This window comes from Streptomyces sp. NPDC001848, assembly GCF_042891915.1.
GTDB lineage: Bacteria > Actinomycetota > Actinomycetes > Streptomycetales > Streptomycetaceae > Streptomyces.
This window is the reverse complement of record NZ_JBIATP010000001.1, coordinates 452,580-564,631: the sequence shown is the minus strand read 5'-3', so window position 1 is coordinate 564,631 and position 112,052 is coordinate 452,580. Positions and strand designations below refer to the sequence as shown.

The 112,052-nt window shown below is 71.4% G+C and carries 100 protein-coding genes, 6 pseudogenes and 2 riboswitches (2 of these 108 cut by a window edge); of the genes and pseudogenes, 58 read left to right on the top strand and 48 right to left on the bottom strand.

Features of this window, described 5'->3' with window-relative positions:
- On the top strand, nt 1–134 hold the final stretch of the coding sequence (locus ACFYZJ_RS02595) for a S1 family serine peptidase (RefSeq protein ID WP_388562007.1). 685 nt of this gene lie to the left of the window's left edge; 134 of the gene's 819 nt are visible here — the last part of the coding sequence; its start codon lies off the left edge, out of view; its stop codon occupies nt 132–134.
- Between the two features lie 201 nt (nt 135–335).
- On the opposite strand, the gene ACFYZJ_RS02590 is transcribed toward ACFYZJ_RS02595, so the two are convergent.
- On the bottom strand, nt 336–566 hold the full coding sequence (locus ACFYZJ_RS02590) for a hypothetical protein (RefSeq protein ID WP_388562005.1): 231 nt from the start codon (nt 564–566) through the stop codon (nt 336–338).
- A 439-nt stretch (nt 567–1,005) separates the two neighbouring features.
- Here ACFYZJ_RS02590 and ACFYZJ_RS02585 point away from each other — a divergent pair, with 439 nt between their 5' ends.
- The 6 genes from ACFYZJ_RS02585 (at nt 1,006) to ACFYZJ_RS02560 (ending at nt 7,950) form a co-directional block, all read left to right on the top strand.
- Nucleotides 1,006–3,129 (top strand): type IIA DNA topoisomerase subunit B, encoded by a 2,124-nt coding sequence (locus ACFYZJ_RS02585; RefSeq protein WP_388562003.1) that lies wholly within the window; start codon nt 1,006–1,008, stop codon nt 3,127–3,129.
- A 247-nt stretch (nt 3,130–3,376) separates the two neighbouring features.
- Nucleotides 3,377–3,901: a DUF1453 domain-containing protein gene (locus ACFYZJ_RS02580; RefSeq protein ID WP_388562001.1), complete on the top strand. Its 525-nt coding sequence runs from the start codon at nt 3,377–3,379 to the stop codon at nt 3,899–3,901.
- Complete coding sequence (locus ACFYZJ_RS02575; protein WP_388561999.1) at nt 3,898–5,049, top strand: sensor histidine kinase; 1,152 nt, start codon at nt 3,898–3,900, stop codon at nt 5,047–5,049. Before ACFYZJ_RS02580 ends, ACFYZJ_RS02575 begins: the two co-directional genes overlap by 4 nt.
- Nucleotides 5,046–5,729 carry a response regulator gene (locus ACFYZJ_RS02570; protein WP_388561997.1) on the top strand — a complete coding sequence of 228 codons (684 nt, stop codon included), beginning with the start codon at nt 5,046–5,048 and terminating at the stop codon, nt 5,727–5,729. The genes ACFYZJ_RS02575 and ACFYZJ_RS02570 overlap by 4 nt, the downstream gene beginning before the upstream one ends.
- A 68-nt stretch (nt 5,730–5,797) precedes the next feature.
- Nucleotides 5,798–6,361, top strand: a complete 564-nt coding sequence (locus ACFYZJ_RS02565; protein WP_388561995.1) for a DUF485 domain-containing protein — start codon at nt 5,798–5,800, stop codon at nt 6,359–6,361.
- Nucleotides 6,358–7,950 (top strand): cation acetate symporter, encoded by a 1,593-nt coding sequence (locus ACFYZJ_RS02560; protein ID WP_388561993.1) that lies wholly within the window; start codon nt 6,358–6,360, stop codon nt 7,948–7,950. The genes ACFYZJ_RS02565 and ACFYZJ_RS02560 overlap by 4 nt, the downstream gene beginning before the upstream one ends.
- Nucleotides 7,951–7,999: 49 nt before the next feature.
- Here the strand turns inward: ACFYZJ_RS02560 and ACFYZJ_RS02555 are convergent, their stop codons facing one another.
- Nucleotides 8,000–8,692: a response regulator gene (locus ACFYZJ_RS02555; RefSeq protein ID WP_388561991.1), complete on the bottom strand. Its 693-nt coding sequence runs from the start codon at nt 8,690–8,692 to the stop codon at nt 8,000–8,002.
- Nucleotides 8,693–8,853: 161 nt separating this feature from the next.
- On the opposite strand from ACFYZJ_RS02555, the gene ACFYZJ_RS02550 reads away from it, so the two are divergent.
- The 3 genes from ACFYZJ_RS02550 to ACFYZJ_RS02540 all read left to right on the top strand — a co-directional run bounded on the left by ACFYZJ_RS02550 (nt 8,854) and on the right by ACFYZJ_RS02540 (nt 11,674).
- Nucleotides 8,854–9,669, top strand: a complete 816-nt coding sequence (locus tag ACFYZJ_RS02550; protein ID WP_388561989.1) for an ABC transporter ATP-binding protein — start codon at nt 8,854–8,856, stop codon at nt 9,667–9,669.
- The gene (locus ACFYZJ_RS02545) at nt 9,659–10,522 is read left to right on the top strand and encodes an ABC transporter permease (protein WP_388561988.1); all 864 of its coding nucleotides are present in this window, start codon (nt 9,659–9,661) and stop codon (nt 10,520–10,522) included. Before ACFYZJ_RS02550 ends, ACFYZJ_RS02545 begins: the two co-directional genes overlap by 11 nt.
- A 90-nt stretch (nt 10,523–10,612) precedes the next feature.
- The gene (locus ACFYZJ_RS02540; RefSeq protein WP_388561987.1) at nt 10,613–11,674 is read left to right on the top strand and encodes an ABC transporter substrate-binding protein; all 1,062 of its coding nucleotides are present in this window, start codon (nt 10,613–10,615) and stop codon (nt 11,672–11,674) included.
- Between the two features lie 16 nt (nt 11,675–11,690).
- On the opposite strand, the gene ACFYZJ_RS02535 is transcribed toward ACFYZJ_RS02540, so the two are convergent.
- The 4 genes from ACFYZJ_RS02535 to ACFYZJ_RS02520 form a co-directional block, all read right to left on the bottom strand.
- Nucleotides 11,691–12,380, bottom strand: coding sequence for a response regulator (locus ACFYZJ_RS02535; RefSeq protein WP_388561985.1), 690 nt, complete (start codon nt 12,378–12,380; stop codon nt 11,691–11,693).
- The gene (locus ACFYZJ_RS02530; RefSeq protein ID WP_388561983.1) at nt 12,377–14,098 is read right to left on the bottom strand and encodes an ATP-binding protein; all 1,722 of its coding nucleotides are present in this window, start codon (nt 14,096–14,098) and stop codon (nt 12,377–12,379) included. The genes ACFYZJ_RS02535 and ACFYZJ_RS02530 overlap by 4 nt, the downstream gene beginning before the upstream one ends.
- A gap of 136 nt (nt 14,099–14,234) precedes the next feature.
- Nucleotides 14,235–15,185, bottom strand: coding sequence for a sucrase ferredoxin (locus ACFYZJ_RS02525; protein WP_388561981.1), 951 nt, complete (start codon nt 15,183–15,185; stop codon nt 14,235–14,237).
- A gap of 43 nt (nt 15,186–15,228) precedes the next feature.
- Nucleotides 15,229–16,485 carry a citrate synthase gene (locus ACFYZJ_RS02520; protein ID WP_388561979.1) on the bottom strand — a complete coding sequence of 419 codons (1,257 nt, stop codon included), beginning with the start codon at nt 16,483–16,485 and terminating at the stop codon, nt 15,229–15,231.
- A gap of 96 nt (nt 16,486–16,581) precedes the next feature.
- Here ACFYZJ_RS02520 and ACFYZJ_RS02515 point away from each other — a divergent pair, with 96 nt between their 5' ends.
- Complete coding sequence (locus ACFYZJ_RS02515) at nt 16,582–17,745, top strand: citrate synthase (RefSeq protein ID WP_388561977.1); 1,164 nt, start codon at nt 16,582–16,584, stop codon at nt 17,743–17,745.
- Nucleotides 17,746–17,815: 70 nt separating this feature from the next.
- Here ACFYZJ_RS02515 and ACFYZJ_RS02510 read toward each other — a convergent pair whose 3' ends face one another.
- The 4 genes and pseudogenes from ACFYZJ_RS02510 to ACFYZJ_RS02495 form a co-directional block, all read right to left on the bottom strand.
- Entirely contained in the window at nt 17,816–18,139 is a 324-nt protein-coding gene (locus ACFYZJ_RS02510; RefSeq protein WP_388561975.1) for a hypothetical protein, read from the bottom strand.
- Nucleotides 18,140–18,315: 176 nt separating this feature from the next.
- Nucleotides 18,316–18,558 (bottom strand): annotated as a pseudogene (locus ACFYZJ_RS02505) (hypothetical protein).
- A 191-nt stretch (nt 18,559–18,749) separates the two neighbouring features.
- A complete protein-coding gene (locus ACFYZJ_RS02500) occupies nt 18,750–18,986 on the bottom strand; it encodes a hypothetical protein (RefSeq protein WP_388561973.1) in 237 nt (78 codons plus the stop codon).
- Nucleotides 18,987–19,100: 114 nt separating this feature from the next.
- Nucleotides 19,101–19,625, bottom strand: a complete 525-nt coding sequence (locus ACFYZJ_RS02495) for a DUF6082 family protein (RefSeq protein WP_388561971.1) — start codon at nt 19,623–19,625, stop codon at nt 19,101–19,103.
- Between the two features lie 371 nt (nt 19,626–19,996).
- Between ACFYZJ_RS02495 and ACFYZJ_RS02490 the strand changes: the two genes are divergently transcribed.
- Nucleotides 19,997–21,079, top strand: a complete 1,083-nt coding sequence (locus ACFYZJ_RS02490; protein ID WP_388561969.1) for a CobW family GTP-binding protein — start codon at nt 19,997–19,999, stop codon at nt 21,077–21,079.
- Nucleotide 21,080: 1 nt separating this feature from the next.
- Here ACFYZJ_RS02490 and ACFYZJ_RS02485 read toward each other — a convergent pair whose 3' ends face one another.
- On the bottom strand, nt 21,081–23,537 hold the full coding sequence (locus tag ACFYZJ_RS02485; RefSeq protein ID WP_388561967.1) for a DNA topoisomerase (ATP-hydrolyzing) subunit A: 2,457 nt from the start codon (nt 23,535–23,537) through the stop codon (nt 21,081–21,083).
- A 309-nt stretch (nt 23,538–23,846) separates the two neighbouring features.
- Here ACFYZJ_RS02485 and ACFYZJ_RS02480 point away from each other — a divergent pair, with 309 nt between their 5' ends.
- From ACFYZJ_RS02480 to ACFYZJ_RS02465, 4 genes are all read left to right on the top strand, one after another.
- Entirely contained in the window at nt 23,847–25,211 is a 1,365-nt protein-coding gene (locus ACFYZJ_RS02480) for a M16 family metallopeptidase (RefSeq protein ID WP_388561965.1), read from the top strand.
- Complete coding sequence (locus ACFYZJ_RS02475) at nt 25,208–26,596, top strand: M16 family metallopeptidase (RefSeq protein ID WP_388561963.1); 1,389 nt, start codon at nt 25,208–25,210, stop codon at nt 26,594–26,596. Before ACFYZJ_RS02480 ends, ACFYZJ_RS02475 begins: the two co-directional genes overlap by 4 nt.
- Nucleotides 26,597–26,818: 222 nt before the next feature.
- A riboswitch (cyclic di-AMP (ydaO/yuaA leader) is annotated at nt 26,819–26,969 on the top strand.
- A 12-nt stretch (nt 26,970–26,981) separates the two neighbouring features.
- Nucleotides 26,982–27,734 carry a M23 family metallopeptidase gene (locus tag ACFYZJ_RS02470; protein ID WP_388561961.1) on the top strand — a complete coding sequence of 251 codons (753 nt, stop codon included), beginning with the start codon at nt 26,982–26,984 and terminating at the stop codon, nt 27,732–27,734.
- A gap of 250 nt (nt 27,735–27,984) precedes the next feature.
- The gene (locus tag ACFYZJ_RS02465) at nt 27,985–28,680 is read left to right on the top strand and encodes a GntR family transcriptional regulator (protein ID WP_388561959.1); all 696 of its coding nucleotides are present in this window, start codon (nt 27,985–27,987) and stop codon (nt 28,678–28,680) included.
- Nucleotides 28,681–29,027: 347 nt separating this feature from the next.
- Here the strand turns inward: ACFYZJ_RS02465 and ACFYZJ_RS02460 are convergent, their stop codons facing one another.
- The gene (locus ACFYZJ_RS02460; protein WP_103844608.1) at nt 29,028–29,309 is read right to left on the bottom strand and encodes an HPr family phosphocarrier protein; all 282 of its coding nucleotides are present in this window, start codon (nt 29,307–29,309) and stop codon (nt 29,028–29,030) included.
- Nucleotides 29,310–29,466: 157 nt separating this feature from the next.
- On the opposite strand from ACFYZJ_RS02460, the gene ACFYZJ_RS02455 reads away from it, so the two are divergent.
- From ACFYZJ_RS02455 to ACFYZJ_RS02440, 4 genes are all read left to right on the top strand, one after another.
- Complete coding sequence (locus ACFYZJ_RS02455) at nt 29,467–32,280, top strand: GNAT family N-acetyltransferase (RefSeq protein ID WP_388561957.1); 2,814 nt, start codon at nt 29,467–29,469, stop codon at nt 32,278–32,280.
- A gap of 51 nt (nt 32,281–32,331) precedes the next feature.
- Complete coding sequence (locus ACFYZJ_RS02450; protein ID WP_388561955.1) at nt 32,332–32,919, top strand: DUF5998 family protein; 588 nt, start codon at nt 32,332–32,334, stop codon at nt 32,917–32,919.
- Nucleotides 32,919–34,109 (top strand): alkaline phosphatase family protein, encoded by a 1,191-nt coding sequence (locus tag ACFYZJ_RS02445; RefSeq protein WP_388561953.1) that lies wholly within the window; start codon nt 32,919–32,921, stop codon nt 34,107–34,109. Before ACFYZJ_RS02450 ends, ACFYZJ_RS02445 begins: the two co-directional genes overlap by 1 nt.
- Before the next feature lie 103 nt (nt 34,110–34,212).
- The gene (locus tag ACFYZJ_RS02440; protein ID WP_388561951.1) at nt 34,213–34,863 is read left to right on the top strand and encodes a thymidine kinase; all 651 of its coding nucleotides are present in this window, start codon (nt 34,213–34,215) and stop codon (nt 34,861–34,863) included.
- Nucleotides 34,864–34,894: 31 nt separating this feature from the next.
- Here ACFYZJ_RS02440 and ACFYZJ_RS02435 read toward each other — a convergent pair whose 3' ends face one another.
- Nucleotides 34,895–35,791 (bottom strand): VOC family protein, encoded by an 897-nt coding sequence (locus tag ACFYZJ_RS02435; RefSeq protein WP_388561949.1) that lies wholly within the window; start codon nt 35,789–35,791, stop codon nt 34,895–34,897.
- A gap of 318 nt (nt 35,792–36,109) precedes the next feature.
- Between ACFYZJ_RS02435 and ACFYZJ_RS02430 the strand changes: the two genes are divergently transcribed.
- Entirely contained in the window at nt 36,110–36,964 is an 855-nt protein-coding gene (locus ACFYZJ_RS02430; protein WP_388561947.1) for a sulfurtransferase, read from the top strand.
- An 88-nt stretch (nt 36,965–37,052) separates the two neighbouring features.
- Here ACFYZJ_RS02430 and sepH read toward each other — a convergent pair whose 3' ends face one another.
- From sepH to ACFYZJ_RS02415, 3 genes and pseudogenes are all read right to left on the bottom strand, one after another.
- Complete coding sequence (sepH, locus tag ACFYZJ_RS02425; protein WP_388561945.1) at nt 37,053–38,090, bottom strand: septation protein SepH; 1,038 nt, start codon at nt 38,088–38,090, stop codon at nt 37,053–37,055.
- Nucleotides 38,091–38,583: 493 nt separating this feature from the next.
- The gene (locus ACFYZJ_RS02420; RefSeq protein ID WP_388561943.1) at nt 38,584–39,903 is read right to left on the bottom strand and encodes a D-arabinono-1,4-lactone oxidase; all 1,320 of its coding nucleotides are present in this window, start codon (nt 39,901–39,903) and stop codon (nt 38,584–38,586) included.
- Nucleotides 39,863–40,113: pseudogene (locus tag ACFYZJ_RS02415) on the bottom strand (hypothetical protein); the annotation flags it as partial. The pseudogene ACFYZJ_RS02415 and the gene ACFYZJ_RS02420, both read right to left, overlap by 41 nt.
- A 38-nt stretch (nt 40,114–40,151) precedes the next feature.
- Here ACFYZJ_RS02415 and ACFYZJ_RS02410 point away from each other — a divergent pair.
- Complete coding sequence (locus ACFYZJ_RS02410; protein ID WP_388561941.1) at nt 40,152–41,279, top strand: ferrochelatase; 1,128 nt, start codon at nt 40,152–40,154, stop codon at nt 41,277–41,279.
- Nucleotides 41,276–42,106, top strand: coding sequence for an inositol monophosphatase family protein (locus tag ACFYZJ_RS02405; RefSeq protein ID WP_388561939.1), 831 nt, complete (start codon nt 41,276–41,278; stop codon nt 42,104–42,106). Before ACFYZJ_RS02410 ends, ACFYZJ_RS02405 begins: the two co-directional genes overlap by 4 nt.
- A 216-nt stretch (nt 42,107–42,322) precedes the next feature.
- Here ACFYZJ_RS02405 and ACFYZJ_RS02400 read toward each other — a convergent pair whose 3' ends face one another.
- Nucleotides 42,323–42,496 carry a hypothetical protein gene (locus ACFYZJ_RS02400; RefSeq protein ID WP_388561937.1) on the bottom strand — a complete coding sequence of 58 codons (174 nt, stop codon included), beginning with the start codon at nt 42,494–42,496 and terminating at the stop codon, nt 42,323–42,325.
- A 420-nt stretch (nt 42,497–42,916) separates the two neighbouring features.
- On the opposite strand from ACFYZJ_RS02400, the gene ACFYZJ_RS02395 reads away from it, so the two are divergent.
- The 4 genes from ACFYZJ_RS02395 (at nt 42,917) to ACFYZJ_RS02380 (ending at nt 46,422) form a co-directional block, all read left to right on the top strand.
- On the top strand, nt 42,917–43,570 hold the full coding sequence (locus ACFYZJ_RS02395) for a response regulator transcription factor (protein ID WP_010353034.1): 654 nt from the start codon (nt 42,917–42,919) through the stop codon (nt 43,568–43,570).
- A 5-nt stretch (nt 43,571–43,575) separates the two neighbouring features.
- Nucleotides 43,576–44,811 carry a sensor histidine kinase gene (locus tag ACFYZJ_RS02390; protein WP_388562214.1) on the top strand — a complete coding sequence of 412 codons (1,236 nt, stop codon included), beginning with the start codon at nt 43,576–43,578 and terminating at the stop codon, nt 44,809–44,811.
- Between the two features lie 392 nt (nt 44,812–45,203).
- Entirely contained in the window at nt 45,204–45,500 is a 297-nt protein-coding gene (locus tag ACFYZJ_RS02385; RefSeq protein WP_003993510.1) for a DUF4193 domain-containing protein, read from the top strand.
- 13 nt (nt 45,501–45,513) lie between these two features.
- Complete coding sequence (locus ACFYZJ_RS02380) at nt 45,514–46,422, top strand: hypothetical protein (RefSeq protein WP_388561935.1); 909 nt, start codon at nt 45,514–45,516, stop codon at nt 46,420–46,422.
- Nucleotides 46,423–46,487: 65 nt separating this feature from the next.
- Here the strand turns inward: ACFYZJ_RS02380 and ACFYZJ_RS02375 are convergent, their stop codons facing one another.
- Nucleotides 46,488–46,961 carry a DUF3093 domain-containing protein gene (locus tag ACFYZJ_RS02375; RefSeq protein WP_388561933.1) on the bottom strand — a complete coding sequence of 158 codons (474 nt, stop codon included), beginning with the start codon at nt 46,959–46,961 and terminating at the stop codon, nt 46,488–46,490.
- A gap of 58 nt (nt 46,962–47,019) precedes the next feature.
- On the opposite strand from ACFYZJ_RS02375, the gene ACFYZJ_RS02370 reads away from it, so the two are divergent.
- From ACFYZJ_RS02370 to ACFYZJ_RS02340, 7 genes are all read left to right on the top strand, one after another.
- A complete protein-coding gene (locus tag ACFYZJ_RS02370; protein ID WP_388561931.1) occupies nt 47,020–47,604 on the top strand; it encodes a PaaI family thioesterase in 585 nt (194 codons plus the stop codon).
- Nucleotides 47,601–48,113, top strand: coding sequence for a dUTP diphosphatase (gene dut, locus ACFYZJ_RS02365; protein WP_388561929.1), 513 nt, complete (start codon nt 47,601–47,603; stop codon nt 48,111–48,113). Before ACFYZJ_RS02370 ends, dut begins: the two co-directional genes overlap by 4 nt.
- 1 nt (nt 48,114) lies before the next feature.
- Nucleotides 48,115–48,876: a DUF3710 domain-containing protein gene (locus ACFYZJ_RS02360; protein ID WP_388561927.1), complete on the top strand. Its 762-nt coding sequence runs from the start codon at nt 48,115–48,117 to the stop codon at nt 48,874–48,876.
- Nucleotides 48,877–49,103: 227 nt separating this feature from the next.
- Nucleotides 49,104–51,647: an ATP-binding protein gene (locus tag ACFYZJ_RS02355; protein WP_388561925.1), complete on the top strand. Its 2,544-nt coding sequence runs from the start codon at nt 49,104–49,106 to the stop codon at nt 51,645–51,647.
- Nucleotides 51,644–52,327 (top strand): response regulator, encoded by a 684-nt coding sequence (locus ACFYZJ_RS02350; RefSeq protein WP_388561923.1) that lies wholly within the window; start codon nt 51,644–51,646, stop codon nt 52,325–52,327. Before ACFYZJ_RS02355 ends, ACFYZJ_RS02350 begins: the two co-directional genes overlap by 4 nt.
- A gap of 90 nt (nt 52,328–52,417) precedes the next feature.
- On the top strand, nt 52,418–52,816 hold the full coding sequence (locus ACFYZJ_RS02345) for an OB-fold nucleic acid binding domain-containing protein (RefSeq protein ID WP_200418474.1): 399 nt from the start codon (nt 52,418–52,420) through the stop codon (nt 52,814–52,816).
- Between the two features lie 3 nt (nt 52,817–52,819).
- A complete protein-coding gene (locus ACFYZJ_RS02340; protein WP_388561920.1) occupies nt 52,820–53,554 on the top strand; it encodes a DUF3159 domain-containing protein in 735 nt (244 codons plus the stop codon).
- Between the two features lie 104 nt (nt 53,555–53,658).
- Here the strand turns inward: ACFYZJ_RS02340 and ACFYZJ_RS02335 are convergent, their stop codons facing one another.
- Nucleotides 53,659–54,336, bottom strand: coding sequence for a TrkA family potassium uptake protein (locus ACFYZJ_RS02335; RefSeq protein ID WP_200418472.1), 678 nt, complete (start codon nt 54,334–54,336; stop codon nt 53,659–53,661).
- The gene (locus tag ACFYZJ_RS02330) at nt 54,336–55,007 is read right to left on the bottom strand and encodes a potassium channel family protein (protein WP_388561918.1); all 672 of its coding nucleotides are present in this window, start codon (nt 55,005–55,007) and stop codon (nt 54,336–54,338) included. Before ACFYZJ_RS02330 ends, ACFYZJ_RS02335 begins: the two co-directional genes overlap by 1 nt.
- Nucleotides 55,008–55,290: 283 nt before the next feature.
- Here ACFYZJ_RS02330 and ACFYZJ_RS02325 point away from each other — a divergent pair, with 283 nt between their 5' ends.
- Nucleotides 55,291–57,351: an APC family permease gene (locus tag ACFYZJ_RS02325; RefSeq protein ID WP_388561916.1), complete on the top strand. Its 2,061-nt coding sequence runs from the start codon at nt 55,291–55,293 to the stop codon at nt 57,349–57,351.
- A gap of 122 nt (nt 57,352–57,473) precedes the next feature.
- On the top strand, nt 57,474–58,802 hold the full coding sequence (locus tag ACFYZJ_RS02320) for a class I SAM-dependent RNA methyltransferase (protein WP_388561914.1): 1,329 nt from the start codon (nt 57,474–57,476) through the stop codon (nt 58,800–58,802).
- Between the two features lie 354 nt (nt 58,803–59,156).
- On the opposite strand, the pseudogene ACFYZJ_RS02315 reads toward ACFYZJ_RS02320, so the two are convergent.
- The 9 genes and pseudogenes from ACFYZJ_RS02315 to ACFYZJ_RS02275 form a co-directional block, all read right to left on the bottom strand.
- A pseudogene (locus tag ACFYZJ_RS02315) lies at nt 59,157–59,418 on the bottom strand (NAD-dependent formate dehydrogenase); the annotation flags it as partial.
- 147 nt (nt 59,419–59,565) lie between these two features.
- Entirely contained in the window at nt 59,566–59,871 is a 306-nt protein-coding gene (locus ACFYZJ_RS02310) for a YciI family protein (RefSeq protein WP_066951871.1), read from the bottom strand.
- 20 nt (nt 59,872–59,891) lie between these two features.
- Nucleotides 59,892–61,271: a UDP-glucose dehydrogenase family protein gene (locus ACFYZJ_RS02305; RefSeq protein ID WP_388561912.1), complete on the bottom strand. Its 1,380-nt coding sequence runs from the start codon at nt 61,269–61,271 to the stop codon at nt 59,892–59,894.
- 49 nt (nt 61,272–61,320) lie between these two features.
- Entirely contained in the window at nt 61,321–62,253 is a 933-nt protein-coding gene (rarD, locus tag ACFYZJ_RS02300; protein ID WP_388561910.1) for an EamA family transporter RarD, read from the bottom strand.
- Nucleotides 62,250–63,479, bottom strand: a complete 1,230-nt coding sequence (locus ACFYZJ_RS02295; RefSeq protein ID WP_388561908.1) for a pyridoxal phosphate-dependent aminotransferase — start codon at nt 63,477–63,479, stop codon at nt 62,250–62,252. Before ACFYZJ_RS02295 ends, rarD begins: the two co-directional genes overlap by 4 nt.
- Complete coding sequence (locus ACFYZJ_RS02290; RefSeq protein WP_388561906.1) at nt 63,479–64,447, bottom strand: UDP-glucuronic acid decarboxylase family protein; 969 nt, start codon at nt 64,445–64,447, stop codon at nt 63,479–63,481. Before ACFYZJ_RS02290 ends, ACFYZJ_RS02295 begins: the two co-directional genes overlap by 1 nt.
- Before the next feature lie 73 nt (nt 64,448–64,520).
- Complete coding sequence (locus ACFYZJ_RS02285) at nt 64,521–65,255, bottom strand: SDR family NAD(P)-dependent oxidoreductase (protein WP_388561904.1); 735 nt, start codon at nt 65,253–65,255, stop codon at nt 64,521–64,523.
- A 64-nt stretch (nt 65,256–65,319) separates the two neighbouring features.
- The gene (locus ACFYZJ_RS02280) at nt 65,320–66,759 is read right to left on the bottom strand and encodes an FAD-dependent oxidoreductase (RefSeq protein WP_388561902.1); all 1,440 of its coding nucleotides are present in this window, start codon (nt 66,757–66,759) and stop codon (nt 65,320–65,322) included.
- Complete coding sequence (locus ACFYZJ_RS02275; RefSeq protein ID WP_388561900.1) at nt 66,759–68,015, bottom strand: aminotransferase class I/II-fold pyridoxal phosphate-dependent enzyme; 1,257 nt, start codon at nt 68,013–68,015, stop codon at nt 66,759–66,761. Before ACFYZJ_RS02275 ends, ACFYZJ_RS02280 begins: the two co-directional genes overlap by 1 nt.
- A gap of 915 nt (nt 68,016–68,930) precedes the next feature.
- On the opposite strand from ACFYZJ_RS02275, the pseudogene ACFYZJ_RS02270 reads away from it, so the two are divergent.
- Nucleotides 68,931–69,788: pseudogene (locus ACFYZJ_RS02270) on the top strand (transposase); the annotation flags it as partial.
- A gap of 18 nt (nt 69,789–69,806) precedes the next feature.
- Here ACFYZJ_RS02270 and ACFYZJ_RS02265 read toward each other — a convergent pair.
- Nucleotides 69,807–70,239 (bottom strand): annotated as a pseudogene (locus ACFYZJ_RS02265) (LuxR C-terminal-related transcriptional regulator); the annotation flags it as partial.
- A gap of 40 nt (nt 70,240–70,279) precedes the next feature.
- On the opposite strand from ACFYZJ_RS02265, the gene ACFYZJ_RS02260 reads away from it, so the two are divergent.
- Complete coding sequence (locus ACFYZJ_RS02260; protein WP_388561898.1) at nt 70,280–70,819, top strand: zinc-binding dehydrogenase; 540 nt, start codon at nt 70,280–70,282, stop codon at nt 70,817–70,819.
- 377 nt (nt 70,820–71,196) lie between these two features.
- Here the strand turns inward: ACFYZJ_RS02260 and ACFYZJ_RS02255 are convergent, their stop codons facing one another.
- Entirely contained in the window at nt 71,197–71,955 is a 759-nt protein-coding gene (locus ACFYZJ_RS02255) for a class F sortase (RefSeq protein WP_388561896.1), read from the bottom strand.
- Between the two features lie 146 nt (nt 71,956–72,101).
- Entirely contained in the window at nt 72,102–72,950 is an 849-nt protein-coding gene (locus tag ACFYZJ_RS02250; protein ID WP_388561894.1) for a hypothetical protein, read from the bottom strand.
- 772 nt (nt 72,951–73,722) lie between these two features.
- On the opposite strand from ACFYZJ_RS02250, the gene ACFYZJ_RS02245 reads away from it, so the two are divergent.
- Nucleotides 73,723–74,841, top strand: coding sequence for a TerD family protein (locus ACFYZJ_RS02245; RefSeq protein WP_388561892.1), 1,119 nt, complete (start codon nt 73,723–73,725; stop codon nt 74,839–74,841).
- 42 nt (nt 74,842–74,883) lie between these two features.
- On the top strand, nt 74,884–75,561 hold the full coding sequence (locus tag ACFYZJ_RS02240) for a lytic transglycosylase domain-containing protein (protein WP_388561890.1): 678 nt from the start codon (nt 74,884–74,886) through the stop codon (nt 75,559–75,561).
- 7 nt (nt 75,562–75,568) lie between these two features.
- Here ACFYZJ_RS02240 and ACFYZJ_RS02235 read toward each other — a convergent pair whose 3' ends face one another.
- Nucleotides 75,569–77,095, bottom strand: coding sequence for an LCP family protein (locus ACFYZJ_RS02235; protein ID WP_388561888.1), 1,527 nt, complete (start codon nt 77,093–77,095; stop codon nt 75,569–75,571).
- Nucleotides 77,096–77,241: 146 nt separating this feature from the next.
- Here ACFYZJ_RS02235 and tatA point away from each other — a divergent pair, with 146 nt between their 5' ends.
- A complete protein-coding gene (gene tatA / locus ACFYZJ_RS02230) occupies nt 77,242–77,508 on the top strand; it encodes a Sec-independent protein translocase subunit TatA (protein ID WP_388561886.1) in 267 nt (88 codons plus the stop codon).
- 72 nt (nt 77,509–77,580) lie between these two features.
- Here the strand turns inward: tatA and ACFYZJ_RS02225 are convergent, their stop codons facing one another.
- Both ACFYZJ_RS02225 and ACFYZJ_RS02220 read right to left on the bottom strand, forming a co-directional pair.
- Nucleotides 77,581–78,483 (bottom strand): M48 family metalloprotease, encoded by a 903-nt coding sequence (locus ACFYZJ_RS02225; protein ID WP_388561884.1) that lies wholly within the window; start codon nt 78,481–78,483, stop codon nt 77,581–77,583.
- Nucleotides 78,480–78,881, bottom strand: coding sequence for a BlaI/MecI/CopY family transcriptional regulator (locus ACFYZJ_RS02220; protein ID WP_388561882.1), 402 nt, complete (start codon nt 78,879–78,881; stop codon nt 78,480–78,482). Before ACFYZJ_RS02220 ends, ACFYZJ_RS02225 begins: the two co-directional genes overlap by 4 nt.
- A gap of 250 nt (nt 78,882–79,131) precedes the next feature.
- Here ACFYZJ_RS02220 and ACFYZJ_RS02215 point away from each other — a divergent pair, with 250 nt between their 5' ends.
- Nucleotides 79,132–80,643, top strand: a complete 1,512-nt coding sequence (locus ACFYZJ_RS02215) for a hypothetical protein (protein WP_388561880.1) — start codon at nt 79,132–79,134, stop codon at nt 80,641–80,643.
- Nucleotides 80,640–81,611, top strand: a complete 972-nt coding sequence (locus tag ACFYZJ_RS02210; RefSeq protein WP_388561878.1) for a lysylphosphatidylglycerol synthase domain-containing protein — start codon at nt 80,640–80,642, stop codon at nt 81,609–81,611. The genes ACFYZJ_RS02215 and ACFYZJ_RS02210 overlap by 4 nt, the downstream gene beginning before the upstream one ends.
- A 12-nt stretch (nt 81,612–81,623) precedes the next feature.
- Here the strand turns inward: ACFYZJ_RS02210 and ACFYZJ_RS02205 are convergent.
- The 8 genes and pseudogenes from ACFYZJ_RS02205 to ACFYZJ_RS02170 all read right to left on the bottom strand — a co-directional run.
- Nucleotides 81,624–82,206 (bottom strand): annotated as a pseudogene (locus ACFYZJ_RS02205) (response regulator transcription factor); the annotation flags it as partial.
- A 9-nt stretch (nt 82,207–82,215) separates the two neighbouring features.
- On the bottom strand, nt 82,216–82,869 hold the full coding sequence (locus ACFYZJ_RS02200) for a phosphatase PAP2 family protein (protein WP_388561876.1): 654 nt from the start codon (nt 82,867–82,869) through the stop codon (nt 82,216–82,218).
- Nucleotides 82,866–83,531, bottom strand: coding sequence for a DedA family protein (locus ACFYZJ_RS02195; RefSeq protein WP_388561874.1), 666 nt, complete (start codon nt 83,529–83,531; stop codon nt 82,866–82,868). The genes ACFYZJ_RS02200 and ACFYZJ_RS02195 overlap by 4 nt, the downstream gene beginning before the upstream one ends.
- Before the next feature lie 119 nt (nt 83,532–83,650).
- Complete coding sequence (locus ACFYZJ_RS02190; RefSeq protein WP_388561872.1) at nt 83,651–84,070, bottom strand: molybdopterin-binding protein; 420 nt, start codon at nt 84,068–84,070, stop codon at nt 83,651–83,653.
- Nucleotides 84,071–84,217: 147 nt separating this feature from the next.
- On the bottom strand, nt 84,218–85,309 hold the full coding sequence (locus tag ACFYZJ_RS02185; protein WP_388561870.1) for an ABC transporter ATP-binding protein: 1,092 nt from the start codon (nt 85,307–85,309) through the stop codon (nt 84,218–84,220).
- Entirely contained in the window at nt 85,306–86,157 is an 852-nt protein-coding gene (modB, locus tag ACFYZJ_RS02180) for a molybdate ABC transporter permease subunit (RefSeq protein ID WP_388561868.1), read from the bottom strand. The genes ACFYZJ_RS02185 and modB overlap by 4 nt, the downstream gene beginning before the upstream one ends.
- Nucleotides 86,154–86,972: a molybdate ABC transporter substrate-binding protein gene (gene modA / locus ACFYZJ_RS02175; protein WP_388562212.1), complete on the bottom strand. Its 819-nt coding sequence runs from the start codon at nt 86,970–86,972 to the stop codon at nt 86,154–86,156. The genes modB and modA overlap by 4 nt, the downstream gene beginning before the upstream one ends.
- A 174-nt stretch (nt 86,973–87,146) precedes the next feature.
- Nucleotides 87,147–87,545: a molybdopterin-binding protein gene (locus ACFYZJ_RS02170; protein WP_388561866.1), complete on the bottom strand. Its 399-nt coding sequence runs from the start codon at nt 87,543–87,545 to the stop codon at nt 87,147–87,149.
- Here ACFYZJ_RS02170 and ACFYZJ_RS02165 point away from each other — a divergent pair.
- Both ACFYZJ_RS02165 and ACFYZJ_RS02160 read left to right on the top strand, forming a co-directional pair.
- On the top strand, nt 87,544–88,260 hold the full coding sequence (locus ACFYZJ_RS02165; RefSeq protein ID WP_388561864.1) for a hypothetical protein: 717 nt from the start codon (nt 87,544–87,546) through the stop codon (nt 88,258–88,260). The two genes, ACFYZJ_RS02170 and ACFYZJ_RS02165, sit on opposite strands and share 2 nt — an antisense overlap.
- Nucleotides 88,261–88,301: 41 nt before the next feature.
- A complete protein-coding gene (locus ACFYZJ_RS02160; RefSeq protein ID WP_388561862.1) occupies nt 88,302–89,060 on the top strand; it encodes a YcnI family protein in 759 nt (252 codons plus the stop codon).
- A gap of 22 nt (nt 89,061–89,082) precedes the next feature.
- Here ACFYZJ_RS02160 and ACFYZJ_RS02155 read toward each other — a convergent pair whose 3' ends face one another.
- On the bottom strand, nt 89,083–90,186 hold the full coding sequence (locus tag ACFYZJ_RS02155; protein ID WP_388561860.1) for a HoxN/HupN/NixA family nickel/cobalt transporter: 1,104 nt from the start codon (nt 90,184–90,186) through the stop codon (nt 89,083–89,085).
- A gap of 27 nt (nt 90,187–90,213) precedes the next feature.
- Nucleotides 90,214–90,421, bottom strand: a riboswitch (cobalamin riboswitch).
- 90 nt (nt 90,422–90,511) lie between these two features.
- On the opposite strand from ACFYZJ_RS02155, the gene ACFYZJ_RS02150 reads away from it, so the two are divergent.
- The gene (locus ACFYZJ_RS02150; protein WP_388561858.1) at nt 90,512–90,859 is read left to right on the top strand and encodes an ArsR/SmtB family transcription factor; all 348 of its coding nucleotides are present in this window, start codon (nt 90,512–90,514) and stop codon (nt 90,857–90,859) included.
- A 57-nt stretch (nt 90,860–90,916) separates the two neighbouring features.
- Here ACFYZJ_RS02150 and ACFYZJ_RS02145 read toward each other — a convergent pair whose 3' ends face one another.
- Complete coding sequence (locus ACFYZJ_RS02145) at nt 90,917–92,662, bottom strand: hypothetical protein (RefSeq protein ID WP_388561856.1); 1,746 nt, start codon at nt 92,660–92,662, stop codon at nt 90,917–90,919.
- A 146-nt stretch (nt 92,663–92,808) separates the two neighbouring features.
- A complete protein-coding gene (locus ACFYZJ_RS02140; RefSeq protein WP_388561854.1) occupies nt 92,809–96,831 on the bottom strand; it encodes a molybdopterin-dependent oxidoreductase in 4,023 nt (1,340 codons plus the stop codon).
- A gap of 267 nt (nt 96,832–97,098) precedes the next feature.
- On the opposite strand from ACFYZJ_RS02140, the gene ACFYZJ_RS02135 reads away from it, so the two are divergent.
- The 4 genes from ACFYZJ_RS02135 (at nt 97,099) to ACFYZJ_RS02120 (ending at nt 99,795) form a co-directional block, all read left to right on the top strand.
- Complete coding sequence (locus ACFYZJ_RS02135) at nt 97,099–97,488, top strand: cell division protein SepF (protein ID WP_388561852.1); 390 nt, start codon at nt 97,099–97,101, stop codon at nt 97,486–97,488.
- A gap of 101 nt (nt 97,489–97,589) precedes the next feature.
- A complete protein-coding gene (locus ACFYZJ_RS02130) occupies nt 97,590–98,792 on the top strand; it encodes an AAA family ATPase (protein WP_388561850.1) in 1,203 nt (400 codons plus the stop codon).
- On the top strand, nt 98,789–99,142 hold the full coding sequence (locus ACFYZJ_RS02125; RefSeq protein ID WP_388561848.1) for a nucleotide pyrophosphohydrolase: 354 nt from the start codon (nt 98,789–98,791) through the stop codon (nt 99,140–99,142). The genes ACFYZJ_RS02130 and ACFYZJ_RS02125 overlap by 4 nt, the downstream gene beginning before the upstream one ends.
- Nucleotides 99,143–99,318: 176 nt before the next feature.
- Complete coding sequence (locus ACFYZJ_RS02120; protein ID WP_388561846.1) at nt 99,319–99,795, top strand: DUF6099 family protein; 477 nt, start codon at nt 99,319–99,321, stop codon at nt 99,793–99,795.
- 115 nt (nt 99,796–99,910) lie between these two features.
- On the opposite strand, the gene ACFYZJ_RS02115 is transcribed toward ACFYZJ_RS02120, so the two are convergent.
- Entirely contained in the window at nt 99,911–100,093 is a 183-nt protein-coding gene (locus ACFYZJ_RS02115; protein ID WP_388561844.1) for a hypothetical protein, read from the bottom strand.
- A 211-nt stretch (nt 100,094–100,304) separates the two neighbouring features.
- Here ACFYZJ_RS02115 and ACFYZJ_RS02110 point away from each other — a divergent pair, with 211 nt between their 5' ends.
- The 6 genes from ACFYZJ_RS02110 to ACFYZJ_RS02085 all read left to right on the top strand — a co-directional run bounded on the left by ACFYZJ_RS02110 (nt 100,305) and on the right by ACFYZJ_RS02085 (nt 110,029).
- Nucleotides 100,305–101,228, top strand: a complete 924-nt coding sequence (locus tag ACFYZJ_RS02110) for an LLM class F420-dependent oxidoreductase (RefSeq protein ID WP_388561842.1) — start codon at nt 100,305–100,307, stop codon at nt 101,226–101,228.
- 101 nt (nt 101,229–101,329) lie between these two features.
- Nucleotides 101,330–102,907: a 3' terminal RNA ribose 2'-O-methyltransferase Hen1 gene (locus ACFYZJ_RS02105; protein WP_388561840.1), complete on the top strand. Its 1,578-nt coding sequence runs from the start codon at nt 101,330–101,332 to the stop codon at nt 102,905–102,907.
- Nucleotides 102,904–105,447, top strand: a complete 2,544-nt coding sequence (locus tag ACFYZJ_RS02100; protein ID WP_388561838.1) for a polynucleotide kinase-phosphatase — start codon at nt 102,904–102,906, stop codon at nt 105,445–105,447. The genes ACFYZJ_RS02105 and ACFYZJ_RS02100 overlap by 4 nt, the downstream gene beginning before the upstream one ends.
- A gap of 590 nt (nt 105,448–106,037) precedes the next feature.
- Nucleotides 106,038–107,267, top strand: a complete 1,230-nt coding sequence (locus tag ACFYZJ_RS02095) for an arginine deiminase (protein WP_388561836.1) — start codon at nt 106,038–106,040, stop codon at nt 107,265–107,267.
- A gap of 109 nt (nt 107,268–107,376) precedes the next feature.
- Nucleotides 107,377–108,384 (top strand): ornithine carbamoyltransferase, encoded by a 1,008-nt coding sequence (argF, locus tag ACFYZJ_RS02090; protein WP_388561834.1) that lies wholly within the window; start codon nt 107,377–107,379, stop codon nt 108,382–108,384.
- A 190-nt stretch (nt 108,385–108,574) separates the two neighbouring features.
- Nucleotides 108,575–110,029: an amino acid permease gene (locus ACFYZJ_RS02085; protein ID WP_388561832.1), complete on the top strand. Its 1,455-nt coding sequence runs from the start codon at nt 108,575–108,577 to the stop codon at nt 110,027–110,029.
- On the opposite strand, the gene ACFYZJ_RS02080 is transcribed toward ACFYZJ_RS02085, so the two are convergent.
- On the bottom strand, nt 109,989–110,438 hold the full coding sequence (locus tag ACFYZJ_RS02080; protein WP_388561830.1) for an ATP-binding protein: 450 nt from the start codon (nt 110,436–110,438) through the stop codon (nt 109,989–109,991). The genes ACFYZJ_RS02085 and ACFYZJ_RS02080 overlap by 41 nt on opposite strands.
- Before the next feature lie 329 nt (nt 110,439–110,767).
- On the opposite strand from ACFYZJ_RS02080, the gene ACFYZJ_RS02075 reads away from it, so the two are divergent.
- Together ACFYZJ_RS02075 and ACFYZJ_RS02070 are read left to right on the top strand one after the other, a co-directional pair.
- On the top strand, nt 110,768–111,595 hold the full coding sequence (locus ACFYZJ_RS02075; protein ID WP_388561828.1) for an enoyl-CoA hydratase family protein: 828 nt from the start codon (nt 110,768–110,770) through the stop codon (nt 111,593–111,595).
- A 2-nt stretch (nt 111,596–111,597) separates the two neighbouring features.
- Nucleotides 111,598–112,052 carry the 5' portion of a bifunctional salicylyl-CoA 5-hydroxylase/oxidoreductase gene (locus ACFYZJ_RS02070; RefSeq protein WP_388561826.1) on the top strand. It continues 1,837 nt past the right edge of the window, so only the first 455 of its 2,292 coding nucleotides appear in the window; the start codon lies at nt 111,598–111,600; the stop codon falls past the right edge of the window.

Below are 112,052 nucleotides of genomic sequence, written 5' to 3'. Positions count from 1 at the left end.
GCGGTGGGCCGCTGGTCGCCAATGGGCGCCTGATCGGCGTGGTGTCCTGGGGAAGCGGCTGCGGGCAGCCGGGGCGCCCCGGCGTCTACACGCGGGTCTCGGAGGCCGTCAAGGCGTTGGGGGGCGGCCACTGAGGGCGGCGCTTCCGGCGCCGCCTCGGGCCGCGTGCAGGCCAGACCCGCGCGGGCTGTCGCCGGCAGCGAGTGTGCGGTCGGTGTGCGCCAAGAGGAGGCCGGCCCTACGCGTCGTACGAGTACGGGCGGCCACTCCCCGATGGGGTGGCCGCCCGCTCACCGGCGTCGGTGCCGGTGCCGGCTCGTCGTGGACGCGAAGGGTCAGCGTTCCTCGTCGGACGCGCGCGCCGGAACGGAGGTGAGCCGTTCCGTCTCGTCCTGTATCTCAGCGGCGATCTTCTTGAGTTCCGGCTCGAACTTGCGGCCGTGGTGGGCGCAGAAGAGCAGTTCTCCGCCGCTCAGGAGGACGACGCGCAGGTACGCCTGGGCGCCGCAGCGGTCGCAGCGGTCAGCGGCCGTCAGCGGGCTCGCGTGGGTCAGAACAGTAGTCACGTCGCCTCTTCTCTAGCTCGACGAGCTGTCGTACCAGGGTCAACATCCAACCAGGCCGAAAACGTTCCCGCTCGCGGCTTCTCCTCGAAAAAATCTTTCCGAGCCGGCTGTCTGCTGCCGGTTGGCGGCGAATGTGCCGTATTACGTCTCTTGTGTCGTACGGGTTCGCGCTGTCTGTCGGTTGTCCGTCCTCCCGGCGGGTTGCCGGTTGTGGATGAGGACGTGCCCCGAGGCTAAATGGTTCATGCCTCGAAGGGAACGTGATATGTACTTCACCCCCACGAGGGATCGAACGTCCGTACGACTCTGGATTAGGCTGAGGTACCGACGAGGGTTGCGTTACAACGGCTCTACCAGGCCTCTGTACCCTCGGACCGGCGACCGTAGCCGGCCCCTGGCCCCAGGGGTCCCATCTGAAATTCAGCGAGGAGCGAACCGCGTGACCGCCGAGACGTCCGTGCCGTCCACAGCGCTGCTGACCGGAGCAGACCGGGACGGTTCCAACTACACCGCGCGGCACCTGCTCGTCCTCGAAGGCCTCGAGGCCGTACGCAAGCGCCCCGGCATGTACATCGGCTCCACCGACAGCCGGGGTCTGATGCACTGCCTCTGGGAGATCATCGACAACTCCGTCGACGAGGCCCTGGGCGGCTACTGCGACCACATCGAGGTGATCCTGCACGACGACGCCTCGGTGGAGGTGCGGGACAACGGCCGGGGCATCCCGGTCGACGTCGAGCCCAAGACCCGCCTGTCCGGCGTCGAGGTCGTGATGACCAAGCTGCACGCGGGCGGCAAGTTCGGCGGCGGCTCCTACGCGGCCTCCGGCGGTCTGCACGGCGTCGGCGCGTCCGTGGTGAACGCCCTCTCCGCGCGCCTGGACGTCGAGGTCGACCGCGCCGGCCACACGCACGCCATCAGCTTCCGGCGTGGCGTGCCCGGAGTCTTCGCGGGTGACGGCCCGGACGCGAAGTTCGAGGCCAAGGGCGGCCTGCACAAGACCAAGAAGATCCCCAAGACCCGCACCGGCACGCGCGTGCGCTACTGGGCCGACCGCCAGATCTTCCTCAAGGACGCCAAGCTCTCCCTGGAGACGCTGCACCAGCGCGCCCGCCAGACCGCGTTCCTGGTGCCCGGCCTCACCATCGTCGTCCGCGACGAGTACGGGCTCGGCGAGGGCGGCAGCAAGGGGGAGGAGTCCTTCCGCTTCGACGGCGGTATCAGCGAGTTCTGCGAGTACCTGGCGAACGACAAGCCGGTGTGCGACATCCTCCGCTTCTCCGGCCAGGGCACCTTCAAGGAGACGGTCCCCGTCCTGGACGACCACGGCCAGATGGCGCCCACCGAGGTCACCCGCGAGCTGGGTGTCGATGTCGCGCTGCGCTGGGGCACCGGTTACGACACGACGCTCAGGTCGTTCGTGAACATCATCGCCACCCCCAAGGGCGGCACCCACGTCGCAGGTTTCGAGCAGGCCGTCACCAGGACGCTGAACGAGGTCCTGCGCGCAAAGAAGCTGCTGCGCGTCGCCGAGGACGACATCGTCAAGGACGACGCCCTGGAGGGGCTCACCGCGGTCGTCACGGTCCGCCTGGCCGAGCCGCAGTTCGAGGGGCAGACCAAGGAGGTCCTCGGCACCTCCGCGGCGCGCCGCATCGTGGCGAACGTGGTCTCCAAGGAGCTCAAGGCGTTCCTGACCTCCACGAAGCGTGATGCCGCCCAGCAGGCCAGGGTCGTCCTGGAGAAGGCCGTCGCCGCCGCCCGCACCCGTATCGCGGCGCGCCAGCACAAGGACGCCCAGCGCCGCAAGACGGCCCTGGAGTCCTCCTCGCTGCCCGCCAAGCTCGCCGACTGCCGCAGCGACGACGTCGACCGCAGCGAGCTCTTCATCGTCGAGGGCGACTCGGCGCTCGGCACGGCCAAGCTCGCGCGGAACTCCGAGTTCCAGGCGCTCCTGCCGATCCGTGGCAAGATCCTGAACGTCCAGAAGTCGTCCGTCACGGACATGCTGAAGAACGCCGAGTGCGGCGCGATCATCCAGGTCATAGGAGCGGGGTCCGGCCGGACCTTCGACCTCGACGCGGCCCGCTACGGCAAGATCATCATGATGACGGACGCCGATGTGGACGGCTCCCACATCCGCACCCTGCTGCTGACGCTGTTCCACCGCTACATGCGGCCCATGGTGGAGGCGGGCCGGGTGTTCGCCGCGGTGCCGCCGCTGCACCGCATCGAGCTGATCCAGCCGAAGAAGGGCCAGGACAAGTACGTCTACACGTACTCGGACCGCGAGCTGCGCGACAAGCTCCTGGAGTTCCAGAGCAAGGGCATCCGGTACAAGGACTCCATCCAGCGCTACAAGGGCCTCGGCGAGATGGACGCCGACCAGCTGGCCGAGACGACGATGGACCCGCGCCACCGCACCCTGCGCCGGATCAACCTCTCCGACCTGGAAGCCGCCGAACAGGTCTTCGACCTCCTGATGGGCAACGACGTGGCACCGCGCAAGGAGTTCATCTCCAGCTCCGCGGCGACACTGGACAGGTCCCGCATCGACGCGTAGCCGCTGCGTCGGCTGGGGCAAGTGGCCCGGCGGGCCGGGAAGGCGCCTGGGCGTCCCTCCCGGCCGCATCCGCTTCCCGACCGCTGCCTGCTCCGGACTCTCCACCCCTGGGTGGAGCCCGGGCAGGCCCGAGGATCCACCCACGATCCACCCCGGCTCCGATCCACCGCCCCGCCGGCTTCCGTAGCGTCGAGGGCGTCGACGGCACCCGCCGCGACAACGCCCTTCCTCGCCCACGGAGGCCACGATGTCCGGGCCCACCGACGCCCTGCTGATCACCGCCGCAGTCGTCCTGATCCTCGTGCGTCAGTTCCGAGCGCGCCGGATCTCGGCCGACCGGCGCTGGTGGGTCATGCCTGCCGTCCTGGCCTTCCTGGCCGTGCGCGAGCCCGGCGTGCTCGACCCCCAGCACCACGCCGAGTCCGCCCTCCTCATCGGGGCCGAGCTGCTCATCGGGCTGGCCACGGGCGCCGGCTGGGCCTGGACCACCCGCATATGGACCGAGCCGGACGGCACGGTCTGGAGCCGCGGTACCAAGGCAAGCGTCGCGGTGTGGATCGTCGGCATAGGCCTGCGCGTCGGTCTCTTCGCCATAGGCGCGGTCCTCGGCGTCCACCAGGACAGCTCCGCCCTGTTGCTCGCTCTCGCCGCCACCCTGCTGGTGCGCAGCGGGATCCTGGTCTGGCGGTCGCGTTCCGTCTCCACCGCCCAACTGCGGGGTCCGGCGTACGGTGACCGCGTGACCTCGGCAGCGAGGAAGGAGTCCGTGTGACGGAGTACGCGTGGACACGCTGGCCCTCCCGAGAGGCCTTGTCCCGCGCCGGTGTCTCCGCCGCCCGGCGCGGGCTCGCCCGGATCGCACGGCTCGTCGCCCTCGGCATGCTCCTGTGGACGACGTTCACGGACGGCAGCCTGCGCTCGTGGGGCATCGCCGCGGCCGCGTTAGGAGTCCTGGTGTGCGCGGCAGGGGCATGGGCCTTCTTCCGGGCCACCTTCCACCACCGGCTGTTGCCCGCGGTGGCCCTGCTCGTGGCGCTCCTCGGGATGGGTGCGACGGCGTACGTGGCGGATCTGCGCGTGCCGGCCATGGTCCTGTGGTGCGGCTGTGCCGTCTGTGCCCTGGAGCGGCTGCCCCTCGCGGCTGCCGCGCCCGCCGCCGGCCTCGGTCTGGGGGCGTACGCGGCGGCCACCGGCGACGCCTGGCTGAACACGGCGGTCACCGTCGTCGGGATCGCGCTCGCCGGCTACGTCCTGCGCCTCGACGCCGAGGCACGCGGCAGCGCGCTGCGGCTGCTCGCCCAGGAGAGGGCCGCGCGGGCGGCCGAGGCGGAGTCGGCGGCCCTGGCAGAGCGGACGCGGATCGCACGGGAGATCCACGACGTACTGGCGCACAGCCTCTCGGCGCAGCTGGTGCATCTGGAGGCGGCCCGGTTGCTGATCGAGGCGGGGGCCGAACGGGAGACGATCCTGGAGCGTGTCGTGGCGGCGCGGGGGATGGCCCGGGACGGGCTTGCCGAGACCCGGCAGGCACTTTCCGCGTTGCGCGGCGAGATGTCCCCGCTCGAGGACTTCCTCAGTGAGCTCGTCTCCGCGTCGGACGGTGCCGACATCACCTTCTCGGGTGAGCGTCGACCGCTGCCGGCCGAGGCCTCCCAGGCCGTCCGCAGGGTCGCTCAGGAGGCACTGACCAACGTCCGCAAGCACGCTCCGGGCGCCAAGGTGCGCATACGGCTGGAGTACGCCGAGCACGAAGTGATGCTGGACGTCCGCGATTCTGGCGGTTCGCCGGGCGGGCTGGCCGGGTCGGGGGGCGGGTACGGTCTGCTGGGCATGCGGGAGCGTGCCGAGCTGCTGGGCGGCTCACTGTGGGCGGGGCCCGGGGAGGAGGGATTCGTGGTGACGTTGAAGGTGCCCGTATGACGGAGGAGGAGAGCGCGAAGCCTGCCCGGGTGGTGGTGGCGGACGATCAGACGGTGGTGCGCGAGGGCATCGTGATGCTGCTCGGTCTGCTGCCCGGGATCGAGGTCGTCGGCGCCGCCGGGGACGGCGAGGAGGCGGTCCGGCTCGTCGCCGAGCTCGCCCCGGACGTGGTGCTGATGGACCTGCGCATGCCGCGCTGTGACGGCGTCGACGCGACGCGGCGCATCCGCGCCGAGCACCCCGGAACCCAGGTCGTCGTGCTGACCACCTTCGGGGACGACGAGTCGCTGTTCCCGGCCCTCAGAGCCGGGGCGCGCGGTTATCTCACCAAGGACGCGGGCGGCGACGAGATCGTACGGGCGGTGCGGAGCGTGCTGTCCGGGGAGGCGGGGCTGTCGCCGAGCATCCAACGGCGCCTGCTGGAGCGGCTGACGGAGCCGGAGCGGGAACCGGTTGCGGCCTCCCGGCCGCCGGACGGGCTCACCGCACGGGAGACCGAGGTACTCGTACTGATCGCCGAGGGGCTGACCAACCAGGAAATCGCGCGCAGACTGCACGTTTCCACGGCCACTGTGAAGACCCACATCAACAACCTCTTCGCCAAGACGGGGATCAAGGACCGTGCGCGGGCGGTGGGTTACGCGTACGCGACGGGGCTGGTCCGGCCCCCCTCGCAGTGAGTCACCTGATGGGGTGAAGCGCGGGGAGAAGAAGGTCTGGGATCTTCCCGCTCTGTCCATGCTTGGGCATGAGGTCAAACCATGATCGTTCTCGCGGAAGCGGGGACGGTCCCGAGAGTTCGATTGAGAAGTACCACGGCTGTGATCCGGCCGCGGCGGGCACGGGAGCGGCCGGGCGGGCGAAGTACGACGACCCCTGGCACGACGCACTGGCGTCCGGCTGGGGCGAGCTGGACGGGACGGGCGCCCCCGCCCCGGTCGTGCCCTCCGCGCGCCGGGAGGGCGAAGGCGCCGACCGCGTCGCCGACGTCTATCTGCAGGTGCAGCGCAGCGCGGCGTTCCGGGAGGTGCGCAGCCGGTACCGGAGGTTTGTGGTTCCGGGTCTCGTGGTCTTCTTCACCTGGTACGTGGGCTATGTGGTGACCGCCCAGGCGGCACCGGGGCTGATGGCCCGGCCGGTGGCGGGAGCCGTGAACGTGGCGATGCTGGCGGGGCTCGGGCAGTTCCTGACGACGTTCCTGTTCACGTGGGCGTACGCACGGCACGCACGGTTGCGCAGGGACCGCGCCGCGCTCGATCTGCGCTGGGACACCCAGGAGTTGACACGACCGCTCAGGGGTGGCGAGCGGTGACCGGTCACCATCAGACGCCGGCGCTGCTGCTGTTCGGCGTGTTCGTCGCGATCACCCTGGCGATCACCACCTGGGTGAGCCGTGACCGGCACGGGTCGGCGGAGGAGTTCTACGCGGGCGGGCGGCTGTTCTCTCCGATGGAGAATGGTTTTGCCATCGCGGGCGACTACATGTCGGCGGCCTCCTTCCTAGGCGTCACGGGACTCATCGCACTCTTCGGGTACGACGGGATTCTGTACGTGGTGGGCTTCCTCGTCGCCTGGCTGGTGGTGCTCTTCTTCGTCGCCGAACTCGTGCGCAACTGCGGGCGGTTCACGCTCGCCGACGTCGTCGCGGCACGGATGGGCGAGCGGCGGGTGCGGATCGCGGTGGGGGCGTCCTCCGTGACGGTGTCCGTGCTGTACCTCGTGGCGCAGATGGTGGGCGCGGGCAGCCTGGTGGCGCTGCTCTTCGGGGGGACGAGCACGGCGGCGCGCGCCTGGACGGTGGTCGTCGTCGGCGCGCTCATGGTGATCTACGTGGCGCTGGGCGGAATGCGGGCCACCACCTGGATCCAGATCGTCAAGGCGGTCCTGCTGCTCGGGGGTACGGTCGCGCTGACGGTTCTCCTGCTGGTGCGTTTCCACGGGGACGTCGACGCGTTGCTGCGCACGGCGGCGGAGCGGAGCGGGCACGGGGACGCGTTCCTCGCCCCGGGGCTGAGGTACGGCGGGGACTGGACCGCCCGGATCGATTTCGTCAGCCTGGGCCTGGCGCTGGTGCTGGGCACGGCCGGGCTGCCGCACATCCTGTCCCGCTTCTACACCGTGCCTACCGCCCGCGCCGCCCGCCGTTCGGTCGTCTGGTCGGTCGGGCTCATCGGCGGCTTCTACCTGATGACGATCGTGCTGGGCTTCGGCGCGGCCGCCGTCGTCGGGCCCGACGACGTGCGTGCGTCGAACGCGGCCGGGAACACGGCGGTGCCGCTGCTGGCGCAGCGACTGGGCGGCGGTGCGGACACCACCGGGGGAACGGTGCTGTTCGCCATGGTCGCCGCCATCGCCTTCGCCACGATCCTCGCGGTCGTCGCCGGCATCACCCTGGCCGCCTCGGCCTCCGTCGCCCACGACCTCTACGCCTCACTGCGGCACCGTGGCGGTAAGGCGCGCAGCGAGGTGGCGGTCGCGCGGACCGCCGCCGTCGGTGTCGGCGCGGTCGCGATCGCCCTCGGCCTGCTGGTCCGCGACCTCAACGTGGCCTTCCTGGTGGGGCTCGCCTTCGCGGTCTCGGCGTCGGCGAATCTGCCGGTGCTGATGTACACGCTCTTCTGGCGCGGCTTCACGTCACGCGGCGCCGTCTGGGCGGTCTACGGCGGCCTCGTCCCCGCACTGGGCCTGGTGCTGCTGTCCCCGGTCGTCTCGGGAAGTCCCGGATCGCTCTTCCCGGCCGTCGACTTCCAGTACTTCCCGCTGCAGAACCCGGGCCTCGTCTCCGTCCCGCTCGGCTTCCTCGCGGGCTGGCTCGGCACGGTCACCTCACCGCAAGCGCCGGACGAGGCCAAGTACGCGGAGACCGAGGTGCGGTCACTGACCGGGGCCGGAGCGGTCTGACGGTCGCGCGCCCCACCGAGTTCGCCGAGCCGGGGGCCCCTCTCCCGCCCTACGGCGCCACCCACGCGTACCGGTGCTCGGGCCGCCCCGTGTCGCCGTACTTCAGGGACAGGCGCAGTCGGCCCGCCTGTTCCAGGTGCCGCAGATAACGCTGGGCGGTGGAGCGGCTCAGACCCGTCCTGGCGGCCACCTCGTGCGCGGAGAGCGGTCGGCCGGCCCGGTGCAGCACCTCGCAGATGAGGTCCGTGGTCGGTTCGGAGTGGCCGCTGGGCAGCCTCGGCGACGGGACCGCGGGTATGGTGCGCAGGGCGCTGAAGATCCGGTCCACCTGCTCCTGACCGGCCACCCCCCGGCCGCCGACGCGGTCGACGGTGCGGCGCAGGGCGGCGTAGGAGTCGAGGCGGGTGCGCAGGGCCGCGAAGGTGAACGGTTTGACCAGGTAGTGCAGGGCGCCCAGACGCATGGCGGCCTGGACGGTCGCCACGTCGCCGGCGGCAGTGATCATGATGACGTCGGTGCCGTGGCCGCGTTCACGCATGCGGTGGACCAGTTCGAGCCCCGTCTGGTCGGGCAGGTAGTGGTCGAGCAGCACCAGGTCGATCGGGGCGCGTTCCACCGCGGCGAGCGCCTGGGCAGCGCTGTGCGCGCGGGCGGCGACCCGGAAACCGGGAACCTTTCCCACGTACTTGGCGTTGATCTCGGCGACACGGAAGTCGTCGTCCACGACCAGGACGTCAATCATCGGGCCTCTTTCTCCCAAGGCCGTGCGGGCGTTACGCCCGTGTTTCGGCTCCGCAGTTGTAGCGCGAGCAAAATGAGCACAACAGACTCTTGCAAGCAGAAGTCGAGGTTGCGCCCAGAAGACTCCTGCCGTGGCCCGCGCCACACCTACCGTCCCGGGCCATGAGCGCAGACACCAGCCCCGCCATCGAGCTACGGGGCGCGAGCAAGACCTTCAGGACCCCGTCAGGCGGTCTGCACACGGCCGTCAGGGACCTGGACCTGACCGTCGGGCGCGGCGAGTTCGTCGCCGTCGTCGGACCCACCGGATGCGGCAAGTCGACGACCCTGACCCTGGTCAGCGGTCTGGAGGAGCCCACCGAGGGCGAGGTCCTGGTGGCCGGCGAACCGGTCGCCGGAGTCGGGGACAAGGTCGGTTTCGTCTTCCAGCAGGACGCCACGTTCCCCTGGCGCACGGTCCTGTCCAACGTCATGTCGGGTCCGCGTTTCCGTGGCGTGCCCAAGGCGGAGGCCAGGCAGAAGGCCCGTGAGTGGCTGGCCCGGGTCGGGCTCGCGGCCTTCGAGGACCGCTACCCGCACCAGCTCTCCGGCGGTCAGCGCAAGCGCGTCGCCCTCGCCGCCACCTTCGTCAACGACCCCGAGATCCTGCTGATGGACGAGCCGTTCTCGGCGCTCGACGTGCAGACCCGGGCGCTGATGTCGGACGAACTGCTGGAGTTGTGGGAGGGCACGGGCGCCTCGGTCGTCTTCGTCACCCACGACCTGGAGGAGTCGATCGCGCTGGCCGACAAGGTCGTCGTGATGACCGCCGGACCCGCCACCGTGAAGCACGTCTTCGACATCGACCTGCCCCGGCCGCGCAAGGTCGAGTCGGTGCGCCTGGAACCACGGTTCATCGAGATCTACCGCGAGATCTGGGAGTCCCTGGGCGAAGAGGTCCGCATCACGCGCGAGAGGGGTGCCGCCCATGTCGCCTGAGGTCATCTCCGCGCCCACTCCCGTCGACACCTCCACGCCCGACCGCGCCCACTCACGCGCGCGTGCCGCGCGCAGACGCAAGGCCGTCATCCTGCTGGCCAGGGTGCTGCTCCTGGTCGCCGTGCTCGGCCTGTGGGAGGCGCTGTCCCGAGGCAAGGTCATCGACCCGTTCAACTTCTCGATGCCGTCGAAGATCTGGGACCAGATCTACACCTGGGTCACCCACGGCACCGCGCTCGGCTCGCTCGGCGAGCAGATCTGGGTCACCCTCCAGGAAGCACTGCTCGGCTGGGTCATCGGTGTGGTGGCCGGTGTCGTGTGCGGTATCGCGTTGGGGCGGATCGCCTTCCTCGCCGATGTCCTTGGTCCGTACATCAAGGTGCTCAACTCCATACCCAGGATCGTCCTCGCCCCGATCTTCGTGATCTGGTTCGGACTCGGGCCGTCCTCCAAGATCGCTTCCGCCGTCGTCCTGGTCTTCTTCCCGGTCTTCTTCAACGCCTTCCAGGGCGCCCGCGAGGTCGACCGCAACCTCGTCGCCAACGCCCGCATCCTGGGCGCGAGCGACCGGCGCGTGACGCTGCAGGTCGTCATCCCGTCGGCCACCTCCTGGATCTTCACCAGCCTCCACGTCAGCTTCGGCTTCGCCCTCATCGGCGCCATCGTCGGCGAGTACATAGGCGCCACCAAGGGCATCGGCCTGCTCGTCGCCCAGTCCCAGGGCACCTTCAACGCCGCCGGTGTGTACGCCGCGATGGTCATCCTCGCGGTCGTCGCGCTGGTGGCCGAGGGGCTGCTCACCTTCGCCGAGCGCCGCATCTTCCGCTGGAAGCCGTCGGACTCCGGGCACTGACCGCCCTCCCACGGCACCTCCGGTGCCGCCGTCGCCCCCGGGGGCCCCTTCCTCTCCCCGCACTGCTCTCTCACAAGGACGTGAACCGCCATGCGCAAGTCCACCAGAATCGCCGCCCTCGCCGCCTCCGGCCTGCTCGCCGTCACCGCACTCACCGCCTGCGCCAACGACGCCGCCACCACCGCCTCGTCGGACTCCGGCAGCAAGGGTGACGGCAAGGGCGAGAAGGTCAAGATCATGGTGGGTGGTCTGGACAAGGTCATCTACCTGCCCGCCATGCTCACCCAGCGGCTCGGCTACTTCGACGCCGAGGGCCTCGACGTGGAACTGCTGAGCGAGCCGGCCGGTGTCCAGGCCGAGACGGCGCTCGTCTCCGGCCAGGTCCAGGGGGCCGTCGGCTTCTACGACCACACCCTCGACCTGCAGACCAAGGGCAAGCAGGTCGAGTCCGTGGTGCAGTTCTCCCAGGCGCCCGGCGAGGTGGAGATCGTCTCCGACAAGGCCGCGAAGGACATCACGTCGCCCAAGGACTTCAAGGGCAGGAAGCTCGGCATCACCGGCCTCGGTTCCTCGACCGACTTCCTCACCAAGTACCTCGCGGTGAAGAACGGCGTCCAGGTCAGCGAGTTCAGCCCGGTCGCCGTCGGTGCCGGTCCGACGTTCATCTCCGCTCTCCAGAAGGGCTCCATCGACGTCGGCATGACCACAGACCCGACCGTCGCCAACATCCTCGACAAGAAACTCGGCAAGGTGCTCGTCGACATGCGCACGCCGCAGGGGTCGCAGGAGGCGCTCGGCGGCCCCTACCCTTCGTCAAGCCTGTACATGCAGACCGACTGGGTCAACAGCCACAAGCACACCGTCCAGAAGCTGGCCAACGCCTTCGTGAAGACCCTGAAGTGGATGTCCACGCACTCCGCGGACGAGATCGCCGCCAAGATGCCGGCCGACTACTCCCAGGGCAACAAGACGCTGTACGCCCAGGCGATCAAGAGCACGCTGCCGATGTTCACCAAGGACGGCGTGATGCCCGAGGACGGCCCCGAGACCGTCGAGAAGGTCCTCAAGGCGTTCAACCCCAACATCAAGAACGCCACGATCGACCTCGGCAAGACGTACACCACGGAGTTCGTGAAGAAGGCCACGGGCTGAGCCCGACGGCCGTGCCTCAGGCGCGGGTCGCCCACACGTAGCGATGCTCGGGGCGGCCCGCGTCGCCGTATTTCAGGGTCAGCGTGGCCCGTCCCGTGCGCTCGAGGAGCTTCAGATAGCGCTGGGCGGTCTGGCGGCTCAGCCCGGTCCGCTCGGCGATCTCCTGGGCGGACAGCGGCCGCCGGGCGTCCACCAGGGCACGGCGTACCAGTTCCGCCGTCGTCGCCGAGTGCCCCTTGGGCAGTCCTGGTTCCGAACCTGCCGACAGGGCGCCGAAGATCCGGTCGACCTCGGCCTGTTCGGCCTCACCGCCGCCGTCGAGGGTGCGGCGCAGCTCGGCGTACGCCTCCAACTTGGCGCGCAGGCCCGCGAAGGAGAACGGTTTGACCAGGTACTGGAGCGCGCCGTGCCGCATGGCGGCCTGGACGGTCTGGATGTCACGGGCCGCCGTCACCATGATCACATCGGTCTGGTGGCCGCGCCGGCGCATCTCCTGCACGACCGCGAGCCCCGTGCCGTCGGGCAGGTAGTGGTCCATCAGGACCACGTCCAGGTGCGGCAACGTCTCCATCTGCCGCAGCGCGTCGGCCGCGTTGTGCGCCTGGCCGGCCACCCGGAAGCCGGGGATCCTCTCCACATACGCGGCGTTGACCCGGGCGACCCGGAAGTCGTCGTCCACGACCAGCACGTCGATCGGCCGGGTCATCGCGGGTCCTCCTCGGGGATCGGTGCGGGTGTGTCCGGGACCGGCGCCCTGCCCGCCGGTGCCTGACGGGCGGGAACGAGGGCCCCGCGGTCCCCGGCGGGCGGCTCCACTTCCTCGAGCGCCTCGGGGAGGACGACGACGAACTCCGCTCCGCCGCCGTCCGCCTCGGTCACCTGGGCGCTGCCTCCCTGGCGTTCGGCGAGGCGGCGCACCAGGGACAGCCCGATGCCGCGCTTGCCGTGCGCCGGGGGCTGCTTGGTGGACCATCCCTCGGTGAAGATCAGCTCCCGCCGCTCGGCGGGTATTCCGGGACCCGTGTCACGCACCCTCAGGACCGCCGTGCGCCCCTGCGCGCGCAGTTCGACCTCCACGCGTGCGTGCGGGGTGCCCGCGACGGCGTCGAGTGCGTTGTCGACCAGGTTGCCGACGACAGTGACCAGACCTCTGGGGTCGATCAACCGGTCCGGCAACAGTGTCCGGTCCGCGATCCACAGGGCCACCCCGCGCTCGGCCGCGACCGTCGCCTTGCCCACCAACAGGGCCGCGAGCAGCGGATCGTGAATCTTCTCGGTGACCTGTTCCGCCGTGGCCCTGTGGTCGCCCACCACCTCGCCCACGAACTCCACGGCGTCCTCGTACATCTCCAGTTCCAGCAGCCCCAGAAGCGTGTGCATGCGGTTGGCGTGTTCGTGGTCCTGCGCACGCAGGGCGTCGATCAGACCGCGTGTGGAGTCCAGTTCGCGGCCGAGCTGCTCCAGCTCGGTGCGGTCGCGCAGGGTGGCGACGGCACCTCCGTCGTCGGTGGGCATGCGGTTGGCGACGAGGACCCGGTGCCCGCGCACGGTGAGCAGGTCGGTGCCCGTGACCCGTCCGGCCAGCACGTCGGTCGTACGGCCCTCGCCGAGCGCCTCGTCGAGGGAGCGGCCGACGATCTCGTCACCGATGCCCAGCAGGCGCTGCGCCTCGTCGTTGACCAGACGCACCCGGCCCTCGCGGTCCAGGGCGACAACGCCCTCCCTGATGCCGTGCAGCATCGCCTCGCGCTCGGAGAGCAGCGCGGAGATGTCCGAGAAGGCGAGGTCACGGGTCTGCCGCTGGACCCTGCGCGAGATCAGGTACGCGGCCAGTGCGCCGATCGCCAGGGCCGCGCCCGCGTACGCGAACAGCCCCGGGATCGCGTGGATCAGCCGGGCCCGGACGCTGTCGTACTCGATGCCCACGGAGACCGCACCGATGATCCGGCCGTGCGCGTCCCGCAGCGGCACCTTGCCGCGGGCCGAGCGGCCGAGGGTGCCGTTGTCGATGGCCATGACGTCCCTGCCGGCCAGGGCCTCGCTCGGGTCGGTCGAGACGACCTTGCCGATCTGCGTGGTGTCCGGGTGCGACCAGCGCACCCATCGGGTGTTCATCACCACGACGTACTCGGCGTGGCTGGCCTCGCGGATGCGTTCGGCCTCCGCCTGCACCGGCCCCTCGGGCGACGGCCGCGTCGTCTGCAGATCCCTGGCCATCTGTGGCTGGGCCGCCGTGGTCTGCGCGATCGCGAGGGCCCGGCGCATCGCCTGATCGTCCAGCAGACGGCTGAGCGGCGCCAGGAACAGCCCGGTGGCGAGCACGGCCACGCCCGCGGCGATCGCCACCTGCATCAGCAGGACCTGCGAGAACATCCGCCGCGGCAGGCCGAGGCGCAGTCGTCGTGCAGGGGCAGAGGGGCTCATGGGTACGACGGTACGGGGACGGGCGCGCCGCCCGTAGCGGGTGTGTCGTGGATCTCCTGTGCGGTGCAGGCGCCGCCCGTGACCGGGAGCCGTACCGTGCGCGGCGCCCGCACTCGTCCCGCGCGGAGCCCGCGCCTCAGCACCGCGCCGGGTGGGCCACGACCGCGGTGCGCAGCTTCCGTACCGACACCACGTCCATCCGCGCCGGGGAACCCAGCGCCGAGCCACAGCTCTCCGGGCGCGGCGGCAGCGAGGCGCCCTGGGCCACGACCACGTGCCACAGGCGCCCGTCGGTGTGGGCGACGGTGACCTCCCAGCGCGGCGCCGTGCCGTCGGTGCGCAGGACGGTCAGCGCTCCCGCCGCGTACTCCTGGGCCGCCGTGCGCACCGCGAGCTCCGCGGCCTGCGCGGGCCGCTCCCAGGCGGAACTCCCGCGGCATCCCTCGACCACGACCCGCCCTTCGCGCACGGCCTGCAGGACCTCCTTGACGTGCGCGGCCTGGGCCCGCCCGTACGCGTATCCGAACGGCAGGACGAGCAGCGTGGGGGAGAAGCGGTGGCCGCCGAGGTGGGTGACCTCCCAGACGCCGTGGACGCCTGAGGCGGTCAGCTCGGCCGCGAGGGGACGGCCGAGGAGGGCGCAGCAGCGATCCCGCCTGCCGTTGGTGCAGACGAACGCGAGCGGGTCGCCGGTGTGCGGCCGTCCCTGGAGAACCGAGTCGAAGCTGTGCGGTTCGCCCATGCCGAGGGCGGCGAAGTCGAGATCGAGCAGCCGCTCCGGCGCGGAGGTCGTGGCGGCGTGCAACCAGACATTGCCGGGCACGGTGTGTGCCACGTAGACCTGCCGCTCGGTGGGCGTGCGGCAGTCGGCGTGCCGTCCGGGGCGGCGGATGAGCGCGATCCGTACGCCGGTGCCCTCCGCGGCTGCTTCCAGGGCGCGGCCGAGCGCCGGATCCAGGTGGCTGGATGTGAGCGCTTTGGGACCCCAAGGGCCGGGCTGTTCCAGGAGCAGCCAGGTCCTCGCGGTCGCCGCGGTACCCGCGAGGGGCTCGTCGAGGTCCCGGGACGCGGTCGTGCACGTACTCACAGAGGTGAGCCTAACCTGACTTGGTCGGCGGCGAGCGTCGGGCTCACTCCGGGAGCGGCCGTGGCGGGCGCGCTCCCGCATAGCGCCCGCTGGGACGCATGCGCAGCGGGCGTTCCTCGTACTCCTCCAGGGTGTGGGCGATCCAGCCCGCGGTGCGTGCGACGGCGAAGACGGTCTCGCCGGCCGTGGCGTCCATGCCCGAAGAGGCCGTGAACACGGCGAGGGCCAGGTCGACGTTGGCGTGCAGGGGCGTGTGGCGGGCCGCGGTGGACTCGATGTCCCGGGCCGCGGCCAGCGCGGGTGCCGCGGACGGCAGGTCCTCCAGGACCGCGAAAAGGGCACGCGCGCGAGGGTCCTCGCCGGGATACAGGCGGTGTCCGAGTCCGGGGATCCGGCGCCCGGCGCGCAGTTCGTCGGCGACCACGGGAACCGCGGTGCCCCGGTCCAGGACCTCGAGAAGCATCCGGTGCGCCAGACTGCTGGCCGCACCGTGCAGCGGACCTTCCAGCGCGCCGAGCCCGGCGGAGACGGCGGCGTAGGCGTGTGCGCGGGCCGACGCGGCGACACGGACCGCGAGCGTCGAGGCGGCCAGGTCGTGGTCGACAAGCAGTCCGAGCGCCATGTCCAGGACGCGAAGTGACGCCTCGTCGGGCGTGCGGCCGCTGAGCCGTGTCCACAGGCGCCGGGCCAGCGGACCCTCGTCGCGGTGGTCGCGCCGCAGTGACGGGAGGGCGGCGACGAGGGTGGGGATGAGGGTGCGGGCGGTACCGAGGACCGCCTGGGGCGACAGGTCGAAGCGAAGCGGGTCCGCGGTGGCCGCCGCGATCGCCGCGACGCGCAGCCGGTCGAGGGGAGCGGCGTGCTCGGGCAGCGCGTTCACCGCGCGGCGGGCGACGGTGACGGTGGCGTCCGGTGCGGTGAAGGTGATCCCCGGGCGCAGGCGTCCGGTCCACAGCCACTCGGCGATCTCCTCGTAGGAGTGGCGCGCGGCCAGTTCGGTCGCGTCGACACCGCGGTAGAAGTACCGGTCCTTGTCGATCAGCGTGATGCCGGTGCGGACCGAGAACTCGCCGGCGGCGGGAGACGTCCCGCCCGGCTCGCGTCTGTTGCGCCGCGCGAGGGCCGCCACCTCCTTGGCGTCGAAGGTGCTGCCGCGGCCGCCGTGTTCACGTCGGCTGCTGAGCTGGCCCCGACTCACGTACGCGTAGACCGTCTCGGGCTTCACACCGAGCAACTCCGCGGCCTGCTTGGTGGTGAGCCGCCGCTCATGGTGACCGGAAGCAGCTTCTTGATCCGTCATGGCGGACACCGTACCCATGGATGGAGTATTGATCGAATCAATATTGACAGATCTCTAGTCAAGCATGGACAGTCTCGTCAAGTCCAAGGAGGGAACATGTCGATCGACAGGGCCGTATCCACCTCCGTCGACGTGCCGCGGGGACTCGCGGGCGTCGTCGTCACCGACACCGCATTGGGTGACGTCAGGGGGTTGGAGGGCTTCTACCACTACCGGCAGTACTCGGCCGTCGAACTGGCGCTGACCCGCGGCTTCGAGGACGTCTGGCATCTGTTGGTCCACGGCGAACTGCCCGACGCCGCACAGCGCTCCGCGTTCGCCGCGCGGACCGCGGAGCTGCGTCGGCTGCCCGCCGACGTACGGGCCGCCCTCCCCGCGGTGGCGGCGGCGAGCGCCGGGTCCGGCCCGTTGTCCGGTCTGCGGACGGCGCTCTCCCTGCTGGGGGCCTCCAGGGGGTTCCGGCCGGTGTACGACATCGGGGCGGACCAGCGCCGCGAGGACACGCTCGCCGCGAGCGCCGCCGTCCCCACTCTGCTGACGGCGCTGTACCGGCTGGGCCGGGGCCTGGAGCCCGTCGAGCCACGGGACGACCTGCCGCACGCCGCCAACTACCTGTACATGTTGACGGGTTCGGAGCCGGACGCGGAGCGGACCCGGGCCGTCGAGCAATACCTGATCTCAACCATTGACCACGGATTCAATGCATCAACCTTCACGGCGCGCGTGATCACGTCGACGGGCGCGGACGCCGCGGCAGCCCTCGTGGGTGCCGTCGGTGCCCTGTCCGGCCCGCTCCACGGCGGCGCACCGAGCCGCGCCCTGGACACCCTCGATGCGATCGGCACGCCCGACCGCATCGACTCCTGGATCCGTGCGCGCGTCCTCGCCGGCGACCGCATCATGGGCTTCGGCCACCCGGTCTACCGCACGGAGGACCCGCGCTCGAGGATGCTGCGCGGTGTCGCGCGGCGGTTCGGCGGCCCGCTGGTCGACTTCGCGATCGAGGTCGAACGCCGGGTGGAGGCCATCCTGGCCGAACTGAAGCCCGGGCGGGAACTGCACACGAACGTGGAGTTCTACGCCGGAGTCGTCATGGAACTGTGCGGCCTGCCGCGCGAGATGTTCACCCCCACCTTCGCGACGGCCCGGGTGGTCGGCTGGAGCGCCAACATCCTGGAACAGGCGGAGGACCGGAAGATCATCCGCCCGGCGGCCCGGTACGTGGGCCCGGAACCGCCGGTGGCGGTGCCGGCGGCCTGACCGGCGGACCGGTCACTCCTTCGCCCGTTCCGGGGGCCGCGGCCGTCCGCAGGCGACAGCCGCACAGCTGTCAGGACGCGGGCGGGGGAGTGCCTCGCCGCGCGTCGGCGAATGCCTGGTCGAAGAGGCGGAAGACATGCGCTTCCGGTGTCTCCGGGGACAGGTCGTTCTTGCGCGCCCGGCTTCTCGCCCAGTAGCCCTGGAAAACCGGGCTGGCCAACAGGCCTCTGGCGTGCACGAGCAACAGCAGGGCCAGGCCGGAGAAGACCACACTCACACCACCGAAGTACTCTCCTATGGCACTGCGCCGTGCGGCTTCGCGGGTGCCTCCGTTGGCCGCTTCGACGCCGTGCACGAGCCAGCCGCTGACGACGACGGAAGCCACGCTCACCATGGCGATACCTGCGGCCGCCGCCGGCCAGGCGGCAATGTGAAGCGCCGTGGGCCATGTGCGAGACCGATGCATTCCGCCTCCCCTGATGGACCGGGAGAAGTCTGCCCGGGCGGGGACGGGGGAAACGGACCCGGTTCCGGTGGGGAACCGAGCCCGCGGTGTCCGCCCAACCGATGTCAGGCGTCGGGTATGTCCGTCTTGGCCCGGACGAGGGTCTCTCGTGTGACGATGACGATGCGCTCATGGTCGGCGCACTTGACGGCGTGGGGGAGTACGCCCGCGATCACGTCCGTGACATCCGTCCCGAACATCCGTCCCGATGACGGCGAAGTTGCCGTCCGTCAGCTCGAAGATGTCGGGGCAGGTGGAGCCCGTCATGCAGCCCCTCTGCCGTGGCTGGCACCTATACGGCGTTTCAGTTGCGGCGGCGAGGGGGCTGCGGGGGTATCAGCTTCATGCGAGTGGCCTCCAGGTCCTCGACGTGACGGTGGAGAAGCAGCTGTACGGCATGTGGTGACCGCACGATCGCGGGTCGCGGCACCTGGGCCGTTCACGCGCCGGATGCGCCCAGGAGGGGGTGACGTCCTGGTGGGCGAGGGCGCAGGAGGCGTCAGGCGTCGGGGATGTCGGCCTTGGCCCCGATGAGCGTCTGCCTGCTGATGACGACGATGCGTTCATAGGCGGCTCGTGCGGCGTCGGGCGGCAGTGCGCCGTCGAGCTGGTCGGTGGCGTCCGTCCCGATGACGGCGAAGTTGCCGTCGCTGAGCTCGAAGATGTCGGGGCAGGTCTCGGCGGTGGCGCTGCCGCGTTCACGAGGAGACACACCGATGCGGCGCACGATCTTCAAAGGGAATCCCGGTCCTTTTGTGAACAGTGGGTGGTTGGGCGGGGGACAGGTTAGCCCTTCGATGCCGATGCCGGGTTCGCGGATAACCCAACCGGCACAGAGGCCGGCTGGGCCCTATTCGGTGGGGGGTTCGCCCACGACCCACCACTCGTCGGTGTCGGCATCGTCCAGCTCCTGGATCAAGCGGTCCACCATGCGTCCCACGCGTGCTTCGTCCGAGGAGTACGGCAGGCTCTCGCGGTGGTGACGCGTCGCGTCCCAGTAGTCGCGGAAGACCCCGCTCTGGCACACCACCCGAAGGTGCCCGTACAGCTCCTCCCAGGTGATGGTTCCACTGCGGTACAGCTGCAGGATGTTGGTGTACCAGGCGTTCGCGAAGATGTACTGGCGGCGCAGGGTCGGGCGTTTCTCGGGCGGCGCGGCACTGAGATCCACCGTGCTCATCACGGCGGCCAACTCAGGGTCCTGTATCGCCTCGTCCAGAAGATGGAAATGCGCACGCTGCTGCTCGATTCGCAGCCTTGTCTCGTTGAACTTGCGCTGCTGCAGAGCGAACAGGGCCAGGGACCCTGCCGCGAACGCGAGCCCCGCCACGACAGCGGAGCCCGCGCCGCGCGTCCCGAGTTTCTGTGTGGCCATGTCAACCCCCGGAATCAGCCGACCGTCCGCCGGTCGTCGGGTGCGGGTCGACTGGTGGGGACCGGCGAGCGATGGGCGGCGCGCTTGCCGTCTCCCAGGGTGCCGAGCGGCTCTGATCGGCCGGGAGGCGGAGAGGAGGCGCACGGAGGGAAGCGAGGGTCGCACGCTCCAGCGCCATGTCCAACGTCTGCCCCGCAAGTGCTGCTAACAATCGTTCACTTCGCCGGGTTTCCTCGCACTCGTATCCTGGGTCGGCATTCAGTCCTCGTACGAGAGCCGACCCGTTGCGGCGCGAGCCGGTCCGCGAGCCGGGCTCGTACGCCCGCCGGGCCGAGAGCCGGCACACGCAAGGGTATGAGAAGGGGCGCACAGTGACCCAGTCGTCGAGTCCGCAGCAGATACCGGTCGTCGTACTCGCCGGATTTCTGGGCTCCGGCAAGACCACCCTGCTCAACCACCTCCTCCACCACAGCGGAGGCAGCCGCATCGGGGCCGTCGTCAACGACTTCGGGGCCATCGAGATCGACGCGATGGCCGTCGCCGGGGCCCTCGGGGACTCCACCGTCTCCCTCGGCAACGGGTGCCTGTGCTGCGCCGTCGACGCGAGCGAACTCGACGTCTACCTCGACCGTCTCGCTCAGCCCTCGGCCGGCATCGACGTCATCGTCATCGAGGCCAGCGGACTCGCCGAACCGGGGGAACTCGTCCGCATGGTGCTCGCCAGCGAGCAGCCACGCGTCGTCTACGGCGGGCTCGTCGAGGTCGTCGACGCCGTCGAGTTCGACGCCACCCGTGAGCGGCACCCCGAACTCGACCGCCATCTCGCCCTCGCCGACCTCGTCGTCGTCAACAAGACCGATCGGGCCGAGGACAGCGGACGGATCCTGCGGCTGGTGCGCTCGCTCGCCGACCGTGCCGCCGTCGTCCCGGCCGCCTACGGGCGTATCGACCCGGATTTCCTCTTCGACTGCCGGCCGGCCGAGGAGCGCATCGGGCAACTGTCCTTCGACGACATCCCGCGACAGGACGAGCACGGGCACGACGACGCGCACCACGCCCACCTGCACACCGCCTACGACAGCCTGTCCTTCCGCTCCGACGTCCCCATGAACCCCCGACGGCTGCTGGACTTCCTCGACAGCCGTCCGGAGGGCCTGTACCGGATCAAGGGGTACGTCGACTTCGGCCCGTCGGATCCGCGCAACCGGTACGCCGTGCACGCGGTGGGGCGGTTCCTGAGGTTCTACCCGGAGCCGTGGGGGGCCGGCGACGAGCGGCTCACCCAGCTGGTCCTCATCGGGTCGGGCATCGACACCGCAGCCCTCGACAAGGAACTCCGGGCCTGCACGGACGACGCCCCGCACGCCGATGAGCACAGCATGTGGGGCGTCCTCCGCCACGTCCAGGACAAGGAGGCCGAAGCCGTGGACGACCTCGGCGACCTCGAGGGCTGACCTACACCGGCCCCGCCACCGCCGCGACCGTCTTCGGCAGCGACACGCCCGAGCCGTCGCGCCGCGGGTCGATCTCGGGCAGCTCGGCCGGTGTGCCGTTCTTCTGCGCGGCCCGGGCCGGGGTCGCGCCCGCCCACGCGAACGACAGGCAGTCCTCGCCCTTCAGGAACCGCTGGCAGCGCACGCCGCCCGTGGCGCGGCCCTTGCGCGGGTACTGGTCGAACGGCGTCATCTTGGCCGTGGTCTGCACCGAGTCGTCCAGCGTGCCGCGCGATCCGGCGACCGTGAAGACCACCGCGTCGGCCGCCGGATCGACCGCCGTGAACGAGATCACCTTGGCGCCCTCGGCCAGCTTGATGCCCGCCATGCCACCCGCGGGACGGCCCTGCGGGCGGACCTGGGAGGCGGGATAGCGCAGCAGTTGCGCGTCGTCCGTGATGAAGACCAGGTCCTCCTCGCCCGTACGCAACTCGACCGCGCCGACGATCCGGTCGCCCTCCTTGAGGGTGATGACCTCCAACTCCTCCTTGTTCGCGGGGTAGTCGGGGACCACACGCTTGACCACGCCCTGCTCCGTGCCGAGCGCGAGGCCCGGGGAGGACTCGTCCAGGGTCGTCAGGCACACCACCGTCTCGTCCGCCTCCAGGGACACGAACTCCGAGACCGGCGCGCCCCCGGACAGACTCGCCCGCGTCGCCGTCTCCGGCAGCTGCGGAAGGTCGATCACGTTCACGCGCAGCAGCCGCCCGGCGGACGTCACCACGCCCACCTCACCGCGCGCCGTCGCCGGCACGACGGACACGATCACGTCGTGCCTGGCGCGCTTCCCGTCGGTGTCCTCCGCGAACGGGTCGTTGTTCGCCGTGCGCGCCAGCAGGCCCGTCGACGACATCAGAACCCGGCACGGGGCGTCCTCGACCTGCAACGGCACCGTCGGGGCCGGAGCGCCGGAGGACTCCAGCAGCACCGTGCGCCGGTCGGTGCCGAACTTCTTGGCCACCGCGGCCAGTTCATCGGAGACCAGCTTGCGCAGCTCCGCGTCCGACTCCAGGATCCGGGTCAGCTCCTCGATCTCGGCGTTGAGCCGGTCCTTCTCCGCCTCCAGCTCGATGCGGTCGTACTTCGTCAGGCGGCGCAGCGGCGTGTCGAGGATGTACTGCGTCTGGATCTCGCTCAGCGAGAAGCGCTGCATCAGGCGCTCCTTGGCCTGCGCGGAGTTCTCGCTGGAGCGGATCAGGCGGATGACCTCGTCGATGTCCACCAGCGCCGTCAGCAGGCCCTCGACCAGGTGCAGACGGTCGCGCCTCTTGCCGCGGCGGAACTCCGAGCGGCGGCGGACCACGTCGAAGCGGTGGTCCAGGTAGACCTCGAGGAGCTCCTTGAGGCCCAGGGTCAGCGGCTGGCCGTCGACCAGCGCGACGTTGTTGATGCCGAAGGACTCCTCCATGGGCGTCAGCTTGTAGAGCTGCTCCAGGACCGCCTCCGGCACGAAGCCGTTCTTGATCTCGATGACCAGGCGCAGGCCGTGCTCCCGGTCGGTGAGGTCCTTGACGTCGGCGATGCCCTGGAGCTTCTTCGAACCCACCAGGTCCTTGATCTTGGCGATCACCTTCTCGGGGCCGATCGTGAAGGGCAGCTCGGTGACGACGAGGCCCTTGCGGCGCGCCGTCACGTTCTCCACGGAGACCGTGGCCCGGATCCGGAAGGTGCCGCGGCCCGTCTCGTAGGCGTCGCGGATCCCGGACAGACCCACGATCCGGCCGCCGGTGGGTAGATCGGGGCCCGGGACGTGCTTCATCAGGGCGTCGAGATCCGCGTTCGGGTACCTGATCAGGTGGCGGGCGGCCGCGATCACCTCGCGCAGGTTGTGCGGCGGCATGTTCGTCGCCATGCCGACGGCGATGCCCGACGAGCCGTTCACCAGCAGGTTCGGGAAGGCCGCGGGCAGGGCGACCGGCTCCTGCTCCTGGCCGTCGTAGTTGGGCGCGAAGTCGACCGTGTCCTCGTCGATCGACTCGGTCATCAGACTTGTCGCCTCGGCCATCCGGCACTCGGTGTACCGCATGGCCGCCGGCGGGTCGTCGTTGCCCAGCGAGCCGAAGTTGCCGTGGCCGTCGACCAGCGGCACACGCATCGAGAAGGGCTGGGCCATGCGCACCAGGGCGTCGTAGATCGACGCGTCGCCGTGCGGATGCAACTTACCCATGACCTCGCCGACGACGCGGGCGCACTTCACATAGCCGCGGTCGGGGCGCAGGCCCATCTCGTTCATCTGGTAGACGATCCGCCGGTGCACCGGCTTGAGGCCGTCGCGGGCGTCAGGCAGGGCCCTTGAGTAGATGACCGAGTACGCGTACTCGAGGAAGGAGCCCTGCATCTCGTCCACGACGTCGATGTCGAGGATCTTCTCCTCGTACGAGTCGTCGGGTGGCGGGGTCTTCGTGCTGCGGCGGGCCATCGCTGCCGGCTCCTTCACCGTCTGTGCTGGGCATGGAAACGAATCTGACGCCGACCATTGTGGACCGGCCCACCGACAACGCGGACCAGGGCCCGTCCCAGGGGGCCGTGCACCGGCCCGGCGACGATCACGACCGTCCCGGCCGCCGCCGCGTCAACCGCTCACATCCCCCACCCCCCGTAATCATGGTCTCGCTCTCGGCGTACGCAGCCCGGGAACTTCGCCACCGGTCGGCACGCTTGCATACAGTGACAGGACCGGCAGGAAACCGCGGTTTCCGCGACAGCTTCCGCGATCGAAGGGACATACATGCCCATGGGTCACACGGCCACAGCCGAGGCAGGCTCCGGGGGCCTGACAGCGACCGAGCACCGCCTGGCCAACGGCCTGCGCGTGGTGCTCTCCGAGGACCACCTGACCCCGGTCGCGGCGGTGTGCCTCTGGTACGACGTCGGCTCCCGGCACGAGGTTCAGGGGCGCACGGGTCTCGCCCACCTCTTCGAGCACCTGATGTTCCAGGGCTCCGCCCAGGTCAAGGGCAACGGCCACTTCGAACTGGTGCAGGGAGCGGGCGGCTCGCTCAACGGCACCACCAGCTTCGAACGCACCAACTACTTCGAGACCATGCCCGCCCACCAGCTGGAACTCGCCCTCTGGCTGGAGGCCGACCGCATGGGCTCCCTGCTCGCCGCGCTGGACGACGAGTCGATGGAGAACCAGCGCGACGTCGTCAAGAACGAGCGCCGCCAGCGCTACGACAACGTCCCGTACGGCACCGCCTTCGAGAGGCTGACCGCGCTCGCCTACCCGGAGGGCCACCCCTACCACCACACGCCGATCGGGTCGATGGCCGACCTGGACGCGGCCACCCTGGAGGACGCGCGCGCGTTCTTCCGCACCTACTACGCGCCGAACAACGCGGTGCTGTCCGTCGTCGGGGACATCGACCCCCGGCAGACCCTCGCCTGGATCGAGAAGTACTTCGGGTCCATCCCCTCCCACGACGGCAAGCCCGCCCCGCGCGACGGCTCGCTGCCCGACATCATCGGCCGTGAGCTGCGGGAGGTCGTCGAGGAGGAGGTTCCGGCGCGCGCCCTGATGGGCGCCTACCGGCTGCCGCACGACGGCACGCGCGCGTGCGACGCGGCCGACGTGGCGCTCACCATCCTGGGCGGTGGGGAGTCCTCCCGCCTGTACAACCGGCTCGTCCGGCGTGACCGCACCGCCGTCGCCGCCGGGTTCGGCCTGCTGCGGCTCGCGGGGGCGCCCTCCCTGGGGTGGCTGGACGTGAAGACGTCCGGCGACGTCGAGGTGCCCGTCATCGAGGCCGCCATCGACGAGGAACTCGCCCGGTTCGCCGAGCAGGGCCCGACGGCCGAGGAAATGGAGCGCGCCCAGGCCCAGTTGGAGCGCGAATGGCTGGACCGGCTCGGGACGGTCGCGGGCCGCGCCGACGAACTGTGCCGGTACGCCGTGCTGTTCGGCGACCCCCAGCTCGCCCTGACCGCCGTGAAGCGCGTGCTCGAGATCACCGCCGAGGAGGTGCAGGAGATCGCCAAGGCCCGCCTGCGCCCCGACAACCGCGCGGTGCTCGTGTACGAACCGGTCGCGGCCGAGGCCGAGGCCCCGGAGGCAGCCGAGACCACCGACGAGACCGAGGAGTCGGCGAAGTGACCGAGCTCGCGACCATGGAGTTCCACCCGCAGCCCCAGCCCGGCGAGGCCCGGCCCTGGGCGTTCCCGGCGCCCGAGCGCGGCACGCTCGACAACGGCCTGACCGTGCTGCGCTGCCACCGCCCCGGCCAGCAGGTGGTCGCCGTCGAGGTGCTCCTCGACGCGCCGCTGGACGCCGAGCCGGCCGGCCTCGACGGCGTCGCCACGATCATGGCGCGCGCCTTCTCCGAGGGCACCGACAAGCACTCCGCCGAGGAGTTCGCCGCCGAGCTGGAGCGCTGCGGCGCCACCCTCGACTCGCACGCCGACCACCCCGGCGTCCGCCTCTCCCTGGAAGTGCCCGTCTCCCGCCTCCCCAAGGCGCTCGGACTGCTCGCCGACGCCCTGAGGTCGCCGGCGTTCGCGGACAGCGAGGTGGAGCGCCTGGTGCGCAACCGCCTCGACGAGATCCCGCACGAGATGGCCAACCCGGCCCGCCGCGCCGCCAAGGAGCTCTCCAAGGAGCTGTTCCCGGCGTCCTCGCGCATGTCGCGCCCGCGCCAGGGCACCGAGGAGACGGTCGCGAACATCGACGCGGCGGCCGTCCGTGCCTTCTACGAGCGGTACGTACGACCCGCGACGTCCACCGTGGTCGTGGTCGGCGACCTCACCGGGATCGACCTCGACGCGCTCCTCGGCGACACCCTCGGCGCCTGGACGGGGAAGCCCGCCAAGCCGCGCCCGGTGCCCCCGGTGACCGCCGACGACACCGGCCGCGTGATCATCGTCGACCGTCCCGGCGCCGTCCAGACGCAGCTGCTCATCGGCCGTATCGGGCCCGACCGCCACGACCGCGTATGGCCCGCGCAGGTGCTCGGCACGTACTGCCTCGGCGGCACCCTCACCTCCCGCCTGGACCGCGTCCTGCGCGAGGAGAAGGGCTACACCTACGGGGTTCGGGCGTTCGGCCAGGTGCTGCGCTCCGCGCCCGACGGCACGGGCGCCGCGATGCTCGCCATCAGCGGCTCGGTCGACACGCCGAACACCGGCCCGGCGCTCGACGACCTGTGGAAGGTGCTGCGCACCCTGGCCGCCGAGGGCCTGACGGACGCCGAGCGCGATGTCGCCGTGCAGAACCTGGTGGGGGTGGCACCGCTGAAGTTCGAGACGGCGGCGGCCGTCGCGAGCACGCTCGCCGACCAGGTCGAGCAGCACCTGCCGGACGACTACCAGTCGACGCTCTATCAGGAACTGGCCGCCACCGGGACGGTGGAGGCCACCGCGGCCGTCGTCAACGCGTTCCCGGTCGACCGTCTGGTCACCGTCCTGGTGGGCGACGCGGCGCAGATCAAGGAGCCCGTCGAGGCGCTCGCCATCGGTGAAGTGAGCGTCGTGGCGGCCGAGTAGGGCGAACCGTACGCGCGCGTGTGCCGCGCCGACCCAGGGCCCTGGTGACTCCCCGTGTCACCAGGGCCCTGCCTATTGGGGGTATGTCCGTATTGCCACAGAGGTTGCCTCTCTGCCCTGTGGGATGCGCTACAAACCCCGCTCCGCGTTTGCTGATTGAAAGACGGTCCCCTTAGCGTCATTCAGGCTGTCCGTCAGGCAGTACGCCGCACCCGCGGCACCGGACAGTCATCGCCGAGTCCCCGTACGGCGCGAGTCAGGGGAGCCGGGGACCCAAAACCACAGTCCCTGGGGTGAATCGGGCGCGAGCCCGTAGGAGACCTTCCTGCTCCGAACCCGTCAGCTAACCCGGTAGGCGAGAGGGAAGGAAAGGACCAGCCACTTCATGGCGTTCACCTGCGCCACCGGGAAGCACCGTCGCCCGAGCCGTGTGAAGCGTACGACTGCGAACGCCGTCGGCGTCGCCGCGCTCACCGCCACCGGTGTCATCGGCACCCTGGCCGCCCCGGCCCTCGCCGCCGACGCCCCCTCCGAGCAGACCGGACTGCTCCAGGCCGTCACCCTCGGTGACTCGGTCGCCGAGAAGATCGACGCACAGGCCACCGCCCAGAAGCAGGCCGCCGAGCGGAAGCAGGCCGAGGAGGCCTCGCGTACGAAGGCCGCCGAGAAGGCCCGTCAGGAGCGCGAGGCCAAGGAGCGGGCCGCACGCGAAGCCGAGCGCAGGCGTCTGAACGCGTTCGTACCGCCGATCTTCGACTCCTACGTGTCCACCGGCTACAAGACCGGCGGCTCCCTGTGGTCCTCCGGCGCCCACACCGGCATCGACTTCCACGCCGCCACGGGCACGCCCGTGCACGCCGTCGGCGCCGGCACCGTCGTCCAGACCGGCTGGGGCGGCGCGTACGGCAACCAGATCGTCATCAGGATGGACGACGGCACCTACACCCAGTACGGCCACCTGTCGTCCATCGGCGTCTCCGTCGGGCAGCGGGTCACCCCCGGCCGGCAGATAGCCCTCTCCGGGGCCACCGGCAACACCACCGGGCCGCACCTGCACTTCGAGGCCCGCACCACTCCCGAGTACGGCTCGGACATCGACCCCGTCGCCTACCTCCGCTCGCACGGTGTGAACGTCTGACGGCCGGCGTCCGCGACCGGCGCGTCCGCGACCGGCGCGCCCGCACGGCGACGCGCCCGCACGGCGACGCGCCCGCACCCGACGGCCCCGGCTGACCAGCCGGGGCCGTCGTCCGCTTTCAGAACGGTGTGTGACCAAAAAATATCCATGGATTCCGGCCCGCCGTCGGAAATTCCGGCCCGCTGCAATAGAGTCGGTTGAACACGCGTCAATCGCGTACGTTTCACGGGGATTAAGGCGGAGGTCGGTCATGCGTATTCCGGCGCACTCGGTCTGCACGGCGATCCGTGATGACATCGTCGCGGGTGTCTACGAGCGCGGCAGCCGACTCACCGAGGAACTCCTCGCGCGGCGCTACGGCGTCTCCCGTGTCCCCGTGCGGGAGGCGCTGCGCACCCTGGAGGCCGAGGGCTTCGTCGTCACCCGCCGACACGCGGGCGCGTGTGTGGCGGAACCCACCGAGCAGGAGGCCGCCGACCTGCTGGAGATGCGGATGCTGCTGGAGCCGCTCGGAGCCGCCCGGGCCGCGCAGCGACGCACCGAGGCTCACCTGAAGGTGCTGCGCGGCCTGGTCAGGCTGGGCCAGGAGCGGGCCAGAAGGGGCAACAGTGAGGATCTGCGCTCCCTGGGCGGCTGGTTCCACGAGACGCTGGCGCAGGCGTGCGGGAGCCCCGCGCTGACCTCGACGCTCGCCCAGTTGCGGCACAAGATCACATGGATGTACGCGGTCGACGTGCCGGCCAACCCGGTGGAGTCCTGGGCCGAGCACGGCGGCATCGTGGACGCCGTCGCGCGCGGGGACAGCGAGCGGGCGCGGGCGATCACGGCGCTGCACACGGAACGCTCGACCGCCGCCCACCGGCTCCGCTTTCCCGGCGGGGAAGAGCGCGTGGACCGTGTGAGGACTTCGCAACACCCCGTAAACATATCGGCGCTCCGGCATTAACACGGACGCCGTATACAAAGAGGGATATCCGGCTGAGGCCTGCTTTCGGCTGCCTTTTTCGCGCGCGTCCGGAAATCGGCGTGCGCCATTTCTTCGTGCCGTGTACGGCCTTATCCGTGCGCCACCGAATAATGCCGTGTGCCGTTCTCGCTGCCCCGCCGCATTCCTCCGCTGCCCCTCCACATTCCTCCGCGGCTCCCCGCGGCTCCTCGGCGTTCCTCTGTATTCCTGCGCGAGGACCGTGGTCATCGCCTGGTCCCGTTCCGGGCGGGAGCTCGCCCGACATGACGCAGCCGCGTCGCCGTGACCGGCGACGCGGCTGAAGCAGTGTGCTGTTGCCCGAAGGGTCAGACGGTCTCGGGGAGTTCCTCGAGGCCCTCGGCGACCAGCTTGGCCAGGCGGTCGAGCGCGGCGTCCGCGCCCTCCGCGTCCGAGGCCAGGACGATCTCCTCGCCGCCCTGGGCGCCGAGGCCCAGAACCGCCAGCATCGACGCGGCGTTGACGGGGGTGCCGCCGGCCTTGGCGATGGTCACCGGGATGCCGGAGGCCGTGGCTGCCCGGACGAAGATGGAGGCGGGGCGGGCGTGGAGGCCCTCGGCCCAGCCGACGTTGACGCGGCGCTCAGCCATGTGTTGCTGCCCTTCAGGTGTTCAGGGTTGTCTAGACCAGTGTTCCATATGTGAAGCGAGCCCGGGAGAGGGCGGCGTCCCGTCCTCGAGCGGGCCATGCGTGGTCCCCTCAGCCTGCCTCGCGCCGCCTACCGACGCGAGCCTTACCCTGGGGCCCATGCAGACCGCGTCGGACCGGCACGAGTACCCCGCCCACTGGGAGGCCGACGTGGTGCTGCGCGACGGCGGCACCGCGCGCATCAGGCCCATCACCGTCGATGACGCCGAGCGCCTCGTCAGCTTCTACGAGCAGGTCTCGGACGAGTCGAAGTACTACCGCTTCTTCGCGCCGTACCCCCGCCTGTCCGCCAAGGACGTCCACCGCTTCACGCACCACGACTTTGTGGACAGGGTGGGACTCGCGGCCACGGTCGGCGGCGAGTTCATCGCCACCGTACGCTATGACCGCATCGGTACCGACGGCCTGCCCGCCACCGCACCCGCCGACGAGGCCGAGGTCGCCTTCCTCGTGCAGGACGCGCACCAGGGGCGCGGCGTCGCCTCCGCCCTGCTCGAACACATCGCGGCGGTGGCCAGGGAGCGCGGCATCCGCCGGTTCGCCGCCGAGGTGCTGCCCGCCAACACCCGGATGATCAAGGTGTTCACGGACGCCGGGTACCAGCAGAAGCGCAGCTTCGAGGACGGTGTCGTACGCCTCGAGTTCGACCTGGAGCCCACCGACCGGTCGCTGGCCGTGCAGCAGGCCCGGGAGCAGCGGGCCGAGGCGCGGTCCGTGCAGCGGCTGCTCGCACCCGGCGCGGTCGCCGTGATCGGCGCCGGCCGCACGCCCGGGGGAGTGGGGCGCAGCGTTCTCGACCATCTCAGGGACGGCGGGTACACCGGCCGCCTGTACGCGGTGAACCGGGCGTTCCCCGTGGACCAGAAGGAACTGGACGGCATCCCGGCCCACCGCTGCGTCCGCGACATCACCGACCCGGTCGACCTCGCCGTCGTGGCCGTGCCGGCCGAGCACGTCCCCGAGGTCGTCACCGAGTGCGGGGAGCACGGGGTGCAGGGGCTCGTGGTCGTCTCCGCCGGCTACGCCGAGAGCGGGCCCGAGGGGCGGGAACGGCAGCGGGAACTGGTGCGACAGGCGCGGTCGTACGGCATGCGGATCATCGGGCCCAACGCCTTCGGGATCATCAACACCTCGCCGCAGGTCCGGCTCAACGCCTCCCTCGCCCCCGAGATGCCGCGCCCCGGTCGGATAGGGCTGTTCGCCCAGTCCGGCGCCATCGGGATCGCCCTGCTGTCACGGCTGCACCGGCGCGGTGGGGGTGTGACTGGTGTCACAGGTGTCTCGACCTTCGTCTCCTCCGGGAACCGTGCGGACGTCTCCGGCAACGACGTCCTCCAGTACTGGTACGACGACCCGGACACCGACGTCGCCCTGATGTATCTGGAGACCATCGGCAACCCGCGCAAGTTCAACCGGCTCGCTCGGCGCACGGCGGCGTCCAAGCCACTCGTGGTGGTGCAGGGTGCGCGGCACGGAGGCGCGCCGCAGGGGCACGCGGTACGGGCCACACGGCTGCCGCACGCGACGGTGTCCGCGCTGCTGCGGCAGGCCGGGGTGATCCGGGTGGACACGATCACGGAACTGGTGGACGCGGGCCTGCTGCTGGCCCGCCAGCCACTGCCCGCCGGGCCCCGGGTGGCGATCCTCGGGAACTCGGAGTCTCTGGGTCTGCTGACGTACGACGCCTGCCTGACGGAGGGCCTGCGGCCCTCGCCGCCGCTCGACCTCACGACGGAGGCGTCGGCCGAGGACTTCCACCGGGCGTTGGTCGCCGCGCTCGCCGACGACTCCTGCGATGCCGTGGTCGTCACGGCGATACCGGCGGTGGGGGAGACGTCCCCGGGGGACGCGGAGCTGGCCGAGGCGCTGCGGTCGGCCGCCGCTGCGGCTCCGGCGAAGCCCGTACTCGTGGTGCACGTGGAGCTGGGCGGGCTGGCGGAGGCGCTGTCCGCCGCCGCGAGCACGGGGCCCCAGGCCGGCACCGCGGAGCGACTGCAGAACGAGGTCGCGGATGCGCTACGGCCGACTGCGACCGAGGCACCGCCCGGCTCCCGCCTCATCCCCGCCTACCCCGCCGCCGAGCGCGCGGTCCGGGCCCTCGCCGAAGCCGTCAAGTACGCGCAGTGGCGGCGGGAGGCCGCCGAGCCCGGCAAGGTTCCCGAGTTCGCCGACATCGACGAGAAGGGTGCAGCCGAGCTGATCGACCACCTGCTCACCCGCGGCCAGGGGCTCACCCTGGGCACCGAGGAGACCTGCGACCTGCTCGCGCGCTACGGCATCCACGTCCGCAGGGCGCTGCCTGCTCCCGGCCCGGAGACCGCGCTCGAGGCCGCCCGCGCGATCGGCTACCCGGTGGCGCTCAAGGCCACCGCCCCGCATCTGCGCCACCGCGCAGACCTCGGCGGCGTACGCCTCGACCTCGCCGACGAGGAGCAACTGCTGCGGGCCTACGCCGAGTTGACATCCCTGTTCGGAAAGCCGGGGGAGCTGCGGCCGGTCGTGCAGGGCATGGCGCCACGCGGCGTCGACACCTTCGTACGGACGGTCATCGACCCGGCGGCCGGCGCCGTCCTGTCGTTCGGGCTCGCCGGGGCCGCCTCCCAGCTGCTCGGCGACATGGCGCACCGACTGATTCCGGTCACCGATCGGGACGCCGCCTCGCTGGTCCGGTCGATCCGGACGGCCCCGCTCCTGTTCGGCTGGCGCGGCTCCGATCCCGTGGACACGGCCGCCCTCGAGGAACTGCTGCTGCGCGTGTCGCGGCTGGTCGACGACCATCCGGAGGTCGTCGCGGTCACCCTGGAGCCCGTCGTGGTCGCCCCGCGCGGCCTGAGCGTCCTCGGCGCCACCGTGCGCCTCGCACCCCCGCCCACCCGCGACGACCTCGGCCCGCGCAGGCTCCCGGTCTACTGAGCGGCGACGAGCGGTGCCTCGCAGTCAGTGGGCCCCCGTAGGATGGACGGCATGGCCAAGACCAGTACGACGACCCAGGGGCTGCGCACGGCGATCGAGCGCAGCGGCTACTACCCGGCGCTCGTGGCCGAGGCGGTGGAAGCCGCGGTGGGCGGCGAGCCCATCCGGTCGTACCTGGTCCACCAGGAGACCACCTTCGACGCCAACGAGGTGCGCCGACACGTGACCGTGCTGGTCCTCACCGGCACCCGGTTCATCGTGAGCCACACCGACGAGCAGGCCGCGGACGACACCTCCCCGACGCCTTACGCGACGACGTCGACGGAATCCGTCAAGCTCGGCCGGATCGCGTCGGTCGTCGTCAGCCGCGTCGTCGCCAACCCGGAGTCTTACACCCCGGGCACACTGCCCCGCGAGGTCGTCCTGACCATCGGCTGGGGCGCCGTCTCCCGTATCGACCTGGAACCCGCCGCCTGCGGCGACCCCAACTGCGAGGCAGACCACGGCTACACGGGCAGCTCCACGGCGGACGACCTGAGCCTGCGCGTCAGCGAGGCCGGGGACGGCCCGGAGACGGTGCGCCAGGCGCTCGTCTTCGCCCAGTCCCTCTCCGAGGCGACCGCGGACGACTCCCGCTGATGGCGCTCCCCGCCTGGGCCGACCACCCGGAGCCGCTGGCCCTCGGCTCCGCCCCCGTCCCCGAGTACGGCTCCGGCTCGCTGGCCGATCTCCTGCCCACCCTGGCGGCGGGCATGGGCGTGCCCGGCCAGAGTGCTGCCATACCTGAACTGACCGCCGCCGACCGCAACTGCGTCTTCCTGATCGACGGGCTCGGCTGGGAACAGCTGAAGGCGCACCCCGACGAGGCGCCCTTCATGACGTCGCTCCTGGCGTCCTCCCGCGGCGGCACCGGCCGGCCGATCACCGCCGGCTACCCGGCGACCACGGCGACCTCGCTGGCCTCCGTCGGCACCGGTCTGCCCCCGGGCGCGCACGGCCTGCCCGGCTACACGGTGCGCAACCCGGAGACCGGGGAGCTGATGAACCAGCTGCGCTGGCAGCCGTGGACCGCGCCGCAGGTCTGGCAGCCGTACCCCACCGTGTTCCAGCTCGCCCACGCCGCCGGTGTGCACACCGCCCAGGTGACCTCCCCGGCGTTCGAGAACACCCCGCTGACGAAGGTCGCGCTCAGCGGCGGAACGTTCCACGGGAAGCTGACCGGTGAGGACCGCATGGACCTGGCGGCGGAGCAACTGGCCGCCGGAGAGCGCTCCTTGGTGTACACGTACTACTCCGAGCTGGACGGCGCGGGCCACCGGTTCGGCGTCGACTCCGACACCTGGCGTGGCCAGCTCATGTACGTCGACCGGCTGGTCCAGCGCCTGGCCGAGCAACTGCCGCCGCGCACCGCCCTGTATGTGACCGCCGACCACGGCATGCTCGACATCCCGTTCGACGAGCGGCACCGCCTCGACTTCGACGAGGACTGGGAGCTGCGCGCCGGAGTAGCCCTCCTCGGCGGCGAGGGGCGCGCACGACACGTCTACGCGCTGCCGGGCGCCGAGAACGACGTCCTGACCTGCTGGCGCGAGGTTCTTGGCGAGCAGTTCTGGGTGGCCTCGCGGGACGAGGCGATCACGGCGGGCTGGTTCGGCCCGCACATCGACGACCGCGTGTACGCACGCATCGGTGACGTGGTCGCGGCGGCCCGCGACGACGTGCTGATCATCGCCTCCGAGCGGGAGCCGAAGGAGTCGGCCATGGTCGGCAACCACGGCTCGATGACGGCCGTGGAACAGCTGGTGCCCCTGCTGGAAGTCCGCACCTGACCTCCGTCTGACCTCCACCCCAGCGTGGCGCGCGCCCGCGCGCCCAGTACGCTCCTGAAGATCCCCCATGCCCTCCGCCCCGCCCGAAAGGCCGCAACCACCCATGCCCGAGCTGGTGTTCTTCTCCGGAACCATGGACTGCGGGAAGTCGACACTGGCTCTCCAGATCGAGCACAACCGCTCCGCGCGCGGCCTCGTGGGCATGATCTTCACCCGCGACGACCGGGCCGGCGAGGGCAAGCTCTCCTCCCGCCTCGGTCTGGTCACCGACGCGGTGGAGGTGGCCGACGGGCAGGACCTGTACGCCCACGTCGTCGACCACCTCTCCCAGGGAGGACGAGCCGACTACGTGATCGCGGACGAGGCGCAGTTCCTGGCCCCGGAGCAGATAGACCAGCTGGCTCGCGTGGTGGACGACCTCGGCCTCGACGTCTACGCCTTCGGCATCACGACCGATTTCCGCACCAAACTGTTCCCCGGCTCGCAGCGCCTGGTGGAGCTGGCCGACCGGGTCGAGGTGCTCCAGGTGGAGGCGCTGTGCTGGTGCGGCGCCCGCGCCACGCACAACGCCCGCACGGTGGGCGGCGAGATGGTGGTCGAGGGCGCCCAGGTCGTCGTGGGCGATGTGAACCACTCGGCGGACGAGATCGGTTACGAGGTGCTGTGCCGCCGCCACCACCGGCGCCGTATGACGGCGGCCGCCGCCCGCGCGGCGGCCCTCTCCCCGGACGTCCTTCCGGTGTCGTCCACCTGACGCCCCGGCGATTCACCCACGAGAAGCACGCTCAGTCGAGCGGGCTCACCACCGAGAACGTCGCGCCCTCGGGGTCCGCGACCGTCACCGTACGGCCCAGGGCGCTGTCGCAGCCGGGGCGTACGACGTGTCCGCCCAGCTCGGTGACCCGCTCCGCGGCCACGTCGGCGTCCTCCACCTGGAAGTACGTCATCCAGTGCGGGCCCCGGTCGCGCGGCAGGGCGTGTCCGACGCCGCGGATGCCGGCGACGGGACGACCCTCGATGCGCAGGGTGCGGTAGTCGGAGTCGTCGGTGGCCGCGGGCTCCTCCTCGTAGCCGAAGACGTTCCGGTAGAACGGGGCGACGCTCGCCGTGTCGTAGGTGAGCAGCTCGTTCCAGGCAGGAGTGCCGGGGAGTCCCGGAAGACCCGTGCGCAGTGCCCCGGCAGGCGACGTCTGCCCGTCAAGGAGCGGCGTCGTGGCCGGGCGTCGCGACGGGGGGAACGTCGCCTGTTGCGGCACCGGGTGCTCGGCCGCCTGCCAGATGCCGAACACCGCGCCCGTCGGGTCGCAGGCGATCGCCAGCCGCCCGGCCTCGGCGGCCACGAGGGGACCGACCCCGACCGTGCCGCCGCAACTGCGGACCGTCTCGGCGGTCGCGTCCACGTCGTGCGAGCCGAGGTACGGCGTCCAGGCGATCGGAAGATGGCGGTCCGGCGGCAGTTGGCCGATGCCCGCCACCTCGTGGCCGTGCAGCAGCGCCCTCACATAGGGCCCGAGCTGCCGTGGTCCCGGGCGGAACTCCCAGCCGAACAGCGCCCGGTAGAACTGCTGGGTCGCGGCCATCCCGTGCACCATCAGACTCACCCAGCAGGGTGTGCCCGGCGCGTGTCTCTCGTGCGCCGTGCCGGTCGGTCCCGCCGACCCCGGTGCCTCGATCATCGTCATTCTCTCCTCGGCCCTTCGTGGTGGCCGTTCAGCTTCCGCCGGCGTGCACCTGTGCCGGGTGGGCGCGCGTGCACGGTCCTGCCGATGGTCGCACCACCGGTCGCACCACGGGCTCCGGCCGCGCCGTGCGCTGCGGCGCCTTGCCGGCCGCAGGAGGCTCGATGGGACGGTGGTCGGCCTCGCGATGTGATCGCCGTGTGTGGTCATCGACCTTACGGCGTGTGCTCGATCCCGTACAGCGGGTGATCGAACCTCTCCGGCGGAGCAGAGTAGCCGGAGCCGGGCGACAGGGCCACCCCGTGCGCGAGGATGGTGGCCATGAAGGCCATCATCTCCGCATCCGAACTCGCGAGCGAACTGGCGGGAGCGCGGCCGCCGACGCTCCTGGACATCCGCTGGCAGCTGAGCACCGCGACGGCGACCGGTGTCGTTCCTTTCGACGGCCGTGCCGAGTACGCGGCCGGGCACATTCCGGGGGCCGTGTTCGTCGATCTGGACGCCGATCTGGCGGATCCGCCGGGTCCGGTCGGCCGGCATCCGCTGCCCGACATGGAGCGTTTCGGTGCGGCGATGCGGGCCGCCGGCGTCTTTTCGGACCGGCCGGTCGTGGTGTACGACGGCGGACCGGGCTGGGCCGCCGCACGCGCTTGGTGGCTGCTGCGCTTCACGGGTCACCCGGATGTGCGGGTGCTCGACGGCGGGCTGTCCGCCTGGGAGGGGCCCCTGGCCTCCGGGACCGAAGCGGCGCCCGAGCCGGGCGACTTCCGGCCCGTGCCGGGCGCCCTGCCGCTGCTGGACGCGGACGGCGCCGCGGCGCTCGCCCGGACGGGGTTGCTCCTGGACGCGCGGGCCGGTGAGCGCTACCGGGGCGAGGTCGAGCCGATCGACCCGGTGGGCGGGCACATTCCGGGCGCGGTGTCGGCACCGACGGCGCAGAACCTGACCGGAACCGGCCGCTTCCTGCCTCAGGACGAACTCGCCGAGCGTTTCAAGGCACTCGGCGCGACCGAGGGCATCGAGGTCGGTGTGTACTGCGGCTCGGGCGTCTCAGCCGCCCAGGAGGTGCTGGCGCTGACGCTCGCGGGCATCCCGGCCGCGCTGTACGTGGGGTCGTGGTCGGAGTGGTCGTCGGACAGCAACCGCCCCGTCGCGGTGGGCCCCGACCCGCAGTGAACGCGACGGCGGGGCGCACGCCGATTGACGTGCGCCCCGCCGACAGGGCTGGCTCCGGTCCGGGACCCCACAAGTCCGCCCGGTCCGGCTACTCCTGCTTCTTGCGGCGCGTACCGAACACGATCTCGTCCCAACTCGGGACCGCCGCCCTGCGGCCCGGGCGGACACCGTCCGCCTCGGCCTGGCGGTCCGTCGCGCCGATCAGACGGTCGCGGTGGCTGCCGACCGTGCGCGGCATGAGAACGTCCGCGTACGCGGACCCGGCCGAGGCCGCGGGCGCGGGAGGTTCCTCCGCCGCGGGTTCCTGAACGGGCTCCTCCGGCTCCTCCGCGGGCCGCTCGGGCACCACCAGGTCGCCGCGGAAGCTCGGCACCGCCTCCAGGAGGCTGGTGAGTGAGTCGCGCTCCTGGGTGCTCTCCTCCGCGGGTTCGGACGCCTGCGACGGCAGTGCGGGACGGTCCGTCTGCCGCTCCGGGGCGCGGTCCAGCCGGCCCTCGCGGGGCAGACGTGCGATCCGCGGCACGAAGGGGTAGCTCGGCTCGGGCGCCGTGAGGTCGTCGGACTCGCCGATCAGTGAGCGCGCCTCGTCGTCGACGGCCTGGACGAGCCGTCGGGGCGGGTCGTAGGTCCAGGTCGCCGAGTGCGGTTCGCCCGCCACCCGGTAGACCAGGATCACCTCCCAGGTGCCGTCGTCGCGGCGCCAGGAGTCCCACTGGACGGTGTCCTTCTCTGCGCCGCGCAGCAGCAGCCGCTCCTGCACGGCCTCGCCGAGCTGCGGACCGGTGTTCTCGCCCGGCCGGCGCACGGGTGTCTTGCGGGCCCGCTCGGCCATGAAGGCGCGCTCGGCCAGGACGGGTCCCTCGAAGCGGCGCACGCGGTCGACGGGGATACCGGCGAGCTGGGCGACCTCCTCCGCGGACGCACCGGCACGTATCCGGGCCTGGATGTCGCGGGGGCGGAGATGGCTCTCCACCTCGATCTCGATCTGGCCGAGGCGGGGACGATCGCCGCGCACGGCGGCGCGGAGCCGTTCGTCGATCGGAAGCGTGTACTCCGTGCTGTCCGCAGCCTTCAGCACCAGCCGTGTGCCGTCATTGGAGACGGCCACGACACGCAGTTCGGGCATGGGGACCTCCCGGGTGGTGCCTGCCGACGTCACGTGCGTCGCTGCTTCCGCTAGTCGAGTGTGGCCTGCCCGGGTGCAGCCTGCCACAACCTTGCCGAGTTGCCCGGCGTGTCGGGCGCGGGCCCTGGATCGCCGTTATGGCACGGTTACCTTTTCGCAACGCAAAGTGACCAACTCTGTCACCCTGTGCAACTAGCCCCCTCCCGGCGGTCCAGCAAGGCCCCGGACACCCTGGCGGGAGACCGGACCCAGGGCTCGCAACAGTACTCCATTCGGGCCATGCGCGTGGATCGGCACGCCGCCCAAGTTCTGGCAAGGGGTACGAGTTGGCGGTCCGATGCGCCGTTTTCGCGGCCGTCAAACGTGGCGTACTTCATCCGACCGGAAGAAACGGAACGATTCACTTCGGGCGCCGTCGCCTTCCTGAGCGTCCCTCAGCCCACGGTGGCCATGGCGGGGAGTCGGCGAGGCGGGCGGACCCGCAACGGGCCCTCTAGGATCCCAGCACCCGGCGCAGATAGTCGTTGCCGAAGCGCCGGTCCGGGTCGAGGCGGTCCCTCAGGGTGGTGAACTCGGCGAAGCGCGGGTAGGCCTTGGCCAGGTACTCCGCGTCGCGCGTGTGCACCTTGCCCCAGTGCGGGCGCCCCTGGTGCGCCGTGAAGATGCGCTCCGCGGCGGTGAAGTACGCCTGATAGGGCGTCCCGCGGAACATGTGTACGGCGACGTAGGCGCTGTCCCGGCCGGACGCCGTGGACAGGGCGATGTCGTCGGCCGGAGCGGTACGGACCTCGACGGGGAAGCTGACGCGCAGGTCCGACCGGTCCACCATGGCCTTCAGTTCACGCAGGGTCTCCACCAGGGCCTCGCGCGGGACGGCGTACTCCATCTCCACGAACCGCACCCGGCGCGGGGAGGTGAAGACCTTGTAGGCGATGTCGGTGTAGGTGCGCGCCGACAGGGCGCGGCTCGATATCCGGGCGATCGCCGGGATCGTGGCGGGCACGGCCTGGCCGACCCAGTTGGCCACCTGGAAGACGCCGTTGGAGAGGAACTCGTCCTCGAACCAGCCGCCCACCTGTCCGACCGGCCGCCGCGGCCCGAGGCTGCGGTTGTTGCGCTTGGTGTTGGTGTTCCCGGTGTGCGGGAACCAGTAGAACTCGAAGTGCTCGTTCTCGGCCCACAGTTCGTCGAAGTCGGCGAGGACCTTGTCGAACGGCATCGGCTCCTCCCGCGCCGTGAGCAGGAAGAGGGGTTCCACCGCGAAGGTGACCGCGGTGATGATCCCGAGTGCGCCCAGGCCGATGCGGGCGGCCGCGAAGACGTCCGGGTTCTCCCGCTCCGAACAGGTGAGCACCGAGCCGTCCGCCGTCACCAGTTCGAGTCCCTTGATCTGCGCGGCGATCGAGCCCGAGTCGCGGCCGGTGCCGTGCGTGCCGGTGCTGGTGGCGCCGGAGACGGTCTGCTCCATGATGTCGCCCATGTTCGTCAGCGACAGCCCCTCGCGCGCGAGCGCCATGTTGAGCCTCTTGAGCGAGGTGCCCGCCCCGACGGTGACCGTGCCCGCCTCGCGATCGATCCTGCGGACGCCGCTCAACAGTTGAGGGCGGATCAACACACCATCGGTGGCGGCGGCGGCCGTGAAGGAGTGCCCGGTGCCGACGGCCTTCACCCTGAGGCCGTCCTCGGCCGCCTTGCGCACGGCGGCGGAGAGCTCCTCGACCGAGGCGGGGGTGACCGCCCGTACGGGCCGGGCGGTGACGTTGCCCGCCCAGTTACGCCACGTGCCGTTCTTCCCGCTCACTGTGGTGCTCATGGGACCCTCCCCGCCGCGGATCCGGCCTGCCCGGCCGGTGACGCCCGTACGGCCTTTCGACGAGGGCCGTGGTGATCACCGAGGTGCGACGGACGGCCCGCAACGAACAGCGCCGTGGTCGGAAACAGCGCGTAAGTTTCCGACCAGTAGGAGGGGGATCATACTCACGGCCCCGGCACATGCGCCCAGCAATCGTCGGCGGTGGGTGGCCCGCCATGTTGTCGGTGGCGGGTGGCAGGATCGGAGACATGCCCGACGCACTCGACGCCAGCCCGTACGACGCCCTGCTGCTCCTCTCGTTCGGAGGCCCGGAGGGCCCGGACGACGTGGTCCCGTTCCTGGAGAACGTGACCCGGGGACGGGGCATCCCCAAGGAGCGCCTGAAGGAGGTGGGGCAGCACTACTTCCTCTTCGGCGGGGTCAGCCCCATCAACAGCCAGAACCGCGCCCTGCTCGACGCCCTCCGCAAGGACTTCGCCGACCACGGCCTGGACCTGCCCGTCTACTGGGGCAACCGCAACTGGGCGCCCTATGTGACCGACACCCTGCGCCAGATGGTCACCGACGGCCACCGCCGCATCCTGGTCCTCGCCACCAGCGCGTACGCCTCGTACTCCGGCTGCCGTCAGTACCGCGAGGACCTCGCCGGGGCTCTGGCGACCCTGGAGGCCGAGGGGCTCGAGCTGCCGCGGGTCGACAAGCTGAGGCACTACTTCAACCACCCGGGCTTCGTGGAACCGATGATCGAGGGCGTCCTGAGCTCCCTCGCCGACCTTCCCGAGGAGGTACGGGCCGGTGCGCACATCGCCTTCACCACGCACTCCATCCCGACGTCCGCGGCCGACACCTCCGGCCCGGCCGAGGAGCACGGGGACGGCGGGGCGTACGTCGAGCAGCACCTGGACGTGGCGCGGCTGATCGCCGAAGCGGTGCGTGAGCGTACCGGCGTCGACCACCCCTGGCAGCTCGTGTACCAGTCGCGCTCGGGCGCACCGCACATCCCGTGGCTGGAGCCCGACATCTGCGACCACCTCGAGGAGCTGCACGGCGCCGGGGTCCCGGCGGTCGTGATGGCGCCCATCGGGTTCGTCTCGGACCACATGGAGGTGCTGTACGACCTCGACACGGAGGCCACGGCGAAGGCCGGGGAGCTGGGGCTGCCGGTGCGCCGCTCGGCCACCGTGGGCGCCGACCCGCGGTTCGCCGCCGCGATCCGTGACCTGATCGTCGAGCGCGCCGCGACCGAGCGCGGGCAGCAGGTGACCCCGTGCGCCCTCGGGGCACTGGGCCCGAGCCACAACGTCTGTCCGGTCGGGTGCTGCCCGGCCCGTGCCCCCAAGCCCGCCGCCGCGGGCGCCGACAGCCCGTACGCATGAGGAGCACCGTGACCGAGCAGTCCGAACCGATCGAACGGCTGAAGGCCGAACTCCTCCGGATCGCGCTGGAGGCCGCCACGCGCGCGGGCTCCTTCCTGCGCGAGGGGCGCCCCGACGACCTCGGGGTGGCCGCCACCAAGTCCAGCGCCATCGACGTCGTCACCGAGATGGACATCGCCGCCGAGAAGCTGATCACCGGGCTGCTCGCCGACCGCCGGCCCGACGACGGCCTGCTCGGCGAGGAAGGTGCCAGCGTCGCGGGCACGAGCGGTGTCGAGTGGGTGATCGACCCCATCGACGGTACCGTCAACTACTTGTACGGGCTGCCCAGTTGGGCGATCTCCATCGCGGCCCGCAAGGACGGGGAGACGCTCGCCGGGGTGGTCCACGCACCCGTGCGCGGGGAGACCTTCCGGGCGGTCCTGGGCGGCGGCGCGTTCCTGAACGACCGCCCCGCGCGCGTGCGCCCCGCTCCAGAGCTGGGCCTCGCCCTGGTGAGCACCGGGTTCGGCTATCTCGCCGAGCGCAAGGCGCACCAGGCCGAGGTGGTCCGGCAGCTGATCCCCGAGGTGCGGGACATCCGCCGGGGCGGCTCCGCCGCGATCGACCTGTGCGATGTGGCGGCGGGCCGCCTGGACGCGTACTACGAGCGCGGCCTGAACCCCTGGGACTACGCGGCGGGCGACCTGATCGCCCGCGAGGCGGGCGCCCGAACCGGGGGCCGCCCCGGGGAGCAGATCTCCCCGGAACTGACGATCGCGGCCCCACCGCCCCTCTTCGAACACCTCCAGAGGAGGCTGGACGAACTGGGGGCCTGGCACGACTGAGGACCCGCCGAGCCGGGCCCGTCCCGGACGGGCGGGGCCCGGCTCGCCGGGCCCGTCCGGGACGTCCCTCCGGCATCCATGCCTTCCCAGGACGTCCCCCCCCACGTCCGTGCCCCCGTGGGCCCGTCACGGGCCGTCGCGTCGCCGGAGGCTGCCGTACGACGCGAAACGGGGCCCCGGCCTGGATCTGCCGGGGCCCCGCCTGCTGCGAGCTGATCAGACGCGCGTCGCGGTGACTTCCACACCGTGCTCGGCGGCAAGGCGGTGCAGGTCGTCGAGCTCCGACTGCTCAACCTCCGCGAGGAAGTCGTCGCCGGTTTCGCGGGCCCGCGTCAGGTCGGACTCGGTCGCCCGTATGCGCTGCAGAAGTCCTGCGGTGAATGCGTCCATGCTGCGCCCCCTCGTCCTGGGTCGTGGGTCGGTGGCACGGGGGTGTGCCGTATGGGAAGGGGCGATCACGTCTCCATTGGGTGCCCAGCGCAGCCCTGGCTGGGCGGCGACGGTGCCGGACACCCACGCCCGCTCTACGGGAAACGGTGAGCAGCCGACCACGTGGTGGTGTGCCACATGCAGAGCGTGATCGCGGGGTGTAAAGCCGTCCTCCCCCCGCTCCCTCCGGGGGAAACCTCAACCGTGCGAGAAAATTTCGCATCCCCGGACCTCGGGATCCGCCCCCACGGCCGCTTCCCGCCGTCTTACAGCCGGTTTACGGTCGAAAAGGGCAGGATGGAGGCCTCAACCCGTGACAGAACCTGCCCGTGGGCTGCCCGCAAACGGGTGACCCGGGTGGACAGAGGAAGGACAAGCGACGTGCGCGTACTCGTCGTCGAGGACGAGCAGCTGCTCGCCGATGCGGTGGCCACCGGACTGCGCCGGGAGGCCATGGCCGTCGACGTCGTGTACGACGGTGCGGCCGCCCTGGAGCGCATCGGCGTCAACGACTACGACGTGGTCGTCCTCGACCGCGACCTCCCGCTCGTGCACGGCGACGACGTGTGCCGGAAGATCGTCGAGCTCGGCATGCCCACGCGCGTGCTGATGCTCACCGCGTCCGGCGACGTCAGCGACCGCGTGGAGGGCCTGGAGATCGGCGCCGACGACTATCTCCCGAAGCCGTTCGCGTTCAGCGAGCTCATCGCGCGCGTGCGTGCCCTCGGCCGGCGCACGAGCGTGCCGCTGCCGCCCGTCCTGGAGCGCGCCGGGATCAAGCTCGACCCCAACCGCCGCGAGGTCTTCCGTGACGGCCGTGAGGTGCAGCTCGCCCCCAAGGAGTTCGCCGTCCTGGAGGTCCTCATGCGCAGCGAGGGCGCGGTCGTCTCGGCCGAGCAACTGCTGGAGAAGGCCTGGGACGAGAACACCGACCCCTTCACCAACGTGGTACGCGTGACCGTGATGACGCTGCGCCGCAAGCTCGGCGAGCCTCCCGTCATCGTCACCGTTCCCGGCTCCGGATACCGGATCTGATGACCGTGGCCACGACACCGGCACCACCCACGGCACCGCCCAAGCCCACCTGGGACCCCCGCAGGCCGGAACTGCCGTTCCCCTGGCTGCGCCCGACCATCCGCATAAGGCTCACGCTGCTGTACGGCGGCATGTTCCTGATCGCCGGCATCCTGCTGCTGTCGATCATCTACCTGTTCGCGGCGCACGCGCTCAACGTGGGCAGCGACCTGCCGTTCAAGATCGTCTCGGGCCAGGTCGTCAGCGACACCTGCAACCTGCCGCAGTCACCGGCACAGGCGGGCGAACTCAACGACGCGCTGAGCGCCTGTGCGAACCAACAGCGCCAGCACGCCCTGGACGACCTGCTCAGCCGCTCGCTGCTGGCCCTGCTCGGCCTCGCCGTGATCGCCTTCGCCTTCGGGTACGCGATGGCCGGCCGCGTGCTCTCGCCGCTCGGCCGCATCACCCGCACCGCGCGCGCGGTGGCCGGCTCGGACCTGTCCCGCCGTATCGAGCTGGACGGCCCGGACGACGAGCTGAAGGAGCTCGCGGACACCTTCGACGACATGCTGGAGCGGCTGCAGCGGGCGTTCACGGCCCAGCAGCGGTTCGTCGGCAACGCCTCGCACGAGCTGCGCACCCCGCTCGCCATCAACCGCACGCTCCTCGAGGTGCACCTGTCCGACCCGGGGGCGCCCGCCGAACTGCAGCAGCTCGGCAAGACGCTGCTCGCCACCAACGAGCGCAGCGAGCAGCTCGTGGAGGGCCTGCTGCTGCTCGCCCGCAGCGACAACCAGATCGTCGAGCGCAAGCCGGTGGACCTCGCCGAGGTGGCCTCTCAGGCCATCGACCAGGTGCATGCCGAGGCGGAGGCCAAGGGCGTCGAGATCCGCGGTGAGCGCGCCCCCGTGGTCGTCCAGGGCAATGGCGTCCTGCTGGAGCGGATCGCCTTGAACCTCGTGCAGAACGCGGTGCGCTACAACGTTCCGGAGGGCGGCTGGGTCGAGGTGACCACCCAGGCCCAGCACGGCCAGGCGGTGCTGGTCGTCTCGAACACCGGCCCCGTGGTTCCCGCGTACGAGATCGACAACCTCTTCGAGCCCTTCACCCGGCTACGCACGGAACGCACGGGCAGCGACAAGGGCGTGGGCCTGGGCCTGTCCATCGCGAGGTCCGTCGCACGCGCCCACGGCGGCCACATCAGCGCACAGCCGCGCGAAGGGGGTGGCCTTGTGATGCGTGTCACCCTGCCGCTCTGAGCTCGTGCCGGGACCTCACCCGACGTTCGCTTTGCGCGGAATTTTCGGACAAGCGTTCCGGGTTGTACCGTGTGCGATCGATCACACGGCAGGCTTTTCAGCCACCCACTCTCCGTGACGCTGCGAGCGCCCACAAACCCGGAATATCCGGGTTTTCCGGTGCCTTGATCACGGGTAGTAGGCGGTGAGATGCCTTTGAACTGTGGCACCAGGACCGTGTACGGTCCGCTTCGCCATCCAAGCCGATCACTCTTGAGGAGTCCGGTTGGGTGTCGATTGAGTAACAGACCTTGATGTGAGGCAAAATCTCCGCCTCGAGGCGGGCACAAGTCCGGCCTCTCACGCGTTACGTGCGCTGGAGACACCGCAGACACCCAGAGGGGGAGAGCGAAATGGCAACGGATTACGACACCCCACGCAAGACCGACGACGACGTCGACTCCGACAGCCTTGAAGAGCTGAAGGCCCGGCGGAACGACAAGTCCGCCTCCGCCGTAGACGTCGACGAGTTCGAGGCCGCAGAGGGCCTGGAGCTGCCGGGCGCCGACCTCTCCAACGAGGAGCTGGCCGTCCGGGTGCTCCCGAAGCAGCAGGACGAGTTCACCTGCATGAGCTGCTTCCTGGTGCACCACCGCAGCCAGCTGGCCCGGGAGAAGAACGGTCAGCCGATCTGCCGCGACTGCGACTGAGGCCGGGTCGGCCGTGACCGGCTCGACCCCTCCTTGGAAGCGCCGCTTCCCGAGCAGGGGAGTGGACCAGGAGCCCGACAAGGGCTCCCACGGCGTACGTGACGACGAGCGGGGCTCTTCCGGTGAGGGAACAGCCTCGCTCGAACCGCACGCCCCGGCGGCCCCGGTGGGGCCCCTGGTGCCGGCCGACCCTCCGGCACCTGCCGCACGACGCCGTGCGGTCGCCGTCCGTGAGGGAATCCGCACAGGAATCCGGGAAGGCGTCCGCAAGGGCGGCAACGCGGCCAGGGCGGCTCTGGCGCATCTCGCCGACCGGATCATCGACATGGCCCCGCGCATCCCGGTACGGGACCTCGCCACCCTGCGTCGGCAGTTCCCCGGGCTCGGCCCCGAGGAGATCGCCGACAAACTGGTCGCCGGTGCGGCGGGGGCGACGGCCACGGTCGGTGCCGGAGTCGGCGCCGCGGCGATGCTTCCGGTGCCGCCGGCCATGCCGACCGAGCTGGCCGCGGAGATCACCGGCGTCGCGGCGATCGAGCTGAAACTGATCGCCGAACTGCACGAGGTCTACGGGCTGCGGCCGCCGGGCACCCTCGCTCAGCGCAGCACCCTGTATCTGAGGTCCTGGGCCGGCGAACGCGGGATCGACATGACCAACCCCGCCACCATCGACGCCGCCCTCGGCGGACGCATGAAGCGGGAACTGCGGCAACGGATCATGAAGCGCATGGTGCGGGACCTGCCGAACCTGATGCCGTTCATGGTGGGGGCAGCGGTGGGCGCGGTCATGAACCGCCGCGACACCCGGAGGGTCGCGCAGCGGATCCGCAAGGATCTGCGCAGGATGCAGGTGCCGTGGGAGGCACTGCCGGAACTGCCGCCGTTGGAGCAGCCACCGGGCCCTTCGCCGCTCGGGGAGTGAGCGGCCGTACCGGGCGCCCCGGAGGCCTCTCGGCGTGCCCCGGGCGACCTCGGCGTGCAGCGGGCCTACAGCGTGCCCCGGCTCTCCGCCCGGGCCGCCTTGATCGCCGCCGCCAGCTTCTCCGGTTCCCTGGTCGACAGGTACAGGTACGGCGTCGGGTCGGCCGGATCCGTGACCTCGACCTTCAGGGCCGTCGGGATGTACGCGCGCAGCAGCATGAAAGCCCTCGTGTCCGCCTTGTACGTGCGCCAGGCGCGGGCCTCCTCCTGGTCCAGCACCTCCGCCTCGCCGAGCGCCGACACCGGGATCTTCGCCTCGCCCGCGATCAGCGCGTCGCCGACCACACGGATGCGGATGGAGCCGTAGGAACTGGCCACGACCGCCGAGGCCGCGGTGCCGCCGACCAGCCCGCCGAGCAGCGGAAGCGTGCCGAACGGCAGCAGCACCAGTGCCATGGCCACACCGACCAGGAGGCACATCAGCCACCAGGAGCGGGGCGCGGTCAGGCGTTCTTCGTACGGCGACGCGGAGAGCTGCATGAAGCCAAGCTTGGCACGGTGTCAGCGGCCCGTTCACGCGCGGGTAAGGTCTGCGCCTGTGAGTGGTACTTCCTCCGGTCTGACACCCCCCGCCGACGCGGTGGCACCCGTACGGCACCCCGACGCTCCCGCGCCGGGCGAGCCCCTCGGCGCCCACTACGGGCAGTGCTTCGGGTGCGGCGGAGAGCAGCCGCACGGGCTGCGTCTGGAGGCGCGGGCCGGTGAGGGCGTGTCCGTCACCGCCGAGTTCACCGTCCGGCCCGCCCACCAGGGCGCGCCCGGCCTCGCCCACGGCGGGGTCCTCGCCACCGCCCTCGACGAGACCCTCGGCTCGCTGAGCTGGCTGCTGCGCACCATCGCGGTCACAGGACGGCTGGAGACCGACTTCGTACGGCCCGTGCCCGTGGGTACCGTGCTGTATCTGGAGGCCGAAGTGACGGCGGTGGCGGGGCGGAAGATCTACTCGAGGGCGACCGGGCGGATCGGCGGCCCCGAGGGACCCGTCGCCGTCCGTGCCGAGGCCCTGTTCGTCGAGGTGAAGGTGGACCACTTCACCGAGCACGGCCGCCCGCAGGAGATCCAGGCGGCCATGGACGACCCGGACCAGCTCCGGCGTGTACGAGCGTTCGAGGTGAACCCGTGAGCGACCCCGTGAACGTGCTGATCCGGCGCGTCGACCCGGACGTACCGCTTCCGGCGTACGCGCATCCCGGTGACGCGGGAGCCGACCTGCGCACCACCGTCGACTGCGAACTGGCACCCGGCGAACGGGCCGTTCTCCCCACGGGCGTGTCTGTGGCGCTCCCCGAGGGGTACGCGGCCTTCGTGCATCCGCGGTCCGGTCTCGCCGCACGCTGCGGTGTCGCCCTCGTCAATGCCCCGGGGACGGTGGATGCCGGGTACCGTGGGGAGATCAAGGTGATCGTGGTGAATCTCGACCCGCGCGAGTCCGTGCGGTTCGAGCGCTTCGACCGGATTGCCCAACTGGTCGTCCAGCAGGTCGAGAGGGTCCGCTTCCAGGAGGTCGCGGAGCTTCCCGACTCCGCGCGGGCCGAGGGGGGCTTCGGGTCCACCGGCGGTCATGCCGCCGTGGGCGGCACAACGGGTGGGAATCGATACGCTTCGGTCGTATCCGACCGGGAAGGACAGTGACGTGTTCGGACGTCGCAAGAAGAAGGGTGCCGCCGAGGACGCGGCCGGCGAGGCCGAGCAGGTCGTCGACGGTGTCGACACTGAGGCGGACGACGAGGTCGAGCGCGAGCGCGTGAGGCTCGAGCCGGAGCCCAGGCCCGACGGGCCCTGGGACGTGTCCGAGGTCCGCGAGCCCGGCGAGGGCCGGGTCGACCTGGGCGGGCTGTTCGTGCCCGGGGTCGAGGGCATGGAGCTGCGCGTCGAGGTCGCCGGCGACGCGATCGTCGCGGCGACCGTCGTACTGCGCGACAGTGCCATCCAGCTCCAGGCGTTCGCCGCGCCCAAGCGCGAGGGCATCTGGGGCGAGGTGCGCGAGGAGATCGCCGGCGGCATCACCCAGCAGGGTGGCATCGTCGACGAGGTCGAGGGGCCGCTGGGCTGGGAGCTGCGCGCGCAGGTGCCGGTGCAGCTGCCGGACGGCACGAGCGGTTTCCAGGTCGTGCGGTTCGTCGGCGTGGACGGGCCCCGTTGGTTCCTGCGGGGCGTGATCTCCGGGCAGGGCGCCGTGCAGCCGGAGGCCGCCGGTCTGCTCGAGCAGATCTTCCGCGACACGGTCGTGGTCCGTGGCGACGGCCCGATGGCGCCGCGCGACCCGATCGTCCTGAAGCTGCCGAACGATGCGCAGATGGTGCCCGAGGGCGTCCAGCAGGAGGAAGGCGCCTCCCGCTTCTCCGGCGGCATGGGCCAGCTCCAGCGCGGCCCGGAGATCACCGAGGTCCGCTAGCAGGCGGGACGCTGTCGAGGGCAGCACCACCATGGGGCCGCACCCTCGCCGAGGGGCGCGGCCCCGCGTGCTTTCCCCGTGGCGGACACCGGCCCGCAGGGCTGCATCAGGGATGCGTCAAAGATGCCCCACCCCACGTCTCACGCCCCATATGCGGTGATTGTTGGCCGTAAGGTCGACGCAGCGTGCGCAGCTGCGGCGGAAAGACACCGGAAGACAATGGGGCCATGGGACGCGGCAAGCTTCGGATCTACCTCGGTGCGGCACCGGGCGTCGGCAAGACCTACGCCATGCTGTCCGAGGCGCACCGGCGCGTCGAGCGGGGCAGGGACTGCGTGGTCGGCTTCGTGGAGCACCACGACCGGCCGCGTACCGAGGTGATGCTGCACGGACTGGAGCAGATCCCGCGCAGGGAGCTCGAGTACCGGGGAAGCGTCTTCACCGAGATGGACGTGGACGCCGTGCTGCGCCGCGCCCCTGCCGTCGCCCTGGTGGACGAACTCGCCCACACCAACGTCCCCGGCTCCCGCAACGCCAAGCGTTGGCAGGACGTGGAGGAGCTGCTGGCCGCCGGGATCGACGTCGTCTCCACCGTCAACATCCAGCACCTGGAGTCCCTCGGCGATGTCGTGGAGTCCATAACGGGCATACGGCAGCGCGAGACCGTCCCCGACGAGGTGGTGCGCCGCGCCGACCAGATAGAGCTCGTCGACATGTCCCCACAGGCGCTGCGGCGGCGCATGGCGCACGGCAACATCTACCAGCCCGACAAGATCGACGCCGCTCTGTCGAACTACTTCCGGCCCGGAAACCTGACCGCCCTGCGCGAGCTGGCCCTGCTGTGGGTGGCGGACCGGGTCGACGAATACCTGAACGAGTACCGCAGCCGGCACCAGGTGTCGGCGATCTGGGGCTCCCGCGAGCGGATCGTCGTCGGCCTCACCGGCGGCCCGGAGGGACGGACCCTCATCCGCCGCGCCGCCCGTCTCGCCGAGAAGGGCGCCGGCGGCGAGGTGATGGCCGTCTACATCGCCCGCAGTGACGGGCTCACCTCCGCCTCGCCCAAGGAACTCGCCGTCCAGCGCACCCTCGTCGAGAACCTGGGCGGAACGTTCCACCATGTGGTGGGCGACGACATCCCGGCGGCGCTGCTCGACTTCGCCCGCGGGGTGAACGCCACCCAGATCGTCCTCGGCTCCTCGCGCCGCAAGACCTGGCAGTACGTCTTCGGGCCCGGCGTCGGCGCCACGGTCGCCCGCGACTCCGGGCCCGACCTCGACGTGCACATCGTCACCCACGAGGAGGTCGCCAAGGGCCGCGGCCTGCCGGTGGCCCGGGGCGCCCCCCTGGGCCGTACCCGCATCATCGCGGGCTGGCTGGCCGGTGTGCTCGGCCCGGCCGTGCTCGCGCTGCTGCTGAACACGGTCGACCTGGGCCTCGCCAACGACATGCTGCTGTTCCTGGCGCTCACCGTGGCGGCGGCCCTGCTCGGCGGGCTCCTCCCGGCGCTCGCCTCGGCGGCCCTGGGCTCGTTCCTGCTGAACTACTACTACACGCCTCCGCTGCACCGGCTGACGATCGCCGACCCCCGGAACATCGTCGCCATCGCGATCTTCGTCTCGGTCGCGGTGTCGGTGGCCTCGGTGGTGGACCTCGCCGCCCGGCGCACCCACCAGGCGGCCCGGCTGCGCGCCGAGTCCGAGATCCTCTCCTTCCTCGCGGGCAGCGTGCTGCGCGGCGAGACGAGCCTGGAGGCGCTTCTGGAGCGGGTGCGGGAGACCTTCGGCATGGAGTCCGCGGCGCTGCTGGAACGCGAGAGCGACGTCGCGCCCTGGATCTGCGCGGGCAGCGTCGGCCCGGGCACCCCGGTGGAGCGGCCGGAGGACGCGGACGTGGACGTCCCGGCCGGAGACCACATGGCGCTCGCGCTGTCCGGGCGCGTCCTGCCCGCCTCCGACCGCCGGGTGCTGGCCGCCTTCGCCGCGCAGGCCGCGGTCGTCCTGGACCGGCAGCGTCTGCAGCAGGAGGCGGAACAGGCCCGCACCCTCGCCGAGGGCAACCGCATCCGTACCGCCCTGCTGGCCGCCGTCAGCCACGACCTGCGCACCCCGCTCGCGGGCATCAAGGCGTCGGTGACCTCCCTCAGGTCGGACGACGTGGAGTGGTCGGAGGAGGACCGCGCGGAGCTGCTGGCGGCGATCGAGGAGGGCGCCGACCGGCTCGACCACCTGGTCGGCAACCTGCTCGACATGTCCCGCCTCCAGACCGGCACCGTCACCCCGCTGATCCGGGAGATCGACGTCGACGAGGTGGTCCCGATGGCGCTCGGCGGAGTGCCGGAGGACAGCGTGGACCTCGACATCCCGGAGACGTTGCCGATGGTCGCCGTGGACGCCGGGCTGCTGGAACGCACGGTGGCGAACCTCGTCGAGAACGCGGTCAAGTACAGTCCCCTCGGCACCCCCGTCCTGGTCGCCGCCAGCGCCCTCGCCGACCGGGTGGAGGTACGCGTCGTCGACCGCGGCCCCGGCGTCCCCGACGAGGCGAAGGAACGCATCTTCGAGCCCTTCCAGCGCTACGGCGACGCCCCCCGCGGCGCCGGCGTCGGCCTGGGCCTCGCGGTCGCCCGCGGCTTCGCCGAGGCCATGGGCGGCACCCTGAACGCGGAGGACACCCCCGGCGGCGGGCTCACGATGGTCCTCACCCTGCGGGCCGCGAACGGCGTCCACCACCCCGTACGACTCGCCGAACCAGAAAGGCAGACCACATGACCCGGGTGCTCGTGGTCGATGACGAGCCGCAGATCGTGCGCGCCCTCGTGATCAACCTCAAGGCACGCAAGTACGACGTCGACGCGGCCGGCGACGGCGCGACCGCCCTCCAGCTCGCCGCCGCCCGCCACCCCGACGTCGTGGTGCTGGACCTCGGGCTGCCCGACCTGGACGGCGTCGAGGTGATCAAGGGGCTGCGCGGCTGGACCCGGGTGCCGATCATCGTGCTGTCCGCCCGGCACTCCTCCGACGAGAAGGTCCAGGCGCTGGACGCGGGTGCCGACGACTACGTCACCAAGCCGTTCGGCATGGACGAGCTGCTGGCCCGCCTGCGCGCCGCCGTCCGCCGCGCGGAGCCGACCGGGGGCGGCGAGGACGACGTGATCGTGGAGACCGAGGGGTTCACCGTCGACCTGGCCGCGAAGAAGGTCAACCGGGCCGGGAATGACGTACGCCTCACCCCCACCGAGTGGCACCTGCTGGAGGTCCTGGTCCGCAACATGGGCCGGCTGGTCAGCCAGAGGCAGCTGCTTCAGGAGGTGTGGGGGCCGTCGTACGGGACGGAGTCGAACTACCTGCGGGTGTACATGGCCCAGCTGCGACGGAAGCTGGAGGCGGACCCGTCGCACCCGAAGCACTTCATCACGGAGCCGGGGATGGGGTACCGCTTCGAGAAGTGAGCCGCATGCGAGGACGTCACCGGGGAGTCGTGCGGGCGGGGGCCGTGCTGCCGGTACGTCGCTGACGGCGCCCCCCGGTACGCTTTCTGTATGAGCGCTGTTCCTCGTTCCGAAAAGCCGGTGGGCCGCCTCCGGCGCATGCTGGACCGGCTCTCCTCGTCGCAGGAGGACCTGGAGTCGGAGGAACTGCGGGAGGACGCCGAGACCGCGGGCTGTACGCGGATCGGCGACTGCCACGACCGACAGATCGTCACGGTAACTGGTACCTTGCGCACGGTCACGCTGCGCCCGCGGGCCGGCGTCCCGGCGCTGGAGGCCGAGCTGTTCGACGGTTCGGCCGCGCTGGACGTGGTGTGGCTCGGCAGGCGCTCGATCGTCGGGATAGAGCCGGGGCGCAAGCTGATCGCGTCCGGCCGGATCTCGATGAGCCGGGGCCGCAGAGTGCTGTTCAACCCCAAGTACGAACTCAGACCGCTCGGACGGGAGTAGCCGGTGACGTCACTCGAGAAGCCGACCGAAGACGCCCAGCAGGATTCGCGGGCGGTGACGGAGGCCGCGCTCTTCGAGGCGTTCGGCGGTGTCCGCGGCATGGTCGAGACCGTGGTGCCCGGCCTGTTCTTCGTCACCATCTTCACGATCAACAAGAACCTGCACTGGTCGGCGATCGTCGCGCTCGCGGTGTCCCTGCTGCTGGTGGTGGTCCGCCTCGCCATGCGGGACACCGTGAAGCACGCGTTCAGCGGTGTCTTCGGCGTGGCGTTCGGCGTGGTCTTCGCGATGATGACCGGCAACGCGAAGGACTTCTACCTGCCGGGCATGCTCTACACGCTGGGCCTGGGCCTCGCGTACATCATCACCACGCTCGCCGGGGTCCCGCTGATCGGCCTGATCCTCGGCCCGGTCTTCAAGGAGAACCTCTCCTGGCGCACGCGCAACCCCGGCCGCAAGAAGGCCTATGCGAAGGCCAGTTGGGCCTGGGGGCTGATCCTGCTCGGCAAGTGCGCGATCCTGTTCCCCCTGTACTGGTGGGCGAACACCGCCCAACTGGGCTGGGTGCTGATCGCGTTGAAGATTCCGCCGTTCCTGCTCGCCGTGTGGCTGACCTGGGTGTTCCTGGCGAAGGCCCCCGCGCCCATCGACGTGTTCGCGGAGATGGAGGCCGAGGAGGCCGCGGAGGCTGCGGCCAAGAGGGAAGGGACAGCCGGGCGGCACCGTCGGGAGGCTTAGCCCCCGGGTGCCGTCCGGGGGCTGCCGCCCCCACATCCCCGCTGTCGAGCGGACCCAAGGGTGCGCCCGGACATCCCAGGCGCACCCGAACCACACCCTCGCGGCTAGCCGGCCGCGTCCTCCCTGCGCACCGACAGCAGCTCCTCGAGCTGCCCCTCGCGTGCCTGGGCCGCCACGAACAGAAGTTCGTCGCCCGCCTCCAGGGAGTCCTCCCGGGACGGGGTCAGGACCCGGGTGCCGCGGATGATCGTCACCAGGGACGTGTCCTCGGGCCACTGCACGTCGCCCACCTGCGTCCCCGCCAGGGCCGACTCGGGCGGCAGGGTCAGCTCCACCAGGTTCGCGTCGCCGTGGCTGAAGCGCAGCAGACGGACCAGGTCGCCGACGCTCACCGCCTCCTCCACCAGCGCCGACATCAGGCGCGGCGTGGACACGGCCACGTCCACGCCCCACGCCTCGTTGAACAGCCACTCGTTCTTCGGGTTGTTGACCCGCGCGACGACGCGCGGGACGCCGTACTCCGTCTTCGCCAGCAGCGACACGACCAGGTTCACCTTGTCGTCGCCCGTCGCGGCGATCACCACGTTGCAGCGCTGGAGCGCCGCCTCGTCCAGGGACGTGATCTCGCAGGCGTCGGCCAGCAGCCACTCCGCCTGCGGGACCCGCTCGACCGAGATGGCGGTCGGCGCCTTGTCGATGAGAAGGACCTCGTGGCCGTTCTCCAGCAGTTCGCCCGCGATCGAGCGACCGACCGCGCCGGCACCGGCAATGGCGACTCTCATCAGTGACCGCCCTCCTCTTCAGGGCCCTCGGCGAACGTCGCCTCGACCTTGTCGACGTCGTCCGTCCGCATCATCACGTGCACGAGGTCGCCCTCCTGCAGCACCGTCTGCGAGGTGGGCAGCATCGCCTCGCCCAGCCGGGTGAGGAACGCCACCCGGACGCCGGTCTCCTCCTGCAGCTTGCTGATCTTGTGGCCGACCCACCTCGTCGACGCGTGCACCTCGGCGAGCTGCACCCCGCCGGTGGGGTCACGCCACAGCGGCTCCGCACCGGACGGGAGCAGACGCCGCAGCATCTGGTCCGCCGTCCAGCGGACCGTGGCGACGGTCGGGATGCCGAGCCGCTGGTAGACCTCGGCGCGACGGGGGTCGTAGATCCGGGCGGCGACGTTCTCGATGCCGAACATCTCGCGGGCCACCCGCGCCGCGATGATGTTCGAGTTGTCGCCGCTGGACACGGCGGCGAAGGCACCGGCCTCCTCGATGCCCGCCTCGCGCAGGGTGTCCTGGTCGAAGCCGACGCCGGTGACACGACGGCCGCCGAACCCGGAGCCCAGTCGTCGGAAGGCGGTGGGGTCCTGGTCGATCACGGCGACCGTGTGCCCCTGTTGCTCCAGGGTCTGGGCCAGAGCGGAGCCCACTCTTCCGCAGCCCATGATGACGATGTGCACGACCGTCCTTCCGATGTCAATGGTTACGACTCAGTCCACACAGGTTCTCAGACCGCCGCCCAAGCTACACACGCGCGGTCGTCCAGGGGACCCCCGTGCACCATGCCCGGGCCCGTCGTGCGGGGAACCTCGGGGACGGCAGCCGAAGGGGTTTTGTCATGGAGGCACGCCGAACCCCTCACCTGCGGAATCCGCAGCGCGCCCCCGCACGGATTTCACTCGTGAGGCAGATCTCCTCCGGCGGGTGGAGGGGCGCCCGAACGACCCCTTACGATCCTCTGCTGTGTCCAAACTGACCGACGTGCCCAAACGGATCCTGATCGGGCGCGCACTGCGCAGCGACCGGCTGGGCGAAACGCTCCTGCCGAAGCGCATCGCACTCCCCGTCTTCGCCTCCGACCCGCTCTCCTCCGTCGCGTACGCGCCCGGAGAAGTTCTGCTGGTCCTGTCCATCGCGGGCGTGTCGGCCTACCACTTCAGCCCCTGGATCGCCGTTGCCGTCGTCGTGCTCATGTTCACGGTGGTCGCGTCCTACCGGCAGAACGTGCACGCGTATCCGAGCGGCGGTGGCGACTACGAGGTGGCCACCACCAACCTGGGTTCCAAGGCCGGCCTCACCGTCGCGAGCGCCCTGCTCGTCGACTACGTCCTCACGGTCGCCGTGTCGATCTCCTCCGGCATCGAGAACCTGGGCTCCGCGATCCCGTTCGTCGTCGAGCACAAGGTGTTCTGCGCGGTCGCCGTGGTCGTGCTGCTCACGCTGATGAACCTGCGGGGCGTCAAGGAGTCCGGCACGCTGTTCGCCATCCCGACGTACGTCTTCGTGGCGGGCGTCTTCGTGATGATCCTCTGGGGAGCGTTCCGCGGGCTGGTCCTCGACGAGACGATGCGGGCGCCCACGGCCGCGTACCAGATCAGGGCCGAGCACCAGGGCCTGGCGGGCTTCGCGCTCGTCTTCCTCCTCCTGCGCGCCTTCTCTTCCGGCTGTGCCGCGCTCACCGGCGTCGAGGCGATCTCCAACGGCGTCCCGGCCTTCCGCAAGCCCAAGTCGAAGAACGCGGCGACCACGCTCGCGATGATGGGCCTGCTCGCCGTCACCATGTTCTGCGGCATCATCGCCCTGGCCATGACGACCAAGGTCCGCATGGCCGAGAACCCGGCCACCGACCTGCTCCGGGGCGGCAGTCCGCTCGGTTCCGGATACGTCCAGAACCCGGTGATCTCGCAGGTCGCCGAGGCCGTCTTCGGCAAGGGCAGCTTCCTGTTCGTCGTCCTGGCCGCCGCCACCGCACTGGTGCTGTTCCTCGCCGCGAACACCGCCTACAACGGCTTCCCGCTGCTCGGGTCGATCCTCGCCCAGGACCGCTACCTGCCGCGCCAGCTGCACACCCGCGGCGACCGCCTCGCCTTCTCCAACGGCATCGTGCTCCTCGCCGGCGCGGCGACATTCCTGATCTTCCTCTACGGAGCCGACTCGACCCGGCTGATCCAGCTCTACATCGTGGGCGTGTTCGTGTCCTTCACGCTCAGCCAGACCGGCATGGTCAAGCACTGGAACCGCCACCTGGCCGTCGAGACCGACCAGGCCAAGCGCCGCCACATGATGCGCTCGCGCGCCATCAACGCCTTCGGAGCCTTCTTCACCGGCCTGGTGCTGGTCGTCGTCCTGGTCACGAAGTTCACGCACGGTGCCTGGGTCGCCCTGCTCGGCATGTGCATCTTCTACGCGACGATGACCGCGATCCGCCGCCACTACGACGGCGTGGCCGCGGAGCTCACCGCGCCCGAGGGCCCCAGCGACGACAGCGTGCGCCCCTCCCGGGTCCACTCGGTCGTCCTGATCTCCAAGATCCACCGCCCCACGCTGCGCGCCCTGGCCTACGCCAAACTCCTGCGCACGGACACCCTGGAGGCCCTCAGCGTCAACGTCGACCCGGCGGAGACCAAGGCGCTCAAGGAGGAGTGGGAGCGGCGCGGCATCGACGTACCGCTGAAGATCCTCGACTCGCCGTACCGGGAGATCACCCGCCCGGTGATCGAGTACGTCAAGGGCCTGCGCCGCGAGTCCCCGCGCGACGCCATCTCCGTGATCATCCCCGAGTACGTGGTGGGCCACTGGTACGAGCATCTGCTGCACAACCAGAGTGCGCTGCGGCTCAAGGGCCGGTTGCTGTTCACGCCCGGTGTCATGGTGACCTCGGTGCCGTACCAGCTGGCGTCCTCGGAGGCGGCCAGGCAGCGGGCCCGCAGGCGGCAGGAGTGGAACGCGCCGGGCGCGGTGCGTCGGGGCCCGGCCCAGGAGCGCACGCGAGAGGCGTCGGCCTCCCGGGCTTCCCAGGACTGAGGCGGCCCGGGCGGTTGGTGAACGGCCGGCCGACACCCACGTAGACTGGTGGGCTGTTGTCCGGCCGAGCCGTCGTCGTGTTCGTCCCCCTTCTCGAAATCTGGATCTGGAGTCGACCCCCCATGCAGGCAGAACCGAAGAAGTCGCTGGTGGGGGAGGAGTACGAGGTCGAGATCGGCCCCGTCGCCCACGGCGGCCACTGCATCGCCCGGACGGACGAGGGCCAGGTCCTCTTCGTCCGGCACGCCCTGCCCGGCGAGCGGGTCGTGGCACGGGTGACCGAGGGCGAGGAGGGAGCCCGTTTCCTGCGCGCGGACGCGGTCCGGATCCTGGCGGCCTCCAAGGACCGCATAGAGGCGCCCTGCCCCTACGCCGGCCCCGGCCGCTGCGGCGGCTGCGACTGGCAGCACGCCAAGCCGGGCGCACAGCGCAGGCTGAAGGCGGAGGTCATCGCCGAGCAGCTGCAGCGACTCGCGGGCCTCACGCCCGAGGAGGCGGGCTGGGACGGCACGGTGGTGCCGGCGGAGGGTGACAAGCTGCCGGCGGGCGAGGTGCCGCAGTGGCGTACGCGGGTGCAGTACGCGGTGGACGCGTCCGGCAGGGCGGGCCTGCGCCGACACCGCTCGCACGAGGTCGAACCGATCGACCACTGCCTGATCGCCGCCGAGGGCGTCAGCGAACTGGGCATCGAGAAGCGGGACTGGACGGGCATGGAGTCCGTCGAAGCGATCGCGGCGACGGGTTCACAGGACCGCCAGGTGATCCTCACCCCCAAGCCGGGCGCGCGCCTGCCCCTGGTGGAACTGGACAAGCCGGTCTCGGTCCTGCGGGTCGACGAGAAGTCGGGCGGCGTGCACCGCGTCCACGGCCGCCCCTTCGTCCGCGAACGCGCCGACGGCCGTACGTACCGCGTCGGGGCCGGCGGCTTCTGGCAGGTCCATCCCAAGGCGGCGGACACGCTGGTGGCGGCGGTGATGCAGGGGCTGCTGCCGCGCAAGGGCGACACGGCGCTGGACCTCTACTGCGGCGTCGGCCTCTTCGCGGGAGCGCTGGCCGACCGGGTGGGGGAGAAGGGCGCGGTCCTCGGCATCGAGTCCGGCAAGCGCGCGGTGGAGGACGCCCGGCACAACCTGGCCGACTTCGACCGGGTCCGCATCGAACAGGGCAAGGTCGAGTCGGTCCTGCCCCGCACCGGCATCACGGAGGCCGACCTGATCGTCCTGGACCCGCCGCGCTCGGGAGCGGGCCGCAGGACGGTGTCCCACCTCTCGTCACTGGGGGCCCGGAGGATCGCCTACGTCGCCTGCGATCCGGCGGCCCTGGCACGGGACCTGGCGTACTTCCGGGAGGGCGGGTACCGGGTGCGGACGCTGCGGGCGTTCGATCTGTTCCCGATGACCTCGCACGTGGAGTGCGTGGCGATTCTGGAGCCGGTGGGCAAGGGGGCCTGACCTGCGGGCCACCTCGTACTCCTCGCGCAGGAGGGCGTGGACCTTGCGGGCCCCGCAGACGCTGTAGTTGGCCTCGCGGATCCGGCATCTCCTCGGTGAGGTGCTCGTCTCGCAGGCTGCGGGCCGAGGACGGGCGGGTGCGGGCGGCGTAGTAGGTGCTCGTCACGATCGGCGCGTCCGGCCCGGCGAGGACGTCGCGATCGGCTGGACGCCGAACGTCTCCTTGTACTGGTCGATGTAGGCGGCCTTCATCTCAGTGGACGGTCCAGCTCCGCGGCGAAGAAAGCCGCTGCGATGGCGGTCAAGGCAACGCCGTCGACCTGCCGCTGGAGCAGCATCTCGATACTCCGCGGTTCACTTGCTGACCGAGTAGGAGTGCGCGTAGGTTCCGGCCGGACCGCCGCCGTCGACGATCAGGTACTCGTCGCGGATGGCCGTCCGGCCAGCCGGCCGGTTTCCAGGATGTCGCGGGTTGCGACGGCGTAGCGGGCCTGGGCGGACAGGGAGGAACCGGACATGTGCGGGGCCATGCCGTGGTGCGGCATGGTGCGCCAGGGTGGTCGGCGGGAGCCGGCTGAGGGTGCAAGACGTCGCCCGCGTAGCCCGCCAACCGGCCGAGGCTTCTTCTTCCCCATGCTCTCCATGATGGAGATTCTCCCGGTGCAGAACCCCTGATCTCGGATGTCCGTCAAAGCGGATGAAGCCCAGAGCGAAGTTGCTCCGGTTCGGCGTGGCCGATCGCCACCGAGACGACAGTGGCGTGTCATGTGTTTCCGCGGAGGAAGGCGTCGCCGACCCGCACGCGGACGATTTCGACGCGGCGCCATACGTCCGAGACGGCGTACGGTTCGATGGCCAGCCACGCGTCCAGTTCGGCACGCGACGGGAAGTCGAGGATCAGCACTGAGCCGATCATCCTGCCGTCGTCGTCGACGATCGCCGAGCCGTGGAGCATCCGGCCCTCGGCGGTGAGTTTCGCTCCCAGCTCCAGATGGCGTTCGCGGACCGCGAGCCGCCGGTCCTGCGCACCGGGGTCGGTGCCGTCGTACCCCGTGACCATGAACTGCATCGTGCCTCCTGTCCGGGTGGTTACGGGCGGCCGAGTGCCCGGAACGTCCAGCCGGCGGCACGCCACCGGGCCGCGTCCAGGGCATTGCGGCCGTCGACGATCCGCTGCCGTGCCACCGTGCGGCTCAGCTCACCGGGGTCGATGTCCCGGAACTCCGCCCACTCGGTGAGGTGCAGCACCGCGTCGGCCCGGTAGGCCGCCTCGCCAACCGAGTCGGCGAAGGCCAGCGCCGGGAACGCCTTGCGCGCGTTGTCCGTCGCCTTGGGGTCGTAGACGGTCACCTCGGCGCCCTCGCGCTGGACCCGGTCGGCCACCGCGAGCGCCGGCGAGTCGCGGATGTCGTCGGAGTCGGGTTTGAAGGCCGCGCCGAGCACAGCGATCCGCCGCCCCCGGAAGGCCCCCCCGACGAGTTCCCTGGCCAGGTCGGCCACTGCGGCGCGCCGCCGCAGATTGACCTCGTCCACGTCGCGCAGGAACCGCACGGCAGGGCCGACGCCCAGTTCCTCGGCCCGCGCCATGAACGCGCGGATGTCCTTGGGCAGGCAGCCCCCGCCGAAGCCGACCCCTGAGCGCAGGAACCGGCCGCCGATCCGCGGGTCGTACGCGAGCGCCTCCGCCAGCCGCTCCACGTCTGCCCCGGCGACCTCGCACACCTCGGCCATGGCATTGATGAACGAGATCTTCGTCGCCAGGAACGAGTTGGCCGCGACCTTGACCAGCTCCGCGGTGGCCAGGTCGGCGACCACCAGGGGCACCGGTTCGGAGCCGTCCTGCGGGTCGAGCAGCGGCGCGTAGACCTCGCGCAGCAGCCGCTCGGCCCGGCCCGACGCGACACCGATGACAAGCCGGTCCGGCCGTAGGGTGTCCCGCACCGCGAAGCCCTCGCGCAGGAACTCCGGGTTCCAGGCCACTTCGGCGTCCCGCCCCACCGGGGCCAGCTCCGCGAGCCGGGACGCCAACCGTTCGGCCGTGCCGACCGGCACGGTGGACTTGCCCACCAGCAGACACGGGCGTCGCAGATGCGGGCCGATTCCTTCCACGACCGCGTCCACGTAGGCCAGTTCAGCGCCCGGCCCGTCGGCGCGCTGCGGGGTGCCCACGCAGAAGAAGTGCACCTCGGCGAAGCCGGCCACCTCCTCGTACGAGGTGGTGAACCGCAACCGCCCCGAAGCGAGCTGTTCGCGCAGGAGCGGTTCGAGTCCGGGTTCGTGGAACGGGAGCCGTCCCGCCGACAGAGCCGCGACCTTCTCGGTGTCCACGTCCATGCCCAGCGTCTCGAACCCGAGCGCGGCCATGCAGACTGCGTGGGTGGCCCCGAGATATCCGGTGCCGATCACGGAGATACGGCGCTCGGGGGGTATCAGCGGCGCCGGAGCACCGGAGTCGGTTGCGTTCCTCATGGCAGAACTCCTCGGCATCGTCTCACTGTTCGGGGTGGGTGCGGGCACGTCAGCCGACCTGCCGACCCCTCGCGACGGGCGCGGTCACGGCAGCCGCCTTCTCCGCGGACCGCCTGCGCAGCCCGTCCGCGCTCAGCAGTCCCAGGGCGATCCAGATCAGGACGAATCCGCTCCAGCGTGAGGCGGGCATCGCCTCGTGGAACAGCAGGACACCGATCAGCAGTTGCAGCACCGGAGTGAGGTATTGCAGCAGCCCGATCGTGGTGAGGGGGATCCGCCGGGCGGAGGCCGCGAACAGCAGAAGCGGGCCCGCGACCGTCACCCCGCCCACGGCGAGCAGCACCGGGTGCCACGGCGCGTCGTGGGTGAACGTCCCGTGCCCGGTGGCCACGTAGACGGCCAGACCGGCTGCGGCCACCGGGCCCAGGGTGAGCGACTCGGTGGTCAGTCCCACGATCGCCCCGATGTCTCCGCCCACCTGCTTCTTGATCAGCCCGTAGAGGGCGAACGAGCCGGCCAGGACCAGCGCGATCCACGGCAGCCGACCGTAGTCGACCGTGAGGACGGCCACGGACAGCACCCCCAGGGACACCGCCGCCCACTGCAGGGGGCGCAGCCGCTCGCGCAGGACGAGCACCGCGAGCGCCACGGTGACCAGGGGGTTGATGAAGTACCCCAGCGACGCCTCGATGACATGGCCGGAGTTGACGGCGTAGACGTAGCAGCCGGAGTTCACCGCGAGCACGCCGGCCGCCCCCGCCAGGGTCGCCACGCGCCGCCGGAGGCGGAGCAGTGTGCGCAGTTCGAGCATGGCTCCGGAGACCCTGGTGATCAGCAAGCACAGCGGCAGTGTCCACAACAGCCGGTGCAGAAGGATCTCCAGTGCGCTGGAGCTCTCCAGGAGCCGGAAGTACAGCGGGAACAGGCCCCACAGGGTGTAGGCGGCGACCCCGAACAGGAGCCCTTGGCGTGAGGTGTTCATTGCGCTGTCTGCCCGTTCCTTCTCGCTGTCGCGAGGGCGCCTCGGGGGCGGAAGCGGCTGATCCGCCGACATGCCTCCTCAAGGACGTCGTCCTCCTTGGCGAAGCAGAACCGCAGCAGCCCCTCGCCGGTCCCGCCCCGATAGAAGGCGCTGCCCGGCACCGATGCCACACCGCCGTGCTCCAGGACCGCGACCGCCGCGTCGTGGGCGGTGGCGAAACCCCAGTCGGTGACATCGGCGAGGACGTAGTACGCCCCGTCCGGAACGATGGGCGACATCCCGGCCTCGGTTAGCGCGCCGCACAACCTGTCACGTTTGCGCTGGTAGTCCGAGGCCATCCGGGCGAAGTACGTGGGCGGCAGTGAGAAGCCTGCTAGCACGCCGTGCTGAAGGGGGTTGGGCGCGCACACGTAGTACAGGTCGTTGACCAGGGCGATCGCCTGGGACAGCGGTTCGGGCGCCACCGTGTAGCCGAGCCGCCAGCCGGTGATGCTGAACGTCTTCGACAGCCCCATGATGGTGACCGAGCGGGACCACAGGCCACCCACCGCGGCGGGCGAGAGGTGCGCCCGGCCGTCGTAGCGGATGTACTCGTAGATCTCATCGCTGATGACGAGCAGGTCCCGATCGTGGGCGACCCGCGCGACCGCCTCCAGTTCGGCCCGGCAGAACATCTTGCCGCTGGGGTTCGACGGGGTGCACACCACGATGGCGCGGGTGTTGGGGCGCAGCGCCGCCCGCAGCGCCTGCTCGGTGAGGGTGAACTCCGGTGGCGCCAGGGTGAGGAACTGCGGTTCGAGCCCGGCGATCACCGCGCCGTTGACGTGGTATCCGTAGTACGGCTCCATGATCAGGATGCCGTCGCCGGGGTTGAGGAGCGCGTTGACGGCCGCGGCGTACCCGCCAGTCGCGCCCACCGTGACCACGATCTCGCCGTCGGGCCGGGCTTGGAGGTCGTTGTCGCGTGCCAACTTCTCCGCGATGGCCCGGCGCAGGGCGAGGTGACCCTCGGGATAGGTGTAGATGCTGTCGTTGCGGTCGATGGCCGCCTTGGCCGCGTCGGCGACGGCCGGAGGGGTCGGCAGGTCGCAGATCCCCTGGCCGAGGTTGATGGCCCCGGCCCGGTCGCTCTCCCGGCTCATCCGGCGGATGTCGGACTGGGCCAGGCCGCGCAGCCGGTCCGCAACGAAGTTCATGGTCGTCGTGGGGTGGTCTCTTCGCGTCATCAGGAGGTCCCCTGCTGTACCGCAAGGAGTTCGGTGGCAGGCACGCCGGCGAAGTGGGCGATGGTGCGGCGCAGCCCCTCCTCCAGGTCGATCTTCGGTTCCCAGCCGAGCAGGGCGCCGGCCCGGGAGATGTCGGGGCGGCGGCGTGTCGGATCGTCCTCGGGGAGCGGGTGGAAGGCCAGTTGCGACGACGAGCCGGTGAGCCGCTTGATCTCCCGGGCGATGCGCTCGACGGTCGTCTCCTGCGGGTTGCCCAGGTTGATCGGCTCGGGGCCGGTGCCGGTGGCCATGAGGCGGACGATGGCCTCGACGAGGTCGTCGACGTAGCAGAAGGACCGGGTCTGGCTGCCGTCGCCATAGATGGTGAGGGGCTCGCCGCGCAGCGCCTGCACGGTGAAGTTCGACACCACCCTGCCGTCGTCCTCGTGCATGCGCGGCCCGTAGGTGTTGAAGATCCGCCCCAGCCGGACCTCCACGCCGTACTGTCGGGCGAAGCTCACCGCGAGCGCCTCCGCGCAGCGCTTGCCCTCGTCGTAGCAGGCCCGGACGCCGATGGGGTTGACGTGCCCCCAGTAGCCCTCGTGCTGGGGGTGCACCTCGGGGTCGCCGTACACCTCGGAGGTGGAGGCGATGAACAGCCGGGCGCCGGTCTCGCGCGCCAGCTCCAGGGTGTTCAGGGTGCCTTGCACGCAGGTTCTGATGGTGCGCACCGGGTTCCGCTGGTAGTGCACGGGCGAAGCCGGGCAGGCGAGGTGGTGGATCTCGTCGATCTCGATGTGGAAGGGTTCGGCGACGTCGTGCCGCGCGAACTCGAAGCGGGGGTGCTCCAGCAGGTGGCCGATGTTGCGCCGCCGCCCGGTGAAGAGATTGTCCATGCAGACGACCTCGTGGCCGTCGGCGAGAAGCCGTTCGCAGAGGTGTGACCCGATGAAGCCGGCCCCACCCGTGACAAGAACGCGTTTGCGCATTGGGGGTTGACCTTTCACCACGCAATGAAGTGACGGGGCAGTGGAGTGAGACCGAGGGCCGCAGGCGGTACGGCTACCGCATGGAGAGGCCGCCGTTGCAGTCAATCGTTTCTCCGGTGACGAAGGTGCTGTCGATCAGGTACTCGACGGTGCGGGCGACGTCCTCCACCGTGCCGGTCCGCTTCAGTGGGGTGTTCTCGATGAACTGCTTCATCTTCTCCGCGGAGGTGACGCGCTCGTGGAAGCGGGTGTCGATGATTCCGGGCGCCACCGCATTGACCCGGATGTGCGGGGCCAGCTCATGGGCGGCGCCCCGGGTGAAGGCGTCCATGGCGGCCTTGGAGGCCCCGTAGGCGGTCGCGGTCGGTGCTCCGTGGCGCATGGCGATCGAGGTCATGTTGATGACACACGGGTGGCTGCCCTTGCGCAGCAGCGGGGTGCACAGACCGGTCAGCCGCATCGCGGAGAACGTGTTCAGCGCGAACGTGGCGGCGAGGTGGTCCCAGGCCAGACTATCCACTGACTGCCGCTCGATCATTCCGCCCGCGTTGTTGACCAGGGCGTCCAGGGTGTCGGTGTGCTTGCTGATCTCCTCGAACAGCGCCGTACAGCCCGCGTCTGAGGTCAGGTCGGCCTCGACGACATCGACCCCGGCGCCCACCGGCGCGAGTTCTTCCTGCAGGGCGAGGGCGTCCGTCTTCGACGTGTGGTATTGCAGAATGAGCCGGTTCCCGGGGGCCAGCCGCCGTGCGGTCGCCGCCCCGATGCCCATTCCGGCACCCGTGATCACGATGGTCTTCTTTGGCATATACTCATCCATTCCACGAGGGTCACGGCCCCGTTCTCGTGCAAGGGGTGGGCGGCGTCCTCTGCTACGCCGAACCGAGGGTGACGTGCTGTGCGCCCGAGGGGTAGGTGACGTCCCGGAACCTCAGGGCGAGTTCCTCGGGAACGCTCATGTTGACCGCGTGCTTCTTCGCCTGAGCGGTCAGCAACTCCGGCTTCCGGGCCCAGTCGGGCACCGTCTCCCAGCAGGTGCGCGTCGCGCCGGCCAGGATCTCCCGGACCTCGTCCGGCGTCACGTTGCCCGAGGTCCGCGAGTGCTCCAGGGCCAGCGCCAGTTCCTTCTTGGCGTTGACCGCGCACATCGTCCACTTGGGCAGCACGGTCATCGTGGCGCCGGGGTGGACCCCGAAGACGCCGATGTTCCGCCGCACCCGCGAGTCCGAGACTGTGTTGATGGCGACCTTGAGGTAGACCCCCAGGATCTTCGACCTGCGCAGCTCCGGGTAGAACTCCCGCAGCCGGTTCACCGTCCGCTCGGCGCGCTCCCGCATCTCCGGGTGTCCCTCGGCCAGGTAGCGCGCGTAATCGGCCGGGGGGGCGCAGGAGACCGGGTCCATCACGATGTTCATCACATGCGCGGCCGGAGGGTGGTAGATCATCGCGACGTGCTCGTTGAGCGGGCTGAGCATGCCGCCGTAGGAGTCCTCCAGCTTCAGGCAGGTGAAGTTCTTGTCCGTGCCGTCAGGGAGGTCGACGTAGAGGATCTCCCGCAGGGCCATGAACAGCTGTGGGAACTCGATCTCCGGGTTGAGCCGCTTGGCCATCCCGAAGGCGTACGTCGCGCCGCAGAGGCTGACCTGGTCGGCGACCAGCGTGTCGGAGGTCCCGTCGGCCGCCGTGTAGACCACCTCGTACCGGCCGTCGGCGCGGCGGCTCACCGATCCCACGCTGCTGCCCTCGCGGAAGTCGACCCCGCACTGCCGCAGCTCCCAGTCGAGCACGGTGGACACGAGCACCGGATTCATCCCCCGCTGGGGGGTGAGGAAGCCGGCCGCCACATCGTTGACACCCTCGACGGCCGGGACCTCGCGGCAGATCACCGACGGCTCGCCGAAGACGGCGTTCACCGGGTCCTCCTCGCACCGCTGGGCGTAGTGCGAGCGGATGACGTCCATATTGGCGCGGCACTGGCCGACGATGTCGTGGCCGTCGTCCATCATGCTCTGGGACGCGATGATGCGGCTGTAGGTCTTGCCGCCGTAGATCAGCTCGGGGAAGAACTGCTCATTCTCGATGCGGCCGTCCAGGCAGTCCCGTGCGCTCTGCGGATCGAAGGGGTACTCGGCGCCGCTGTGGTTCTCACTGACGATGTTGCTGGTCCGGGTGCACACGGGGTACGTGCCCTCGGAGCGCGCCCGCTGCTCCTCCAGGACGACGACCTCGTAACCCGCGCGGCTGCGGGTGATCGCGGCAAGACAGCCGGCGATCCCCGCGCCAACGACCACATGGATTTCCTTGCGCTTCATCAGCCACCCTCCGGGACTGTGACGGTCGCGTACTTGGCCTGCACGTCCCTCAGTGCGGCGGCCACCCCGTGGATGTGGTCCTCCGTGTGGTTGGCCGCGATGCACAGCCTCAGCTGTGCAGACTTCCGCCGGACGATGGGGAAGAAGACGACGGAGGCGAAGTAGCCCGCGTCGAGCAGCTCCTCACCGGCCTTGAGGGCGTTCTCCTCGTCCCCGATCGGAACCATCCGGATGGGGCTGAACGGCAGGGGCCGCCCCATGAGTTCGTCGAACAGCGCCACCCGCTCGCGCAGGGTCCGCTGCAGCGGGGCGATCGCCCCCTCGTGGTGCAGGTCCACCACGGCTCGACACGCGTAGACCGCCTGGAAGGTCTGCGCCGCAGAGAACGCGTAAACCTGGCCGTAGGAGCGGATGAGCCGCTCCCGCCACTCGCCCTGGACGAGGAGGCCGCCGCCGTAGGCACCGAATCCCTTCGAGAGCGAGTAGGTCAGGATGACACGGTCGGGAACGTCGCCCCCGGTCTGGCTGAGGAGTTGCCCCTCACCCCGCTCCCCGAAGATGCCAAGGCCGTGGGCGTCGTCGACGTAGAGGAAGAAGTCCAGTTCCTCCGCCATGTCCAGGAGTTCGCGGGCGGGGCACAGCCCGCCCATCGAGTAGATGCCGTCGGCCACGTACACCGGAGTCTCTCCCCGCGCCCGCGCCGCCATCACCTGCCGCCTGAGGTCCTCGAGCGAATTGTGCGGGACCGACTCGACCGTCGCCTCCGCGGCCAGCACCGGCTTCAGATACTGCATGGACGAGTGGGCGAACTGGTCGAAGATCAGGCACGCCTTCCGCGTCGCACCCTCCTCGAAAAGCACACCGCTGGCGAGCAACGGCATCAGGGAGATGTGAGCGGTGGTCGTCGAGGGGAACGTGATGGCGCGGCCCCGGTAAAGCTCCGACAACTCCTCTTCGAGCAGTCGCTGTGCCTCGAAGGAGAAGCGCGAACGAGCGCAGCAGAAATTCATTCCCCACTCGTCCTCCACCGACTTCGAGGCCGCGATGACCCGGGGGTGGAGGTCGAGGCCCAGATAGGAGCAGTTCACGAACTCGACCACGTCCCGGCCGTCCGGGAGGAATACGCTCTTGCCTTTGCGTCCGGTGATGCTGACCTGCATCAGGTTGCTGCCGACCGCGCGCTTGTACTGGGCGGACGACTCCTTGATGACGAAGGGGGTGTTCCTGAGCCGGGTCGGTTTGGAAGGTTCTGTCATATCGACCTCGATAAGATTCGGATGCTACTGGGCGTGACGAGAAGCCGCACCGGCACATCGCACGTTCTGGCGGAAGACGGGACATGCGTACGCCCGGGAGTTGACACTCCGGTACGCCCCGGATCCGGGGCAGATGATTATCCGCGAAATCCGGGAAGGTGTGATCACACCGAAAACACGCGGCGTCGGCCAGCGTGGAGGTAAACATTAGGTGGATCGGCGGCATTCAGGAACCAGCGCGGAACCGAAAGCCGTCCCGAACGGAAGTCGTCAGCAAAAATGCTCGAATCTGCTCGACAGCGCGGTACTCCCCCGTGCCCCCTCCCTGTAGCGCTTAAATGAAAAGCTAACAGAGACGCGAGTCGTGGGGCAACAACGCCCTGAGGTATGGCCTGTTCATGCCTACGCTCTTCCCTCGGTTTCTTGGCTGCCTCGGATGTGACCCCGGTGTACCGCCTCGTGGCGCTATCTGGAACTGGCCGGATTTCATTGTTATCACCGGACCACTTCTGCGCATTGCCGGAGTCCGTGTGTGCTTCCCCTCGCACCGTGGATACAGCAAGAGCAGGGAGTTGGGAGTCGCGGCATCCGGGCAACGTGTGTATGACGCCGGGTCCTTTGTGAGATCACCGTCAGCCACCCGCTGTCCCGGGTACATGAGGCGCACATCCCAACTCCGCCCTGCCGGTTGAACCGGGGCCGCGTCCGCTTCCGACAAAGCGCAGGCTCAGTCGGCTGCGCCGCTCCGGCGAGGACGGAGCCTGCGGCGAGTGGCGCCTGCCGGCCGCCTGCCGCAAACTCCGCAAGATCTTCTGACACGCGGAAGGGCGGGGCTCACCGCACAAGAAGGCCGGGGCAGCGGTCACCTTCAAGAAGACGTACGGGTTTCATCCGCCGGCCGCGTGGTGCGCGAACACCACGGAGTCCCTGGCGATGCTGCTGCGGCCGGGCAACGCGGGGGCGAACACGATGGCCGACCACATCGCCGTGCTCAGCGACGCGCTCGCGCAGATCCCCGGAACGTCGGCCGCGAAGATCCTGGTCAGGGTGGACGGGGCAGGGGCCACGCATGGGCTGCTCGAACATCTCGAAGCGTTGAACACCACGCGGCGCACAGTCCGCTACACCGTCGGCTGGAAGATCACCAAAGACGACGAGAAAGCCATCGTTCGCCTGCCCGAGATGGCCTGGGAGGCCTCCGTGCACCAGGACGGCATCCTCCAGGAGGGCTACTTCGTCGCCGAGTTGACCGGACTGAACACCCGTGAGGGCTGGCCCGAGGGCATGCGGTTGATCGTGCGCCGGGTCCGCCCGACCCGGCGGCACCCGAAGAAGCTGACCGCGTTCGAGAAGAAGACCGGCTGGCGCCACTGCATCACCGCGACCAACATCCGTCACATGTGGGGCATCGCCGGCTCGGGCCACAGCCAGTTCCTGGACGTGCTGCACCGCTCCCACGCCGGCGTCGAGGACCGGGTGCGCACCAACAAGGCGATGGGGCTGGGCAATCTGCCGTCCGCCTCGTGGGAGGTGAACCGCGGCTGGACGCTCGCCGCCGATCTCGACGCATGGCTGCGGCTGCTGGCCCTGCACGACATCGACGGCCTGGCCCACGCCGAGCCGGACACCATGCGCTTCCCCCTCTACCACCTGCCCGCCCGCCTCGCCGACCACGCCCGCCGCCGATGGCTGCGCATCGAGCGGACCTGGCCCTGGGCAACCTCGTTCACCACCTGCTGGCAGCGGCTGACCGCACTCCCGGCCATCACCTGACGACCGGCCGCCAGACCCGACGAAGACCAGGGCGATGGTGGCGTTGTCGTGGCCCTCCGCCATCAGCTTCAGCACCTCGCGTTCGCGCGGGGTGAGGCAGTGGAGCGGTGTGTCCCTGCGGCGGGTGAGCAGCTCGGTGACGACCTCCGGGTCGAGAGCGGTGCCGCCCGCCGCGACGCGCTCCAGCGCGTCGAGGAACTCCTCGACCCGGCCCACGCGGTTCCTTGAGCAGGTAGCCGACCCCGCTCGCGCCGCCGCCCGGCAGTTCGGCCGCGTACGTCTCCTCGACGTACTGGGAAAGGACCAGGATCGGCAGCCCGGGGATCTTCTCCCATGCCTCCAGGGCCGCCCGCAGACCCTCGTCACGAAAGCGCGGCGGCATCCGCACGTCCAGGTGGTGGCCGTCGCCGGCAGCGGCCCGCTGGAGGCCGGCGAGCGCCGTACCGGCCACCGCAGCCGACGGCGGTCCGCAGCCGCGATGTGGAGCTGCCGTGCAGCCCTGCTGCGGGAAGGGCTGGTGCTTCAAGCTGCGTGGCGTCGAGCACGTCGTCGTCGCCGACGTCGTCCCCGCGCGGCTGGAGAAGGCACTGGCCGTCGGGGCCGACGCCGTCATCGACTCCGGCCGGCAGGACGTGGCGGCGCGGCTGACGGACCTGCACGGCGAGGCCGCGAACGCGCTCGGCCGGCCCCGGCCCGGCACCGACATCCACCTCGACGCCGCCGGCGCGGCCGCCGTCTTCAACACCGTGGTGGCGAGCGCCAAGTGGCACCCGAAGCTGGTCATGGTCGCGGTGCAGAAGAAGGGCGCCGAGCTCGACCTCGGCGGCATGCTCCGCAGCGAACTCACCCTGATCGCCTCCCAGGGGTACCCCACCGAGATCTTCGAGGTCACCCCCGAACTCGTCGAGCACCAGGACCGGTTCGCCCGGCTGATCAGCCACCGCGTGCCGTTCGCCGCGGCCGAGCGCGCCTTCGAGCCGGCTCTGACGCCCGGCGCCGCGGAGAAGGTCGTCGTCACCTTCGACGACTGACCGGCGCGCGCGTCGTCCGCGTCCGGACGGGCGCGATGCGAAGGCCCGCACGCGGACACGGGCGGCGCATGCGGACACGGGCGGCGCATGCGGATACGGGCGGCGCATGCGGATACGGGCGGCGCATGCGGACACGGGCGGCGCATGCGGACACGGGCGGCGCATGCGGATACGGGCGGCGCATGCGGACACGGGCGGCGCATGCGGATACGGGCGGCGCACGCGGACACGGGCGGCCCGCATGTGGACACGGGCGGCGCATGCGGATACGGGCAGCGCACGCGGACACGGGCAGCGCACGCGGACACGGGGGGCGGCCCGCGCGCGGACACAGGCGGCCCGCTGTCCGCGGGCCGCCGGTCCGCCGCGCCCCGCGGTCATGCCGAGGGGCGCTTGGCCGAGACGAGATGCGCGAACACCACCACGTTGGACTCGTAGTCGTGGACGCTGCGGTTGTAGACGCCGCCGCAGGTGATCAGCCGGAGCTGTGGGGTCGGAGCATCGGCGTACACCCGGTCGTCCGGGAAGCCGGCCTTGCTGAAGGTTTCGACCGAGTCGACCTTGAACCGGGCGACGATGCCGTCGTCGCGGGTGATGTCCACCTTGCTGCCCGGTTTGAGGGTGCGCAGCAGCACGAACACCGCCGGGCCGGTTTTGGTGTCGACATGACCCACCACGATCGACGTGCCTCGCTCGCCCGGCGAGGCGCCGCCCCGGTACCAGCCCACCAGGTTGGTGTTGTTCCCGGGCGGTGGGGTCAGGTGTCCGGAGGCCCCCAGGGACAGTTCCGTGAACGGCGCGTCGACCCCGATCTGCGGAATCGCGATCCGCTTCGGCGCCGACCGCGGCAGCCCCCGCTGCCGGGGACTCGCCGTGGCGTCCGGTCCCGGAGCCACCGGGGTGGCGGTCGCGGGTGGGGCCGCGTCCACGGGTGGGTCCAGATTCGCGGGCGGGACGGCGACCGTGGTCGGGGCCGCCGGTTTGGGGTCCGCCGGGGTGCCGGTCAGTGAGTTGTGGATGAGCAGAGCGCCCAACCCCACCGCCACGGCCGGCCACAGCAGAGCACGGCCGGCGGTACGACGGGGCTTGGATCCGCCCCGCGGCCGATCCGGTGGGGCGGGCTGCGAGAGGGCCATCGGACAATGCCTCTTCTCAACGAGGGCGAGGGGCTGACTTCAGGGGCCGGGCGGCAACCGGCACAAGCGCCGCAGCCGCGGACGCCGTCACCCTTCTCAGGGCGACAGCGGCCGCGACCGCGCAGCAATCGGCAAGGGCCGGCCGATCAGGCACCGGCAACACTCGACGCGCCCCGGCGCCGCAGCATGTACGCCCCCGCCCCGAGGCCGCCGAGAAGCAGCACCGAGCCCGCGGCCAGGCCGCTGCCGGACTCCGCCAGCCCGCCGCCACCGGCCTTCACCCCACCGCGCGGCTTCTTCGAGCCGCGCTCCTCGTTCCCGCCCGAGTGCTCCTCGCTCCCGCGTTCCTCGTTCCCGCCCGAGTGCTCCTCGCTCCCGTGCTCCTCGCTCCCGTGCTCCTCGCTCCCGCTCGCCCCCTCGCCCTCGTCGCCCTTCGACCGCGAGCCACCACCGGCGCGCTCGCTGCCGTGCTCGTCGTCCTGCGCGGACTGGTCGTCCTCGCCCGACCAGCCGCCTTCCTGCTTGGCCATGGCCAGGGCACCGCCACCGGCCTTCACCCCACCGCGCGGCTTGTCCTTCGAACTGCCGTGCTTCTTGCCCTTCGATTCCCCGCCCTTGTCGCTGTCACCCTCCTCGCCCTTGGACTCCTCGCTCTTGCCGCTGTACTCCTCGCCCTTGGACTCCTCGCTCTTGCCGCCGTACTCCTCGCCCTTGGACTCCTCGCCCTTCTCCTCGCCCTTGTGCTCCTCGCTCTTGCCGCCGTACTCCTCGTCCCTGGATTCCTCGCTCTTGCCGCCGTACTCCTCGTCGTTGGATTCCCCGCCCTTGTGGTGGCCGTGCTCCTTGCCCTTGTGGTGGCCGTGCTCCTCGCCGCCGTGGGAACCGCCGTCCGCAGCCCGAAGCTCGGGCACCGACACGGCAAACGCGGCGGGAGCGGAGAACACGACGGCAGCGGCGATGGCCGCGGAGGCGAACATGGTCCGGGTCGCTCGCATGAGAGGTAGTCCTTTCATCGCCACCCACGAAGGCCGGCACCACGCCGGCACAGGGAAATCGCAGCAGCGACGTGATCACCTTCAACCCGAGGACTGCCTCTCACCACCGCAGAACACGGCAACCGAGCGAGGTCGTACTCCCTCCGGGTGCCTGCGGGCCGAAAAGTAACCCGGTCGGCAGCACACCCGTTAGTACTAGTCCGACCACGAATGGACGCGCGGCGAGCGCGCGTCCGCACACCGATGTGCCGAAGTTCTCGCTCCCATGACGCCACATCAAATCTCGGGACGGCCCGGGGAGGGGCGCACCCGCGCACGAAAAGGTGTTCGACCCGACGCCCAACTCCGAAACCGCAGCGACCATTTGGCGCGTGGACGTCTCACGCGACGCACCGTCAGCAGCCGGGGCCGCCCGCTTCGAAGCGATGGCGCCGATCGGGTCGGCTCGTGCCCCGGGCGGTGATGTCGGGGTCGGATCCGTGAGCAGGCTCGCCCATACTGGGCAACCCGCGCCCGGAGCCGAGGCGGGCGCCTGACGGCCGGGCTGAGGTGGATGCGGTGATCGGGGAGAGGCCCTTGGAGCCGTGACCGGAGAGGGGGGCGGAGATCCGACGGCGCGGTTGGGCTGCTTCCCTCCGGCGGGCCCGATGGCGCCGCCCGGGTGACGGTCCGGCTCCCGTACTTTGTCTTTTGCGCAATCCGGGAACTGATGAGCCTCCGGATGCGTCGATCATGGTGGACGCGGACGACGACAAGGCCGTGGAGGACGTCGATGGGTGTGGCCCTGACCAAGGGCGGCAACGTGTCGCTGAGCAAGCAGGCCCAAGGCCTGACTGCCGTGACGGTGGGACTGGGCTGGCGGGCGAACACGGGCTACGAGCTGGACGCCGGCGCACTGCTGTGCGACCGGAGCGGCAAGGTGCTGTCCGACGAGCACTTCGTCTTCTTCAACAACCTGAGCACCCCGGACGGTTCGGTCCGCCACTCCGGCAGCGGCGGCCCGCTCGGCGTGGACGACCAGCAGATCCACGTCGACCTCATGGGAGTCCCGAACGAGGTCACGAAGATCGTCTTCCTGGTGTCGCTCTACGACGCCCCGGTCCGCGGCCAGACCTTCGCGCACCTCGGCGGCGCCCACATTCGGGTCGTCGACGAGGACGGCGGTGCCGAACTGGCCCGCTACGACCTCGCGACCGCTGGTCTGACCGCGGAAACCGCCCTGGTCCTCGGCGAGTTGTACCGGCATGGCGCGGAGTGGAAGTTCCGCGCCGTCGGCCAGGGCTACGCCTCCGGGCTGGCGGGCATCGCCACCGACTACGGCGTCAGCGTGCTGGAGGAGAGCGCGAGCCCGGCGCCACCCGTCACCGTCGCGGAGTTCGACCCGAACGCCGGTCCGTCGTTCGCATCCGCCCCCACCACGACCCCGCGGTCGCAGCCGCAGACGGTCACCCCGTCGCCGCAACCCTCAGGGAGTTCCCCCATGACGTGCTTCTTCGACCCGACCCACGGCCCCGGCATCACGACGGTGACCTGGTCGCCACAGTGGGGCGTGCCCCGGCAGATCCAGGCGTGCGGTGGCTGTGCGCAGCGCGTGCAGACGACGGTGCCGCCGTTCTACACCCCGCCCCAGCAGGGCTACCCGCAGCCTGTGCAGCAGGGGTATCCGCAGCCCGTGCAGCAGGGTTACCCGCAGCCCGTGCAGCAGGGGTATCCGCAGCAGGGCCAGCCCGGTCCGTACACGGACCACCAGCAGCACGGGGGCGGCCGCCGCTTCGGCACGGGTGCGCTCATCGGTGCGGGCGCGGCCGGACTGATCGGCGGCGCGCTGCTCAACGAGGCGTTCGACGACGACGAACCGGACGTCGTGGTCAACAACTACTACGAGGAGTGACGGTAGGGGAGGCGGGAAGGAGCAGGGGGAGAGGGGCGAGAGATGGCCGAGTCCCGGTGGCGGCGGAAGTGGCTTGCCGTGCTGGTGCTGGCCCTCGCCCTGTACGTCATCGTCCGGGCCGCCGGCACCCCGCAGTCCAGCGCGCCACCCCCGGCCGAGGCGTCCACCCCCGCCTCCACCCCGTCCTCCGCCTCCCACTCTCCGAGGCCGTCCACGCCGCAGAGCGCGTCGGCGTACGACCCGGCCGACTACGCGCCGCAGGTCCGGGCCCGGGCCCACCAGGCGGGGATCGATGCCCGGCTGCTGATGGCGATCCTCTACAACGAGGCCTACAAGCCCCATGATCCGGCCCTGGAACGGGCCTGGCAGAAGTACAAACCGGACGCCGCCTTCGGCATCGCCAACATGCACCGCGCCACCTTCGACGCGGTCAAACAGGGCCGGGACTTCGCCGGCCGCCGCTGGGAGGAACTGCCCGACGACCGGGACCTGGCCATCGAGTCCGCGGCCTGGTACCTGCACGACCTGGCCGCGCAGCTGCCCGCCGGCCGGTCCGCGTCCTACACCGAGGACGACCTGCTGGCCCTCGGTTACAACGCCGGCGTGGGCAACATGCTCGCCTTCGCGCGCGGAGCGACCCCGGGTCCCCAGGCCCGCTCCTACCTCGACTGCCTGCACGCCAACTGGACGAAGGCGGGCAAGGCGGTCGGCGTTTCGTAGGGCTGCGTCACCCGTAGGAGAGGTTGGAGCACGGGTCGTCGTCGGCGGAGCGGGCGCCGGCAGCCACCGAGGAGGGCAGGGCGGTGGGTGCCGGCGAGGCCGAGGGGGCGGCGGTGGCATAGGTCCGGCCCAGCACGACATCGATGCCTGTGCCGGTGACGGGCGTCAGCTGCGCGCCGGGGAAGAGCCGGGCCACCGTTTCGGCCGGGCTCCTCAGGCCGGTGCCGTACTCGATGACCGTGCTCACGTGGTCCTGGCTGATCGCGTTGGCGGTGCCGGTGACCGTGAAGCCGTGCCGGGTGAGGGACGCCGCCGCGCGGGAGGCCAGGCCGCCGGTGGTGGTGCCGTTGTAGACCGCGACGTCGATGCCGGCCCCGGAGACGTCCGCGCTCGGGCTCGGTGAGGCGGAGGCGCGGGCCTTGCCCTTCGTGCCGGCGGCGTCCTTGCCGTCGATCGTGCGGTCCGCCCTGAGCCCGGCCCACAGCTCCGACGCGTCCGGCTCGACGACCGCCACGCGCTCGCCGACGTACCGCCAGGGAATCGTGAGGAACTTGGTGTTGTGCAGGTCGATGTCCTTCAACGCCATCGCGAAGGAGATCAGCTTGTTCGCGGAGCCCAGCCCGGGATCGACGGTCAGGGACTTGGTGGCGGCGTCGGCGAGCGGCAGCAAATCGGCCGGTGTGAGTCCGTCGCTCTTCACCTTCTTGATCAGGGCGGCCACGAACGCCTGCTGACGCTTGATGCGGCCTATGTCCGACCCGTCCCCGATGCCGTGCCGGATGCGCACGTAGTCCAGGGCCTTCTGCCCCGACACGTTCCGCACGCCCTTCCTGAACAGCAGCGCTCCCCGGGTGCCGCGGTTGGGGTTGAGGTCCCCCTCGTACACGTCCTGCGGCACGCACACCTCCACCCCGCCGACCACGTCCGTCAGGGCCGCGAAGCCCTTGAAGTCGACGACGACCGTGTGGTCGACACGCAGCCCGGTGAGGCTCTCCACCGTGTTCTGGGTGCAGGCCGGGTTGCCCTTGGCGGTCTCCCCGACCGAGTAGGCCGCGTTGAACATCGTGTTCGGCTGCGGCTTGGTCCAGGTGCCGTCCGGGAGTCTGCACGGCGGGATGGTCACCAGCGTGTCGCGGGGGATCGAGACGGCGACGGCGTGCCGGTGGTCGGCGTAGATGTGGAGCAGAAAGGTGGTGTCGGAGCGGCCTATGTCATTGCTGTCGCCGCCGCCGAGCGCGGAGTTGCCTCCCGTGCGCGCGTCCGTGCCGATGACAAGGACGTTCTCGCCCTTCGACGACCCGGCCCCCGGCCGGTTCTTCGACAGGCCGCCGGCGTCGAAGGTGTCGATGTTGCCGTTCAGTTTGAGGTAGATCCACCCCAGGCCGGCCGTACCGAGCACCACGATGGTGAGCGCGACGGCCAGGGACATGCGCAGCGGATGGCGCTCGCGGCGCCCTGTCGCACGGCCGCCGAGGCTGGGGGGCTCGGTCCCGGGGTGGTGGCGGGACGGGGTGGCCTGGCGGCTCGTCGGCATGGCTGCGCCCTCATCCATGAGACTCATGCGGAGGGGACGACCGGCCCCGCCTGATGGTTGTACAGTTGCGCAATGTAGCAACAATCTCAGGGGGTGCCACGCGGCGGGCGGGCACCCGGTCCGTGGAAGAGAAGGGGTGGGCGGGGATGCTCCGCAACGGCCTCGAGCCCTGGCACCTGCTGATCGTGGCGATCGTCATCATCGTGCTGTTCGGCTCCAAGAAGCTGCCGGACACCGCTCGTGCGCTGGGCAAGTCGATGCGCATCCTCAAGAGCGAGGTCAAGGCCATGAAGGAGGACGGCGACAGCGTGCCGTCCGCCTCCACGGAGCCGGCGGCGGAGCGCGTGATCCAGGCGGCCCCCGGGGAGACGGCCTCGGCGCGCCCGGTGGGGGAGAGTGGCACCGTCCGCTGAGTCCGGCCCTCAATCCTGCGGAGCCCATTGCAGGTTGACGGGATGTCGGGCCTCCGGGCGGGAGGGGCCGTGTCACACCAGGGCGTGCCCGAGCAGTCGCAGCAGATCCCCGGTCGCGTCCGCCGCCCCCAGCGCCGGTAGGGCGCCCAGCGCCAGTGTCGTCGCGGCCAGTGGCCACAGGTGCGGGAGCGGGCCCGCCTGGAGGGCGGCGATGCGGCGGGTGACCGCGCGGTCGGTGAAGGACAGCGCGCACGCCGCAGGGCGCCGCCCGGCGCTGAGCGCGGCGCGCGCCAGGGCGCGGGCCGTGGTGCCACGGTCCCCGACGGCGTCGGCGGCCCGCTCGTCCGCCCACCGCTCCACCAGGAACGTCACCGTGGTGCGGACGGGTGCCATCAGCGGATCGGCCGCCGTGGCGAGCGCCACGGCCGTCGTCAGGAGCGCGTGCCGGTGGGTCAGATGGGCCCGCTCGTGCGCCAGCAGCACCCGGCGCTCCGCCGGTTCCAGTGCGCTCAGCATCGCGGAGGTGACCAGGATCCGGCCCGGCGCGCCGAAACCGCCCGGGATGGCGAACGCCTGCGGCACGGGTGAGGCGGCGACGACCAGTTCCGTGTCCGGCGGCTGTCCGGCGCACAGGGCCCGCAGGGTGCGGCGCGTCAGGCGTTCGGTGCGGACGGCCCGGTGCACGCGCAGGGCCACCGCCGCGAGAGTCAGGATCGCGGCGACGGCGATCGCCTCCGGGACGGGGTCCGGCAGCCGGTGGCCGTCCTCGCGGGCGTCCGCGGCGACCGGCGGCATCCGGCCCACCAGGGTGACCGCGAGCAGCACCAGCGACCAGACCGTGGCGGCCGCGGTGAACACGGCGGAGGCCGTCAGTACCCGGGCCGCGAGCGCGGGTGCCACCCGCCGGCCGACCAGCGGGCTGACGGCGGCCAGCAGCAGCGAGAGCAGGAGCGGGAGGTAGACGTCGATCTTCATGTGCCACCACCGTCGGGCAGGGGACGCCCGCCGAGCAGGGCGCGCAGCGCCTGCTCCTCCTCGGGGCTGAGACCGGAGACGAACTGCTGGAGCGTGGCGATCGGGTCCGGGCCGCGGTCCAGTGCCTCGTGCATGGCCTCGGCGGTCAGTTCGGCCGCGTTCTTCGCGGGCCGGTACGCGCCGCGCCGCCCGTCCACGTCCCGCAGGACGAGTCCCTTGTCGTACAGACGTTTGAGGATGGTGTGCACGGTGTTGTAGGCGAGGCCGCCGCCGATCTCGCCCTGGATCTCGGCCGGGGTGAGCGCCTGCTCGGTGGCCCAGAGTGTCGCGAGCACCTCGCTCTCCAGCTCACCGCTGCTGCGTCGTTCCGCCCTGCCCCCAGGGCCTCTGCCGGCCATGCCCGTAACCTTACAGCGCGTAGGGGAGCGTCGGCCGCGAGGTGGAGCCGTGCCGCCTGTGCGCCGGTTCACCTCATTGGAGTAAAAGTGCCCGCGAGCAGGCCGGGTGACCCGCGGTTTCGCGCTGCACCCCTCGGCCGCCCGCGTTAGCTTGTCCGTGTTTTACCTGCTTCTTTCCTGATTTCCATCGTCGACCCTACGGCTTGTAGGGTGTGATGCCCCTACGGCCCGTAGGGGTGAGAGGTGGGTCATGGCCAACAGCTCGCACACCACGCTCGCAGGCGTCCGCCGGCTCGCAGCGCCGTCGGTGGCCGGCATGTCGTGGCGGGACCGCGGCCAGGGCCTGATCGCCGCGGTGGCGGGCGCCTTCGCGCTGGCCCAGCTCGTCCTCGTACGGCCGGGCATGGGACTCGGCTGGGACGAGACGGTCTATGTCAGCCAGATCAGCGCGCACGCCCCCGCCGCGTACTTCAGCGCTCCCCGCGCCCGGGGCATATCCCTGCTGGTCGCGCCCGTCACCTGGTGGTCGTCCTCCACCGCACTGCTCAGGATCTATCTGGCGGTGCTCTCCTCCGCCGCCCTGTTCCTCGCGCTGCGCCTCTGGCGCGGGCTGTTCCCGGGCCGCGTGCTCGCCCTCGGGGGCGCCCTGTTCGCGAGCCTGTGGGTGACCCTGTTCTACGGCCCGCAGGTCATGCCCAACTACTGGGTCGCGATCGGCGCCCTGGCCGGCACCGGCTGCTTCCTGCGCGCCCACGCCGACAGCACCGACCGGGCAGCCCTGTGGGGACTCGCCGCGGGCGCGGCGCTGATGACGTGGATGCGGCCCGCCGACGGGGTCTGGGTCACCGCGCCGCTGCTGGTCCTGGCGTTGTTCTTCCCGCGATGGCGCAGGCTGCCGCTGTTGTCCGCCCTGGTGGGCGGGCTCGTCGCCGGCGCGATCCAGTGGATCGTCGAGGCCTACGCCGGCTACGGCGGCCTCCTGCACCGCCTCGCTGAAGGCTCCCGGATCCAGGGCGGCCTGGGCTGGAGCATCGCCATAGGGGACCAGTTGCGCAGCCTCGGCGGGCGCGCCCTGTGCCGCCCGTGCTCCGGCCCGCTGCCCAGTCCGGCGGTGACCGCCTGGTGGTTCCTCCTGCCCCTGCTCGCCGTACTCGCCGCAGCCGTCGCGCTCAGGGCCCGCCGCCCGGCACCCCCCTCCCGCACCCTGGTGCCACTGGCCTGCGCGGCGACGGCGGCCTTCCCGTACCTCTTCCTCATCGGCTACGCCGCGCCCCGCTTCCTGCTCCCCTCCTACGCCCTGCTCGCGATCCCCGTCGCCGACGCGCTCCTGCACCTGGTCACCGGGCGGGACGGCCGGTGGCGGCCGGTCGCCGCGACGCTGGTGGCGATCGGGCTCGCCGGGCACCTGGCGGTCCAGTTCGCGGTGCTGCACCGGACGGTGGCCCGCACCACCGCCGACCACCGCGGCTGGTCCCGCACCGCCGCCGAACTGCACCGGCTCGGGGTCCGTCCGCCCTGCCTGCTCACCGGGAACGAGGCCGTCCCCATCGCCTTCTACGGCGGCTGCGCCTCCGCCGCCACCAGCGGCCCCAACGCCAACAGCACCGCCACCGGCATCGCGAGCACCGCCGGGCGCATGCCCGTCGCCTATCTGGGCACCCCCACCGACCACCCGCCGTCGTACACCCGTGGCTGGAGGGCGCACACCGTCGACGGCGTCCGCATCCTCGTCTCGCCCACGGCCGGGGGCGGACGCGGATGACTCCTCCGACGGCCACCGAGGCGACGCCGGACACCCGGGTGGCGGCGACCGCCCGGACCGGGGTCCTGCGCCGCCGCGCGCCCTGGCAGGCGGCTCTCACCCTCGCCGTGCTCGTCGCCGCGGCCCTTCTCGCCCTGCGCCACTGGCCGGTGATCGCGTCCGGCGCGGACCGGCTCACCGGCGCCGACCCGGGGTGGCTGCTGCTGGGGGCGACGGCCGCGACGGGGACCTGGGCGTGCTCGGCGCTCGCCCAGCAGGGCGCGGTGGCCGAGTCGCTGCCCGGCGGGCGGCTGGTGGCGGCGCAGTTCGCTGCGTCCGCCGCCAACCACCTGCTGCCCGCGGGCGTCGGCGCGGGCGCCGTCAACCTGCGCTTCCTGACCCGCTGCGGGCTGCCCGTGACCCGCTCGGCGACCGCGCTCGCGGTCAAGGCCACCGCCGGGGGTGTAACCCGCGGCGCGCTGATCGCCGTCCTCGCGCTCGCCGGCCCCGGGCTGCTGCGCCTGCCGCGCGCCTCCACGGTCCTGCTGGTGGCCGCCGCCCTGGCGGCCGCCGCGCTCGTGGTGCTGCTGGCCGGGCCGGTGCGCCGTGCCGCCAGGGCAGTGGTCGCGGACGTACGGGCCGTCCACCGGCTGCCCGGCCGGGCGGTCGCCCTGTGGGGCGGCTCGCTGGCCTTCGCGTCGCTGCACGCGCTGGTGGTGATCGCGGTGACCCGGTCCCTCGCCGTGCCGCTGCCGCCCGGGCGGGTGGCGCTGGCCTACTTCGTGGCGAGCAGCGCCGCCGTCCTGCTGCCGACCCCGGGCGGCATCGGCGGGCTGGACGCCGCCCTCGCCCTCGCCCTCTCGCTCAGCGGCGCACCCGGCACCGCGACGGCCTCCGTGGTCCTCGGCTACCGCCTGCTGACGGTCTGGCTGCCACTGCTGCCCGGGCTGCTGGTGCTGGGCCTGCTGGTGCGGCGCAGGGTGCTGTGACCTCGGGACCGCCCGGGCCGCGGCGCGGTCAGGATGGTTGTCGCTGACCAGGGCGCCCTCGGGCCGGCCCGCCCGGGCCGGCTCGCGGCGGCTGACGATGTCCCTGGACGCCGTCGTCAGCGCGGCCAGCAGCCGGAACTCCGTCGGTGTCAGGACGACATGGACGCCCCGCACGGTAAAGCCGTGCCGGACGGGGTCGAGGACCAGGTCCCCGACGGCGGTCGCCGGGCGGGGCGCGGCCCGTTTGAGCGCCGCCCGTAGCCGGGCGGCGCGTTCGTGAGGTGGAACGGCTTGGGCAGATAGTCGTCGCCACCGGCGGAGAAGCCGGAGAACCGGTCCGTGAGCCGGTGGTGGGCCGTCAGGAAGATGACCGGGCCGAGGAAGCCGTTCGCCCCGACGCCTGGCACACGTCCCGCCCGTCCGCGTCCGGCAGCCCGATGTCGAGGACGGCCGCGGAGACGTCGTCACCGGCCAGGCGCAACGCCGTCGCACCGTCCGGCGCGGGCACGCCGTCGTACCCCTCGTCCCCGAGCCCGCGCAGCAGTACGTCCCGCAACGCGTGATCGTCCTCGACCACCAGGATCCTGCGACGCATCGTCCGGCCCTACGCGGGAGTGCCCGCCCGCTCCGCGGCGGTGTCCCGGCCGGCCGTCGTGGACGCCACCAGCAGCGGACGCAGCCGAGTGGCCTGAAGGCGGTGGGCCAGGGCGTCCGAGTGGCGGCTCAGGGGGATCATCGTGGCCGACGCGACCAGGGCGCCGACCACGAACCCGGCCACCACGTCGTGCGGGTAGTGGGCGCCGACCCAGACCCGGGAGACCGCCATCGCAGCGGACGCCACCAGCGCGACGTACCCGATCCGGCGCGAGACGAAGAACACGGCGACCGCTGCCGCCGCGGCGATAGCCGTGTGGTTGCTCGGGAACGACCAGTCCCCCGGCGCCGGACACGCCTCCAGGGTGACCACATGCAGACTCTGACAGGGCCGGTCCTCGCGGACCAGCAGCTTCAGCACGGAGTTCGCGGCGTAGGCCAGCACCACCGACAGCGGCACCACCAGGGCGAGCAGCGCGGCCCCGGAGCCGGTGCGGCGCGCCCGCCACCAGGCGAGGACCATCAGCACGGCGAACACCCCGAGCCCGTACGTCGACCAGGCCGAGACCAGCGAGTCCAGCCAGGAGGGGGTACGACGGGCCAGGTCCACCACGTCCCTGTAGGCCCAGCCGTCGATCGGTGCACCGTCGAAGGCGTACGTCATCCGCGGGCACCCTCCTTGGCGGCCCGGCGGGAGCGCAGCACCTCCAGGGCGACCGGGATCACGGAGACCAGGACGATCACCGCGACCATCGGCAGCAGGTACTTGTCGACATTCGGCACCGACGAGCCGAGGGCGTACCCGGCGAGGGTGAGGCCGAGGCTCCAGACGAGGCCGCCGACCACCTGCCACACGGTGAAGGTGCGCACCGGCACCTGCAACGCGCCCGCCATCGGGTTCAGCACCGTGCGCACCACGGGGACGAACCGGGCCAGGACGATCGCCTTCGCGTGTCCGTACCGCTCCAGGAGCTCCTCGGCGCGGCGCGCGCCCTCGTGCAGGCGGGCCGAGCGGCTGCGGGCCAGCAGCGCGCCGCCCGCCTTGCGGCCGAGCAGATAACCGCACTGGGACCCGGCGAGCGCGCCCACGGCCGCGGCGACCAGCAGCGCCGGCAGCGACAGCTTCACCCCCTGCTGCCCGGAACCGGTGCACAGCAGGCCCGCCGTGAACAGCAGCGAGTCGCCGGGCAGGAAGAACCCGATCAGCAGGCCGGTCTCCGCGAACAGCACCACGCCCACGCCCAGCACCCCGAAAGCGGCGAGCAGGGACTGGGCGTCCAGCACGTTCACCGCGAGTTGTGATCCGAGGGACAAGGGTGTGGCCATCGTCGCGAGCCCTTCCGGTGCGGGAGGCCGGGCGCGACGCGGCGTCACCCGGCGGTTGACTACATTCGTGTAGACCGTCTACTGAACTGTAGACGATGATGGGACGGCGAGCGTTCCCCTCAGGGCGTCGCGAGTGAGATCTCCGTGGACTTGATCAGCGCGACGACCGAGGAGCCGGGCAGGAGGCCGAGGTCCTCCGCGGCGTCCTTGGTGATCACGGCCGTGAGAGCCCCGCCCACGATCGTGACCTTCACCGACGCCATGGCCCCGCCCGTGGTGACGCGGTCGACGGTACCGGGCAACTGGTTCCGGAGGGAAACGCCCTCCACCGCCGCGTCGGCGAGCGCCACCTCCGTCGACTTGACCAGGGCGTACACGGAGGCGCCCGGAGCGAGGTCCAACTCGTCGACGGCCTCCGCGGTGACCGCCGCCGTGATGTCCTGCCCCCCGTCCAACCTGACCTTGACGGCCGCCATGACGTCGCCCGGGGTGATGGACGTGACGGTGCCGGGAATCTGGTTGCGGATGCTCAGGTTCATGGGCGGCCCTCGTTGGCATGGGGAGAATGGACGGTTCTGTCCTGACCGTTCCCACGGTAGCGGGATATGGGGGCCCTCTTCGGGCGGCGCGTCAGGCCGGCCGGACGGTGGGACGGTCGGACGGCCGGACATGTCTCGGTCCGTGCCTCAGGCGGGATACGCGTGCGTCTGTGCCGCCTTGACCGTGGCCCACACCGTGGCGCCCGGATGCAGTCCGAGTTCGGCGGCGGCGACGGTGGTCAGATCCGCGGCGAGTGGCAGCTCTCCGGTGAGGTCGGCGCGGATCTGGTCGCCGTGCGTCTGCAGACCCGCCACCTCGCAGCGCCACAGGTTGCGCGCGCTGGAGCCGTCGGGCCGGTCCCGGAACAGGGTCACCGCACCCGGCGGGAACACCACGAAGACGGGTCCGGACAGGTCCTCGACAGTGGTGATCGAGCACCCGGCGTCGAGCCGTACGGCGTGCCCCTGCGCCGTCCCCCGGTACAGGTTGAGCCCGACGAGCTGGGCGATGTACTCGGTGCGCGGATGGCGGGCGATGTCGGACGGGCTGCCCTCCTGGACGACCCGGCCGTGCTCCACGACCACCAGTCGGTCGGCGAGCACCATCGCGTCCAGCGGATCGTGGGTGACCAGCACGGCCACCGCCTCGAACTCGTCCAGATGGCGGCGGAGCCGGCCCCGCACCTCCAGCCGGGTGCGGGCGTCGAGCGCGGCGAGCGGTTCGTCGAGCAGCAGCAGCCGGGGCCGGACGGCCAGCGCCCGGGCGAGCGCGACACGCTGTGCCTGGCCGCCGGAGAGCCGGCGCGGTTTGGCGCCCGCGTGCTCGGTGAGCCCCATCCGCTCCAGCCATCCGGCGGCGACCGCCCGCGCCTCGGCCTTGGACGTGCCCCTACAGCGCGGGCCGAAGGCCACGTTGTCCAGCGCGGACAGGTGCGGGAAGAGCAGGTAGTCCTGGAAGACGACACCGACGGGGCGCGCCTCGGGCGGAGTACGCTCCAGCGCGACCCCGTCGAGCCGCAGATGACCGCCGGAGAGCGGGACCAGCCCGGCCAGCGCGCGCAGGGCGGTGGTCTTCCCGGCGCCGTTGGGCCCGAGCAGCGCGACCACCTCCCCGGGCGCGACGGTCAGCGCCACGTCGAGCCGGAAGGAACCGCGCTCGACGACGATCCGCGCGTCGAGGCCGTCACCGCCCGTGCCGACGGGGACGCTCTGGGAGGTGGCCTGGTGGGTATGGGTCATGACGTCGTCATCCAGCGGTCCCGCAGCCCCGCCAGGACTGCGATCGACACCGCCAGCAGCACCAGGCTCAGGGCGATCGCCGCCGCCGGGTCGTTCTGCAGGGCCAGGTAGACGGCCAGCGGCATGGTCTGCGTACGGCCCGGGAAGTTGCCCGCGAAGGTGATCGTCGCCCCGAACTCGCCGAGCGCCCGCGCCCACGCCAGCACCGCCCCGGCCGCGATGCCGGGAGCGATCAGCGGCAGCGTCACCCGGCGGAACGCGGTGAAGCGGGAGGCGCCGAGTGTCGTGGCGGCCTCCTCGTAGCGCGGATCGGCGGCCCGCAGCGTGCCCTCGACGCTGATGACCAGGAACGGCATCGCCACGAACGCCTCGGCGACCACCACCCCGGCCGTGGTGAACGGCAGCGTGATCCCGAACCAGGAGTCCAGCCACCGCCCCACCACGCCGTTGCGGCCGAGCGCCAGCAGCAGGGCCACACCGCCCACCACCGGCGGCAGCACCAGCGGGAGCGTCACCAGGGCCCGCAGGAGTCCCCGGCCCGGGAAGTCCGTACGGGCCAGCAGCCACGCGAGCGGCACCCCGAGGACCAGGCTCACGGCCGTCGCCGCGGTGGCGCTCACCAGGGACAGCCGCAGCGCCTGCCACACCTCGGCGCTGGTCAACTGGTCCGGCAGGGTGTGCCACGGGGCCCGGACGAGCAGCGCCACCAGCGGTAGCAGCAGGAACGCCAGGCCCACGAGCGCGGGCAGCAGGAGCGGCAGCGGAACACCGGGACGGCGGACACGTGCGCGCCGCGGTCCGCCCACCAGCGTGTCGGCCGCGGCGTCGGACGCGTCGATCCGCGTCATGGCTGCAGGAAACCTGCCCGGGTCAGGACCTCACGCCCCTCGGCGGAAGTCACCAGTGCGATGAACGCCTTCGCGGCCTCGGCGTCGGGCGCGTTCTTGAGCAGGGCGATCGGGTAGTCGTTGACGGCCTTGGCGGACTCGGGGAACTCCACGCCCCGCACCTTGTCACCCGCCGCCCTTACATCCGTCCTGTAGACGACCGCGGCGTCGGCCTCCTTCAGCTCCACCTTGTTCAGGGCGCTCTTGACGTCCTGTTCGTACGACACCGGCGTCAGCTTCAGACCGCTCGCGGTCAGCGCCTTCTGCGCGGCGGCCCCACAGGGCACCGTCTTGTCGCACAGCACGACCTTCAGGCCGGACCTGGTGAGGTCCTTCAGGGAGGAGACCTTGTCCGGGTTGCCCGGCAGAGTGGCGATCTCCAACTGGTTGCGCACGAAGGTGACCGGGGTGGTGGCCGCGTCCTTCTTGTCCGTCACGATCGCCATGGTCTTGGGGCTGGCCGCCGCGAAGACATCCGCGGGGGCGCCCCCGGTGATGCTCGCGGCGAGGGTGTCGCTGCCGCCGAAGTTGAAGGACACCTTCGTGCCGGGGTGCTGCTTCTCGAACTCCTTGCCCAGGGTCGTGAAGCTCTCCTTGAGGGAGGCGGCGGCGAAGACGGTGACCGTGCCGGACACCTTGGGCGACGGGGACGCGGCCGACCCCGCCGTCCTGGCGGAGTCCGACGAGGAGGAGCAGGCGGTCAGGGCCAGCAGCGCGGCGGCCCCCGCGCCGGTCACCTGCACCATCCGGCGGGGCCGGCGCGCGGAACGGGTCATCACGGGTCCACTCCCTCTGCTCGTCCAGGAGGGAGCAGCGCACACCCCTCCGATACGCCGATCATACTGGCGCAGATGCGATCCGGAAGACTCCTGTCACATGGCGCAAGCCTGGCTGCCGAGCGAAAAGGGTGGGCATGTGCGTTCGTACGGGAGTGTCGCCGTGTGACACTCTCAGGCCGTGTCGATATGGACGTTCGTCGACTTCACCCGGGCGGTGGCCTCCATGCCGACCTCCAGGCCGAGTTCCTCCACGGCCTCCCGGGTCAGCAGGGACACCAGGCGGTGCGGGCCCGCCTGGATCTCCACCTGGGCGGCCACGTCACCCAGCTTCACGGCGGTGACGATCCCCGGGAAGGCGTTGCGGACCGAGGTGTACGAGGGGACGTCCTCCTCGCCGGTGCCGCCGCGCGCCAACTCCACCGAGAACGCGGCCAGGTCCCTGCCGTCGATGACCCGCCGCCCGCTCTCGTCACGCCGGGTCGCCACGCGCCCCGCGTCCGCCCACCGCCGCGCGGTGTCCGGGCTCACCCCGAGCAGCCGGGCGGCCTGGCCGATTGTGTAGGACTGCATGCGCGCCACGATAGGCGCCCGCGCCACCCCGGCCACCATGCGCCCGCCGCGCCCCCGGCACGCCGGATCTGCGGAAACGGGCATGATCGCGGGTGTCCGCATGGCAGGATCCCACCTCGTGGATGTGTCCTGGGCGGTGCGGAGCCTGCGTGCGGCGGTGTTCGCCGTCGTGTGCGTACTGCTCGCCGTCGGCGGACACACGCTGGCCACCGGCGCGGTGCCGCCGGTGTGGGTGGACGCGGCCGGGTTCCTGCCCGTGTTCGCCGCCGGTGCGGTGCTCGCCGGCCGTGAGCGCTCGCTGTCCGGCATCACGCTCGCGATGCTCGTCGTGCAGGGCGGACTCCATCTCGCCTTCGACGCGGCCGGGCCGGCGCGGATGCCGATGGACATGCCAGGGATGGCGCACGCCATGCCCGGCATGCCCATGGCCGCCCTGTCGCACGCCATGACCTCGCACGCCGTCGCCGCGCATCTGGCCGCCGCCCTGCTGGCCTCCTGGTGCCTGCGGCGCGGCGAGGCCGCCCTGTGGACGCTGCTGCGCGAGGCCGCCGCCGTCGTCCCGCGCCTCGCGCTCCGGTGGCGTACGGCACCGCTGCCCGCGTACGTCAGGCCGCCGCGCCCCCACGCCCACCGGCGCCGGCTCCCGGGGCAGGTGCTGCTCCGCCACGCCCTGTACCGGCGCGGCCCGCCCCCGGCAGCCCCGTACACCGTCTGAAACCCCCCAACACCCGGCACCAGTACGGAGCTTGCCCAGCCATGTCCCTCATGCGTACCACCCTGCGCCGCGCCACCACCGTCGCCGCGCTCGCCGCCGCCGGTGTCCTCACCGCGGCCGGCGCGGCCTTCGCCCATGTCACCGTCCACCCCCAGAGCTACGCCAAGGGGGCCACGGACGGCGTGCTGACCTTCCGGGTGCCCAACGAGGAGGACACCGCCGCGACCACCAAGGTGCAGGTCTTCCTGCCCACCGACCACCCGATCCTGGGCGTGCTGGTCACTCCGCAGGACGGCTGGACGGCGCAGGTGACCACCACCAAGCTCAAGAACCCGGTCAAGACGGACGACGGCACGATCACCGACGCGGTCTCCCAGATCACCTGGACCGGCGGTCGTATCCGGCACGGCCAGTACCAGGACTTCAACGTCGCCTTCGGTCAACTCCCCGAGAACACGGACCAGTTGACGTTCAAGACGCTGCAGACCTACTCCGACGGCAATGTCGTCCGCTGGATCGAGGAGGCCCAGAAGGGGCAGGGCGAGCCGGAGAACCCGGCGCCGGTGCTCCAGCTGACCGCCAAGGGCACGGCGGAGGGCGGCGGTTCCACCGCGGCGCCCGCCGGCACCGACGAGAAGGCGAGCACCTCCACGACGAAGGCCGCCGCCACCAGCGACTCCACGGCCCGCGGGCTCGGCATCGCCGGTCTCGTCGTAGGCGTCCTGGGCCTTGCCGCCGCGGGCTTCGCGATCGCCCGCGGCCGCACCACCGGCTCCTCCGCTTCCTCCGGAGACGAGTGACCGGCTCCCCGACCCGCCGGCGTCACCTGCCGTCGGCGGGGCGGGGAGCCCAGCGCTCCTCGACCTTCGCCAGGCGCCAGTACGCGAGGGCGGCCGCCCACACCACTACAAACAGCCCGACGATGACGAAGCCCACGTTGTCGAGGTCGAGCCCGGCGATCCAGCCCGTCACCGCGTCCCGCAGGTCCAGCTTGTCGTGCAACACTCCGACGAGCTCGATCGTGCCGATCAGGAAGGCCACCGCGATCGACAGTCCGGTGATGGTGAGGTTGTAGAACACCTTGCGGACCGGGTTCGAGAAAGCCCACTGGTAGGCGAAGTTCATGAACGTGCCGTCGAGGGTGTCGAACAGGCTCATCCCGGCCGCGAACAGCAGCGGCAGGCACAGGATGGCGTACCAGGGCAGCCCAGCCGCCGCCCCGCTGCCCGCCATCACCATCAGCGTGACCTCGGTCGCGGTGTCGAAGCCCAGGCCGAACAGGAAGCCGAGCGGGAACATCTGCCCGGGGCGGCTGATGGACCGGGTGAAGCGGCCGAGGATCCGGTTCATGAAACCCCGGGAGTCCAGGTGGGCTTCGAGTTCCTTCTCGTCGTACGTCCCCGCACGCATCGCCCGGAACACGCGCAGGATGCCCATCAACGCCACGAGGTTGAGGGCCGCGATGAGATAGAGGAACGAGCCGGAGACCGTCGTGCCGAGCACGCCGAGCACCTGGTGCGTACGGGAGTTCTCGTTCATCAGCCGCCCGGCCAGCTGGGTGCCCCCGGCGATCAGCGCGGCGAGCACCACCACCACACTGGAATGCCCGAGCGCGAACCAGAACCCGACCGACACCGGCCGCTTGCCGTCCGCCATCAGCTTGCGGGTGGTGTTGTCGATGGCGGCGATGTGGTCCGCGTCGAAGGCGTGCCGCATGCCCAGCGTGTACGCGGTGACGCCGAGCCCGATGCCGAACGCCTTGGAGCCGACCTCGTAGTGCTCGGGCACGACCAGCAGGAACAACACCCCGAACGCCGCCACGTGCAGGGCCGCGATCACCGCCAGCAGTCCGGCGGTCCGCAGGGTGTCCTCGCGCCGCCAGCGGAAGGAGGCGGCCTCGGGCAGGGCAGGGTCGGTCAGGGTCATACGGTCACGCTCCAGCACCTCGTGGATCACTTCGTGAGATGCCGTGGCCGGTCTCCTGGCTGACGGATCAACGCGCCCGCCCTAGCCTTCCCGGTCGACGTGCGACCAGTGGCGCCACCCAAAAAAGGGTGGCACGGGACGGGAACTCCCCGATCACAGTGGCGAGGGCCGCTCCGGCCTGAGTCCCTGGGGACTTTCACCGGTCTTCCCGAACACCACGGCCCGCCCACCTTAGGGCCGGGGCGGAACGCCTGCAAGACTGCACAGTTGCGCAGGTATCGAGAGGTATCGAAGATCACACGGGGACAGCTGGGAGAATGTGCGCATGCATCTCGTCCCCGCCGACCGCGCCGGCAGGCGCACCATCGACGGCCACCGGGTCTGCGAGGCCATCGAGGCCATCGGCGCCCCAGAGGCCGTACGCACCTGGGCCGAACGCTTCTCGCTGCTCGCCGACCCCGGCCGGCTCGCCCTGCTGCTGGCCCTGCACCGGGCCGGGCCGCTGGCCGTCTCCGACCTGGCGGTGGCGACCGGCATGAACGACCCGGCCGTCTCGCAGGCACTGCGGCTGCTGCGGACGGCCGAGGTGGTGGCGGGTGAGAAGGAGGGACGGATCGTCCGCTACCGGGTCATCGATCCGGTGGTGAACGAGCTGCTGAAGCAGGTGGCCTGACGAGGGCTCACCTCTTGTCGGCTCACTTCTTGTCGGCGCTCACCTCTCGTCGACGGCTCATTTGTTGTGGGAGGCCGGGTCCTTCTGCGGCGCCAGGTGGATGTCCTGGCTCGACAGCGTCATCGGCGACGAGGTGAAGGCCCGCAGCCGGATGCGGGTGCCCTTCTTGGGTATCGCGAAGCCCGTGCCCGGCGCCTGGATCCGGTACGTGGCCGAGGCGTGGGCGCCGACGGACGACGGGCCCTGGAGCACCTTCCAGTAGCTGCTCATGCCTTGGCCGGTGGTCACCGCGAAGTGGGGCTGGACAGCCGAGTCGCCGGCGTTGTTCACACGGACGGTGAGCGTCTTGACGGTCTGAGGCGTGCTCCGGGTGGAGCCGAGGGCCTGCATCCGCAACGGCGGTTTCCCGGTAGCCGCCACCGTCACGGCCACCAGGGCCGGCGCCACCAGGGCCCCGGCCAGCACCCTGCGGGCCGTCCGCCGACCGTGCAGCAGCCGGGGCTGCCAGGCGGTGGCGAACGCGGACGGCGGCACGGTGACCGCGGCCGCCAGCCACAGCGGCGTCATCATCAGGTAGTAGCCGTCCTGCGAGCGGGTCGCCAGGAAGAACGCGCACCAGGGCAGCACGGTCGCCGCCGGGCCCAGCCGGCGCACGAACAGCACGAACAGGGCCAGCAGACCCGCCGCCAGCAGCATGCTCGCGTGCGAGTACCAGGACAGACGGTCGCTGCCGTCGGTGTAGTACAGGGAGATGCCGACCAGACCCTGGCCGTGGATGATCGCACCCTGGGTGAGCGGCAGGGCGATGCCCTCCATCCAGGTGCGCGGCTCGGTCACGATGAAGTACGCGTTGATCAGCAGCCAGGTTCCGGCGGCGGTTCCCACGATCCGGCCCACGGCGAACGCCGCTTCGCGCGCCCCCAGCTCGCCGCGCCGCAGCGCGTAGACGCCGGCGAGCAGGAACGGCGTCAGGAACCACGGCAACTGCTGGGCGGCGCAGGCCACGCCCAGACAGGCCGCCCGCGCCCAGTCGGCCGGGCCGCCCGTGCCCATCCGCGTCCAGCGCACCACCACCGGGATCAGGAAGGCCAGCGCGACGACCGCCGGATAGCCGAGCCGGGCGTACATCGGGACCATGCCGAAGCCCAGGCAGACCATGGTGGCCGCCGAACGCCACGGCGTCGGCAGCATCTTCCACATGGCGATCGTGCCGAGGACGATCGCGGTGGTCGGGACGAGGACCTCGGGCAGCGCGCCGTGGCCGATCCACAGCAGCGGTGCGGTGAGCATCGCCGTCAGCGGCGGATAGCCGTAGGTGAAGTCGTAGCCGCCGTCCACCGTAGGGGTGTAGGCGACGGTGCTGTGGTGCCCGAACAGCCAGGGCCAGGCCTGTCCGTACACCGGGTTGCCGTGCAGCAGCTCACGGGCGGCCTGAATGGTGAGGATCGACTCGTCGCTGTAGTCGTGCAGCGCACCGGCCGCGCAGTAGACGAGGGTGATCCCTGTCAGCAGGACCACGAGATCGAGGCGCGTCAGCGAGCGGCTGCTGCGCACCACCAACGTGAGTACGCCCGTCACCAGGATCGACGCGTAGCAGACGGAGATCACCGCGGCGATCGGCGGCTGATGGCTGGCGGCGCTGTTCCACACGCTGCGCGTGCCGATGAACAGGCTGATGTTCGCGAGCAAGGTGAGAACGCGGTGCCACTGCGCGGGAGCCCGGCCCGGTTCCTCCTCACCACGTGCCACCAGCGGGCGCACCCACCGGGCGCTTGTCGACGGCTTCACTTCTGCCAAGTGCACGCGAGGAACGTAGGAGGGCTTCATGAACGTCGAGCGCCTGGAAGTAAAGACTCCGGTGTGGGAAGGGTGAGAGATACGTGTGTGGGGGGTTGCCTCAACGGTGGTTTTCTGCATATCGACCAGGCGCTGGTGGACGTCACCGAACATCAGTAGACGTCCCGCACATACCGCTTCTCCGCCGCGAGTTGCTTCACATACGCGGCCGCCTCCGCCTCGCTCAGACCGCCGTGCAGGACGGCGATGTCCCGCAGCGCCCGGTCGACGTCCTTGGCCATGCGGGAGGCGTCCCCGCAGACGTAGAAGCGGGCGCCCTCCCTCAGCCAGTGCCACAGCTCGGGGCCGTGCTCGCGCATCCGGTCCTGGACGTAGACCTTGGCGCGCTGGTCGCGGGAGAAGGCGGTGTCGAGGCGGGTGAGCACGCCGTCCTCCCGCAGCTTCGTCAGCTCCTCCTCGTAGTAGAAGTCGGTGGCGCGGTGCTGCTCGCCGAAGAACAGCCAGTTCGGTGCGGTGCGCCCCAGTTCGCGGCGTTCCTGGAGGAAACCGATGAAGGGGGCGACCCCGGTGCCGGGCCCCACCATCACCATCGGGGTCGAGCCGTCCGCCGGCGGCCGGAAGTGCGGCGATCGCTGTACGAAGACCGGCACCGGTGTGTCGGGCTCGGCGTCGGCGAGGAAACCGCCGCAGACCCCGGCGCGGGCCCGCCCGCGCAGACTCTCGTAGCGCACCACGGACACGGTCAGCGACACCCGGTGCGGGTCGACGAGCGGGCTCGACGAGATCGAGTACAGCCGGGGCTGCAACCGCTTGAGCACTCCCGCCCACTCCTCGGCCGAGGCCCGCACCGCGTACTCGGCCGCCACGTCGACGGCCTGCCGGCCCCAGCACCAGCGCGCCAGACCGTCCTTGTTGTCAGGGCGCAGCAACTGTCGCAGCTCCCGGTCGTCCCGGGCCCGTTCGGCGACGAAGCGCAGCAGGTCAGGGGTGATCCGGGTGATGTCGAGATGCCTGAGCAGGGCTTCGGCGAAGGGCACCTCGCCGACACCTGTGACCTCCACGGTGGCCGCACGGTCGATCCCCGTCACCTCCAGCCACTCCGCCACCAGGGCGGGCGAGTTGACCGGGCGCACACCGAGCGCGTCCCCGGTCTCGTAGGTGAGGCCGGTTCCGCTGGTGTCGAAGGTGAACCGGCGCACCTCCTTGCCCGCTCCGGGCAGGCTGAGCAGCCGGTTGCCGACGAGGCGGGCGGTCGCCGGGGCGGGTCTGCCCGGCTTCGGCTGGGCGGGGGCCGCCGCGGGGGCACCGCCGAGCGCCGTCAGCACCGCCTCCAGCCAGGCGTCCGCGGACGGCTCGTAGTCGGGTTCGCAGTCGGTGCGCGGCGCGAGGCGCACACCGCCCAGCTCCTGCAGACGTGCGTCCAGCCGGCGCCCGTGTCCGCAGAAGTCGTCGTACGACGAGTCGCCGAAGGCCAGCACGGCATAGCGCACACCGTCCAGGCGCGGAGCCTCCTGGCCGGAGAGAGCGTCCCAGAAGCCGGAGCCGTTGTCGGGCGCGTCACCGTCGCCGAACGTACTGGTGATCAGCAACAGGTCGGCATCACGCGGGAGTCGGCTGACGTCGGCCTCGTCCATGCCGACCAGGGTGGCCCGGTGCCCGGTCGCGGTGAGCCGCTGGGCGGTGGCCGCCGCGAACTCCTCCGCGTTTCCGGTCTGCGAGGCCCACAGCACCACGACCTCGCGGACGGCCGGTTCCCGCTCCGTGGGCGCGCTGCCCGCCCGCGAGTACATGCCGGCGAGGACGCCGTTGACCCACCGGGCGTGCTCGGGGCTGAAGGGCGCGTCCGGCGGCAGCACGGGCACACCGGGGGCACCGGAGCCGAGGCCCGCGAGGAAGCCGGTGAGGTACTGGCGCTCCTGGGCGGTCAGGACCGGCGGAGGGGCGGGGGCGAGGCCGAAGGGGTCGGCGGTGGGGGCGGCAGCGTGGACCTGCGGGACGGTCGCGGCGGGGGTCGCCGGAAGGTTCGCGGGTGCCGGCTCCGCCACCTTCGCCAGCGCCACCGCGCACGCCTTGAACTCGGGCTGGAAGGATATCGGGTCGACAGCGTCGCTGGTCACCGCGTTGACGCTGAGATACTCGCCGAACAGGTCGTTCCAGTGGAACGGGGCGAAACAGCAGCCCGGCCGCACCCGGTCCGTCACCACCGCGGGCAGCACGGCCCGCCCGCGCCGCGAGGCGACCTCGACCCGGTCGCCGTCCGCGATCCCGAGCGAGGCCGCGTCCTCGGGGTGCACCTCCACGAACGGCCCCGGGTTGAGCTTGTTGAGCTTGTCGACCTTCCCCGTCTTGGTCAGCGTGTGCCACTGGTGCTGCACCCGCCCGGTGTTCAGCAGGAACGGGAAGTCGTCGTCCGGCAGTTCGGCGGGCGGCAGGTGGGGCCGCGCGTGGAAGGCGGCCCGGCCGCTCGGAGTGGGAAACCTCAGCCCGCCGTCGACGTACCGGATCGGATTGCGCGCCGGACCGTCCTCCCGGGCGGCCGGCCACTGCACGGGCCCGGTCCGCAGCCGGTCATAGGTCACCCCACGCAGGTCCCAGCCGGTCTTCGGGTTCCAGGCGCGCCTGATCTCCTCGAAGACCTCCTCGGCGCTGTCGTACGAGAACCCCTCCGCGTACCCCATCTCCCGGGCGACCGCCGCGATCAGCCGCCAGTCGGCCATCGCCTCACCGGGCGGGTCCAGCGCGGGCCGGGCGAGGGCGAGCCCGCGCTCGCTGTTGACGAGGACGCCCTCTGCCTCGGCCCACATCGCACCGGGGAGGACCACGTCGGCGTACGCGTTGGTCTCGGTCTCCGCGAAGACGTCCTGGGCGACGACGAACTCGGCGGCCTCCAGGCCCTCGATGACCGTCTTGCGGTTGGCCACCGACGCCACCGGGTTGGTGCACATGATCCAGCAGGCCTTGATGTCGCCGTCCGCCATCTTCTGGAACATCTCGACGGTCCCGCGCCCCACCCCGTCCGCACGCAGCGCGCCCGCCTCGAGCCCCCACAGCTCCTCGACGAACGCCCGCTCCTCCGCCGCGAGCACCGACCGCTGGCCCGGCAGCCCCGGCCCCATGTACCCCATCTCGCGCCCGCCCATGGCGTTCGGCTGCCCGGTCAGGGAGAGCGGACCGCTGCCCGGACGGCAGATGGCGCCGGTCGCCAGGTGCAGGTTGACGAGCGCGTTGGTGTTCCAGGTGCCGTGCGTGGACTGGTTGAGTCCCATCGTCCAGCAGCTCGTCCACTCCTTCGCCTCACCGATGAGCCGCGCCGCCCGGCGGATGTCCTCCTCGGCGAGACCGGTGATCTCGGCGACCTTCGCGGGCGGGTAGTCGGCGAGGAAGGCGGGCATCGCCTCCCAGCCCTCGGTGTGCCGGGCGATGAAGTCCGCGTCCGTGTGCCCGTTCTCGTGCAGCAGGTGCAACAGCCCGTTCAGCAGGGCGAGGTCGGTGCCGGGGCGTATCTGCAGGAACAGATCGGCCTTCGTGGCGGTGGCGGTGCGCCGCGGATCGACGACGATCAGCTTGGCACCCGCCTTGACCCGGTCCATCAGCCGCAGGAAGAGGATCGGATGGCAGTCGGCCATGTTCGAGCCGATGACCAGGAACACGTCCGCCTTGTCCAGGTCGTCGTACGAGCCCGGCGGGCCGTCGGCGCCCAGCGACATCTTGTAACCGGCGCCCGCGCTCGCCATGCACAGCCGCGAGTTCGACTCGATCTGGTTGGTCCGTACGAAGCCCTTGGCCAGCTTGTTGGCGAGGTACTGCGCCTCAAGGCTCAGCTGGCCCGACACATAGAACGCGACAGCGTCCGGGCCGTGCTCGTCGACGATCTCCCGCAGCCGGCGGGCGGTCTCGCGCACGGCCGCGTCCACGGGCGCGGGCACCGGCTCCGCGCCCCGGTCGTCGCGCACCAGCGCCGTGGTCAGCCGCCCGGGTGCCGACAGCATGTCCGCGGTGGTGGCGCCCTTGGTGCACAGCCGGCCGCGGTTGGCGGGGTGCTCCTTGTCACCGGACGCCTTGACGACGCGACGGCGGCCGTCGGGACCGGTCGCGACGTCGAGCACGATCCCGCAGCCGACGCCGCAGTACGAGCAGACGGTCCGTATCTGCTGCGTTCCGGGGCTCGTGGTCATGTCGTCGACCGTACGAATTGCCCGTTACGCGGATGTCACGTGCGCGATCTTGAGCCGTTACGCGCCCTGCACACCGGGCGCGAAACCGCTGTGAGGCGGCGCCGGCGCGGTACTGGAGGGGCGCTCTCCGGCCGAAGTGACCCGGGGAGTGTCGTTTGAGTGACCCCGGGAGTGTCGCGGTCCGTGTCGCTGTTGGGCCGAACGGGTGACCATGCGCAACAATTGCCTGGTGCAGACGATGAGTGCGAGCCGACACGGGGAGGGCCGGTGAACAGCCACGATGTCACCGACGAACAGTGGGAGGGGCTCGCTCAGGTCGTTCCGCTGCGGGGCCGGGACGCCTGGCCGTCGGCGGTCGACCACCGCGCGCTGCCCGAGGCGGAGACCGAGGCGCGCCGCCGCTTCGTCGTCCTGAGGGTCAATGTGTTCGCGGACGCCCGCGACGTCGCCGAGACCCTGATGGCGGGGGTACCGGTCCTGCTCGACCTCACCGGCGCGGAGACGGACGTCGCCAAGCGGGTCCTGGACTTCAGTACGGGCGTCGTCTTCGGGCTGTCGAGCGGGATGCACCGGGTGGACCGCAATGTGTTCCTGCTGACGCCGCGGGGCACGGAGGTGCGCGGACTCATGGAGGAGGCGGGGGTTCCCGGCGTCTGAGTCCCCGACCGAGTTCCCGACGGGCCGCCGATCGCTCGATCGTAGGAAGCCCGCGGGGCCGGAACGGTTCGCCGGCCGGCCACAGACCTACGGTCCCGGATATGACCCTGTCATCTGCGCCACCCACGCCCGCCGCCCCTGAGCAAGCCGCGTCCGCTGTCCCCCTGCCGGCCGCTGCCGCCGGCCCGCGTCCGGACCGGCCGTGTGTCACCGAACTTCGGCTGTCCGCCTTCGCCGGGCATCGGCGCGCCACCTTCCCGCTGGGTCCCCTCACGCTGTTCGCCGGGCCGAGCGGTTCGGGCAAGTCACGCGCGCTGCAGGCGTACGAGGCGCTCGCCCGGCTCGGCGGCGGTGCGGAGCTGGCGGAGGTGTTCCCGGACCCGGTGGCCTGCGTGCCCGAGCGGGCGCGGCCCGACGCCCAGTGGCGGCGCGGATTCCGGATCGGCTGCACGGCCGACGGACCCGAGGGACCCGTCCGGCTCGACGTCGCCGTGCAGGCCGAGCCCGAACTCCGCATCGTCGGCGAGCGGTTGGCCTCCGGCGGTCTGGTCCTGCTGGAGACCGCGCTGCGCGACCCGCGCCGCCCGGTGGTGCAGGCGGCCTGGCACACCGCCGGCGCAACCCCGGTCACCCGGGGCCCGCTGCCGGACGACCGCCTCGGCACCGCCCTGCTGCCGCTACGCGTCGCCGGCAAGACCGACGGCCAGCGCCGGGTGCTCGCGGCGGCCGAGCAGATGGTGGTCGCCCTGCGCTCGGTCTTCGCCTGCGACCCGAGCCCCGGTCGGATGCGCGCCCCCGTCCCGCTGGGCGCCGGCCGGCTGCTGCCGGACTGCGGCAACCTCGCGGACGTCCTGTGGCGCACGCGCGCGGAGTGCGGCCGACGGCACGCGCTGCTGACCGCGGCGGTCGCCGCCGGGTGCCCGGGACAAGTGGTCGACCTGCTGGCGGACCCGCTCGGCGACGGCACGGTCCGCGCGCTGCTCGACCGGGGCGACGGACAGCGCACCCCGCTGAAGCTGCTGGGCGACGGGGAACTGCGGTACGTGGCCCTGGCCCTCGTCCTGCTCACCGGCCCGGGCGTCCTGGAGGTCGACCCTGCCGGTGAGGTACCGGCGGCGTTGCAGACCCTCACCGTCCTGGCGGACGGCTTCGACCGCCGCATGGACCGGCGGCAGGTGCAGGAACTGCTCCGGCTGGCGGCGCGGATGTGCGAGCGGGGCCACATCCGGCTGGTGGGCGCGATGAGCGAGGTGCCCCGGGCAGCGGGGGCGGACGGCGTGACGGTGGTAGACCTGAGCGCGTGACAGAGGAACCCGGGCGGCGCGAGGACCTGACCGTGGCGCGGCTGCAGCGCCGGCTCGCCGACTTCGCGGCCGCCCGCGACTGGCAGCCGTACCACACTCCCAAGAACCTGGTGGCCGCGCTGAGCGTGGAGGCGTCCGAACTCGTCGAGATCTTCCAGTGGTTGACGCCGGAGGAGTCCGCGCGCGTGATGGAGGACCCGGACACGGCCCACCGGGTCACGGACGAGGTCGCGGACGTCCTGGCGTACCTGCTCCAACTCTGCGAGGTGTTGGGCATCGACGCGCTGGCGGCACTGGACGCGAAGATCGACCGCAACGAGGAGAGGTTTCCGGCACCGGGAAAGGAATGATCACAAGACCCTGGACCGTCACTCTCCGGAGTCGTTGAGTTGTCCACATCTCCCCTGGTTGTCCACAGATTTCGTACCAGCTCTGGCTTTTCGGCCCGACTGCCCTCACTCTGGGTAGTGGACACCGGAGTTCGGGCAGACGTGCGGAAGCGCGTCGGACAGAGCGGGGGCAGGGCATGGACGCGGTGCGGCTCATCATGGCGAGCAGGCGCGCCCTGGCGGGGAGCGAGGACGGGCCGAAGATCATGGCGGAGGCATGGCAGGCCTACGCCCTGGCACAGGCGATCGGAAGTCGCCTGGCGGTCTCCGGCCCGCCCGAACTGCGGGGCGAGGCACTGGGGTTGACTGAGCTGGCGGGCAGGGGCTGCGGCGTGCTCGACACGCCGCCCGTCGACGTGGCCGATCTGCGCGCGGCCCAGCTCACCGAGCTGGGCGACGCCCGCAAGGGGCTCCTCGACCTCGGCTCCCTCCTCATGGAACTGGGCATGGCCCTCGTCGCGGTGGCGAGCGCGGCGGACGACGAGGGCACGTACTGGCAGTGCATGGAGGCGATAGACGCGGCGGACGAGTCGAGGGACCGGGTCAGGGAGATGCTGCGCAGACTGGCGGCGAGAGACGGCGAGATACGGGAGCGGGACCGGGCGCCGGGCTGAATGGCGGTGCCCTTCCACCCGGCACCTACGGGGACCGAGGGGGGTGCCCTTCGACCCGTCCGGGCGGCGGGCGGAGCGGGGCCCCTTCGCCCCGTCCCGGGCAGGGGGCGGCGGCTCAGCCTCGGTCGCCGTCCCCGGCCTGCGGCCCCCGCAGCTCCGCCCCCAGTTCCGTCAGGTCCGCGGTGAGCGCCGCCATCAGCTGCTCCATCCGCTCCAGCAACCCCTCAGGCCGACCGGCGGCAGCCTCCTGCGGTACCCCGCCGGGGGACACGGCTTCCTGGGACATGTGCTGGGACATGAGACCTCCTCGGCCCTGACGCCCCCGGGCGCGGCCGCCGGCGACGGGTGCCGGGCGGTCCGGCTCCGCACCAGCAACGATCACCACCCGACACGGTCACCGATCATCCGCACATCGGCCTGTCGGATGGACGGATTTTCACCCGCCCGGGGCCGGAGAGCGGCAGCGGGAGGGTTCGGCCGACCGGTGTTCGACCGTGCAGGATGGACGCATGGATCTTCGCATCTTCACCGAGCCCCAGCAGGGCGCCACCTACGACACGCTCCTCGCCGTCGCCAAGGCCACCGAGGACCTCGGCTTCGATGCCTTCTTCCGCTCCGACCACTATCTGAAGATGGGCAGCGTGGATGGCCTCCCCGGCCCCACCGACGCCTGGATCACCCTGGCGGGCCTCGCCCGTGAGACCAAGCGCATCCGCCTCGGCACACTGATGACCGCCGCCACCTTCCGGCTCCCCGGCGTCCTCGCCATCCAGGTCGCCCAGGTCGACCAGATGTCCGGCGGGCGCGTCGAACTGGGCCTGGGCGCGGGCTGGTTCGAGGAGGAGCACAAGGCGTACGGCATCCCGTTCCCGACGGAGAAGTTCGCCCGCCTCGAGGAGCAGCTGGAGATCGTCACCGGGCTGTGGGCGACCAAGACCGGCGAGACCTTCGACTTCCATGGAAAGTATTACGACCTGACCGACTCGCCCGCCTTGCCCAAGCCCGCCCAGGACAGGATCCCCGTGCTCATCGGCGGTCACGGCGCCAGCCGCACCCCGCGGCTCGCCGCCCGGTACGCCGACGAGTTCAACATCCCGTTCGGGTCGATCGAGGACAGCGAGCGTCAGTTCAGCCGGGTCCGGGCTGCCGCGGCGGAGGCCGGACGGGACCCGAACGCCCTGACGTACTCCACCGCACTCGTGGTCTGCGTCGGCAAGGACGACCAGGAGGTGGCGCGCCGTGCCGCCGCGATCGGCCGCGAGGTCGACGAGCTGAAGGCCAACGGCCTCGCGGGCACCCCGGCCGAGGTCGTCGACAAGATCGGCCGGTACGCGGAGATCGGCACCCAGCGTGTCTACCTCCAGGTACTGGACCTCGACGACCTGGACCACCTGGAGCTGATCTCCTCGCGGGTCCAGTCCCAGCTGCAGTAGCTCGGACGGCTCGCGGGACGTGTCCGCCCCGCCCTCCGGGGCGGGCGGCACGGTTCGAAATCCGGTGGCCCCCGGTGCCCGGCGGCCGGGAGACTCAGGGCATGTTCCTGACCATCGGCACCACCGGCACACCCGAACGCCCCGCGACCGACCTCGGCTTCCTGCTGCACAAGCACCCCGACACCGCGCAGGCGTTCTCCACCTCCTACGGCACGGCTCACGTCCTCTACCCCGAGGCGGATGCCCAGCGCTGCACGGCCGCGCTGCTGCTGGAGGTCGATGCGGTGGCGCTGGTGCGCAGGGGCAGGGGCAAGGGCCGCGGCGGCGCGCCCGACGCGGCGCTCGCCCAGTACGTCAACGACCGCCCCTACGCGGCGTCCTCCCTGCTCGCCGTGGCGCTGAGCAGCGTGTTCTCCACCGCGATGAGGGGCGTGTGCAAGGCCCTGCCGGGGCGCGCCGAGCAGCCGCTGCCGTTGCGCATCGAGATACCCGCGCTCCCGGCCCGCGGTGGGCCCCACCTCGTACGGCGTCTGTTCGAGCCGCTCGGCTGGGCGGTCACCGCCGAACCGGTCGCGCTGGACACCGAGTTCCCGGAGTGGGGCGACTCGCGCTACGTGCGTCTCGTCCTGGAGTCCGACGCCCTGACCCTGGCGCAGGCCCTGCGCCACCTGTACGTCCTGCTGCCCGTCCTTGACGACGCCAAGCACTACTGGGTCTCCTCCGAGGAGGTCGACAAGCTGTTGCGAGCAGGTGAGGGCTGGCTGCCCGACCACCCGGAGCAGAAGCTGATCACCAGCCGCTACCTCGGGCGCCGCTGGTCGCTGACCCGGCAGGCGATGGAGCGGCTGGAGCTGGTGCGGCTCGCGGAGGCGGACGACAGCGACGTGGACGAGATCGACAACGCGGTCGAGCCGTCCGACGAAGCCGGGGAGATCGACACCGCGGCGGACGAGGGCGACGGCGCGGTCGAGGAGGAGACGGGGACGCAGGAGAGGCCGGTCCCGCTCGCCGTGCGGCGCAGGGAGGCCATCGTCGCGGCGCTGAAGGAGTCCGCCGCCGCCCGGGTGCTGGATCTGGGCTGCGGGCAGGGCCAGTTGGTGCAGGCACTGCTGAAGGACACGCGGTTCACCGAGATCGTCGGTGTGGACGTGTCGATGCGGGCGCTCACCATCGCCTCCCGGCGGCTGAAACTGGACCGCATGGGGGAGCGGCAGGCGTCCCGCGTCCGGCTCTTCCAGAGCTCGCTCGCGTACACGGACCGCCGGCTCAAGGGGTACGACGCCGCCGTGCTGAGCGAGGTGATCGAGCACGTCGACCTGCCCCGGCTGTCCGCCCTGGAGTACGCGGTGTTCGGCGCGGCCCGTCCGCGCACCGTCCTCGTGACGACACCGAACGTCGAGTACAACGTGCGCTGGGAGAGCCTGCCCGCCGGGCACGTCCGGCACGGCGACCACCGCTTCGAGTGGACGCGTGAGGAGTTCCGGGCCTGGGCGGGCCGGGTCGCCGAACGGCACGGCTACACCGTCGACTTCCGGCCCGTGGGCCCCGACGACCCCGAGGTGGGGCCGCCCACGCAGATGGCCGTGTTCACCCTGACCACCGCGACGACCTCGACCACAGCCACCATGAGCACCACGAACACCACCACGACCATCACGAAGGAGGGGAGGGCGGCATGACCGTGAGCGAGACCAAGGGGCGCACGCTGCCCGTCACCGACCTGTCCCTCGTGGTGCTGATCGGCGCCTCCGGATCGGGCAAGTCGACCTTCGCCCGCAGGCACTTCAAGCCGACCGAGGTCATCTCCTCCGACTTCTGCCGCGGCCTGGTGTCCGACGACGAGAACGACCAGAGCGCCACCCGGGACGCCTTCGACGTGCTGCACCACATCGCCGGCAAGCGCCTCGCGGCCGGCCGTCGCACCGTCGTGGACGCGACGAGCGTGCAGCAGGACGCCCGCCGTCAGCTGATCGACCTGGCCAGGCAGTACGACGTCCTGCCCATCGCGATCGTGCTCGACGTGCCGGAGGAGGTGTGCGCCGAGCGCAACGCGGCCCGCACCGACCGGGCGGACATGCCCCGCCGGGTCATCCGGCGCCACACCCGCGAACTGCGCCGTTCGCTCAGGCACCTGGAGCGTGAAGGCTTCCGCAAGGTGCACGTCCTGCGGGGCGTGGAGGAGGTCGAGAACGCGACCGTCGTCACCGAGAAGCGCTTCAACGACCTGACCCACCTCACCGGCCCCTTCGACATCATCGGTGACGTGCACGGCTGCTCGTCCGAACTGGAGGCGCTGCTCGGCAAGCTGGGCTACGTCGACGGCGTGCACCCCGAGGGCCGTACGGCGGTCTTCGTCGGCGACCTGGTCGACCGGGGCCCGGACAGCCCGGGCGTGCTGCGCCGCGTGATGTCCATGGTGAAGTCGGGCGACGCGCTCTGCGTGCCGGGCAACCACGAGAACAAGTACGGGCGGTTCCTCAAGGGCCGCAACGTCCAGCGCACCCATGGACTCGCCGAGACCGTCGCGCAGATGGAGGGCGAGAGCGAGGAGTTCAAGCGGGAGGTACGGGAGTTCATCGACGGCCTGGTCAGCCACTACGTCCTCGACGGCGGCCGGCTGGTCGTCTGTCACGCCGGCCTGCCCGAGAAGTACCACGGCCGCACCTCCGGCCGGGTCCGCTCGCACGCGCTGTACGGCGACACGACGGGGGAGACGGACGAGTTCGGGCTGCCGGTGCGTTACCCGTGGGCGGAGGACTACCGGGGCCGGGCGGCGGTGGTGTACGGCCACACGCCCGTCCCGCAGGCCACCTGGCTGAACAACACCATCTGCTTGGACACCGGCGCCGTGTTCGGCGGCAAGCTGACCGCGCTGCGCTGGCCGGAGCGGGAGCTGGTGGACGTACCGGCCGAGCGGGTCTGGTACGAGCCGGCCCGGCCGCTGGCCACCGAGGCGCCCGGCGGCCACGAGGGCCGTCCGCTGGACCTGGCGGACGTGCACGGCCGCAGGGCGGTGGAGACCCGGAACGCGGGCCGGGTCTCGGTCCGCGAGGAGAACGCGGCGGCGGCCCTGGAGGTCATGAGCCGCTTCGCGGTGGACCCGCGCCTGCTGCCGTACCTGCCACCGACGATGGCACCCACGGCCACCTCGCGTGTCGAGGGCTACCTGGAGCACCCCGAGGAGGCTTTCGCGCAGTACCGGGAGGACGGCGTCGCGCGGGTCGTGTGCGAGGAGAAGCACATGGGGTCGCGGGCGGTGGCCCTGGTGTGCCGGGACGCGGAGGCCGCGCGCGAGCGGTTCGGAGTCGACGGCCCGACGGGTTCGCTCTACACGCGCACCGGCCGGCCGTTCTTCGACGACGAGTCCGTGACGGAGCAGATCCTCGACCGGCTGCGGTCGGCGATCGGCGGTGCGGGCCTGTGGGAGGAACTGGGGACCGAGTGGTTGCTGCTCGACGCCGAGCTGATGCCGTGGTCGCTGAAGGCGTCGGGGCTGCTGCGCGGTCAGTACGCGGCGGTGGGCGCGGCGTCCGGTGCCGCGTTCCCGGGCGTCCTGGCCGCGCTGGAGGGCGTGGCGGACCGGGGCGTCGACGTCGCCGGCCTGCTGGCCCGCCAGCGCGGACGTGCCGCCGACGCGGCGGCGTTCACGGCGGCCTACCGCCGCTACTGCTGGTCGACGGACGGTCTGGAGGGCGTCCGCCTGGCGCCGTTCCAGCTCCTCGCGGTGCAGGGCCGCAGTCTCGCGGCCGTGCCGCACGACGAGCAGCTGGCGCTGCTCGACCGGCTGGTCGAGCACGACGGAACCGGCCTGCTGCAGACGACCCGCCGTCTGTACGTCGACACCGGCGACCCGGAGTCGGTGCGGGCCGGGGTCGACTGGTGGCTGGAGATGACGGGCCGGGGCGGCGAGGGCATGGTCGTCAAGCCGGTTCAGGCACTGGTCCGCAGCGCGGCCGGCCGCCTGGTGCAGCCGGGCGTCAAGTGCCGGGGCCGTGAGTACCTCCGGATCATCTACGGCCCGGAGTACACGCGCCCGGACAACCTCGCCCGGCTCCGCCAGAGGTTCCTGAACCACAAGCGCTCCCTCGCGATCCGCGAGTACGCCCTGGGCCTGGAAGCCCTGGACCGCCTGGCGGAGGGCGAGCCGCTGTGGCGGGTGCACGAGGCCGTGTTCGCGGTGCTCGCCCTGGAGTCGGAGCCGGTCGACCCCCGCCTGTGACTCGACCGCGCCGCAGTGGGGGCCGGGCCACCGTCCCGGTCCCGGTCCCGTCCCGGTCCCGTCCCGGTCCCGTCCCGGTCCCGGTCCCGTCCCGGTCCCGGTCCCGTCCCGGTCCCGGTCCCGTCCCGGTCCCGGTCCCGTCCCGGTCCCGGTCCCGGTCCCGTCCCGGTCCCGGTCCCGGTCCCGTCCCGGTCCCGGTCCCGCCCCGGTCCCGGTCCCGTCCCGGTCCCGGTCCCGCCCCAGCCCCGTTGCGGTCCCGCCCCAGCCCCGCCCCAGTCCCGTCCCGCCCCAGCCCCGCCCCAGTCCCGGTCCCGCCCCAGCCCCGCCCCGGTCCCGGTCCCGCCCCGGTCCCGCCCCGGTCCCGTCCCGTCCCGCCCCGTCCCGCCCCAGTCCCGGTCCCGCCCCGCGACGCCCCGCGACGCCCCGCGACGCCGTGCGCCGGGGAGTCGGCCCCGGCCGCCGGCCGCCACGCCGTGCGGCGGCCGCCGCACGGCTGACCTCGGGCCTCGGACCGGTGGGCCCGAATCGGTATCCGCCCGATTCGGCGCGAACAAGGGGTGAACGCGTGCCCGAATGGTCAGGATGGAGGCATGGGACTCCACGTCGACTCCGAGGCCGGGCGTCTGCGGCGCGTCATCCTGCACCGGCCCGATCTCGAGCTCAAAAGGCTCACCCCCAGCAACAAGGACGCGCTCCTCTTCGACGACGTGCTCTGGGTGCGCCGGGCGCGCGCCGAGCACGACGGGTTCGCCGACGTGCTGCGCGACCGAGGGGTCGCCGTCCACCTCTTCGGTGACCTGCTCACCGACGTCCTGCGGATCCCGGCGGCCCGCACGCTCGTCCTGGACCGGGTCTTCGACGAGAAGGAGTACGGGCCGCTCGCCACCGACCACCTCCGCGCCGCCTTCGAGGCGCTGCCTGCCGGGGCACTCGCCGAGGCCCTGGTCGGCGGCATGACCAAGCGGGAGTTCCTCACGGTGTACCCGGAGCCGACCTCCGTGCGGTTCCATGTGATGGACCTCGACGACTTCCTGCTGCCGCCCCTGCCCAACCATCTGTTCACCCGTGACACCTCCGCCTGGATCTACGACGGCGTCTCCATCAACGCCATGCGTTGGCCCGCGCGACAGCGCGAGACCGTCCACTTCGAGGCGATCTACCGGCACCACCCGCTCTTCCGTGACGAGGACTTCCATCTCTGGTCCGAGGGGCAGGCCGACTACCCGTCCACCATCGAGGGCGGTGACGTGCTGGTCATCGGCAACGGCGCGGTGCTCATCGGGATGAGCGAGCGCACCACGCCCCAGGCGGTCGAGATGCTCGCCCACAAGCTCTTCGCCGCCGGGTCGGCCCGCACGATCGTCGCACTCGACATGCCGAAGAGCCGCGCGTTCATGCACCTCGACACGGTGATGACCATGGTCGACGGCGACACGTTCACCCAGTACGCCGGGCTCGGCATGCTCCGCTCCTACACGATCGAGCCAGGTGCCGGGGACAAGGAGCTGAAGGTCACCGATCATCCGCCGGAGCACATGCACCGGGCGATCGCCGCGGCGCTCGGGCTCAGCGAGATCCGGGTGCTGACCGCCACGCAGGACGTGCACGCGGCCGAACGGGAGCAGTGGGACGACGGGTGCAACGTCCTCGCGGTGGAGCCGGGGGTCGTCATCGCCTACGAGCGGAACTCCACTACCAACACGCATCTGCGCAGGCGGGGGATCGAAGTGATCGAGATTCCGGGGAGCGAGCTGGGGAGGGGACGGGGTGGGCCCCGGTGCATGAGCTGTCCGGTGGAGAGGGAGCGCGTGGGAGCGTGAACGGCCCTGTACCCCGTCGTATAGAAATGTGGAGTGTCGTATAGACTTCCATCCGTTCCCGTGTTCGTTGCCGTGTTCGTCCCGTCCCCCCGTACTTCTGGAGCGCCCCATGGCGACAGTCCCGACCGCCCTCGCCGGACGCCACTTCCTCAAGGAGCTGGACTTCACCGCCGAGGAGTTCCGTGGTCTGATCGAGCTGGCCACCGAGCTGAAGGCGGCCAAGAAGGCCGGGGCCGAGACGCGGTACCTCACGGGTAAGAGCATCGCGCTCGTCTTCGAGAAGACCTCGACGCGGACGCGCTGCGCGTTCGAGGTGGCCGCCGCCGACCAGGGCGCCCACACCACCTACCTGGACCCCGCGGGCTCTCAGATCGGGCACAAGGAGTCCGTCAAGGACACCGCCCGCGTGCTCGGCCGGATGTTCGACGCCATCGAGTACCGCGGGCACGGGCAGGAGATCGTCGAGGAACTGGCCGCGCACGCCGGCGTCCCCGTCTACAACGGCCTCACCGACGAGTGGCACCCCACCCAGATGCTCGCCGACGTGCTCACCATGACCGAGCACTCCGTCAAGCCGCTGACCGAGATCGCCTACGCCTATCTGGGCGACGCCCGCAACAACATGGGCAACTCCTACCTGGTCACCGGCGCCCTGCTCGGAATGGACGTCCGCATCGTCGGGCCCCGGGTGCTGTGGCCGGACCAGGCCGTCGTCGAGGCGGCCCAGCGGCTCGCCGAGGACTCCGGCGCGCGGATCACGCTCACCGAGGACGTCAAGGAGGGCGTGCGCGGCGCCGACTTCATCGCCACCGATGTGTGGGTGTCCATGGGGGAGCCCAAGGAGGTCTGGGACGAGCGCATCGCGCTGCTCGGCCCGTACGCGGTGACCATGGACGTGCTGCGCGCCACCGGCAACGACGACGTGAGGTTCCTGCACTGCCTGCCGGCCTTCCACGACCTCGGCACCGCCGTCGGCCGCGAGATCCACGAGCGGCACGGGCTGAGCGAGCTGGAGGTCACCGACGAGGTCTTCGAGTCCGAGCACTCCGTCGTGTTCGACGAGGCGGAGAACCGGATGCACACCATCAAGGCGGTCCTCGTCGCGACCCTCGCCTGACCGGAACCCCCGCCTGACCGGGAACTTCATCCTGGCCGGAACCCTCGCCCGAGCGGCAGGCTGCGACCGCGGCCACTGCGCGCGCCCCGCACCCTCCCGTACGATCCCCGACGGACCCGGAACCATCCATTCCGCGCCCGTCGAGCGGCCCACCCGGTCGCACCCCACCACTGAAAAGAGCACCACCCGTATGCCCGGCAGTCCCGCCAACCCCTTTCGCATCAAGTCCCCCGAACGGCTCGTCGCCGAGGCCGGCACCGATCTCGCCGGGCACGGCCTCAAGCGCCACATGGGCCTGTTCCAGCTCCTCTGCTTCGGTGTCGGCGCGATCGTCGGCACCGGCATCTTCGTCGGACTGTCCGACTCGGTCGCCCAGGCCGGGCCCGCCGTCGTCGTCTCCTTTGTGCTCGCCGCGCTGACCTGCGTGTTCACCGCGTTCGCGTTCGCCGAGCTGGGCGGCGCCATCCCGGTCTCCGGGTCCTCGTACTCCTTCGCCTACGCCGGGCTCGGCGAGGGCACGGCCTTCCTCGTCGGCTGGTGCCTGCTGCTGGAGTACGGCGTGTCCGTGTCGGCCGTCGCGGTCGGCTGGAGCCAGTACGTCAACGAGCTGCTGCACAGCCTCACCGGATGGCAACTGCCCGCCGCGCTCTCCGCCGGGCCGGGCGACGGCGGGTTCGTCAACCTGCCGGCCGTGATCGTCATCGCCCTGGCCTGCGTGCTCCTCGTACGCGGCGTGCGCGAGAGCGCCCGGGCCACCGCCGCCATGGCCGTCCTCAAGCTCGCCATCCTGGTGGCCTTCTGCGCCATCGGCTTCACCGCGTTCAAACACGGCAACCTGACCCCGTTCGCGCCGGCCGGCCTCGGTGGCATCGGCGCGGGCACCACGGCCGCCTTCTTCTCCTACATCGGCTTCGACGCGATCACCACCGCCGGCGAGGAGGCCCGGAACCCGCGGCGCGACATCCCGGTCGCCATCCTGCTGTGCATGGCACTCGTCACCCTGCTGTACTGCGCGGTCGCGCTGGCCGCGATCGGCGCCATCGGCGGGCCCGGTGTCGGCGGCCGGCCCGCCGCGCTGTCGTACGTCGTCAACCAGGTCACCGGCTCCACGGTCGGCGGCGGTGTCATCGCCTTCGGCGCGGTCGTCGCCATCGCCTCGGTGGTGCTCGCCGTGATGTACGGCCAGACCCGCATCCTGATGTCCATGGCGCGCGACGGACTCGTCCCGCGCGTCTTCGAGCGGGTCTCGCCGAGGACCTCCACGCCGGTCAGCGGCACCCTGATCGTCGCGATCGTCTTCGCGATCCCGGCGGCCTTCGCCTCACTGGACTCGGTGGTCAACCTGTGCACCATCGGCACGCTCGCCATCATGGCGGTGGTCAATGTGGCCGTGATCGCCCTGCGCCGCCGTGAACCGGGCCTCGCCCGCAGCTTCCGCGTGCCGCTCTACCCCGTGATGCCGCTGCTCGGCGTCGGCTTCTGCCTGTACCTGATGTACGAGACGGGCTGGGCGACCTGGGTGCAGTTCGCGGCGTTCCTCGCCGTCGGGTCCCTCGTGTACGCGCTCTACGGGCGCCGGCACTCCCGGCTCACGGCCGGTGCCGTCACCGCGGACGCCGCTGAGCGGGAACCGCAGGCAGTCTGAACCACACCGCCTTGCCGGACTCGGTGGGGCGGTGCCCGCAGGACGAGCTGAGGCTGCGGATCAGCAGGAGTCCCCGGCCGTGCTCCTGCCAGGGGTCGGGGGCCACCGGGACCGGGTGGGTGAGGTTGCCGGGCGGCACCGGGTCCGGGTCGTGCACCTCCACTGTGCAGCCCGTCGGCAGCAGCTCCACGACCAGTTCGATCGGCCCGTTCCCCGCGGCGTGCTCCACGGCGTTCGCGACCAGCTCCGCGGTCAGCAGCTCCGCGGTGTCGCTGTCGGCCGCGTGCTCCAGCTCCGCCAGTGCCGTACGGACCAGGGCGCGGGCGACGGGCACGGCGGCGGTGGTGTGCGGCAGGGCGATGCGCCAGGAGGCGAGTGCGGGGGTTCGGTACAAGGCGGGTCCGTTCATGGCGCAGGCGGTCCTGCTGTCGACAAGGGGCATCGTACGGGCCGCCCCCTGCGGGGCGGTCGGCGGGTTTCGCCGGGGGCGTCGTCGGCCCCGGCACCGGGCTGCCCACCCGTACCGACGCCCCCGCCCCGCAGAGCGGTGCCAGCCGTTACCGGCCTGTCGAGAAGGTGTGACAGCCCTGGTCGGGTCGCCCGGTCGGGCTTGTGTCGTATCGCGCGCCCGTATCGCGTACCCGTATCGCGTACACATGACGACAGTCACAGATCGGTGATAACTTCATGGCAGAGCAGCAGCGAGGACCGCCGCCCCCGTCCGAGGAGGCCGCACGTATGAGTCCCTTCACCGGCTCCGCCGCCCGCACCTTGGACTGGCGCCATGTGCGCTGCGTCCACGACAACGGGGTCGCCACGGTCACCCTGGCCCGCCCCGGAAGACTCAACGCGCTCACCTTCGGCGCCTACGCCGACCTGCGCGACCTGCTCGCCGAGCTGTCCCGGGAGAAGTCCGTGCGCGCCCTGGTCCTGGGCGGCGAGGGGCGCGGCTTCTGTTCGGGCGGCGACGTGGACGAGATCATCGGCGCCACGCTGTCCATGGACGCCGCCCAGTTGCTCGACTTCAACCGGATGACCGGGCAGGTCGTACGGGCCCTGCGGGAGTGCCCGTTCCCGGTGATCGCGGCGGTGCACGGGGTGGCCGCGGGCGCGGGCGCCGTCCTCGCCCTGGCCGCGGACTTCCGCGTCGCGGACCCCACCGCGCGCTTCCAGTTCCTCTTCACCAGGGTCGGGCTGTCGGGCGGCGACATGGGCGCCGCTTATCTGCTGCCCCGGGTGGTCGGGCTGGGCCACGCGACCCGGCTGCTCATGCTGGGCGAGCCGGTGCGGGCGGCCGAGGCCGAGCGGATCGGCCTGATCAGCGAGCTGACGGAGGAGGGCGGCGCCGACGCGGCGGCGAACGCGCTGGCCCGCCGCCTCGCCGACGGCCCGGCGCTGGCGTACGCCCAGACCAAGGCCCTCCTCACGGCCGAACTGGACATGCCGCTCGCGGCATCGGTCGAACTGGACGCGGCGACCCAGGCCCTGTTGATGAACAGCGAGGACTACGCGGAGTTCCACGCGGCGTTCTCGGAGAAACGGGCACCGAAGTGGCGGGGGAGGTGACCATGACCCGCACCGGAGGGCGGCCGCTGCGCGTGGCGGTCATCGGCGGCGGTCCCGGAGGACTCTACGCCGCCGCCCTGCTCAAACGGCTCGATCCCGCCCGCGAGGTCACCGTCTGGGAGCGGAACGCGCCCGACGACACGTTCGGGTTCGGTGTCGTCCTGTCCGACGAGACCCTCGGCGGCATCGAGCACGCCGACCCGGTGGTGTACGCCGCGCTGAAGGACGAGTTCGTACGGTGGGACGACATCGACATCGTGCACCGGGGCGTGCGCCACACCTCCGGGGGCCATGGTTTCGCCGCGCTCGGCAGGCGGCGGCTCCTTCAGATCCTGCACGAGCGCTGCCGCGCACTCGGCGTCGACCTGCGCTTTCGCACCAAGGCCCCGCACCCGGCCCGGCTCTTGGAGGCGAACGACCTCGTCATCGCCGCCGACGGGGTGCACAGCGGTACCCG

Coding starts and splice junctions, on each gene's coding strand:
- ACFYZJ_RS02580 (WP_388562001.1), top strand. CDS start 3,377: ATGTCCGGGCCCACCGACGCCCTGCTGATCACCGCCGCAGTCGTCCTG.
- ACFYZJ_RS02570 (WP_388561997.1), top strand. CDS start 5,046: ATGACGGAGGAGGAGAGCGCGAAGCCTGCCCGGGTGGTGGTGGCGGAC.
- ACFYZJ_RS02565 (WP_388561995.1), top strand. CDS start 5,798: ATGAGGTCAAACCATGATCGTTCTCGCGGAAGCGGGGACGGTCCCGAG.
- ACFYZJ_RS02555 (WP_388561991.1), bottom strand. CDS start 8,692: ATGATTGACGTCCTGGTCGTGGACGACGACTTCCGTGTCGCCGAGATC.
- ACFYZJ_RS02550 (WP_388561989.1), top strand. CDS start 8,854: ATGAGCGCAGACACCAGCCCCGCCATCGAGCTACGGGGCGCGAGCAAG.
- ACFYZJ_RS02545 (WP_388561988.1), top strand. CDS start 9,659: ATGTCGCCTGAGGTCATCTCCGCGCCCACTCCCGTCGACACCTCCACG.
- ACFYZJ_RS02540 (WP_388561987.1), top strand. CDS start 10,613: ATGCGCAAGTCCACCAGAATCGCCGCCCTCGCCGCCTCCGGCCTGCTC.
- ACFYZJ_RS02535 (WP_388561985.1), bottom strand. CDS start 12,380: ATGACCCGGCCGATCGACGTGCTGGTCGTGGACGACGACTTCCGGGTC.
- ACFYZJ_RS02530 (WP_388561983.1), bottom strand. CDS start 14,098: ATGAGCCCCTCTGCCCCTGCACGACGACTGCGCCTCGGCCTGCCGCGG.
- ACFYZJ_RS02520 (WP_388561979.1), bottom strand. CDS start 16,485: ATGACGGATCAAGAAGCTGCTTCCGGTCACCATGAGCGGCGGCTCACC.
- ACFYZJ_RS02515 (WP_388561977.1), top strand. CDS start 16,582: ATGTCGATCGACAGGGCCGTATCCACCTCCGTCGACGTGCCGCGGGGA.
- ACFYZJ_RS02510 (WP_388561975.1), bottom strand. CDS start 18,139: ATGGTGAGCGTGGCTTCCGTCGTCGTCAGCGGCTGGCTCGTGCACGGC.
- ACFYZJ_RS02495 (WP_388561971.1), bottom strand. CDS start 19,625: ATGGCCACACAGAAACTCGGGACGCGCGGCGCGGGCTCCGCTGTCGTG.
- ACFYZJ_RS02485 (WP_388561967.1), bottom strand. CDS start 23,537: ATGGCCCGCCGCAGCACGAAGACCCCGCCACCCGACGACTCGTACGAG.
- ACFYZJ_RS02480 (WP_388561965.1), top strand. CDS start 23,847: ATGCCCATGGGTCACACGGCCACAGCCGAGGCAGGCTCCGGGGGCCTG.
- ACFYZJ_RS02470 (WP_388561961.1), top strand. CDS start 26,982: ATGGCGTTCACCTGCGCCACCGGGAAGCACCGTCGCCCGAGCCGTGTG.
- ACFYZJ_RS02465 (WP_388561959.1), top strand. CDS start 27,985: ATGCGTATTCCGGCGCACTCGGTCTGCACGGCGATCCGTGATGACATC.
- ACFYZJ_RS02460 (WP_103844608.1), bottom strand. CDS start 29,309: ATGGCTGAGCGCCGCGTCAACGTCGGCTGGGCCGAGGGCCTCCACGCC.
- ACFYZJ_RS02455 (WP_388561957.1), top strand. CDS start 29,467: ATGCAGACCGCGTCGGACCGGCACGAGTACCCCGCCCACTGGGAGGCC.
- ACFYZJ_RS02450 (WP_388561955.1), top strand. CDS start 32,332: ATGGCCAAGACCAGTACGACGACCCAGGGGCTGCGCACGGCGATCGAG.
- ACFYZJ_RS02445 (WP_388561953.1), top strand. CDS start 32,919: ATGGCGCTCCCCGCCTGGGCCGACCACCCGGAGCCGCTGGCCCTCGGC.
- ACFYZJ_RS02440 (WP_388561951.1), top strand. CDS start 34,213: ATGCCCGAGCTGGTGTTCTTCTCCGGAACCATGGACTGCGGGAAGTCG.
- ACFYZJ_RS02435 (WP_388561949.1), bottom strand. CDS start 35,791: ATGACGATGATCGAGGCACCGGGGTCGGCGGGACCGACCGGCACGGCG.
- ACFYZJ_RS02430 (WP_388561947.1), top strand. CDS start 36,110: ATGAAGGCCATCATCTCCGCATCCGAACTCGCGAGCGAACTGGCGGGA.
- sepH (WP_388561945.1), bottom strand. CDS start 38,090: ATGCCCGAACTGCGTGTCGTGGCCGTCTCCAATGACGGCACACGGCTG.
- ACFYZJ_RS02420 (WP_388561943.1), bottom strand. CDS start 39,903: ATGAGCACCACAGTGAGCGGGAAGAACGGCACGTGGCGTAACTGGGCG.
- ACFYZJ_RS02410 (WP_388561941.1), top strand. CDS start 40,152: ATGCCCGACGCACTCGACGCCAGCCCGTACGACGCCCTGCTGCTCCTC.
- ACFYZJ_RS02405 (WP_388561939.1), top strand. CDS start 41,276: ATGAGGAGCACCGTGACCGAGCAGTCCGAACCGATCGAACGGCTGAAG.
- ACFYZJ_RS02400 (WP_388561937.1), bottom strand. CDS start 42,496: ATGGACGCATTCACCGCAGGACTTCTGCAGCGCATACGGGCGACCGAG.
- ACFYZJ_RS02385 (WP_003993510.1), top strand. CDS start 45,204: ATGGCAACGGATTACGACACCCCACGCAAGACCGACGACGACGTCGAC.
- ACFYZJ_RS02375 (WP_388561933.1), bottom strand. CDS start 46,961: ATGCAGCTCTCCGCGTCGCCGTACGAAGAACGCCTGACCGCGCCCCGC.
- ACFYZJ_RS02355 (WP_388561925.1), top strand. CDS start 49,104: ATGGGACGCGGCAAGCTTCGGATCTACCTCGGTGCGGCACCGGGCGTC.
- ACFYZJ_RS02350 (WP_388561923.1), top strand. CDS start 51,644: ATGACCCGGGTGCTCGTGGTCGATGACGAGCCGCAGATCGTGCGCGCC.
- ACFYZJ_RS02345 (WP_200418474.1), top strand. CDS start 52,418: ATGAGCGCTGTTCCTCGTTCCGAAAAGCCGGTGGGCCGCCTCCGGCGC.
- ACFYZJ_RS02335 (WP_200418472.1), bottom strand. CDS start 54,336: ATGAGAGTCGCCATTGCCGGTGCCGGCGCGGTCGGTCGCTCGATCGCG.
- ACFYZJ_RS02320 (WP_388561914.1), top strand. CDS start 57,474: ATGCAGGCAGAACCGAAGAAGTCGCTGGTGGGGGAGGAGTACGAGGTC.
- ACFYZJ_RS02310 (WP_066951871.1), bottom strand. CDS start 59,871: ATGCAGTTCATGGTCACGGGGTACGACGGCACCGACCCCGGTGCGCAG.
- ACFYZJ_RS02305 (WP_388561912.1), bottom strand. CDS start 61,271: ATGAGGAACGCAACCGACTCCGGTGCTCCGGCGCCGCTGATACCCCCC.
- rarD (WP_388561910.1), bottom strand. CDS start 62,253: ATGAACACCTCACGCCAAGGGCTCCTGTTCGGGGTCGCCGCCTACACC.
- ACFYZJ_RS02295 (WP_388561908.1), bottom strand. CDS start 63,479: ATGACGCGAAGAGACCACCCCACGACGACCATGAACTTCGTTGCGGAC.
- ACFYZJ_RS02290 (WP_388561906.1), bottom strand. CDS start 64,447: ATGCGCAAACGCGTTCTTGTCACGGGTGGGGCCGGCTTCATCGGGTCA.
- ACFYZJ_RS02285 (WP_388561904.1), bottom strand. CDS start 65,255: ATGCCAAAGAAGACCATCGTGATCACGGGTGCCGGAATGGGCATCGGG.
- ACFYZJ_RS02280 (WP_388561902.1), bottom strand. CDS start 66,759: ATGAAGCGCAAGGAAATCCATGTGGTCGTTGGCGCGGGGATCGCCGGC.
- ACFYZJ_RS02275 (WP_388561900.1), bottom strand. CDS start 68,015: ATGACAGAACCTTCCAAACCGACCCGGCTCAGGAACACCCCCTTCGTC.
- ACFYZJ_RS02255 (WP_388561896.1), bottom strand. CDS start 71,955: ATGGCCCTCTCGCAGCCCGCCCCACCGGATCGGCCGCGGGGCGGATCC.
- ACFYZJ_RS02250 (WP_388561894.1), bottom strand. CDS start 72,950: ATGCGAGCGACCCGGACCATGTTCGCCTCCGCGGCCATCGCCGCTGCC.
- ACFYZJ_RS02245 (WP_388561892.1), top strand. CDS start 73,723: ATGGGTGTGGCCCTGACCAAGGGCGGCAACGTGTCGCTGAGCAAGCAG.
- ACFYZJ_RS02240 (WP_388561890.1), top strand. CDS start 74,884: ATGGCCGAGTCCCGGTGGCGGCGGAAGTGGCTTGCCGTGCTGGTGCTG.
- ACFYZJ_RS02235 (WP_388561888.1), bottom strand. CDS start 77,095: ATGCCGACGAGCCGCCAGGCCACCCCGTCCCGCCACCACCCCGGGACC.
- tatA (WP_388561886.1), top strand. CDS start 77,242: ATGCTCCGCAACGGCCTCGAGCCCTGGCACCTGCTGATCGTGGCGATC.
- ACFYZJ_RS02225 (WP_388561884.1), bottom strand. CDS start 78,483: ATGAAGATCGACGTCTACCTCCCGCTCCTGCTCTCGCTGCTGCTGGCC.
- ACFYZJ_RS02220 (WP_388561882.1), bottom strand. CDS start 78,881: ATGGCCGGCAGAGGCCCTGGGGGCAGGGCGGAACGACGCAGCAGCGGT.
- ACFYZJ_RS02215 (WP_388561880.1), top strand. CDS start 79,132: ATGGCCAACAGCTCGCACACCACGCTCGCAGGCGTCCGCCGGCTCGCA.
- ACFYZJ_RS02210 (WP_388561878.1), top strand. CDS start 80,640: ATGACTCCTCCGACGGCCACCGAGGCGACGCCGGACACCCGGGTGGCG.
- ACFYZJ_RS02200 (WP_388561876.1), bottom strand. CDS start 82,869: ATGACGTACGCCTTCGACGGTGCACCGATCGACGGCTGGGCCTACAGG.
- ACFYZJ_RS02195 (WP_388561874.1), bottom strand. CDS start 83,531: ATGGCCACACCCTTGTCCCTCGGATCACAACTCGCGGTGAACGTGCTG.
- ACFYZJ_RS02190 (WP_388561872.1), bottom strand. CDS start 84,070: ATGAACCTGAGCATCCGCAACCAGATTCCCGGCACCGTCACGTCCATC.
- ACFYZJ_RS02185 (WP_388561870.1), bottom strand. CDS start 85,309: ATGACCCATACCCACCAGGCCACCTCCCAGAGCGTCCCCGTCGGCACG.
- modB (WP_388561868.1), bottom strand. CDS start 86,157: ATGACGCGGATCGACGCGTCCGACGCCGCGGCCGACACGCTGGTGGGC.
- modA (WP_388562212.1), bottom strand. CDS start 86,972: ATGACCCGTTCCGCGCGCCGGCCCCGCCGGATGGTGCAGGTGACCGGC.
- ACFYZJ_RS02165 (WP_388561864.1), top strand. CDS start 87,544: ATGCGCGCCACGATAGGCGCCCGCGCCACCCCGGCCACCATGCGCCCG.
- ACFYZJ_RS02170 (WP_388561866.1), bottom strand. CDS start 87,545: ATGCAGTCCTACACAATCGGCCAGGCCGCCCGGCTGCTCGGGGTGAGC.
- ACFYZJ_RS02160 (WP_388561862.1), top strand. CDS start 88,302: ATGTCCCTCATGCGTACCACCCTGCGCCGCGCCACCACCGTCGCCGCG.
- ACFYZJ_RS02155 (WP_388561860.1), bottom strand. CDS start 90,186: ATGACCCTGACCGACCCTGCCCTGCCCGAGGCCGCCTCCTTCCGCTGG.
- ACFYZJ_RS02150 (WP_388561858.1), top strand. CDS start 90,512: ATGCATCTCGTCCCCGCCGACCGCGCCGGCAGGCGCACCATCGACGGC.
- ACFYZJ_RS02140 (WP_388561854.1), bottom strand. CDS start 96,831: ATGACCACGAGCCCCGGAACGCAGCAGATACGGACCGTCTGCTCGTAC.
- ACFYZJ_RS02130 (WP_388561850.1), top strand. CDS start 97,590: ATGACCCTGTCATCTGCGCCACCCACGCCCGCCGCCCCTGAGCAAGCC.
- ACFYZJ_RS02120 (WP_388561846.1), top strand. CDS start 99,319: ATGGACGCGGTGCGGCTCATCATGGCGAGCAGGCGCGCCCTGGCGGGG.
- ACFYZJ_RS02115 (WP_388561844.1), bottom strand. CDS start 100,093: ATGTCCCAGCACATGTCCCAGGAAGCCGTGTCCCCCGGCGGGGTACCG.
- ACFYZJ_RS02110 (WP_388561842.1), top strand. CDS start 100,305: ATGGATCTTCGCATCTTCACCGAGCCCCAGCAGGGCGCCACCTACGAC.
- ACFYZJ_RS02105 (WP_388561840.1), top strand. CDS start 101,330: ATGTTCCTGACCATCGGCACCACCGGCACACCCGAACGCCCCGCGACC.
- ACFYZJ_RS02100 (WP_388561838.1), top strand. CDS start 102,904: ATGACCGTGAGCGAGACCAAGGGGCGCACGCTGCCCGTCACCGACCTG.
- ACFYZJ_RS02095 (WP_388561836.1), top strand. CDS start 106,038: ATGGGACTCCACGTCGACTCCGAGGCCGGGCGTCTGCGGCGCGTCATC.
- argF (WP_388561834.1), top strand. CDS start 107,377: ATGGCGACAGTCCCGACCGCCCTCGCCGGACGCCACTTCCTCAAGGAG.
- ACFYZJ_RS02085 (WP_388561832.1), top strand. CDS start 108,575: ATGCCCGGCAGTCCCGCCAACCCCTTTCGCATCAAGTCCCCCGAACGG.
- ACFYZJ_RS02080 (WP_388561830.1), bottom strand. CDS start 110,438: ATGAACGGACCCGCCTTGTACCGAACCCCCGCACTCGCCTCCTGGCGC.
- ACFYZJ_RS02075 (WP_388561828.1), top strand. CDS start 110,768: ATGAGTCCCTTCACCGGCTCCGCCGCCCGCACCTTGGACTGGCGCCAT.